The sequence below is a fragment of the Allorhodopirellula heiligendammensis genome (genome assembly GCF_007860105.1).
Classification (GTDB): domain Bacteria; phylum Planctomycetota; class Planctomycetia; order Pirellulales; family Pirellulaceae; genus Rhodopirellula; species Rhodopirellula heiligendammensis.
Map to the genome: position 1 here is coordinate 692,058 of NZ_SJPU01000003.1, position 115,343 is coordinate 807,400.

Consider the following 115,343-nt stretch of genomic DNA (forward strand, 5'->3'; position numbering starts at 1 on the left):
CATCCAATTGCCAAAAGGCTAGCTTACTCCCGTCTGGGCTGAACTCGAACCCTCGTGTGAGTTTGAGTTCTTCTTCGTAGACCCAGTCAAAGGTTCCATGGATGAGATCTGGTCGGTCGCTCGTCGCGATCTCCTGGATCTCACCGGTAGCAGTAGTTTCGCAGAATAGATTACGATCACGAACGTAGGAAATGCGATCGCCCTGGGGAGAAAACTTCGCAAACATCAACGATTGGCTCGCAACATCTTTCCCGCCAATTTTCCGCCACGACTTCGAAATTAGATCGAGCAGCCAGTAGTCTCCACGGGTGTGGGACCGCCAAACCCGCACCGAGTTGGTGAACACGAGTAAGTATTGGTGGTCGGGCGACCAGATGTAATCGTCAATCGAGATCCGCTCACCGCTGGGAAGACGGAACTGATCCGCTGAGATAGCGACGGTTGACTTGCCATCAGGAAGCGATCGACGAATGATCTCCGGATGGCCCTCATCATTGTCGCGCATCGACCACAAGACGTCGTCACGGTGGTCCCATTGCATTGACTGCTGTTGCAAGTTGAAATCGGGACCATGATAGATTCGGGCGAGCGATAACTCCGTGCGGTTAGCGACCGGCAGTGGCAACGGTGGTCCGCCACTCATAGCCGGGGGGGCAGCAGTACCGGACACACCATGGCACAAAACCAGGAGTTGGCACAAGCAGGCGGGCAAGGCAAAATGGAACTGGATAGTTTTCATCACGTTGTGGTTCTCGGGGGACTGATCCGCAACTAATAATTCATCACCTTTCACACGGCCAAAGCTGCCTCGTGAATCGGTTTGGCGGGGGAGATAACGGCACTATAGAGACTGTTCAATCTTGAGCACTGAAGTATACGCGCATCGCGGTAGCCTCGTTGAACCACGTGCCCATTTATTTGCGTTTCATTGCGTGGGGATGAAAGGTACCCATGCGATTTGACTGATAACCGAAACGCGGGTGCTGGAGGCCACCGTCCTGCAGACGGGGCACATGCTACCGCTCGGGATTCACGCCGCCCACCCAATTTATCCGCTCACGGTAGTTCTTCATTTGCGTCAAAACGTATCACCGTGAAGCATGGCAAAAATCGATCGAAACAGTTATGGAAATGGTAGTCACACGCCCGGGTGATGTGCACCTGAGATCGCATCTCTCCAACGTCAACGGTTAGCCGCTCAGGATTGCTCGAGACATCGATGGCCGCCTCGCGTATCGCTTAGACGACACTGGTCTGTGAGAGCGATTCGACACGAACGTGCCAGGTCTGAAGCGCGATAGCGTCTTCATCATCCACTTCGATCACGCTGAACAATTCCCGCGCGCCGCAGGCTCGCAGCCAATCGTTGATCTGATGACCGAAAGCACAGAACTCGTCGTAGCTGCGATCGCCGAGCGCCAACACGCCAAATTGCAAAGAATCCAGGCTTGTCACCTGCTGCATGACTGACTGAGAAAACTCGATCGCGTGATCGGGCGGATCGCCCTGGCCGGCGGTACTGGCGATGAACAATGCCTGTCTGGCTGCGGCCAGCTGTTCATGCGTGACTGCGTCGATCGGCGTCAATCGAATGTCACAGCCGAGTTGCTCTAGTTGAGCACAGGTTTGCTGGGCTAGCGATTCAGCGAAACCTGTTTCACTTGCGTACACAACGAGAACGCCATCAAAATAGCTACGTTCGAGTTGCGGATCCATGCGGTGCAGCCCCTCACGACGAACTGCCTGGGATTTGACGTTGGCACGAGTGCGCTGCCAAGTCCAAACAAGCATTGCCAAGAAGCTCGCCAGTACCAGCGTAGCCAAGTTCCAACGCGATGGTAGCGGGGTGGCGATCCACCAATCTCCCGGCGTCCACCACATGCTTAACATTGCTGCGGTGACCAAGGCTGCCCCTGCGATGAGGTTGGCAGCCCTGGTCGATGTTAGCGGTGAGCAACACTTGGCCATCAAAGAACTACTGTGGCAAGACTTCGAGAGTGGCGGCATAGCTCAGGCGACGACTATTCGCCTGCGGCACTGACGTCTTTTTGTCTTCGGTGCTGGTCTCTAGCCAGTACATGCCCGGTTCGTCCCAAGCGACGGAAAACTCACCGTTCGCGTCGGTGGTCAACTGCACTTCGTCCTGGGCGTTGCGATAGCGAGTTTCGCCACGAATGACGGTAACTTCCATGCCTTCGACCGGCTCACCGTTGACTACCAAGCGGAACTTGGTGGTCTCACCGGCATAAAGATCGTTAGGATGCGTGAGGGGAACTAACTCGACGCCCTCTCCGGTTGGCTGGATCGACTCGATAGAAGGCGCACCGTTGGTGACGAATGTTTCAATTCGACCGATGCTCTCGGTGACTTGCACGTTTTCCGCATTGGCTGGAATGGCGTCCGCAAGCATTTCTGGCGTGCCTCGAAATCGCTTTCGTTCGCCGTCCTCTTCCCAGCCAGCGAACACGCCACGGTTGACGATGGCGATACGATAGGTGCCTTTTTCCGTCAGGGGTAGATCGAAGACACTGCGGTATTTGCCGACCGATTGGTTTTCAGCGGTGACCGCGGTGCCACTCGGGGCAATGATTTCCAGTCCGTCAAGCCTGAGAGGAAAGTGGTTGAAATAGAACAGGTCGTTCGAGACAGCCGCATCGACCGTCACCCAAGGTTCTGGCCCCGAGAGAACGGTTTGTGAGGGACGCAACCAAACTTTATGAGCGAAACTAGTCGCCGGTAGTAAGGATACGAGCAACAGTGTGGATAGAAAAAAACGTTTCATGAAAGGTGATTCCTAGAGAGAGAAAAAGTGATGGTTGAGGGGGGAGCTTTGTCGCGTCCGCGGTCCGTGAGAAACGCTTACTTTGCTGGCTGTAAGGTCAATTTGATTTCACCGAGTTCTTCCTCCCCCTTGGCCTCCTGCACCTGAAGTTTCTCGGAAGGCCAGGTGAAGGGCAGCGTTAGTAGTTCACGTCCACCAACTTCCCGTGAGGCTTCAACGACGAGACTGTAGTCTCCTGGCGATAATTTAGCGAAACGAGGATCCGTGAAGGCAAACGATAATTTGTGGTCGCCAGCTGGACGTGTGGCAGCGGAAACACCATCAACGGGCATTTTTAAGCTGCGGCCGGAGCGGCGCCACCACTGCCGTAGGTCCGGCAACCACTTCGTTCCCGCACCCTCTTGTGATTCCGTCATTTGATACCAAACGGTGAGGTTGGCAACGGCCTGGCGGTCTTCGTCTTGGATCCATACCGCAACGTAAGGGCGATGGTATTCCGAGACGTTCATGCGCGGGATCTCGATCGTAAGCTCCACGTCAGCGGTAGGCTCGTCCGCCCAACCTACGCCCGCCAAAGCGAGAAATAAAATCACACCGGTCAGTTTTGTGTTCATCAATCAGTTCTTTTCTTTTGGTAGATGTATTTAGTGAATGAGCAGAATTGCGACCAACCACGGTGCAACCAATCCGAGACCAACCAGTGGCCAGGTCATACTACGACGCCGCGCATGTTCGATCAGCAACAGCAATCCGGTCACGCAGAATACGAGTGTGGACAGTGCGAAAAGATCCAATACCCACTTCCACGCCGCCCCGGTGTTACGCCCTTTGTGCAAGTCGTTGAAATAAGAAACCCAGCCGCGGTGTGTCTGTTCAAATTCGACTGCCCCCGTCTCGCGATCGATCGCCAGCCACGCGTCACTGCCAGGGCCAGGCATCGAGATGTAAATTTCATCTTCTGACCACTCCGCCGAACGTCGGCCGATCGGCTTTCGAAATTGATCGCCCAGCCAATCGGAGAGTTCGACCGGCAGTGGCTCAAGACCGTCAGCGGCAGAGGCGTTAAGGGTTGCGAGTAGTTGCGGTGGTAACTCGGCCGACAGCGTCTCGGTAACAACGTCTGACTTAATCTGAGCGGCGTGATTGAGGGTGATTCCCGTGATCGCGAACAACATCATGCCTACAAGACTGACAGCTGAACTAATCCAATGCCACGCAATGATCGTTCGCAAACGATACTTGCGAGGCGTGATGTCGGATTCTGTGTTGGCAGGCATGGCTAGTCGATGTGGGGCCGCTTGGACTACTCCGAAGTGACCGTTTTCACTTCGTTGCCTTGCTTCGTCCAACTCGCATGCCAGACTGCGCGATCGACTGAGTCGGTCACGTTTCGAACACTACCGTCGGCCATCGCGACTTTCGCGAATCCTGTATGGTAGCTGCGCGCCGCCGTGATTTTGGATGAACCATAAACCATGTCCGGGACGGGGCTGTTCGGTGTCAGCCGCCCATTGATAATCGGACCGCTCGGTACGCTGCCTCGTAGCCAGTAATGATTGCGATCGCCACTCCAACCACTGATGAATGATTCGATGCCGCTGAATCCGCCGGCGTCCGCAGCCTCAGCGAGAGTTGCGTTGATTCCCGTATTGGCTGTCGCACGGTTGGAGCGAACATCCATCGCGGGCGTGGGAGTCGCGACTTCTAATCCGGAACCGATCGTCGTTTCGGCGAACACGATCGTATTGCTGGTGCCATCTAAGATATCGCGAAAACCAACCTTCGCACCCACCCAACAAAGCCCGTCTGATTTGACACCATTGCCAGGATGGAATACGCCGTCGAGTCCGCTGCCCTGATTCATGCTGTAGCTGGTGCCGGCAATTTGAATGCTCGCACCCGAGGGCATCGTGAGGCTATGTAAGGTTGCATTGACATCACTCGGGCATTCATAGGTTGCGACTCGTGTCCCAGCCGCTTCTTGCAAACCAACAGGCAGATCAGCCAACGCCGGGTGCCCCATGTAAATATCAAAGTCGATGAGGCTCTGCAGCTGCGCTTGTTCTAGAAACGGGAGGATTTTGGCAAGCGGCGAATAGTCGCTGGGGTACCCGCCGGGCCATGAATACCCATTGTTCGGAAAGGCACCGTTATACGTTGATGCGTAATTGTGCAGACCCAACCCGACCTGTTTGAGGTTGTTTCCGCATTGCATCGCCCGTGCGGCTTCACGAGCGGCTTGCACGGCGGGAAGTAGCAATCCCACCAGCACGCCAATGATTGCGATCACCACTAATAGTTCGACGAGCGTGAAGGCAGGGCGGATTCGCTGCCGCATTGTCCGGGAGCGATACGTCACGCCACGGGGGCCAGCAACATTCATTGACGACATTTTATTTCCTAGTCTAGAGGCACACAGGGGAGGTGGGACGCGGACCTGAGAGTCAAGCTTGATGGTCGGGAAGGACCGTCACGCTTTCAGGTGCGGATGGGGTGTGGCTGGCTAGCAGACTAAGGGGCGTCTGTGGCTTGCTATGTCGAGAGGCAGTGATGCTACTGCGAATCAGTCTCAGAATCATCTTCGGCAGTGTGATCAAAATCAAGGGGGCAACGTCTATTTTTGTCAAGAAAGCGAACAGGATTTCCAGTTCCGATGTGGCTCGCGCCTGTCCGTTGCACGCCAAAGTGCGTGCAGCGATCCTGCACTGACGGCGGCCCACTCGCTAGCAGGGCGCCAGGTTATCGGCCGGCGTATCTCAAGGTAGTGACGCTGCCAGGGGCTGCTCGAATCCACCCACGACTTGCTGATAATAGGCGGCGAGCGATTGTGGATCAGCGTGCGCGGATGTCGCGAACTGCTGCAACACTTGCCCGTCTTTCAAAACCACTACGCGATCGGCCCACGCTGCCACACTGGGCTCATGGGTCACCATTACAATCGTCCGCTGTTGGGATTCACACAGACGCCGCAGAAGCTCACAAATCGCTTGCCCCGTGACCGAATCCAGGCTGCCCGTTGGTTCGTCAGCGAAAACGATCGCGGGGTTGGAGATGAGCGATCGCGCGATCGCCACACGCTGTTGCTCTCCACCGCTGAGCGAATCCGGACGGTGAGTCAATCGATCTTCGATTCCCAGTTGCTGGGCAAGGTCGTAGATCGCTTCATCATCCTGGAATTTGATGCCTGCCGCGTAGAGCGGAAACATAATATTGTCGTACGCGTTGAGCGAGGGAACGAGATTAAAAGCCTGGAAAACCAAGCCGATACAACGCCGACGAAAATGGGTAAGTCCCCGGTCCGAGAGAGTCGCGAGATCTTGACCATCAATGGTGATGCTTCCAGACGTCGGACGCGTTAACCCGCTCATGAGATGCATCAGGGTGCTTTTGCCCGACCCACTCGCCCCCATCACAGCCACAAACTCCCCTGCATGGATCGTCAGATCCACGTCCAGTAACGCGTTGACAGTTCGATCACCTTGCTGGTAAGCCTTGGTGGCTTTCTTGACCTCAGCAATGGGATGAGTGATATCAGTCATAGAGTATTTTCAAAAAGATGATTCGAAGATTAACGAGCGCGGCAAGGCTGGAGGCTATCCTCTAGCGCCCTCCTCAGCCGCACTTTATCGGTGAGCTCGGTTGCTTGCTTGGGATGGTTCTATTCGTAACAACATTCTTTTCCTGCGAGTTTCGTTCGCATAGATCGTGCCACTGGATAGGTGAAATGAGCTAAATATCTGTAGCCGAGTACGGCATTCGACAGAATTGGCTGCGATATCGATTGTTTGCTGTGAGGAAAAAACGCTAGCTAGGTCGAACTACGAGCTCGTCAAAGTTTCGGCCAGTGGCAGGGGGTGAAAGAGACACCGCACGTGATGGAAAATCCGCCGTACCTCAACCTCCCTATGCCCAACCTCCCTGATGCGACCGGATCACATCGCGTCGCTGCCAACTTGCAGTAGTTCCATCGGGCGTGTCCTGCCAATCGAGATCGCGGGCCACATGGCAATCGCGATGCCGAGAAGGAGGGCGAACGCCAAGGCCGCGATAACGGGTGCCCAAGGAATCACCAGTGGCGGGTGAAGCCCACCGAAAAAGCTGAGATATTGGGCCATGCCGCACCCACACCAGCCGCTGAGAATCCCAAACCCTAAGCTGAGGAAGGAGGCAACGAGAGCGATGAGGACGCCTTCGACGATGATTGCTTTTGTCAAGTCCCCAGCTGTGATGCCCATCGCACGCATCACACCAAATTCCCAGCGGCGGGCGCGGACTGATGCCAGCATCACATTGACGACGCCTAGACAAGCAATCAGTAGGGCAATCAGCGGTACATAGCTGATCACCCACAGCCAGCGACGCGCCCCGCCTTCGAGTTGCTCGCGGATTCCCTGCACGGTAACCACCCGCGCGCTGATCGCCTGATCGTCGACGTCGCGATCATTTTCCCCTACGGTCGATGTCAGTATCGACACGGTTGATTCTTCGATTTGCTTTAAATCGGGTAAACCGTTGGCGTAAGTGAACCAAATGTGAGAGGCCATTTTGAGGTCGAAATCCTGTGATACCGAGTCATAGTCAGCAAAGATCAATGCTGCTGCGCGGTGGGTACGCGGCCTGAGGCCGGTCATCTTTGTCTGCCAGTGCCAGCCAGGTAGTTTGACGGCTCCGGCAATTTCATAAACAGCTCGATGGCCGGCGTTACGGGGCGGATCCAACGCGATCGTGTCGCCAAGTTTTAATCCGGTTTCAGCAAGAAAGTGGTCTGGCACCACGCATGCATGCCCCTGCCTCATTCTCGCGACTGCTGTCGCCGGGCTGCCAGCGACCCATTCCAAACGCAGCAGCGGCGAGACGCCCGCAAACGCGCCACCAGGATCGAGACCAACGATCACTACATTATCTTGACGCGTCACGGAAGCTCGCTCGGCGCTGTTGGTCAAATCGTCAACCAATCTTGGCTGCTCAACGACGAGCGGCATGCACTGAGTCGCATCAATACCAGGCAACTCAGCGAACTCGTCAACGCGGTCGGGAGGCAAACCAGGCTTGAGCATCACGATGGCATCGGGAGTCCAGTCACCGGGAATGAACGCTGCCAGCATGGTCGCGCCCCAGACTTGAATGCCAATGAACAAACTTAGCCCGAACGCCATCGAAACCGACGCGCCGACCGTCCGCCAAATATTGCTGGTGATTTGACAGGCCAGTAGCTTGGCGTCGATCCGAAAGAGGTGGGCGAGGATGGGACTGAACCAACGATCGACGAAAACCACGATCGCCGGCGCGATCAGAATGAAACCAATCGCCATGCTTACGAGCCCAACTGCGGTCGCCCAGCCAAGATGCTCTTCCTGCGGCGTGATGACGAAGCTGAGCAGTGGATTGAGGGCCACCAGCAAAAGTCCCACGACGACCCATGTCCGTCGCATTGACGCCTCCGGTGTATCGAGGCGTCGCGGAGTCATGGCGTCAATCGGTTTCACCTGAGTTGCGCGGTAAACAGGAACGATCGCGGCGAGCGATACGCCGCCGATTGCGGCAACTATAGCCAATAGCAAGCTATGCGAACCCAATCCGATTCCGTGATGCAACAACTGGTTAAACCACGCTTCGACAATCTGGAGTAGCGACCAACCGACAGCGACCCCGAAAATCAGCCCGAGAAGGGCCAGTGCAATTCCCTCCATCAGGACGAGCAAGCCAATTTGAGTGCGGGTGAATACGACAGCGCGAAGAACGGCGTACTGGCGAATTCGCTCAGTCACTCCCATGCTGAGCGCGCAGTAGATGACCAGCACGGCAACGAGCATCGCGACTGCCGTCGCCGCATACGACTGCAGCCGAACATTCTCGGCTGCGGCGGCTTGGTCGAGTGCCTCTTCTATTTCGAAAGCCTCTTGGAACTGCAGCGGCGTCGCGTAGCTGCTCAGCCGAGGTGCCCAGCCGAAGCGAAATTGCGTGACATCCGCTTCGGGGTTCATTGCCACACCAACCAAACTGATACGGTGAGGTCGGCTAGCTATCCGTTCGGCAGTTGAAATTGGAATAAAAGCTTCCGCCGTACTTGGGGTGAGCATTGGAATGCCTGCCCCCTCGGCTCCCGGTAGTGCGGGCGCGTCGAAAATCCCCACCACTCGGAGCGCCTGCTCCGATTCACCATCGGCACCAGGGCGTGGTAATTCGACGATGAAGATGTCATCGACTGCCAGGCCACGCCGCTCGGCGACGTCATCGCGCAACACGACCTGCATCGCGTCGCCGCTGTCAAAGTCGAGCCAGGATCCTGCCGTGATGTCGAAAGGCGTCTCCTGAGCGTCTGTCGCTAAGAACAGCAGGCTGGGCAGGACACCTTGAGGCCCCGTGCCGGGACCATCGAGATGACGCTTGTCACCGGACCGCTGCGCGGTTGGGTCAGCGTGCACCAGCTCGTCGCTGGTGGTGCGGATACCGAATCGATTAGCCCACATCGGTTCCACTGCCATGACGGCTGCGTCTTGGCGAAGCGGCATCAGGACTGCAGGCGTCACGAAATCATCTTCGTCAGCGCTAATTGGTGCGATCGCCAACTCATAGCGGCCAAGAGCTAAGTTCGCGTAGTCATCGTATGTCCGGTGCAATGCGTCGTAGCTACTGCTGATCCAGATCACCATGCAGACGGCAGCTGCAATGGCGATGGTAGTCAGAGCGACGCGTGTCAACCGTTCTCGCAAGAGCGCAAGAGTAACCCGGAGAACTTTCACCTGACGACCTCGCCTTCAAGCGTTTGATGATACTCTTTGGCGAGCGATTGAGGATCACGCCGACCGTCCGTCACGAACTCAGCGAGGTTATTGCCGTCCTTGAGCACCACCACACGATCTGCCCACATCGCCACGTGAGGTTCATGTGTCACCATCACGATGGACCGCTGTTGGTCGTCGACCAATTCTCGCAAGTGTCGACAGACTTCCGCGCCCGTGACCGAATCCAGACTGCCGGTGGGCTCATCGGCGAGCAATATCGCAGGATTGCAGATCAGAGCGCGAGCGATCGCTACCCGTTGTTGCTCGCCGCCCGAGAGTGCGGCCGGTTTATGGTTGCGACGTGCGGATAGCCTGAGGCGATCGAGCAGGTCATCGATTTCCTGATCGAGATTCTCTGTCGATTCAGCAGGCAACCGAATGTTGTCTTCCGCAGACAAGCTGGGGAGGAGGTTGTGAGATTGGAATACGATACCGAGTCGGCTCCGGCGAAACTTGGTGAGTGCCCGGTCAGTGAGCAGGGAGAGATCTTGGCCGGCGATGACAACTCGGCCCGCGTCGACATCGATCAGACCAGCAATGGCATGCAGAAGCGTGCTCTTGCCCGATCCTGAAGCGCCCATGACGGCCACGAACTCACCTTGCTCAACCGTCAAACTCACGTGGCGCAGTGCGTGGATCGTCGTGGCTCCCTGACGGTAGGTCTTGCCGATCTGATCGGCCTGAAGAGGTAGTATTGGGTCGGGCATATTCACGGGACTGCGTTAGTTTCCAGAGGACGTTTTGCAGCGGGTAGCTTAAGCAATTTGTGGCGGTGACAATTCCACCGCGGTCGATGGAAATTGCGTCGCCCATCGGCCGCGTTTTTCAGTGTCTTAACCGTGTTTCTATGTCTGCGGGGTAAATGCACGTGGTTGGCGCATGGATTGCATTTGGCGCGCCGCGACGGGCTCGACTATCGGTGATCACCGAGCAGCGGACACGTCACGATTTTCTGGCCACGTACGAACATTCGAAGAAGCATTCCACCAATGACCAGCCTACGGTTCCTCGCTGCCCTCGTCCTGTCGCAAATGCGCCTACATCCAGGGCGTGCAGTCATCACCACACTCGGGGTGGTCGCGTCAACTTGCGCCGTCGTGTGGGTGGTGAGTGGTTACGATGCTTTGGTGTCTCAGTTCGATGACAACGCGGGCAAGTATCTTGGGCGGTACGATGCGTTAATCATTCCACAGGGTGGCCCGCCCGGATCACCGACGCCAACGATCGAGCAATCGATCATTGATAGCTTGCAGCACGACGCGGGCGTGTTGGAGATCAATCCCATCAGCAACTCGCGTGTATCGGTGACACGGGTGCGGCGAGACACTGATGATGCCGAATCGGAATCGTCGTTAGGCTTGCTCGTGGGAAACCGGCCGCCGGTCAATGGCGCACCGCCCGTCGGACCAACGCTCGTCAGCACGCCCGCAGCAGATGCACCTTACGAGCTCGTCAGTGGCAATTGGCTCGGCAATGACCCCGAAGCACGCTCGGTAGTCGTCGGCGTGGATGTTGCGCAGGAATTGGGGGTCGGCGTCGGTGATGATCTGCTCGTCACGGCACTCGCGAATCAACTACAGCTCACTGTCGTCGGGTTGGTAGAACAAGCACCCGAAGCACCCGCCCTCGGTGGCGGCGGTCGTGGTCGCCGCGGTGGTGGCACCCAGGGCGGCCCAACTGTCCGCGGCGGCAGAGAGGCGGGAGGTGGTCGACAAGATGGTGGACCAGGATCCAGTGGGCCAGGATCCAGTGGGGCAGGTGATCGTGGACTAGGAGACAGTGGATCCAGGGCAGCAAATGTTAGAACGGCCCACCCTGGAGACCCGGCAGGGCAACGTGCACCACGCGAGCAATCCGCTCAGACGGAGACGAATCGGATGGGGCTTCCCAGTGGATTCGTGCAGGGCATCGCCACGAGCGCGATCTACGTCCGTCCTGCGTTGGCATCCCAGATCAATGGTTTCCCCGCGCAGCCCCAAGTACTGCAGATCGCGATGCGGGACACGGTTTCGATGGATCAGTTTCGCAGCGTTTGGCAAGAAAAGTTAGCGGCGAGCCGACCGCCGCTGCAACTCATTGATTTTGCTGCTGTGCGGGGTGGGATGGAGTCAAGTCGTTCCGTTTCGGGCCAGCAGTCTCAGGCGTGGGCGGCAACGGGAATGGCATCGCTGGCTGCGATCTTCATTATCTTCTCGACTCTCAGCATGGGCGTCAGCGAACGCGCCCGCGAGCTGGCCATGATGCGAGCGATCGCACTGAACCGTGCCCAAATCGCTGGAATCATTGCGATTGAAAGTATTGTGCTCGCCCTGATTGGTTGGGTGGGAGGCCTCATAGCCGGGTGGCTGTTAGTGATAGTCGGTAGCCGCGTGCTCCCCGGCCTGTTCAGCTCGGGGGCCGTGCTCGGTTGGGTTTGCGTTGCGCTCACCGGGATAACGGTGCTGTTGGGCGCTCTGGGGGCAGCCGTCCTACCGGCTTGGCGGGCGATGCGGATCGAGCCACTTGATGCGATGTCGACGCGTGTTGCAACGCCGCGTTTTCGATGGTGGGCGGTCCTAGGGGGCATGGGCCTGTTTCTCGCGGCGGTCACCCCACTTTCTGTATTCGTTGTGCCGATGTCCGATCAATGGCGAAAGTGGTGTTACTCGTTCATCACGTATCCAATCTTATTGTTAGGCATGATTCTCTTGGCACCCGCAGTTGTGGTGATCTGCGAACGTATCTTCTCGCCACTGCTGACAGGGATGTTGCGGCTCGATGGTCGGATGATGAAAACGCAATTGTCGAGCAATCTATGGCGATCTGTGAGTGCCACGTTGGCACTCTCGGTTGGCCTCGGCCTGTATGCGTCGACACAGACGTGGGGGTATTCCATGCTGCGACCGTTCACTCCAGGAGACTGGTTGCCGGACGCGCTCGTTGCCTTTCACCCTGTGGGGTTGGATGAACGCGATGAAGCGCTGATCACGCAGCTCGACGAGGTGAAGTCGGATGAAGTGATGCCGCTGGCGATTGAGCAGGCCAAGTTTGACTGGGGGCAAGATGATCCGCCGAGCCGGCTCAAGTTCGGTGACAACGGAGTGATTTGCGGGCTCGACCCAGACATCGCGTTTGGTGAGACGAATCCGATGTTGCCTGTCACGTTCATTTCTGGATCCTCCGAGTCAGTACGGAAGGCGTTGGCGAGTCGCAACGCTTGTGTCGTCTCCGAAGACTTTTCGATGGCGACAGGGCGCGGTGTCGGGGACACGATTACATTGATCCCACCGAATGCCGATAGTGAGCGCGTGAACTATCAAATCGCGGGCATTGTTTCTCTACCCGGCTGGCAATGGGTGACAAAATTTTCAGGTGTTCGACGCCATTTTGTCCGGACGGGAACGCTCATCTTTGCTAACCGCGAACGCGTGCAGACGGACTTTCATCTGCATCGCAGCGAGTTCTTTTGGCTGAATTTCCAGCCAGATACTGACCTGGCTGCCGCCGAAGCCAAGTTTCAAACGATCGCAGAGCGGCATGCGGGAGAATCATTCACGGCTGATGGAATGGGGGAGGTGACGGCGTATCGTCCGTTCGCTCGTATGACGGCAACGGAGACCGTTCGCAAAGCAATCAACATGAGGGCCGACGATATGATTTGGGGCATGAGTTACCTGCCGCTCGTGACTTTGATGATCATGTCCCTTGCGGTAGCAAATACCGTGATTGCATCGGTTCGTTCTCGGACCTGGGAGTTTGGTGTGATGCGTGCTGTCGGGGTAACACGCGGTCAGTTGGTGCGACTCGTCGTTATGGAGACGCTGCTGATCGGAATTGCAGCATGTGTACTGAGTCTCGCCTTCGGGCTGATTGCGGGTTGGTGTGGCGTCGGCATGGCGCAGTTTGGTGGTTGGTTCGCCGGACCGCCCTCATTCATGATTCCCTGGACACAATTGGCGATTGGATTTGCCATGACGATTGGCCTGTGCCTGCTCAGTGGGTTATGGCCCGCCATCCAGACCGGTCGTGCTGAGCCTCTGCAACTACTGCAGTCAGGCCGTGCAACGCAATGACGTCTGCGGCGACTTTCGCTCAAGTTCGAAACCTCCGTTTCGATTTCGGAAACTCATCGAAACGGAGAGCACGCGATCGCGTTTCTAAATTCAAGACGTTTGTTACCACTGCGCTAGCGAGCAGCGTCAACCGCTAGGCATCGAGCGGTAAACGCTGGCCCTCTCAACCGTTCTGCATACGATCCTGACGGGCCATTTCTTCTTCGTACGCCATGTCGATCAAATGCAGGACCGAATCGACGTCGGCAGCTTTCGTTGAAAATTTGAATTTGCCAGTCAGCTTCAGATCTGGATCGAGTTCGCTCTTTTCGTGTAGCTCCCACATCTCCTCGGCGTAGTGGGAGCCCGCCAACTCGGGAGCATACTGGGCGTAGTACTGGGTGATATTCCGAACGTCTCGCTGCAGCATGGACTTCGCATTGTTGTTCCCCGATGCGTTGACGACCTGCGGGAAGTCAATGATGACAGGGCCCGTTTCATCTTGCAGAACATTGAACTCCGAGAGATCACCGTGCACCATGCCAACACACAGCATCCGCAATACGTAGATCATGACCGTAGCGTGATCCTTCACGGCTTGTGCGGCCGACATCGTGATGTCGTTCAACCGGGGGGCTACACCGCCTTCGCCATCGGTGATCAGCTCCATCAACAGCACGCCGTCAAAAAAGCCATAGGCCTTCGGGACTCGGACACCCGCGTCAGCGAGCTTATACAACGCGTCCACCTCGGCCCGCTGCCAAACGTCCTCCTGTTGATCTCGGCCAAATTTAGAACGCTTTTCCATCGCCCTCTGTCGGCGGCTGTTCCGAATCTTTCGGCCTTCCTGGTACTGCACTGCGTTCTTGAAACTGCGTTTGGCAACATCCTTGTAAACTTTGGCACAGCGGGTCTCATTCCCGCAACGCACCAGAAAAACCTGGGCCTCCTTGCCGCTCATCAGCGAGCCCAAGACTTTGTCGACGAGCCCGTCTTCGATGAGTGGCTTGATACGCTGAGGGACTTTCAAGATGGTACCGATTGGGAAAGCAAGGAGCTTTCACAGGAAAGAGGGGAGTGAATGGTCAGGAGACAGCGTCCCTGAAGTAGCACCGCGTCCCAGGCGTAAGGTAGCATGATGCTGCAAAGGTGGCAAAGAGGCTCAAGATTGTAGCCATCTTGGGGGGGGGCGGAAGTATCGCGTGGCTGCCAAATTCTCTCACCGTGATGATCTCACTCCCACCGCCCTAACGCGACGAAAGGTAGGTTGACGCGATGCCTTTCGCCCTCACCGGTTTGTCGAACCGAGACGTAGGATTCGGTTTTTTGATGACGCAGCGGATGCGACAATAACAATGTTGATGTCCGCAATGGTCGCGAGATCGCGGTTGTAAAGTTGCTCCGCCGTGACTTCGGCAGTTTCCCGGGCACTGCCAATCGGCTCGGGAAATACGATTCACCGACGTTCCAGTGAGTTCGGTCAGGTATCACAATCCGTTCGCTCAACTCGATATCCGATCATCCCTGGCCGTCGGGGGGCATTGACCTGCACTTGGATTCACCGCGAAAGTCAACCAAAATCAATGTCGGACCGTTCCCGACGGCGTCCGACTTCCTAAAGGTATGGAAGTTCAGATGCTCGAATTAGACTGGGTCAATCAGCATCCCTTGAAAAATGGCGAGCCCAACCATATTGGATACATTTCCGGTGAATTGTTCGGTGCCGGTGGACTCACGGCCACTCCTGACAATCCACGTGGCAGTCGCAGTATGTCTTTCGAACTGCGTTGCAAAGGTGCAGGTCAATGGAATGTCTACGATGTGGTTTGCGTCGATGGGACGGTCAAGTTGGCGATCAATGGCAAATTCGTCAATTCCATTCGTGATTCGTCCGTTCGAAAAGGCTATTTATGTCTTGAATCAGAAGGATCCGAGGTCCATTTTCGTAATATCCGTATCCTCGAGTTGCCGCCGGGGATCACGACACCGGAACAGATAGCAAAAGTGGTCGAGTAGGTATCAGCTTACCGTCTATCGAATCTCTCACTCGCAAAGTTGTTTGATCGTCCTAGCTGTTTACTTACGCCCGCATAATCGTTACCAATTGTGCGAGCACACGATCGCCTGCGCGAGTTGAGTCCCACTGTCACCCACATGCTCATGGGCCTCGCTCGTATTGTCTTCAGTGGCCCTGAGAGCTGCAATTGCGGCGAACGACAATCTGGCGGAGAGCACTGGCCAGTTCCGACGAAACAGATTTCATGACGGGATCAATTTCCTACTTGGAGATCGTCGATCCAAACAACTGCGTCGGCGTCGGCCTGACTAACAAAACCCAGCCAGTCGAGCGCGTGCCAGTCTTCACTTCCATTCGCAAGAGCCGCGAACCGTCGCGGTTGAGCGTTGGGTAAAGTCACCGTGAGATCCCATGTTCCAGCGGCATCGCCGAGTGGAGCCGCAATTTCAAATTTGATCCACGCATCCACTGGTAATTGAAGGAGCTCGTGGCTGCCGACGCGAAGTTGATTGTTCTCAATCCACAGTGACGGGCCTGTACGATACGGCTGCGACTTGTCACGCCACTCATGTTGAAACACCGCTCCGGGCCCCAGCTTGATCGAAAATTCGCAGTCGCTAATACCTTCGCGATGTGCCGGTGCGATGACGAACATCGGAAAATACCGACGTGACAGCTCAGGAGCGTCTGTCATCCGCAGCGCGAAGCGTCCGGACTGGGCGGTGCTCGTTTCAACAATTTCAATCCCGGGTCGGCGAGCGTCCTGGCTTATCGAAGTGGCAACGGGTAGCTCGCCTGCCTCGAAATCCTCCGCGAACGCGAGCACGGGCGTCGGCGGTGGCGTTTGCATTTCTGGAAACGTCATCCGTTTCGCTTTCGCGACCCAATCGGGATCACCATACACGCCAGCTTGCGAGGCGTCGAAGGGCACAAAACCGATCTTCGCCGCGGGGGAGTTTTTCTCAAGTCGAAAATCATCTCGCTTCGCATCGACAAACAGCGGATCGGCGACGATGGAACCGGCGTCTTTACCTGTCGCCTGCCACTCCGCAAAGGTCATACCGCCAAAGTCAATCGGTTGGCCGTCGGTGCGCCAGTAGAGGTTATGATTCAGCGCGACGTTGCCGTCAGTCCAAGCACCGTGAAAGAGCTCGCCTGAATCCCATGTTATGATGTTCCTTTCCAGCGTGAATGACAGATGGTCCTCCACACGCGTACGCCTGACTTGGTACTCACGGGCGTACGCGAGAATGTTGTTGCGAATTATATTTTCGCGACCGTAGTGCTGATGGTATCCGCCCGACTTGGTGCGATAGACGAGATTGTTTTCCATCACGATACCAGTGCTACCTTCATCGTTGTAGAGCCCCCAGCCGCCATAGCCCCAGGCCAAAATATCGTGGATGACGTTGTGGCTGACACTGGTGCCCGCTGACGGTCCAAGCGTGTAGACGCCGCCCATGTCGCTGAGCCACCCCCAGCCGAGATGGTGAATGTGATTGAACTCGATACGGTTTCTAACAGAGAGACTCTCCGCATAACCCCACCGCCATCCGACCGAAATGCCAGTGTAATAGAGATCGGCGATCTCGTTATGGGTCACCACATTGTCACCGGATTGACCAACCCAGATGCCAACTGCACACGGGAAAATACGACCACCATGCCGGATAAAGTTGTTGTCAATTGTGATCCGGCTCGTTCGCTCATCCTTGTCGGCGGCGATCCCGGTTTCACCAATGCGAATGCCGCCAGCGCCGAGGTCGTACAGGTCGCAGTGCGTAACCAGGCAATCGCGACAACCTTTGCGAAACCACAGACCATAGGTCGCAACATGCCCAATCTCGCAATCCTCGAAAGTGACGTGACGACAGCCGTCGATCTGCACGGCAGCCTCAATCGAAGCAGCCGCTTGCGTCGGTTCGAATCCCTGCGGAGGAGTCTGCCAACCGGTGTGCTGAAAGTTAATTCCCCGGAACGTGAGGTGCTCGACGAATTCTCCGGCCGCCGCATCGCCCGCAATTTCAATGAGTTTGTCTGCAACGGGTGCGATCACGATCGCCTCTTCAGGGCGCTCACCGGGCCGCGGCAAGTAGTGCAGCGTGCCGCGCTCCTCGAGAAACCATTCGCCCGGCTCGTCCATTGCAGTGCGATAGTTCTCGAGTACGTAACCGGTGTCTTTGGTCAGCGGGTTCCATGATTTCATCTGTCGCCCGGAGGTTGAGAGTTTGCCGGCGTCCACATCAACACCGTCTAGAAACTTCCGCGTATTATCCCATTTGTGGAACAGCAGAATTTGAACGCGAGCGAGTTCCGTTTCGGAGAGGTTACCTAGCGTCGAGAGGTCATTTGGGTCGGCGATCAGCGTTTGCCGGGCGATCGTCTTGGAATTCCCTCCTTGGGTTTCCTCGTTCCGTTCGCGCGCATTGCGGAGATAGTAGAAAAACGCATCCGGTTCGCGAGCGCGCACGGCGCGGCGATCGTTTACCCAGAGCTGTTCGAATTGCCACTCCGGATCGATATGCGCCGTCCAGGTCCCATCCGCTTGCACTTCGAAACCATCGATCACCCGGCCACCGGAGATCACCGGGCGCGCCCCAGGGGCGGCCTCATAGGTGACTGGTGCCTCGGCCGTGCCGGAATCTTCGGCCGTAAATACGGTGGCCGATTCGATGGGATAAGTTCCCTCAGAGATGATCACACGTACCGCTTCACCAACGTCGAGTTGGCGGATTTTATCCCGGGCCTCGGCGATCGAGCGAAGCGTTCCGTCTGGAGAGACTCTGAGCACCCGTTCCGCGTTGGCCGTGCTTCCCAGCCACAAGAACACTGCCAACAAGGCGAATGAAATCAGTGCATGCACATCAGCATTGGGGCCCACGTTAGCATTGGGGCCAGAGAACTTTGGCATATCGGATACTACATTGGAATCGTTGGGGCGGTCGCGTTCATGACGCGTGACATCGCCAACAATGATACCAGTTGAGAGCACCAGCAGGTGCTCACAAGGAGGTCGTGGATCATATTAAAGATCCGTCATGTGAAGAGGATCTCTCGGTTCAAATGAGTAAGAATGGGGGACCGAGGTGAGCAGGCGTTCATTCGCCCGGCTCCGCTGCCCGCTGTTTCTGTTGGAAGACCTGGAAGGCGGTTTCGATCTTTCGCAAGAATGTTTCCACTTCGTTATGGACCGCTTCGGTTGTCGAGACGACCAACACATTGTCGATCATGGAGGCCGTGCTCGATCCCCCGGACTCTTTCCACATATCCGGTTGAACGTTAGTCGTCAGTGCAGTGAGGATCTTCTCGCTACGATCGGCAAGCTCGATGGGCAGGGTGTAGGTTTTTAGAGTTGGGTTCTTCTCGGCGACCTCGACTGTCGTGATCAAGATGACCTCGTCCTTGATCATGTAAGTCAATTCAAGTTCGCGCAACATCAATTGTAAATAGCTACTCAAGCTGACATTTCGCAAGCCAATGGTGACGGGCGTATCGTCAGTCAAGCCGATCCCTTCCAGCGCCAGGTTATCGATGATAAACGGGACATCCGTTATTTCAGACAAGATTCCAATTGCTTCGCGGAGACGAGCTTGTTTGAATACTGATGAGACTTCGCGACGAAGTGCGGTGCGAAGTCTATCTTCAACGGCTTGACTGCGTTCTGCTTGTGTCTTCGAATCCTTCAATGAGGGCATTTTTCCGCGGAAAAATGGATCGACAAAGGGATCGTCTGAACTGCCATCGAACGGGTCGTCAGATCCAAATGGATCGTCGTTTCCGCCAAAAGGATCGTGGCTGCCACTTGAACGATTGTTGCCACCGCCAAAAGGATTGCTGATCGCCTTGTTTTCTACCTGGCGAGGTTCATCTTTCCCAACTGGCTTATCGTTGCCGGCAGGCGACTCCTGCGTTGGTGGTTGCTCAGCCTCGAGCTCTGGGGCAAGCGTTAACATTCCCATTGGCAGTGACAACAGGGCCGCAGCGGCGAGCCAATACCGACCGCGAGAAGAAACGGTTGGCGATGCAGTGGATCGGCTGATCTGGTGCATGCGACGTACCAATGAGTTTGAATCCCCGATCGCGATCATGAGCGGCATGACGGCCTCGTCTCCATGCGAACGCGCAGTTGCACCCGATAGGAAATCGACAGTCTTGAGCATCGCCGAAGCGTAATCACGGGCGATGCTGGGGTTCCGCGAGATCACGCAGGCATCGCATGATTCATCCGCAGCCTCCTGGATTTTGCGTCGTGCGAACGGCACGATGGGATGCCACCAAAATATTGCTCCAGTAGCAATCTCCAGCAATCGAACCCAGTGATCGCCGCGTCGCAAATGAGTCAACTCATGTGTCACGACCGATCGGAGTTCACTTTCGGTCAGTTGCTCGATCAGCGCTAACGGCAGGATTAGGTTTGATCGCCGCCCCAGCGAAAAGACGCTGGGGGCGATCACACCGCGAACCAACAACACCTCCGGCAAACGCTCAAGTCCGATCTGCTCTGCCTCCGATCTGACAAGGTCCACCAAGTCCGGCGGTGCTGACTTGGATCTACCCAGCCATCGCTTGAACCTGGAGTACCGGTAGATCGTCACACTGAAGACGCCAGCGGCGACACCAAGCCAGACGATCCCCAGCCAAGGTATCAATTTTCCGCTCAGCCGCGATGATGGACTCGCCGCGACCACGTCGCGGCCTTGCAATTCGCTCGCTGGTATCGTGCCGGCCTCCACCACATCGATCCGAATTGCTGACGGTTCGCTGTCACGCAGCAAATCATTGTGGGCATCGCGGGGTGCCATTGTCGTAACTCGGGATGCGCTCGTGGGCATTTCCGCAGTCACCCAATAGATCGGCGGCACGAGTAGCTTGACTAAGACCAGCACCCACAAGGCATGCGTCCAAGCGGGATACCTCGATTTCCGGGTGATCAACAATACGACCAACGCCAGTCCGGTTGCCAGCACCGCGTTGCTTACTCCGACTTGGAACAGACTCGATTGCAGATAAGTGAACATCGATAAGCCTTTGCAAAGTGAGATTTACTTCTTGGTTCGGTTGCCAAACAGTTCGTCAAACAGCTCATGGAGCTCCCGTCGTTCCTGTGCCGAGTACTTACGATTCTTCAGTAGATTAATCAGCAGCGGAGTGTGGGAGCCGTCACAGATGTCTTCAGCGACATGCTGCAACCGCCTCGCAATGAGATCATCCTGACTGATCGCCGCAGTAAACCGATGCGCGATCTGGCTCGAATCACGCTTAACGAGTCCCTTGCTTTCAATGCGTGAGAGCAGTTTTTTCACCGTGGCATAATGCGAGGGCGAACCCTCCGGATAGATCAAATCGGTGATCTCACGAATCGTTGCCGACCCGTTCCACAGAACCTGCAGCACAGCCAGTTCGGCATCGGTCACGTCAGCGGGTTTGATTGCCATAAAAAGCCCATCGAAAGGCGAGCAGGGAGACACCACGTCACACCCATTGTGAGACATGGTGTCTCCGGTGTCAACTAAGAAGGATATGATTGGGTGCATTTCCCTAAAATGGACGCTGAAGACAAGCGATTTACGGGATTAGGTCGCCAAGGCAGGAGAGTCTTCAATTTTGATGCTCATGTTTTCCGGTTCCCAGTCCCAGCTGTCATGGGCTTCGGTGCGACGGAACTCCGATAGGTCCGACATTGCTTGATCCCATTGATCAGGAACCACTTGGCTGCGTACTTGAAGCATCGACTCGGCATGTTCACTCAAGTCGCTCTCTTCGAGTCGCTCGCAGATCGCGGCTCGAATGGGGTTCAAATCCACGTACGCCGCACATGCCAGCAACGAGGCTTCATCGGTCAACCGGGTGGCTTTGTAACGATCTTGGAAAAATCTGCCGTGTTCTTCGTCTTCACGATTTGCCCGCATGGCCACACGCTGGCACAGCAACCGCATCCACCAGCTGATATCGCTCAGCCTGCTACGAATTTCCTCCCGTTTGATCGGGCAACCCGCGATCGAGTTAATTTCAGGCTGCGTTGGTTCCATGGCCGTGCCATCCGGCTTGCGGCGATGCGGGCACAGCATCAACCAGCGGCGAGCGACTTCCTCGTCGTCCCAGGTCGCCACCACGTCGGGGCGCGAGCGCAGGATCAAATGAAAGTGATTTGAGAGCAGACTAAAGCACAGCAGGTCAATCCCGAAAGAGGCTGCGAATTGTTGCAAATACTGTTCAATCCATCGCTTGCGATGGTCGAAGTTCTTTCCAGAGACCGGGTCAACTCCCATCAGAAAGCAACGCCTGACGGTGCGGCTAAACACATGCGCCACAGCAACTTCAGCGGGATCAAAAACTTCCGCTCGACACATCCGGGCCATCTCTCACCTCGATCGGCTTCGAACTCGGAAAACTCAACCAAATCATCATTACCCTGAAGAGCGGCAAGTCAACACCTGAAAAGGAGCTATGTCCCCAGACTCGGGATCTTTGGGCCGCTTCCAATGAGAACAATTCGACGGGGTACTTCTGCAATCCTTCATCGACGATGCGAATGAACGCATCGTAGTCCTCAGGCTTCTTGAAAATTTCATTCCGATCATTTCCACGATTCAGGGCATGGTAAATGATCCCCGCTTCGTCAGATCGCTTCTGCCGGGGCATGGCTCGCCTCACGGATAATTGCGTAGAAAGGCTCATTTTGAACGACTGAATCAGCTAAAACTACCCCCGTCACCTTTTCTTTTCCGGTGGCCTCGTCAAGCGTCGTTCACTCCGGTTCATTCGGTAGTTGCTCCGAAACTACCCCCGTCCCGTTTGATTTCCCATAAGGGCCTTCCTCTTCGACCCCCTCAGCCAGACCGTAACCCACAAGTTCACCATCGACAAATGGCAGCTCAACTAAATCGTTACTAAGCCCCAAGCTATTGACCAAACGTGATTTCTCAATCCTTTTAAACACCACGTGATTCGACCGCTTAGAAGCGATATCCGAGGAGACGAAGCATGGCGCGAAGCTACGTTTGATCTTGGGCTCCTCCATGATTACAAGTTCGGCAAGCAGTCTTTTGTTGTCCTTCTTCACTCGAACTACTCTCCCAACAACATCGCCGAAATAGATTACGTCGATACCTGGCTCGAGTCCCTCAGCGATGGGAAAGAGGACATGCAGTCTAATCCCTGACTTATCGTTGAACAGGTTTCGGCTAGCAAGAAACATGAAAACGAAAGAAACGGCGGCCACTGCGACGGCGACGATAACCATGTAGATTGAACGTGTGTGCATCTCACAAAACGACTTGATATGGTAGGCTGACGGATGAGAAAGCATGAAGATCAAGGATCAAACTCAACGATATCGAATATGCGAATTCACTAGGCGACAAAATAAATGCCTTTCCATTAATGCTAAGCACAAGTTGTGGCGAACTTAGAAAGCGCCGGAATCATAGGGTGGTAGCATATATGGGATGTCTTCACCTAGAGTGTTGTTACACTTTAAACGCTTGTGCTCATTCTCAATTGGTCCCAAGAATGGGGATATTCCCATGCAATGATCAATTAACAGGCCTGCATTTAAGATGCAGCAGTTCTCTGCACGTTGGCAATCATCTTTGCAGCCGTCTGGGTCCTCCCAGAAATAGAGCTTGTCGCACTCTTTTCGGCAGAGAAGAACGTGTTGCTGACAATTATGAGTTTGTCTCTTTGCGATTGCCTCGCAACGTTCAGGCAGCCCGGGCACTTCAGTTAGGTCAGGAGGGAGGTGGATACACCCGCTGGCAATAGCGGGCCGCCCACCAATCCCCAATCGAATGCGCCAGTCGTCGTATCCGCCGCCAGAGAAGATGCGAAATAGGTATTCATTGAACGATCCCCCCGGCACCCGAGCGACCACGCTAGACATACCCTCTGGATCAGTGCAGTCCAGCGGATTGGACCGGCAATAACCAAACAAATTCCACTTGCTCCCCTCGTACCCAATCGGGTCTCTGGAGCTAAACCTACCCAGTTGCGCGTCGTACCAGCGGTTACGGAAGTAGTACATCGCTGCATCCGGTGTCCACTCGCGACTGGTATACGTGTAGTGAACACCGTAACTGCTAGCCGCTCGCGGCGTGAAGTTGGCCGCGAAGATGGTCAGGTTACCGTACGGGTCGTACTCGTAGCGCTCTTGCACGCTACCTGAATCACTCACCACCGCCGTCGTGTTCCAGTTCCCATCGGCCAGGTAATACAGTCGCTCAGTCAAGAGTCCACCCGACGGCGAGATGTCACGGTCGCGGAGTACGAGATCATCTATGTAACGCATGCCCCACACATATTGTCGGCGAGGCGTGTTGGAGGTGTCGACATGTTCCTCGACACACTGCCAGGCGTCGGTGAAGTAGTATTCACGCGTCCTCGCGAGTGTTCCCGAGGTGTACTCCTTGGCAACGACGCGGAAGTTGCGGCCGTCGAACTGGTTTTCTAGGAGCACGTTCGAAGTCGCATCATCGACCAGCTTCGTCATCCGGTTCCACGCGTCAAACGTCGCTGTCATCGTCGCATCGGTGCCCAGGTCCGGACGCGGGTTCGTTGTCGTGTTACCGTTCCTGTCGTAAACGGGAGTCGCCCAGATGTCGCTCGGCGTGTTGCTGATGTCCGTGATCTCGTTGACTTCGTTTGCAGTGCGCGTCTGATTGAAATCCCAAGTTCCGTCGCCGTTCTCGTCTTGCCGGAACTCTTTCCAGTTACCTGTCGAGTCGAGCATCCAGCACTGAGCGGCGTCGAGCGAAGTGATCGCGGTGTGCGTGCCATTGAGCTGGCCACGCTGGGCAGACTGCAGGCGATTGAGCCCGTCATACTGATACAGCCAGTCGTGTTCCCGATTGGGATCCGACGGGTTTTCTCGCCACGTGCGGTTACTTGCCCGATCATAGCCGTACTCGATCCGGGATAGATCGGTGCCTGCCGAGACATCTCGCCAGCGGACGTCCTTTACCCGACCGAAGCGATCCAGACCGCTGTAGATATCGCCAGTGTCGGGGTCGGTCGACAGGGTTGGCGAGATCAGCGTGTAACGGAGATCGGCCTGTGTGCTGTCCTGTTGGACGAAGGTGCCAAAACCCAGGTATTCGTAGGCGGCCAAGACGGTGGAATCATCATCGATCAGGCTGGACACCTGGTTCAGTTTATCGGTGATCGAGCCACTGCTGCCGTAGTCGAGCGTGACTTCTCGCCCGTTGGGATAGAGCGTGGCGGTGGGACGCAGCACGTTCCCGCTGCCATCGGTGTACGACCGTCCCACGCTGGGTGTCGAGGCGGGGTTGACCGCGCCGCTGTGCGACTGGAACGTTTTCGTCACTTGTCCGAACCCATCGAACTGCCGGGTGATTTGATTCTCGATCGATCCGCTACCGACCGATGCATTATTATAACAGGTCACCGCCGAGACATTCCCGCGAACATCGTAGGTTTGCTCCACCCGGCGGATCGCTCCGTCGACGCCTGCACCCAAGGTCGTCACCCGGTCTTGCGTCTGACGACCGAGGGCGTCGAAGTCGTACTGGCGGGTCGAACCGTTTTGATCCGTGAGGCTGGTCCGCTGGGACTGGCGGTTATACGTGTAGCTGACGCTATCGGACGTGCCGGTCGAATCCGGATAGATCTCTCGACGCAGCAGGCTGCTCGACGCGATCGCGCTGTCTGAAAGCGTGGTGCCGTAGATGTACTGCGTCACCTGATTGCCGGTGGAGGCGTTGACTGCGGTGAGCGTTTTGAGATCACCGTCGGGTGTGTAGGTGAACTGCACGGTTTGGTTTTGATCGTCCGATGCCGTGCAGGCCGTGCCGGTGCTCAAACTGGCCGGTGGATCGACCACGTTATCGATCGTCTCGATTTGACGACTGGCCGCATCGTAAATGGTCCGCGAAATCTTGCCGGCAGGGTCGATGGTGTCGCGCAGTCGACCTGCGTTATCGTAGACTTGCCGGGAGACCAGGATCGTATCGCTGCTGGCGGGGATCGTGGCCGAACGGGTCAGGGCCGTGCCACCGTTGGTTCCATACTCGGCCGAGGCGATCATGCGGCCCACGGCGTCCGGGTAGCTCGCTGAGTACTCAGCGCGTGCATTGGGCGTCGCCGAGGGCGAGCCCAACTCACCGGTCTGGGCGGCCGGGGCATTGTGGTATCGCTGCCGCCTGGAGGCTTGGATCGAGTTTCCCGCGTCGTCGTAAGCCATGTCCGTTTGCGAGAGGATCACGTCGCCGGTGACGCTCAGGGCATCGGCATAGGTCGTGTCGTTGCCATAGCCGGTATACGAGTGGACCATCCAGCCCGTGCTGTCGAAGACCTGTTTGGTAAAGCGGCTCGAACCTCCCGGCATGGATTTGACGGGGTTGCCGACCGCATCAAACCAGGTATTGCTGGTGATCGGGTTGCCGACCGTGCCCGTGTTGGGATCGACTGCATAGCGACTGGACTGGTAAACCCGTCCCAGGTTGTCGTACTTGGTCACATTTCGAGAGACGAGATTACCGCTGGCGGAAGTATCGTAGCGGTCAGACTGGATCACCCGGTTCAGGTTGTCGTAGGTAACCCGACCAAAGGCATCGAGTTCCCCGTTGGTGTCCACGCGGCGGTTGCGCCAGTCATAGGTGAACGCGGTGGTGCGGGTGTTGACGCCATCGACGTAAGCGATCTGGCTGGTCAGGTTGTTATCGCCCCCGTCATTGCCGCTGTCGAAGACAGAGCCGCTGACCTGGACCATGTTATTGCCCGAGGCACCGCCGCCGGTCGGGTCGGACTCGGTAGACCCAGTGTCATTGGTGCCCACAAAGATCGCCACGACGTTGTCGCGAACATCGTAAACACGTTGGCTGATCGTGCCGCCGGGGGAAATCTGCAGGTTCTGCCGCTTCTGGCTGTCGTAGCCGTAGGTTGTCTGGTCGTAGTTGGTCCCACTGGTTCCTTCGCCAGAGGCCGGGATGGTGTGATAGACGCGTGTCGACGAGACCAAGCAGCAATCCGTGTACTGCCAAGTCGTCCAGCTCGTGAACGACGCTTGCGAGAACGTATCGGTGGGCTGCAGACGGCCCGAGGTTGATCCGCGCGGCACTTGGATCTGCTCCAGAATATTGCCGCGTGCATCCCGTTGCTGGATATTGACCGGGTTGATCAGCGTGTAGGTGTAAGCAGGTGCCGATCCGGTGGCGTAGCCGCTGGCGGTCCAGGTCGCGTGCTCAGCATCTTTGTAAACCGTCCAGCGGGCACGTCGCACCGCAGTAGCCGTGCCGCCGATGTCGATCGTGTGGACAGGGCCCAGTTGTTGGGTTGTGCGTCCCCGTGAATCGATCTCGTAATCAGAAATCAAGTGTTTTCCACCGCCGCTCGGTGTGCTCCAGCCCGCTGGCACGCCGGAGAGCAACGAGGTGTCGGCATCGTCAATTCGCTGCAGCATCGCTCCGAGAACTTGATCGTAGAACATTCGCGTGATGAACCCGCGGGCGTCCATCGACCACGTCAGGTTACCCCGTTCATCATAAAACTGCTTTTGAGTGGTCGCGGTATTGGGACCGTTTTGGGCTGTTGTCACTACTGGCAGCGTGATGGTCTGCTGCTTGACCTGGACCGTGTCGGTGTACCACTCATAGGCGTACGTCGTTTCAAGTGGTTCGGCCCCGGCATCGTCACGGTACCGAGTCTGCTTGGCGATCGGATAGATCGTCGCCCCGCCACCGGTTCGTTGGGTGTATTCCAATTCGCTTTGGAGTACTGGGGTCCCGCCGCTGCCCTGCTTCAGTGATGTCGACTCCAGGTAACCTTCAACTGCACCGCTTCCCGTGGTCGAGTAGTAACTACGCAGCTTGATCAGACCCTCTGTGGATCGCAGCGTGATCCCGAGGTCTGCATCACCCTCATCAAAACTAATCACGGCGGAGGGCAATGCCACTTGCAGGAGTCGCCCCGCGTCATCATACGCGTTGGCACGTAGCCACTGATCGGCCCCAGAGGTGAGCACACTGAGCAGGCCCTGTCCGATGAAGTTGGTGTAAACCGTATTGACGGAACCTCCCGGACGCGTCTCGGTGGTCTTGCGGCTCCAATTGTTGTAGCCATCGGCATTCAGGCTTTGCTCGTACGCAAAGGTGTATGGGCCAAAGGAAGGGCCGCGCACTTAGTCAGCCGATTGCATGCGTGCCTTGAGGCTCGCGAGTTCATCGCTGAGTGTTTGCTCCTGCTCCTCTTGTTCGAATCGTCGCTGCAGGTCGTCGCATTCGCTCTGGTCGCCGTCGAGACGCTGCCATGCTTCGCTGACAGCTTCCTCGCGATCGACGCGTTGCTGCAGTCGGTTGAACTGGGCGAAGGCGGATTGGCTGTCGGCCCGGTCGATCACGGAGTTGATCTTATTCGTCGTTGACGCCCGAGCGAGTTTCGCGCTCAGCAGTGTCTTTTTCTGTTTCGCCTGGCGGATTTTGTCTTCCAGGTTGCGAACAGAGTCTTGGAGTTTGTGCACTTCGAATGCTTGCGCGGCATGTTCGCGGGCGTATTGATCGGCGCGGCCTTGGGCGGCCAGCTGCTGTTTGAGAGCAGCTTTGGCCGCATCGTCATCACCACGTTTGACTGCGGTGGCGGCGCGATCTGACCACACCGTTACCTCAGCCTGCTCACGCTCGACAGTCTTTCGCATCAGGATTTCGTCAGCGATCGCTTCGGCCACTGATTGTTTTACTTTCGCCAGTTCATCTTGCATGTCCAGAATGAGCTGGTGCAGCATTCGCTCTGGATTTTCAACACTTTCGCAAAGCGAGCTGATATTCGAACGCATGATGAGACTGAATTGGGAAAACCATTTCATGGGAACTCTCCAAAGAAGGGGGGATATCAATACTTATTGCCAGGTCGACAATTCATCGCTGAGGATCCGGATCCGGCTGAGCAGGCTCTCTCGGTAGTGCTCGCAGGCCGCACCGATCGCGATCACCGATGCGCCGATGACCAATCCAGTCACCCACAGCATGCCCGGGTGATCGATCGAGGATCGGATCACCATCGCGACCAAGTCGACGCACAGGAACGCCGCACCTACATGAATGAGTGCCCGTAATCGCATTCCGATTGCGAGCAAAATTACGAAAACGGACAGAATCATGAGTGAGACAATGTGCAGCCAGCTGCCACCGAGGATCTCGAAACACGGTGACACCAAAATCGCTAAGCCACCGAGATACCGCAGCGGATCATGAGCGGACTGTGGAATGTCGACTCGTAAGAGTTCGACCAAGCCAATCACGGTCAATCCAATAGGTATGAGATACATTTGGGGATCGGTCAGCGACCAGGATGCAAGCAGAGTGCAAATACCAAAGTTCAGCATCGCCGCGGCACCCACGACATACCTTCGGCTGGCGTTCACTCGTCCGTAGGCAAACCAAATTGCCGCTGCGGCGAAGATGATCAGTAACTCTGTGGGGCCGTAGGCAAAGTCAAACAGGCTCCACAACGCTGCGAACAGGGGCAGCACAAGACCGACGACAGTGGCGGTGCGTGCATATACGTTCAAGCTTGCATGGCCGGTTGCCCGCCGAGCGAACACCAACAGGCCCGCCCCAGCGGAAACGCACAGTATTCGCAGCAGGAGATGGGGTACAGGGATCTGCTGGTGCCAATGAAACCATGCCACCAGCAAGGCAGCCACTGCGCACATGGCCCATACATGCTCCTCTAGCTGCCGACGCAGAGCGGCATGGCACTCGGCACATAGGGCAACGAGAAGTGATGTGACGATGATGGCTCGCTCATATCCGGCAAACCCAACCGAAGCCAAGCAAACCACAAAGAAAAGCAGTGCCAACGCCCGCAAAGCGAGGCTCCAAAGTCGACTCACCGTGGCATCTAACTTTGATTCACAGTACTCAAAGGCGATTCCGGCGGCGACGGTGGCGGCCAGCATCCATACGCAGGCCGGCACGATCAACTCGCTGGTGGGAAGCGTCACGATGAACCCGCCGAAACCGGCCAGCATGGAGGCCGACTGGATGAGTTGAATGCTGCCTAGTATCGCTAGTCCGGTGTGGTGTTTCGCCAGGTCATGGGCAAAGCGGCGATGGACCGTCAACAGCGTGAGAATCGCGACCGCGGAGCTGGCGAGTACCAGCGGCGACACATACAGAATTGCCAGCGGAGCGATCATCGCTAGCCACATGGAACTGATGCCGATCACCAGCGGTTGACCGAGGCGGTTGCCGCGTACCGCGACGGTGAGCATCGCTGCCGAGCTCACCGCGTAGGCGAGCGGCAAGGCCTCATAGCTGAACCAAGTGGGCATCAGCACACCAATGCTGACTCCCGCTGCGACAGGGCCAATCAGCAATGCCGTTGTCGTCGCCAGTGGGCTGCGAAACAGGATCGCGTTGGCGACGATGATGGCGACAACGATTGCCCAGCCGGCAGGTAAGCTGGAAACGTTCAGTGTGAGCGTCGCCCACAATAGGGCCGGAACGTAAGCGAACGCTGCCGCCAGAACGAATAGCGCCAGCGTCAGGTCGGCCAGGGGTAGCAACAACGCCGCGATACGAGTTGGGCAACGAAAGTTTCGACTCTTTGTGTGGTATTCCAAGAAGCGTTTTGATGAAGCATCGATTTGCCAGGCACGCAGGACGGTGTGGGCGACCAGTGACACGACTCCCATGCCAATTGAAAATATAGATAGCAACAACTCGTCGGCTCGTGCGTTGTGGGCGACCTGCAGCCCCACCGAGCTGAGGATGATGAGCCACATCCAGATTCCACTGAGGTAGTTCTGTAGCCGAAGGGTGAGTCGGGCGAGAGACACGGTGACGACCGCCATGACGATCCAGTCCAACCCATCGAACACAGGTAGGGCTGGCAGGTGGTTTCGAGTCAAGATGCTGCCTACCCAGGCCACGCTGATCGAGATCGTGATGGCTTGCCCGGTCACGCAGAACCAATTCACAGGGTCACGGTGATCGAACAGCGACGTGCTGAGAAAGCGATCGAGCATCGGGAGGCTGCTGAAGGCTAGCCCGAGCAGGCTCAGGCCGATCAGCGACCACCGTAGATCTGCGTGGAACATGTCCATGGCATCTGCAAAGGGCAGCCACGTGGCGACTGCTAAGACGAGGCAGCCCGTGGCCGCGAGCATAAAGCGGCGGTCGCGGAAGATGACGCTGTAGAAGACGAAAGCAAATGTGCTGGCGGCGCTGACGATAAACGCCGCTTTTAGATTCATCAGCGAAAGCAGTACTAAGAACGCTGACACACCGCTGACAAACTGTTTGAGCGGCACCTGGAATTCGCTGTGTTCGTGACGGCCCAGCCACCGGCTCGCCACTGCGAAGCCAGCGAGGAGCGGGAGATAGGTAAGTCCGTAGAAGGCGACCGGCAAGCGGTCTTCCTGAACAGCGGATGCCGCACCCGCCTTGAGCGTGCTCACGAGATCTCCACACAGCGTTGGAAGTGATTGGTAGGCGATCGCCACCAAGATCAAGCCGATCCAGACGAATCCACGATGCCGTGTGTCGCGACCGATCGTGAGCATCAGGCCTGCGGCGATGATGGTGGTAGGGACGACTGCTCGCGTCGCGGCACCTGTGAAGGAGAATCCATGGAATGAAAACAGCACGCCGACTGCAGTCAGCATGAGTCCGGTCAATAATGGCGCGACAATTGACCAGGGCAATGGACGGACGAGGTCGCCGGTGCGTTGGCGAAATACATCTGCGATCGTCTTGGTCGTCATCAATACAGTGCTCGCCAGCATCACGAGACCCAAACCAAGCCAATGCAGTGGCACGGCTTCGATCGTTTTCGTAACTAGCAAAACGACGCACTGTGTCGCCAAGATGGCGATCGGCAGAAACCCGAATACGCGCGGCAAGTTATGCTCTTCGGTTAGCCAAAAAACATGACGATTGACTCGCACAACCCCGATTGTCATCACCAACCAGAAACCAACTGAGAACAACACGGCGAGCCATGTGGTGTTGATCACTGGCATCGCCCCAGCCAGACACAGCAGCATGTAGGCAGCGACGAAGGCAGCTTGCCGTCCGTGCAGCCAATGTGAAAAAATGCGATCGCCAGCAAATAGCATGAAGCCCGTCGCCGGCACGAGCAGCAGCAGGGTCAATGCCGAGTTGCTCCATGAAAGCGTGTCGCCGGCTAACCACGCCAGAGACAGAAATCCGATCGGAATCAGGATCAGTGTCAAACACCGGAGTACTTGCGCGGTTGAATGGAGTCGCATCCGCCGCCCGCAATACTCCGCCGCCCCAAAAATGCCCGCGGTGTAACCGAGAATGGTTAAAAACTTCAGCGTCACCGGTAGGCTCGCCCATTGTCGCGTGACCAGCATCAGGGAGGAGGCCGAGATGATGGCTGCCCCAATAACCAGCATCCACTGGATACTCGATTCCTGCAGAAAACTATCCATCAGTCGCTCAACTACTGACCTCGTCCGCTGCGTGCGTTGAGGCGGTGGTGGAGCGAGATCGCTTGGTGGTGCATCGGTAGCCATGGCCGTTGACCTGCGGGGCTGAAAGGAGGGGAAGTGTGTAGCTTCCCAGAGCCTGGCCGGACGTCGGTGTGGCGCGAGGTTGAAAAAATTGTCGACCTACGGTCCGCCTGTAGCGAAAACGGAGCTCCCGATTAGCTCAGGCGGGCGGAGCCGGTTGGCGACGATGCGGGAGGGAGTGCGACGGTGTCGCGATTGGACGCCCCTGCTCACCTGGCTAGACCCAAGCAAATCGGGTCTGCCGTCTTATACGTATCCAATCGGATGATAAGCACCTTCCTTCAGCCAACCGCCGGGGACTACGGGCGAGCGGGGTGCGTGTGACCCTTTACGGCGTCGCATCGAATTGATTCGCGGGGAGTTGCGAAAAATGAATCCAGCTGCGGCGACCAAAGACGACTTGATCGTCGATTTCACCCATTGGTCCGCGCGTTCCACGTCCCACGCGATGATCTCGCGTCCCCAGCGACGATCTCGGTGACCTCGCAAACTGGGCTCAATTTGTGAAAGTTGAGTAGCCGACCGCAACGGTCTGGGCGAGTTGATCGCTGCGGACCATGGTTTCAATAGTGCCGTTTGTTGACAGTGCAACGCATCGGTGTTTTGGACGGGACAATGGTCCCATTCTACACGCCAGCGACGGCCTGCTCTCGCCAATCGACGAGGTGGATCTCGACGCTTTTATAGCCGCGGAACTCGTTGATGACGGGGCGGTAGGCGATCTCGATGGGTCCGGTGCAGTCGTTGAGTGGATCGCACCAATCGGCGGCACCAAATGCGACGCCCCGAATGACTTTGTCGCCTTGTTTGAGTCGCACGGAGAGATGTCGCTCGCTCTTGCCCATCTTCTTGGCGGGTTCGGCCAGTTCGATGCCGCGGCCCATCAGGACAGGTCGTGGATTGCCGGCACCGAAGGGCGCCATCGTTTCGATTTGACTCATGATGTGCAGATTCAACTGACCCAGCGGTGCTTCGGCATCGATCTGGATCGCCGGTTCGATCTCCTGTTCTGCCCACTGTCGGGCGACCGCCTCACAGAAGTCGCCACGAAACGCTTCGATCTCCGATTCCGTGATCGTCAAGCCACCTGCGGCGGGATGCCCGCCGAAACGCACAAGTCGGTTTTCGCACTCCTGCAAGGCTTCGAACAGATTAATACCTGTCCCGCCGACGCGTCCTGAGCCGACAGCGTCGTTTTTGCCGGCTTGGTCGAGCGACAGGATGATCACCGGTTTGGCATACTGTTCGGCCAGCCGCCCGGCGACAACACCGATCACACCGGCGTGCCAGCCGACGCCGCCGAGTACCAGCGCGGCGTCAGACTCGGCATCAAACTGTTCCTTGATCTGCTTTTGCGCGGCGAGTTGAACGCTCCGCTGCAGCGTGTCTCGGGTACCATTGAGCCCGTCGATGTACTCAGCCAGCATGCGTGCTCGTTCACCGGCCTCGATGGTCATTAGCTCGATCCCCAGCTGGGCTTGGCCGAGCCGGCCAGCGGCATTGAGGCGTGGGGCGAGCGTGAACGACACACTTTCAGTCGTCAGCTCAGAGACTTGGTCGAGCTTGGTCAACTTCATCAATTCGGCCAGCCCCGGCAGCGGGTCGGTCTGCAGGGTTTTCAAGCCATGGTTGACCAGCACTCGATTTTCGTCGATCAGCGGCACCACGTCAGCGATCGTGCCGATCGCGGCGAGGGCGAGCGATTGCATCAGCAATCGCTTCATCGGCGGCGTCACTTTTTTCTGGCCCGCTTTGGCTTGGCACAATGACCACGCTAACTTGAAAGCCACGCCGGCACCACAGAGTTCGCCGAAAGGGTAGGCTGTGCCCGGCAAGCGGGGGTGGACGATGGCGGCGGCGTCGGGTAATTCGTCGCCCATTTGGTGGTGATCGGTGACAATCAGAGTCAGGCCGAGCTCGCGGCAGAGCCGCGCACAACCGATGCTGGCGATCCCGCAATCGACGGAAACCACGATCTGTTTGCCACGGGTGTGCAGTGTGCGGATCGCGTCTTCGTTGAGCCCATAGCCTTCTTCGAGCCGATTGGGAACGTAGTAGCTCACGTCGGCACCGAGCAGACGCAGGGCGTTGACCATGATCGCGGCCGCCGTCATGCCGTCGGCGTCGTAGTCCCCGTAGATCACAATCGGTGTCTGGGCATCGATCGCCGCCAGCAACAGGGCTGTTGCCTCGGGGATGCCCGGCAATTCTTGCGGGTCGCGAAGATTGGTGAGCTTTGTCTCCAGAAAAGCGGCGGCATCGTCGGACGAGTACACGCCGCGGCTGACCAACAATTGAGCGACGACAGGAGCGAGTCCCGACGTGCGAATCAATTGCTCGACCAACGGTGCGTCGTGCGGAGTGATCCGCCATTGCCGCTTCATGCCGGCAGCCTATTTCTTCTTTTCGAGGTGCCAGGTGTGCTTACGGACGTGGGGGTTGTACTTCTTCAACCGCAGTTTTTCACCGCCGGGTTTCCGTTGGATTGTGTAGTTGTAGTGGCCGGTTTCTTCGCAGACCAGGAAGACAGTCTCGGCTTTTTTCTTGCTTTTTGCCATCGAAATGCGGGCGTGGGTGGAGAGTGGGGGATTTGAAATGTGCCAGTTTGGCCCGGAAGTATGGTCTGCCGACCCGGTTTTTGGCAACCCGTGAATTTTTGCTGCCTTTCGCCTGCGTCAGTCACGCGAGCTTGAGTGGAAAAACCTACCGTGGCGTGAATCGCCCTGGCGTGTTTTGGCACAGGTCTTGGCTCACTTTGTCCAGGCCATTCACCCGTGGTGCCGCACTGCCCTGGCGAAGGGTTGTGACCAAAGGTGTCATCTGCCGCCGCGATACTGATTCCAGGCCACGTTTTCTCGTTTCGCGGAGTTCTGTCATGTCAACACTTGATTCGCTGCCGGTCCTGCCGGATGATCTGGGTTCCGAACCGCTTGTCATTTCTCCGCCGGCAGACTGCCGCTCGCCTGGATCGCCCGTGTCGCCCTCCCAGCCTTTCAACACGTCCTCCAACTCGCCCGGCGACGATCCTGAGAAACACAGCTCGCTGGACGATCTTGGCGAGTTGGCTGATTTGGGGGAGCTGCTGCCAGAGTTGGCGAAATTGGGGAAGAGTTCGGCAACGCCGCCCGAGCGGGAGGATGCGGCGCAGGTGGAGCTATTTGAGACCGATCCGCCACCCTGGGAATTGGCGATCCAAGACGACGTGATGCTGGCGTCGATCGTCTTCGCCCGCTCGCCCCACGGGCCGTATGACTACCGCATCCCCGACGCGATGCTGGACGAGCTCAAGCCAGGCATGCGGGTCGCCGTGCCGCTGGGGCATCGCAAAAAGTCGACACCGGGGTGGTGCGTTGCGGTTAAGCAGGGCACGGCCCTGCATCGCAAGCTTCGCGATGTGGCCGAGTGTCTCGACGACGCACCGCTATGTGATTCGGCGCTGGTGCGGCTGGTAATGTGGATGAGTCATTACTACCAAGTGCCCGCCGGCCAGGTCTTTGACACGCTGATCCCGTCGAGCGTCCGCTCGGGAGCCGGGACGAAAAACACCACCTACTTCACGCCCGCGAAGCATCTCTCCGACGCCGAGATCGAAAAGCTACCCGCAAAGCAGCAGGTGGCGATGCGGTTGCTGATCTCGTCAGGCCGAGCGATGACAGCAGCTGAACTCGCCGTGGGAGCGGAGTGTACCGAGGACCCGATCAGGCGGCTGAAAAAGAAGGGCATGATCGTGCCCGAAGTGCGACGTGAGATGCATTCGGGAATTCGTATTTTGGCGCAGCGGAATGATGGAGAGACCGATCAGAGTCACGACCTCACTGAACAACAATCCGCTGCGCTGGAGCGAATCAATGCAGCCGTCGATAGCGGCCGAGGACGGACGCTGCTATTGCACGGGGTAACCGGCAGTGGCAAGACGGAGGTTTACATCAAAGCGATCGAGCACGTGGTTTCGCAGGCTGGATCGGCGATTGTGATGGTGCCTGAAATTAGCCTCACGCCGCAAACGCGAGGACGTTTCGAGAGTCGATTCGAATCCGTCGCTGTGCTGCACTCTCAAATGTCACCGTCGGAGCGACATTTTCATTGGCAGCGGATTCGGCGTGGTGAGGTGCAGGTCGTTATCGGACCGCGCAGCGCTGTCTTCGCACCGCTGCCGAATCTCGGATTGATCGTACTCGATGAAGAGCACGATACGTCGTTCAAGCAGGACTCGCAGCCCCGCTACCACGCGCGGAAAGTCGCTCACGCTCGCGCCATGTCGCTCGGTGTGCCGCTACTGCTCGGTTCCGCGACGCCTTCGATGGAGGCTTGGCATGCGGCTCAGACAGGCCATGCAGAGCTGATTTCGATGCCGGACCGCGTAGCCAATCGGCCGATGCCTGACGTGCAGCTCGTCGATTTGCGAGTTCGCGACGAACGCGGCGGTGGCGGCGCGATCAGTCGACCGCTCAAGCAGGCAGTGGATGACACCCTGCGCGAAAAAGGGCAAGCGATCCTGTTGCTCAATCGACGTGGGTTCGCCACCACGATCCAGTGCCCCGCCTGCGGTCATGTCGTCGCCTGTCCCGACTGCGATATGCCGTTAACGCATCACCGTGATGGCGGCAAAGCGATGTGTCATTACTGCGATTACACCATTGCGACGCCGCCCTGGTGCCCCGCGTGCCGGTTCGACGGGATTCGCTATGGCGGTTTGGGAACTCAGAAACTCGAAGTTGAGACCAAAGCCAAATTTCCTAACGCGAACATCGCTCGCATGGATAGTGACACGATGAAGCGTCCAGGCAGCCATCAACGTGTACTCTCTGAGTTTCGCAGCGGCGAAATCGACATTCTGCTCGGCACGCAGATGATCGCCAAAGGTCTCGATTTTCCCAACGTGTTGTTGGTCGGGGTGATCAATGCGGATTCAGCGTTGCATTTCCCAGACTTTCGCGCCGCCGAGCGGACATTCCAACTCGTCACCCAGGTCGCGGGGCGGACGGGACGGGGAGACCGAGGTGGACGCGTGATCGTGCAAACGTTCACACCCGAGCATCCCGCGATTCAAGCCGCATCGCGCCACGACTATACGAGGTTCGTCGAGGAGGAGATGGTCAATCGGCGGAAGTTCAACTATCCACCGCTGGGCAGCGTCGCTCGGATTATCATTCGCGGTCCAATCGAAGACAAAACCGAAGCGGTGGCCGATGCGATTCTGGCAAGATTGGAATCTGCGCGGGATTTGCTCAATAGTGAAGTCCGCATTCTGGGCCCCGCTCCACCGCCGATCGTGCGACTGCGTGGGAAGTACCGCTTTCACCTGCTGTTGCAGGCGACCGAAGCGGCGGTGGTGGGCGAGACGATTCGCCGCGCATTGGCCGATTTTAAAACCGATCCGAAGGAAGACATCGAGTTTTTAATTGATATCGATCCAGTGAATTTGTTGTGAGGTGTTGCCCGAACGGCTCTCTCCAGAGATCTCGCGGAAGGCTGGATGCTCAACTCTTCCGTCCTCACGCGGTGAACGGTTTTATTGAAAGTACGATGGGACCCTTGTCCCATCCGGAACATTTCTTTTGCACGCTCGGGACAATGGTCTCAAGCTACGGAGCCAGCAACACGCTGCGCAAAGATCGTGCACTGCGTTAGACGCCGGGCTGGGAACGAGCTAATCGAGTCAATACCTTCCGCATTGAAATCGCCGTCCCTCGCCAGGCGGTCGCGATGAGCGTTTGGCAACCCATGCCGGCGAAATCTGCTCGGTCGCCGCGTCACGAGCGCGAATCAGAAAAACTGCTAAAACTACGATTGGCAGCGGCGGTTGTGGATCGTTTTGGCAACTGGTCGTGTGAGCGCTCATGATCCTAATAGGCAGTGGCCCAAGCTTTGAAAGACAATTCTCATTCCGGAATGCACTCGCCATCGGCGAACCACCTGTCGCAATTGATCGATGCTGCGCGGGAGGGCGACAGCGACGCGTTGGGTGAATTGCTCGATAGCTATCGGCGCTTTTTGGTGTTTTTAGCTCGCGCGGGGCTTCACAACCATATGCAGGGCAAGGCGGACCCCTCCGATATTGTCCAAGAGGTATGCCTGGCCGCTCATGGAAACATTTCGGAGTTTCGGGGTGAGTCTGTGGAGGAGTTTGCCGCGTGGTTGCGTAGCATTCTCAGTAATATTTTGGCGATGCATGTCCGCAAATATTTGGGAACTCAGAAGCGTGATCCGCGACTGGAACAGCGATTGGATCAGAGTTTGGCGAGTGCGACCGGGTTTTTACAGTCACAGCTCGCCGGCAACGTGACCTCACCAAGTCAAAACATTGCCAGAGATGAGGCGTTGTTACAGTTGGCCGGTGCATTGGAAGATTTGCCGGAGGACTATCGGCAGGTGATCGTGTTGCGGCACGTCGAGGGGCTTCCGTTTGCCGAGATTGCGAGCTCGATGGGGCGCAGCGTTGACAGCGTTGAGAAGTTGTGGGTGCGTGGCTTGGCGAAGTTAAAAGCAGTGATGAGCGAAATATGAATAGTGTCGACGACACCGACGATGGACGTGTGGTAGCCGCGGTGAAGGATTACATGCGGTTGCTCGATGAGGGGAATGCCCCTACGCATGACGAGTTTTTGCAGCAGCATGCTGAAATCGCCGATGAACTGCGTCCGTCACTCGAAGGGCTGGCGCTCGTTCATCGAGCCCAGCAACCTAAGCCGGTGGCGACGATGGTGGCGCCGGATGCAGAGTTCACAGCACGTCCCATTGGCGATTTCAAGATCGTCGGCGAGCTCGGGCGGGGCGGCATGGGGGTAGTCTACGAGGCGATCCAACTGTCCTTGGGGCGTCACGTAGCATTGAAGGTGCTGCCGTTTGCCTCGGGCCTGAACGAGGTGAGATTGCAGCGTTTTCGTAACGAGGCACATGCGGCGGCAGCGCTTCACCACACCAATATCGTGCCGGTGTACGCAGTGGGTAGCGATCGTGGCGTGCACTATTACGCGATGCAGATGATCGACGGCACCACCCTGGCAGAGTTGATTGAGAAAATGCGGTTAGCCAATGGCAGTCATCCCGGGGCGCGAGCGGGCGAGGATTCGGGGGCCGTTGATGCTGCGCAGAAGAATCGTCGCACGCCGAGCAGGACCGCAGGCGAAGGCCGTGGCCATGATGCAAGGCACCCTGATGCAAGGCACCCTGATGCAAGGCACCCTGATGCAAGGCATACGAGTGACACGATCGCGCGGTATTCAACGATCCTCAGTGAAAGCACCGCAGGCCGACATCGGTACTATCGATCTGTCGTCCGGATGGCCCATCAAGCTGCTGTGGCGATTGAGCACGCTCACCAATATGGCGTGGTCCATCGCGATCTCAAGCCCGCCAATTTATTGCTGGATTCGGTTGGGAAAATATGGGTAACCGACTTCGGTCTGGCGCAGATCCAGAATGAGGCGACGCAGTTGACGCGCACGGGCGATCCCATGGGCACACTGCGGTACATGAGCCCCGAGCAGGCGGCCGGTAATCGTGACGAACTCGATCACCGGACGGATATCTACTCGCTCGGGGTGACGCTCTACGAGCTGTTGACGTTGCAGTCCGCGATCACAGGAGAAGGCTACCGCGAGATGCTCAACAATGTGGCGCTGCATGACCCACCGAGTCCCCGCTCAATCGATCCGGGACTTCCCATTGAACTTGACACCATCGTTCGCAAAGCGATTGCGAAGATTCCGAGCGAACGGTACGCCACTGCTGGCGGTCTGGCGGATGATTTGCAAGCTTGGCTGGACGACAAACCTATCGCAGCAAAGCCGCCGACAGTGTGGGAGCGTGTGAGCAAGTGGCGTCGCCGCAACAGCGGCTTGGTTACGCTGGCCAGCGGCTTTCTGTTGCTGGCGACGCTGGGATTGCTGGTGACCACACTCGTGATTTGGCGTGAGCAACAACGCACAGCAGCTGCATTGGGGCGAGAAACTCAGCAACGGCTGCAGGCACAGAGAAGTTTCCAACAAGCCCGCAGTGCGGTCGATACTTTCAGCCGGCTCAGTGAGAGCGAGCTGGCTTACCGTCCGGATTTGCAAGATGTCCGCCGTAGTTTTCTGGAAGCATCCCTGGAGTTCTACCAAGACTTTTTGCACGACCGGAAGGATGACCCGACGCTGGCGAAAGAGCTTGAGGCAACCTCCACTCGCGTTGAAAAGATGGTAGAAGAATTGCGGATTCTGGAAAGGATGTCGCCACTGCGTGCCCTCGCCGATGCTCAAGTCCAACGAGAGATCGGGATCGATCCCGAAAAAGCCGATATGATTGTGATGGCGTTTGGTGAGTTTAATGAACAACGTCGGCTGCTGGCGAATCAGTTTGTCGGTAGCTTGACGACCGAAAACAGCGAAATGACTGAGCTGACTCAGGATTTCAATGCGTTCATCACCAACGAGATGTCGACGTCGCAAATGACGAGACTTCGTCAAATCATGCGGCAGGATCGCTTGCCTTTCACGTTCACGTCGTCCGAGGTGGTGGCCGCCTTGGGGCTGACCCGTCAACAACGGGATGACATCAACCGCATTATCGAGGACACCCGGCCAGGGCGAGGTGATGGAACAGAGGCTCCCGGCGCCGGTGGTCCACCGCGGTTTGGCGGACCACGAGGTCGCGGTGGCGGTCCAGATGGCTTTGGTCGCGGTGGGCCTGGTCCCGGCGGAGGGCCTGGTCCTGGCGGAGAGGGTCCCGGCGGCGTGGGTCCCGGCGGCGTGGGTCCCGGCGGCGTGGGTCCCGGCGGCGTGGGTCCCGGCGGCGTGGGTCCTGGCGGCGTGGGGCATGAGGGTGGTGGCTACGATGGTCCGCGACAGCAAGGTCCCGGCCATGACGATCGTGGGCATTGGCGATTCAATATCTCGCGGCGATTAGCGACGCAAAACACGGTCACACAGATCTTACAGATCCTGACACCGGATCAACGGGTCAAGTGGGACGAACTGGTCGGGGAACCGTTCGATCGCTAGCCCATCGATGTCTTGCCATTGATTTCTGGATTTTTGGTGACGGTTTCCTGTCCGGAGGGCAACAGGGTGAGTAGCGGAACCGTTTCCCAGCTCTTTGAGAGGGCGAGGTGGCGAAGGCAGACCCGGATGCTCGTCGATAAATCCTGTTAGGAAAAACAACCCATGATTCACGTTCAACCAACCACTCCGCATCGACTCATTCGATGCCGATTTGCAGGAACCCAAGAATGACCGAGTGGTTCCATAACGTTACCGCCACCCAGGTGGATCCGACGCTGCAAGTTCTCGCAACGCGCCTGGTGTTGGCGTGGTTTTGCGGCTGCGTCGTCGCATGGATGGATCGACGGAAAAAGCCGCCGGGCACGGCCGATACTTTGACACTGACGCTCGTGCTGATGAGTATTCTGATCGCGATGGCGACACAGATCATTGGTGACAATATCGCCCGGGCGTTCAGTCTTGTGGGTGCGTTATCCATCGTCCGCTTCCGAACGGCCGTACCCGAAACGCGTGACGTGGCATTTGTGCTAGCCGCCGTCGTGGTGGGAATGGCTGTGGGCGCCGGCCAATATTGGGTGAGCGGTCTGGGGCTGCTGGTCGTTGGACTGGCAACCTATTTCGATCAGTCAGAGAGTCGAGTGACTGATTCGAAAGTGAGTAAACGAACGGCCCGTCCGTCGGCTTGGCGGCTAACGTTGAAAGTGGGGCTCAGTGTCAGCGAAGGTTGGGAGTCTGAATTACTACGCTTCTCGGAGAGTTATGAACTCATGTCTGCTGAGACAGCCCGGCGTGGTGGTGCGATCGAGCTTGCTTACCGTGTCGTCCCAAAACAAGACGAAAATGCCGCCGATCTCGTTGCCGCTCTTAACTCAGTGCCCACAGTCGAGTCAGTAGCGGTTAAGGTGGTGTGAACTTCCCGTTCGCCAACTCGTTGAGGTTCACCTTGTTCTATCGTCAGATTATTTTAATCCTGGCTTTAACGCTCTTTCAAAGTCAATCTGGCCGGGCTGAGGAGACAGATTCCCTCACCCAACGAGGCGATCATTTGGTAGCAGAGTACTTCGCAAGCGAAACGACCAAGCTCAGCGATGCGACTTTTGCTGGGATCGAAACGCTCGAAGATTGGGAGCGAGAACGAGCGGGCTATCGCGACGAGCTGCGGGAAATGTTGGGGCTAGACCCGCCACCAGAGCGAACCGATCTCCATCCCGTCGTCACCGGGACACTTCAAAGCGATGAGGTTGGCGATGAGTTCGTCGTAGAGAAGCTGCACTTTCAGTCATTGCCGGGATTATATGTCACCGCAAATTTATATCGGCCCACCCAGCTGACCGAACCACTCCCTGCGATCTTGTATGTTTGCGGTCACGGTCGTCAAGAAGTTGATGGGGTCAGTGTAGGCAACAAGACACATTACCAGCATCACGGGGAATGGTTCGCCCGCAATGGCTATGTCTGCCTTGTCATCGATACGATTCAACTGGGGGAAATCGAAGGTGTCCACCACGGCACGTACCGATATGGTATGTGGTGGTGGAATAATCGAGGCTACACACCGGCCGGCGTGGAGGCATGGAATTCGATCCGCGCGATTGACTACCTGCAGTCTCGCCCCGAAGTCGATGGCGATCGCATCGGGGTGACCGGTCGCAGTGGCGGTGGCGCCTATTCGTGGTGGGTGGCAGCCTTGGACGAGCGTGTCAAAGTCGCGGTGCCGGTTGCAGGAATCACGAATCTGAAGAATCACGTTGTCGATGGATGCGTCGAGGGCCACTGTGACTGCATGTTCATGGTTAACACGTATCGCTGGGACTACGCTAAGGTCGCTGCGTTAGTGGCGCCCCGCCCGCTCCTGATTTCCAATTCAGATAAAGACCCTATCTTTCCGCTTGATGGTGGCGTCGACGTGTACACGCAAGTGCAACGGATCTATGACCTTTATGGAGCCAAGTCGAAGTTAGGGCTGAACATCACCGAGGGCCCACATCGCGATACGCAGGAGCTACGAGTTCACGCATTCCATTGGTTTAATCGCTATTTAAAAAACGATGAGTCGCTGATCGAAAAAGTAGCGACGCCGTACTTCGAAACGGCAGAGTTAAAAGTGTTCGATGCATTACCTGAAGACGAACGCGTTACCACGATTCAGGAATCCTTTGTGCCGCACGCCTCGAGCGATGGGATGCCGCAATCCGAATCAAAATTCAAAACATTGAGCGAGAGTTGGCTGAAATCGCTTCGTGAGAAGTGCTTTCGCGGTTGGCCCGCGCTCGATGCGGAGCCGCTCAGAGTAAACATCATCGCGAGCGCCCAGCGTGATTCCTGCCGAGTTCGTGCGATTGAGTACGCGTCGCAATCTCCCTATGACTTGACGATGTTCGTCGTCGAACGTTTGCAAGCCGATTCCACCGTTGATGACGAGGCTGCCGCTAACGTGAACGTGCTCGATCAGCAAAGTTGGAACGATGTCGCCCCTGCGCTAGCGTTTATGTTCCCTAAAATCGTGACAGTTGCCGAAGCAGATGAGAGTGCCTGGAAGTCTCTGCATGCGTCGTTGCCGGGTGCGGTGAATGTGTTTGTGGCACCTCGCGGTGTCGGTCTCACGCAGTGGTCGACAGACGAAACGACGCGAAGACACATCCGGCGGCGGTTCATGCTATTGGGCCAAACGGCCGCGTCCATGCAGATCTTTGACGTGCGCCGAGCATTGCAGGCAACGGCGGAGATCGACGCACTTCGCGGCCGCCCTCGCCGTCTCACCGCGACAGGCGACGCGGCTGTATGGGCGTTGTACGCATCGCTGTTTGAGGATCACATCGCTGATTTGACGCTGATTGATTTGCCTGCCCGTAATCGCAACGCTCCGGATATTTTAAACGTCAGCCGCTACGTCGAGATGCCTCAAGTCGTGATGATGGCAGCGGATCGGGTGGAGCAATTGGAGATTGAAGTCTCCGGCGAGGAACTGGCTCAGTGGCGGTCAACGCAGTGGCCCGATTTCTGTGACGATATCATCATTGTCGAGAACACAAAGTAGTTAAGTTGTGGAAACGTCTGATGGCCGAATCGTTTTCGAAGCGGCCGCTCCGACAACTCCCTCCACGGGGTTTGGGGCGCGATGGGCACTCGAGCATCATTGGAATCGCTCGAGCTTTCAACGGTTTTCTGAGATTGATTTCGGACGCGGGACAAACGGAGTTTCGGAGACTCCTGCCAGCGACTGTCACGTGTCGAGATTTGAATTCATCGTGAGCTACCGGAGCTGCACGGTGAAGGTTGTGCCCTGGGGACTGGTTTCAAAATCGAGATTACCGTTGTGCTGGCGAATGATTTTGTCGCACAGAGCCAATCCCATGCCGGTACCATCGCTCCGTGTCGTGAAATAGGGGTCAAAAATCTTGGACTGAATCTCGGCGGGGATGCCCCGTCCAGTATCGATCACATCGATGCGGATTCCACCATCTTCGCCGGAGATGAGGAATTGCAAAGTGCCGCCATTGGGCATCGCCGCAATCGCGTTAAGAGCGAGGTTCAGGAAGACTTGCTCGAGGCGTGCCGAATCAGCTTGAATCAATTCGAGCGTCTGCTCTGGTGCGCTCATCTTGAGCGTTACATTTTGTTTTTCGGCGTGCGGGCGGAGTAGACGCACGAGCTTTGAGATCAACTCACCGACGTCGACGGGAGAACGCCCGATGTCATTAATCGACGCATAGTTGCGGAACCCGTCGAGTACGTCACCGATGCGTTTGACCTCGGTATTGAGAATATTCAGCGACTCGTTGATTTCGGTATCGTCTGTCTCTTGGGCCAATCGTTCGCAGAGCAGTTGGATGTGGAGCGCCAGTGCTGCCAGCGGATTCTTGATCTCGTGTTGGAGTCCGGCGGCCAGCGATCCGAGACCCATGTAGCGTTCCATTCGCCGCAGTCGCTCTTCAATGAGAGCTTTCTGCGTAACGTCGCGGACCTGCAGCACAAATCCAATTTCGTCGCCCGCTCGATTGTGCAGTCGCGTGCATCCGGCCCGGAGAGTCTGGGTATGACCGTCTCGAGTGATGCGGTAGTCACGGTCGCGAATCGGGTGTTCAAACCTCCGGCTCTCTTCAAAAATTTCCTCGAGCGACGCGTGCTCATGCCCAATCTCACTAATGTTGTGCCCGATTGCCGAGTCGTGCGGGGGGTGTTCAGAATGAGGCAAGCCGATCAGCATTTGGCCGCGTGGATTGATGCTGGTGAGAACACCATCGGGATCGGTCGTGATCACCCCAGCATCCATGCTGGCAAGAATGTCCGAGGAGAGTACCTTCACGTCCTCAAGGGACTGTTCACTCGACAGGTAGGCGCGAACGACAAAAACAAGAGCGACGCCCGCGGCAACGAAATCAATTACGAGCAATAGTAAGAGACCGCGCTGCAGGACGAGTTCCCCCTTCAGCTCCGAAGCCACCTCCGAATCACTCTCGGGCAGGTGCTTAACAATCTGACTGACGATTTCCTGTTCACGACTGACGGCTGAAAAAATCCAGGCCGTGGTGAAGAACGATAGACAGCTGAGCACCGCCAGTCCGATGGCAAGCCGCCGAACACCACGCCCACCGGGTGTGTCGATCATCAATGCAGTCCGAATCGGCCCATTTTGTAGTGCAGTGTTCGAACGCTGATCCCGAGCGTCTTGGCGGTTTTCTCACGGTGCATTCCAGAGGCCTCCAATGCCGCGGTAATCGCTTGCCGCTCGCACGCCTCCACGGCTTCGGCTAATGGCACGACCGAGCTGTTCGGTGACGTGATGGCGCTGGCCGGTTTGCGGAGTTCCGGCGGCAATTCATTCTCGTGAATCACATCGCCGGCCGCTGTAATGACCATGCGTTCGATCACGTTGCGAAGTTGTCGAACGTTTCCCGGCCAGGCTGCGGTGATCATGGTTTGCATCGCTTCGGGAGACAGTCGTTTCATTTCACGGCGATGTCGAGTGCAGAAGTGTTCGAGGAAGTGTTCCACCAGCAATGGGATGTCTTCCCGACGACCTCGCAGCGGCGGCAGCTCAATGGGGATGACATTGAGCCGATAATAAAGGTCTTCACGAAACGTCCCATCGTCGATCAGATCTTGGACGGGACGGTTAGTTGCTGAGACAACGCGGGCATCGGAGTGCAGGAGCTCCTCGCCGCCGACCCGTGTGAAACCACGGGTCTCTAATACTCGCAGCAAATCAACCTGGCTCTTGGCTGACATTTCCGTAACCTCATCGAGGAACAGCGTACCTGAGCACGCTTGTTCAAAGCAACCAGGTTTCTGCCGCGTGGCGCCGCTGAAGGATCCCTTTTCGTGACCGAATAACTCGCTCTCGAGTAACGTTTCAGGCAGCGCACCGAGATTGACGGCGATGAAGGGGCCGTTGCTGCGATCGCTCAGTTCATGAAGGGCGCGGGCGATCAGCTCCTTACCCGTCCCGCTTTCACCATGGATCATGACCGTGGCTTCGGTGGCGGCGACCTGACGAATCTGTCGAAACACGTCCTGCATCGCAGTCCCGCCAGCGACGATCTCGGACATTTCACCCGAATCAACCAAACGGCTGCGGAGCCGCTGGTTCTCCATCTGCAATTCAAAACGATCACGCGCCCGCCGCACCTGCTGACGAACAAGATTGAGATCGAGCGGTTTGAGCACAAAGTCAAACGCACCCGCACGCATCGCCTCCACGGCCGTCTCCACGGTGCCATGTGCCGTGATGACGATCACCGCAGTCTGAGGACGCGAGTGTACTATTTTCTGAAGAAGATCGATTCCCGTCATCTCGCAGTTCAGCCTCACATCGACAATCACGAGTGGGAAGTTGCCCTTCTCGATCTTAGCAAGCGCCTCCGATGCATTCGCAGCCGTTTCGACATGATCGGCATCCCCTGCCAGACCGCGAGCAAGACCGGACCGTATATTGGGTTCGTCGTCAACAATCAGGACGCCAAACGGATCGAGGTGGGGCATAGCGATGAATGAATTGCAGGACGTGGTGGCAGGCCGTCGGCAGGAAAGATTCGATGTAGCCCGGATTGAGCACCCGCACATCAGTTTCCTGCTTTACAGAGTCGCAGAACGGAAAGGTGCGGTTGATGGAACCCCAAACATGATCGCCTTGCGACTTGTGTACAGGTGCTGCGATGCTAAGGTAGCACGTCGTGGGCCGAACACACTGGAATTGATCCACGGCTCACGCGTTCGTGCCCCGCGCGACGACGAATATTGCGGGAAACACGGGATCGGAACACCTGGGGGGCTGTCAGCACTCTCGCCATTCTACCAGCATCAAGGATCCCTATCGAGGATCGTGTGCAGTTTATTGCACTGGCGGGTGAAGGAAATTGCACGCGTCGCAGTGTGTCGTGATAAACCGAATTTGCTGCCACGCAGCCGATCCGGTCGGCGAACCGAAATCTCGGTAGACTGTCGTGACTAGTGAGTAGGCGAGTCTCTCCGAGACTCGCGTCTGAGCCTCCCGCATCTGAGTCTCTCGCATCGGAGCCTCTCGTCCAGGTCGCGCTTCCGGGTCGCGCTTCCGGGTCGCGCTTCCGAGTCTCGGAGAGACTCGTCTACTCAGGTGAACATTATTTTCACGGACTGATTTCTCTCTGTCTGCTCAGTGACGCCCACAACATGCATCGACTCAACGAACTCTATCGACCGTCCTTGTCGTTGTTGACCGACCTATACCAGCTCACGATGGCCTACGGTTATTGGAAGAATGGATTAGCTGAACGCGAAGCAGTATTTCACCTATTCTTCCGCAAGAATCCCTTTGACGGCGGGTATGCGATCGCCTGCGGACTGCAGATGGCGGTCGAGTATCTTGAGCAGCTTCGCTTTGACAGCCAGGACCTGAGTTATTTGGCAACGCTCACGGGTGCTGATAATCAACCGCTATTTGAGGATGCGTTTCTCGATTATTTGGGCGAACTGCATTGGACATGCGACGTCGATGCGATTCCCGAGGGCACTGTTGTCTATCCGCACGAGCCTTTGGTGCGTGTGCAAGGGCCAATCCTACAGTGCCAGCTCGTCGAGACGCCGCTATTGAATCTGATCAATTTTCAAACCTTGGTCGCCACCAAAGCAGCTCGTGTTTGTTCAGCGGCAGGTGTGTTTTTGCCTCACGCAGCGGACCGTGTGATCGAGTTCGGCTTACGTCGGGCGCAGGGGATCGATGGCGCGTTGTCGGCCTCACGGGCCGCCTTCATCGGTGGTTGCGCAGCAACGTCGAACGTCATGGCAGGTCGCTTGTACGGAATCCCTGTCGTCGGGACGCACGCCCATAGCTGGGTGATGACGTTTGCGAGCGAGCGTGAGGCATTCGAGTTATACGCCGACGCCATGCCCAATAACTGCGTGTTTCTCGTCGATACGTACGATACGCTCGAGGGCGTCCGCAAGGCGGTCGAGGTCGGCCACCGATTGCGAGCGACCGGTCACGAAATGCTGGGAATCCGATTGGACTCAGGTGACCTCGCATGGTTAAGTATCGAGGCGAGGAAAATTCTTGACGAGGCTGGTTTTCCTGACGCCAGCATTGTCGCGAGCAACGATCTCGACGAGCGATTGATCACCAGTTTGAAACGGCAGGGCGCACGCATCGATACCTGGGGCGTCGGAACCAAGCTGGCCACTGCATTCGATCAACCTGCCCTTGGTGGTGTCTACAAGCTCGGCGCGATTCGCGATGAGAACGGGACGTGGCAACCTCGCATCAAGCTGTCCGAGCAGACCATCAAGGTGAGCAATCCGGGGATCTTGCAAGTCCGACGGTTCGAGCGAGAATCGGGGCCCGTATCGGAGCATCGAGGTGACATGATTTTTGATGAGCAGACCAAGTGGGACCAATCCCACGACGTCACGATGGTGGACCCCGCCGATCACCACCGTCAAAAGACCTTTGCGAAGGACACGCCGTACACTGATTTATTGCAGCCGGTATTTCGCAACGGTGAAATCGTTGGTGAGTCACCGAGCCTGCAGGCGATCCGTGATCGGGTACGGGATCAACTGAGCCGGACTCCGATGGCGGTCCAGCGTTTCGAGAATCCCCACGAGTATCCCGTCGGACTCGAGCAGGGATTGTTTCATTTGAAAGCTGACATGATCCACGCAGCACGGGAGCGGACATGAACGCATTGATTTTAGTCGATCTACAGAATGACTTTCTACCCGGCGGCGCGCTCGCGGTACCGCGTGGCGATGAGGTCATCGAGATCGCCAACCGTTTAATGCCGCGTTTTGACATCGTCGCCGCGACCCAAGATTGCCATCCGCCCGACCATCTGAGCTTCGCACGCGAGCACGCGGGGAAATCGGTGGGCGATTCCATCGATCTCGATGGGCTCCCTCAAGTCCTCTGGCCGGTTCACTGCGTGGCGAAAACGCTCGGTTGCGAATTCCCTACCCGATTGCAATCCGCTCTGATCACAAAAGTATTCCCGAAGGGCACCGATCGCAGGCGGGACAGCTACAGCGGTTTTTATGACAATGGTGGCATCGTGGCAACGGGATTAGCGGACTACCTGCAACGCGTGGGCGTCCAAGACGTCTACGTGATGGGCCTGGCCACCGACTACTGCGTCCGCGCGACCGCGATCGACGCCGCGAAGTTGGGATTGACCACGTACTTAATCGAAGACGGGTGTCGCGGCGTGGACCTGAGCCCAGGCGACTGCGACCGCGCCATCAGTGAGATGGAAGAGGCGGGTGTGCGACGAGCGAACAGCAATGAAATGCCAGCAGTGGCGTGATAGCCAGGGCGTTAGCCCTGTCCGCTAGCTACCTATTGATTAGGAAGGCATCGCAGATGGTAGGCGGCGGTGCGCTAACGCGACCGCAGGCTACTGTCTTGGACCGCTTTGCGGTTAACAACACGCAGTTCGCCTGCTGGGATGCTCACCCGGCGTCCACGAACGCCTTGCCGGTCTTGGCGACGAAGACATCTTCAAGACTCGCTCGACCGATCGAAATGGACTCCACCGAGTCGCCGAGTCGCTCCGCGATGGGGCCGAGCAACTCGGAGAGGCCGCGCGAGCCGGATTGCTCGCTCGTTAAACGCAGCGTCCTGCCAATCCGCAGCGGTTTGAGTTGCAACTCATCACGTAGGTATACCTCAGCGATCGATGGATCATCGGCGACGATACTCAGCACTTGGTCACCCACGGATCGTTGCAGTTCGGCGGGCGGCGCGTCGGCGATCTTTCGGCCCTCTTCGAGCAGCACGACCCGGGACGCTTTGGCGGCTTCGTCCATCAAGTGAGTCGTCAACATCACCGCCACGCCCTCGGCGGAAAGTGATTCCAAAGCATCCCACAAAGCCAATCTCGCCGACGGATCCAAACCTGTGCTCGGCTCGTCGAGCAGCATCACGGGCGGTCGGTGCAATAACCCTTTGGCGAGCTCGACACGGCGTTTCAGTCCGCCCGAGAGTGTTTGGCAAAATTCGTCGCGGCGATCTTCGAGCGTAAACTGCTTCAGCAACTCGTCGCAGCGATTGCGCAAGCGATCACCCGAGAGACCGTAGAGAGCCCCCTGGCAACGCAAGTTTTCGAGCACCGTCAGTTTGATATCCAAACTGGGCGATTGGAATATGATGCCGAGTCGTCCGCGTGCGGCCATGGTCGCGCTACTGACGTCGGCGCCAGCGATTGAGATGCGACCTTGTTGGACCGGCAGCAACGTGCTCAGCAGGCGGAACAAGGTGGTCTTGCCACTGCCGTTCTTGCCAAGTACGGCCACCATCTCACCGCCACTGACGCTCACGTCCAGGTCGTTGAGTGCATGGGTCTCACCATAGCGATGGCTCAGGCCCACAACAGACACAGCAGCTGTGGGAAGACCTTGAGGGTTCACATCCATCGCGATCACAATCCGATCATGCGTAGTGTCATCACGAGCAATACCGCTGGAAGGACAACCAGCGACCATCGCATCATTTTGCGTGCACGCAGGTCATCCGGCTGACGGGCAAACCTCAGCGCCGCTTTGAGCAAGGGCCAGCTGGCAACTACCACCAGTAACGACGTGGTAAAGCTTGCTGCTGACAGGATCAGCTCACCCGCCGGAGCCAAGCAGAGGATCACGCCGCAAACCGCTAATGCGATCGCCCCGACGATACTTTGCCAGGCAGCGCTGCGGCCACTTGGGTCGACCGTTGTGGTCATCTTAAAACCGGCCTCGGCGTATTGCTGGCGGCACAGCCAGGCGATGGCCATGAAGTGCGGGTACTGCCAACAAACCAACACGCCGAACAGCATCCATCCCGCCAAGTCGGTCATCAGGCCACCGGCGGCGGTGTATCCCATGAACACGGGCATTGCACCGGCGATAGCACCGACGGTCGTGTTCCAAGCCGTTCGTGTTTTCATCGGTGTGTATATCAGCACGTAGACAACCCAAGTCGCCACGCCAACCCATGCCGGGGCGGCACCAAACTGCCACGCCAATAAAGCCGTACCGAGCAAACCGAGGATTGCGGTAAATGCGATTCCGGTGGCGGGTAGCATCCGCCGAGATGCCAGCGGACGCGACGCGGTTCGCGGCATCAACGGATCAATCCACCGCTCCCATACCTGGTTGGCGGCTCCCGCACTGCCGGCAACCAAGCCCGTGCCAATCAACAGGACCAGCCAAGCGCTCAGCGACAGCGAGACACCCGTCGGCGCCGCCATGCCGATCCAGGCCGAGGCCACCGTCGTGACGAGTATCATCGTCACGATCCGTGGTTTTGTCAGCTCGACGAAGTCACCGACCAGCGTCGGCTCGCGTGTTCGCTTCGATTTTTTTGCTGTTGATGATGAGACCGCAATCGATGGTATGTCATCCGAGGGACTCGTTACCGGGTCGATTGATCGAGCGAGCTCCCCGGACATTGCCGGATCCCCATCCATATCAGGCCCGTCTGGCATCAGGGAATCGTCGGGCATTACGGGAGGTTCATCCAAGAGAGCGGTCGACGATTCGCGGCAATCGGTCGCCATGAGCGGCCCCGTCAAGAGAAAAGTTCAATGGAGAAAAAACGTCAGCTCGCTGCCAGCTGACAGGGTCGGTAGCATGCTCGAATCAAACGCCAGACGAGCGGATTGGTCAATGCGGCAATTGCGTCAATACCCAGCGGCGACGTCGCAGTCGCACCGCCAGTAGAGTCGAAACAGCCAAAATCAGCGACCCCGTCGCTACATGACCCGTCACAATCCACGCATCGAGTAAATTCTTTGATGCCAAGCGGTACGATGCACTGCCCGGTAACGATTCCAAAATAGAGGGGTAGCCGTAATTCACGATCCACGTCCCCATACCGAGCAACAATTGCACGGCCACCAAGCATACCAAGGCTGCCGCCGGACGCGAAAGCGTCAAATCGCCGCACCCCCGCATCACACTCCACGCAACCCACGTCAGCAGCCAGAGGAAAATTCCTGTGGCGACGTGGGTCATCGCCGTATGGGCAAACATGCTCGGGCTCGACGTCGGTAATGCGTGCCGTAATTGTGCCCCCAGGAGAATCTGCAAGTAGGCCACCCCGAACAGTAGGGTCGGCCACAGCATCCAAGGCGAACGGAGAGCATCGGCGGGTAGGCCTGTCGATGGATTTGCCGTTATCTGCCCCTGTTGGGTGTGGTTTGCGGCGGCCAGCACCCTGTCCCGTTGCCAGCGCCGGCCCGTGACGCATGCGGCCACAACGCATAACGCAAAAAACAGCGGTCCCGTACAGCCATGCACCATCGCCAGCACGCGGGCGCTCATCGTGACTCGCATCCCGCCGAGGACGCCCTGGCCGATCACAGCCAGCAACACACCCGCGGCCAGCACCGTGACCCAGCGGCGCTGATCGCCACGCCATGCCGCTATCAGGAAACCGATGGCCACGAACCCGACGATCGCTCCGAGCAAGCGATGACCATGCTCGATGAACAGATCGAATGGCCCCAACAACCAAGTCGAAAGCGGGTACAGAAACAGGTTGTAACCGTACGTTCCCGGCCAATCTGGAACGGACATACCCGCGTCGTAGGTGGTCACTAAGCCGCCTACCCAGATCAACGGCCACACGAGGACGACCAGCGTGCATGCTAATCGCCGTGGCCAGGGTGAAACGGGCGCGGGTGAAGCAGTCGATGCGGTGCTCGCCCCATCATCAGCAGGCGTGCTATAGGCGTTGGTGGAGTCGGAAGTTGTAGCGGTCACTTGGTGCGGCCTCCTCGATCGGCGATCCGTTCACCGCTCATACCACCGATCACAGCCCCCCCGGCGCCGAAAATGGCTGCGGGCACCATGCCGCCCCATCCCAACATCCACATCAGGGCCAGCCCTAAGACCAGGCCGATGATCGCACCGACGCTTCGAAATGTATCGCGCATTACAAGGGTTCAAAAAAAGGGTTCAGGAGATGGGGCTGAGGGTGCAGCGTTGGGCCAAAATATTCGTGGACGCTGCGACCTCCTCGACCCTATTGTTGTTTCGTCGCTAAGTCTTCCAGGAAATTCACCAAGTCCCACGCATCATTGGGCGTGATCCCTGTCGCTTCGTGAGCGTCATCATGAATTTCGATTCCCGGCATGGGCGTTCCAGCGATGCCGAAGTGGATGCGACGATAGAGCGTTTCCGGGTCGCTGCCGCCTCGAAATAGCCCGTCTGCTAACACACGAGGTTCGATCTTTCTCGGCGGCAATGCCCCTGCTTTGCGGAACGGCTTGACGGCCTCCGAGTCATCGGGGGTGATCCCAATCCGTGTCGTGTATTCTTTGGTCCAGTCGTCGTAATCGAGCGATGGCAACCCGCCTATCCCGTCTTTGCCATGGCAGCCGGCGCATCCAGCGATGGGACCATTGAAGAGCTCGCGACCACGGGCGACCGACGCTGCCAGCGATTTGCCCTCGAGCGACGGTCGTGGCGGGACGGGTGAGGATTGAGCGCTGACCCAACGCACCACCACATCGTTAATCACGGCGGCAATTGCCTGTTCGCCTTCGCTCAGTTGGTCGATATCGATCGATTCTGCGGCGTCGATGCCCGCATACGAATCCCGCACTTGAATTCGGAGCTCCTCCGCCGGTGGTCCCTCGTCGTATTCGAGCATGTCGACGGCAAAAGCCAGCAGATCCCGCTCGACTTCACCGCGTACCGCCAGGTAGATGATGTAGTCTACCAGTGCTTCTCGATCAGACGATGACAGGGGGCGGAAGCTGGGCATGGGCGTGCCAGGAATACCGGTCACAAGCAAACGTTCCAGGTCAGCGCGAGTGGGTTTCTCCGACCTTGCCGTCGATTTCCATTTAAATGTTCCAGCTCGGAAATCCCGTGGGTAGGGAACTTGGAACTGGGAGGCCGCTCCCGTGCCACTGCCAGAAATGCCGTGACAGATCACGCAATGTTCTTGATACAGGCCCGTGTGCGAATTTTCCTGGTCGCTCGTCACGCCGCCCGCCGCGACGGCCAAGCGGTCGAGCGACACCAGGTCTCGCTCGGCAGTCTGCGTCATCCAAGGTCGAGGCCATCGCGGCGACTGGGGCGTCCCAAACAATTTATCCACCACTGCGGCGACGTCTTCCAAAGCCGCGTCAGTCGGCACATCGCGAGAAATCTCCAGCGACATCGCCCGCACCCGGTCGTGGTCAAATTCAGGGGCCGATTCTCGACAGCCCACCACCAGTCCAGCAACGCCCGCCGCTACCAGCATTGCGGCCACCCTCAACGAGGGGGTAGGTCGGGATTGACGCCAAAAAAAGGGGATACGAGCCATCAAAAAAAGAAATATTTCAGAGTCGAGGGCAGCAGCGAGGTGAAACGACGCCCCATTGTCGCCAAGCAACCCACGCTGAACACCACCCAAATCGAGGAAATCAGGCTTCCGCGACAAAACGCGGCAGGCACCGTCCTCTACGCCCAGGGCAAAACGTGCTATCCTCCGCAAGATTTGGTCAACTCCTCGACTCGCTTTCTGGAATCCACGACTGTGCCGCGCCGCGACGACCTCAAAAAAATTCTTCTTATCGGCAGTGGGCCGATTGTGATCGGCCAAGCCTGCGAATTTGACTACTCGGGCACGCAGGCCTGCAAGGCACTCCGTGAGGAGGGCTACGAAGTCGTTTTGGTCAATAGCAATCCGGCGACGATCATGACTGACCCCGCGACTGCCGATGCGACCTACATCGAGCCGCTGACGTGGCAGATGGTCGAAAAAGTCATCGCGAAGGAACGCCCCGATGCGTTGCTGCCGACACTCGGTGGGCAAACGGCGCTGAACATCGCGATGGACCTCGATGCCAATGGGGTCCTTGAAAAATACGGCGTTGAAATGATCGCCGCCAACGCCAAGGTGATCGCGAAAGCCGAGGAACGCGACCAGTTCAAAGAGGCCATGGAGAAAATTGGTCTCGATGTCTGTAAAGGTTTTACCGTCAGTACGCTCGCCGAGGCCCGCGCCGCGCTCGCCGAGGTCGGCCTGCCCGCCATCGTTCGACCCTCGTTCACGATGGGCGGTTCAGGATCGGCAATCGCCTATAACAAGGACGACTTCGACGCCCTCGTGCAGAACGGACTCGACCAATCACCGGTCACTGAAGTTCTGATCGAAGAATCGATCATCGGCTGGAAAGAATACGAGATGGAGGTCATGCGAGACTGCGACGATAACGTCGTCGTGATCTGCAGCATCGAGAACTTTGACGCCATGGGCGTGCATACGGGCGACTCCATCACCGTCGCCCCCGCCCAGACGCTTTCGGACAAAGAGTATCAGCGGATGCGTGATGCGTCGTTGGCGGTGATCCGAGAGATCGGCGTGGAAACTGGCGGTAGCAATATCCAATTTGCGATCGAGCCTGACACCGGGCGGATGATCGTGATCGAGATGAATCCTCGGGTCAGTCGCAGCAGTGCCCTGGCTAGCAAGGCGACCGGTTTTCCAATTGCCAAAATTGCGGCCAAACTGGCCATTGGGTATCGGTTGTGGGAATTGCCCAACGACATCACGCAAAAAACGAAGGCCTGCTTCGAACCCACCATCGACTACGTCGTTACGAAGATCCCGCGTTTCGCGTTTGAGAAATTCCCAGAAGCTGACGCAACGTTGACGACGCAGATGAAGAGCGTCGGCGAGACGATGGCCATCGGCCGGACCTTCCAAGAATCATTCCAGAAGGCTCTCCGCGGACTCGAGGTCGGGGCGTTTGGTTTCGGCAGTGACCCTAAAGATAAGTGGGGCACCGACGAGCAACCTGATCGCGACGAAATCCGTGCGAAGCTCAGCACTCCCGGTAGTGAGCGGGTTTTCTACATCCGCTATGCCATGAAATCCGGCATGAGTGTTGCCGATATCCATGCTCTCACACATATCGACGAGTGGTTCCTCGAACACTTGATGCACTTGATCGAGATCGAGAACGAAGTCACCACGCTCGGTTCGCTCGACAAGCTGGATGCCGAGCAGTTGCGGGACATGAAGCGTCGAGGCTTTTCTGACCGGCACATCGCAGCGATGACCGGAACGACGGAACTGAAGGTTCGCAGCCACCGACTCGCTCATGACATCCGACCGGTCTTCAAGAGTGTCGATACGTGTGCGGCCGAGTTTGAAGCCTTCACTCCGTACTTCTACAGCACCTACGAGTCCGAGTCGGAGGTCCCACCGAAGACTGATAAAAAACGCATCATGATTCTCGGTGGAGGTCCCAACCGCATCGGCCAGGGCATCGAATTTGATTACTGCTGCTGCCATGCTTCCTTCGCGCTGCAGGAACTCGGTATCGAGTCGATCATGGTCAACAGCAACCCTGAAACGGTCTCGACCGACTACGACACGTCCGACATGCTGTTTTTTGAACCGCTCACGATCGAAGACGTGCTTAACATCTGTGACGAAGTGCAACCTGATGGTGTGATCGTGCAGTTCGGGGGGCAAACGCCGCTGAATCTTGCTCGCGGTCTCCAGCAGTCGGGCATCCCGATCATTGGGACCAGCGTGGATACAATCGACACCGCCGAAGATCGCGAGTTATTTCAAAGTCTCATCAATGAACTCGGCCTGCGGCAGCCTCCGTCCGGCATTGCCCGCAACATGGAGGAGGCCCGCGTCGAAGCCAAGCGGATCGGTTATCCAGCGCTGGTTCGGCCCAGTTTCGTGCTCGGTGGGCGGGCCATGGAAATATGTTATGACCGTGCTCAATTCGAACGGTACGTTGCGGAAGCGTTCATTGTCGCCGATGGCCAACCAGTCCTCATCGATCGTTTCCTCGAAGATGCCACCGAAGTGGACGTCGATGCGATCAGTGACGGCACCGACTGTGTCATCATGGGAATTATGGAGCACATCGAAGAGGCCGGGGTTCACTCCGGTGATTCGGCGTGTTGCATCCCCTCGTTTAGCCTGACCCAGCCGATACTCGCTGATATCCGTGACGCCACACGAAAGCTGGCCGCGAGATTGAATGTCGTGGGGCTGATGAACATTCAGTTTGCGGTCAAGATTGAGGCTGATGGTCCGCAGGTATACATTCTCGAGGTGAATCCGCGGGCTAGCCGAACGGTGCCCTTCGTGGCCAAAGCTACTGGGATTCCTGTGGCCGGCATTGCCACTAAGGTTATGGCAGGCAAAACACTCGCCGAACTGGGCATCACGACGGAACCGATTCCCCGACACGTATCGATCAAAGAGAGCGTGTTTCCGTTCCGGAAATTCGCCGGCGTCGATATTGTGCTCGGTCCGGAGATGCGGAGCACCGGCGAGGTCATGGGGATCAGCGAAGTATTCTCAATGGCGTTCGCCAAGAGCCAGCTTGCAGCGGGCACCGTCCTGCCGGAATCCGGCAAAATCTTTCTCTCCTTATCAGCACGGCACAAAGATGACGTCGTTGCGCTGGGCAAGTCGCTGACCGAACTCGGCTTTGAATTGCTCGCGACCGAGGGCACCGCTCAGCGACTCACCGAAGCGGGTATCGCGGTCACGCAGGTTAAAAAGATCGCCGAAGGTCACCCCAACCTCATCGATTATCTCAAAAACGATGATGTGCAATTGATCCTCAACACGCCCAGCGGCAAAGGTGCACGCACTGACGAGGGTAAGATTCGAGCCGCCGGTGTTCAGCATGGTGTCCCTTGCATCACCACCTTGGCAGCCGCCGAAGCGGCCGTCCGCGCCATGTGGGCCGTCCGGGAGCGGGAGATGGACGTGGAGTCCCTGCAGCATCGCTATGCCCTGAGCAACCAATCGTAGCCAATCGGATTGGCCTGTCTGAGTCGACATCGAGCGTGACGATGCCGTTCTTACGTCACCCTCCCAAGCGATTCTTGGGAGGGCGAGGAATGTGACTTTCGCGAGTTTCTCGGGGAGGACGCGGTCTCGGTTGCCCAGCGATTGACGGTCGCTCTGAGCGATCGGCACCTCCCCGACAAGACTTCAGCCTACGGCCTTCCTCAAACCTCGTGTGGAGATGCCGAAGGAAGATAGCACTCACTGATAGCCAGCCAGCACGCCACCTCCGCCGAGGGCTTGGTAAGCGTCGACGGCAGCCGTCAGTTGTTGTTGTTTGGTCTCGATCAAAACCATTTTCGCTTCGTTCATATCACGCTGCGCCAACAACACGTCCAAATATTCGCCGCGGGCGTTCTGGAAGAGTGCTGTGGCACTATCGATCGATGCGATCAACGCTTCTAGCTGTAGCTTTTTATCCTCAATACTCTTGCGATAGTTTTCTACCTTCGTCATCGAGTTGGTGACTTCGGTGAAGGCCTGCAGAATCGTCCGTTGGTATTCGTAGACGGCCTGCAGTTGCCGCGCGTTGGCTGTCTTGTATTCAGCCTGAATCGCTCGCTTGTTGACCAAGGGGGCAACGAGACCGCCGGCGAGATTGTAAATCAATGCTTCGGGCGTCCAGAACATGTACCTCGGATTGAAGGCTTCGAAACCAACGCCCCCTGTGAGTGTCAGTGCGGGGTAGAAGTTCGCCCGGGCGACCTTGATGTCCAACCCAGCGGCTCGCAGTTCACGCTCGGCTTGACGAATATCAGATCGGTTCCTGAGGAGATCGGAGGGGACGCCCACGTTCAGCGCCTGCAGATTCAAATCAATGTATTTGACCGATGAGCGCTGGACTGGTTGAGGATAACGCCCCAGTAGAAAGTTAATACGGTTTTCAGCTTCGACTATCTGCTGTTGAATGATCAGCTTCTTGCTTTGGTTCTTGCGAACTTCCGCTTGAAAACGTTGGACAGCCAATTGGTTTCCACGCGCTTGAGCCATCATGCTCTTGGACGTCTCCAAGCTCTTTTCTTGGAGAGCAATCGTTGCATCAAGGGTTTCCATCTGGTTGTCGAGTGCCATCAGCTCGTAGTAGTTTTCGGCGACCTCCGAAACCATCCGAGTGACCACGTAGTTCCACCCATCTCGTGTGCCGAGATAGCGGAGGCACGCGGCATACTGGGCATTATGTAGCTGATTCCAGATGTCGATCTGCCAAGAAAGATTGGCGGCCATTAGGAAGTTGGGTAGTGGGTCGGGGAAATTGACGCCTGGGAGCGGTTGAAGTTGCTCCTCGGCTGCGCCAAGTGGCGTGAACAGGCTGGGCTTTTCAACGCCAGCCCCCGCCCCGAATGACAGAAACGGACGATACGCACCGCTGCGAGCTAGCACCCGGTTATTGGCAATCTGAATGTTCTCCGCCAGAATTTTAAGCTCCTGGTTGCCTGTCATCGCCTGGGCGATCAATGCGGAGAGGTTGGGGTCCCCGAAAAAGTCGTGCCAGCCGAACAACGCTGAATTCTGAGGTATTGCAGGACCGAAGTCCATGCTCACGGAGTCAAACTCAAGCTCGGGTGTCGTGCCATCTACGTCGAGCGGCACCGTATTTGGGTAGACCGTCTCGTCGTAGGCATCTGGGTTTAATTCAGAGGCATTGTCGATGGCGACGACTGCCGCGGTAACATCACTGCCGGTCGCGCCGCCACTGCTCGCGGTGTTCAGGTTGATGATTCCATCAATGGGGCTTATCGGTTCAGCGATATCCACTGAAACCATTTCGCTTTTACGCGTGCTCAGGTAGCTGTCGTCGGGGACGTCCGGCATCGCATCTGTGCTGAGCTCCGCCGCTGTCCCATCATCTTTGATATCGAGTTCCCCGCTATTCTTTAAAAAACTAGCAAAGGTGACAGACCCATCGACGCTCGCATCGGAGGCCGACAGCGCGTCCGATTTGCTTGTCATGCTGACCGGCTGTAGAGTCTGGTCAGCAGGGTTGATCGGCACGTCTTGTATTTCACCATCGTCATCCTGCTCGCTGACCACGCCGTTGTTACCTGCCGGGTAGGCTTGTGGCAGCATCGCTTGGGGTTGCGGGCCGCGAAGGCATGGAATGTTGCAGGATGGCAAGACCACGAGAGAGCTTGACGCAATCGCAGCAGTGATTGCGATACGCTTGTGCTTCGCAAATGTAAACTTCATGAAAGGGTTCATCCTTGTACTCCTTAGCGTCTTCGTCCAGAAACAACTGTTCCTGGTTGCCCGGCCGCAGCCCGGCGAAATTTAACTCGCAACTCATCGGATCATCGAATGCGATGATAGGTTTCCGTACCTGAACCGATGGATCCGATCTGGTCGCTCCATGAAGTCGTACCCGCAGAGGCTGGCAGCATGAAATATGCGATCGAGACTGGTTTTTAGTATCGACAGCGGTGATGATCGGTCTTTATCAGTCGTGCTTGACATAGGGGCAATTTACGAGGAATTGACCTGTCTAAAACCTTATAACCGTCACAACTGGTGAGCCGAAAACGCAATGTTCTCGTGCTCAGAACTCATTTTACGGGGAGCTGGTAGCGGTCCGGCCTGCAAGTCCTTTCGGGTAAAATGCAGGGGTTATTCTGCGTAGCACGCGACCGATCGAGCAATCCGATGAGTCGCGTTTCTGCAAGCAGATGGTTACCGCCAGCTGAATCAATCTTGCGGGCGCTCGCTAGCCACATGGGGCTCATGTTCGAAGATCTCGCTTAACGGCCCGTCATGTTCATCGCGAAGTAGCGTCTTCCCGTCGGCCATCTTTGCAAAGATGTAGTAGAGGCCAGGAATGAGGAAGACGCCAATTACCGTCCCTAAAAGCATGCCGCCTACAGCGGTGGTGCCGATCGTGCGGTTGCCGATTGCGCCCGGTCCAGTGGCTCGGACCAAGGGAATCAATCCTGCGATGAATGCGAACGAAGTCATCAGAATCGGCCTGAAACGCAAACGGCCACCCTCGATACCTGCCTCGATCAGCGACAAACCTTCTTGGCGGCGTTGGACCGCAAATTCGATGATTAGAATAGCATTCTTGCCCAACAAACCTACCAGCATGACCAGGCCGATCTGGCAGTAAACATCGTTGGCCAATCCCATGGCTTTGAGGAGCAGGAATGAGCCAAATAGACCCACCGGGAGGGAGGTGATCACGGCCAAGGGCAGTAGAAAACTTTCATACTGCCCAACCAGCACGAGGTATACAAAGACAACCACGATCAAGAAGATATAGATTGCGGTGTTGCCCTTCCGAGCCTCGTCATACGACAAGCCTTGCCAGCCGATGCCATATCCGTTTGGTAGTGTTTCTTCGGCAACTTTCTTAATTGCTTCAATCGCTTGTCCGGTACTGTACCCATTCGCAGGTGCACCTTGGATCATTGCGGTCAAGTAAAGATTGTATCGATTGATCTCATTGAGACCCTGCATTTTCTCGACTTTCATGAATGCCGAGTAGGGAACGTTATCGCCTTTGTCGTTGATTACAAATAGGTTGTCTAAATCCTCTGGATACCTTCGGAATCTCGGCAGGGCCTGCACGTAGACCTTGTAGAACTGGTTGAAGCGAACAAAGCCCTGCTCCCAAGTACTGCCGACGACAATCGAGAGATTATCCAAGGCATCACCAATGGATACACCTTTCTGCATCGCTTTATCGTTGTCGATCTTGATTTCGTATTGGGGGTAGTTACTCGCGAAGAAAGTGAATAGCCCTTTCATCTCTTTGCGTTTTGCCAAGGCCGCCATGAAATCATCGGTAATTTCGCCGAAACGCTCGTAGTCATCACTGTTTGTCTTGTCGAGCAAGCACAGTGAGAATCCACCGGCCGCACCAAAACCAGGAACTGCGGGCGGCTCAAAAAACTCCAGTTTCACGTTGGAGATATCCGCGCCCTTTTCCTCGAGCTCCTCAATGATTTCTTTGGACGTTCGTTCGCGATCAGACCAATTCTCCAGGTTAATAATGCAGGTCCCTGCATTGGATCCTCGGCCTTCGGTGAGCACCTCATAGCCGGCCAGTGATGAGACCGATGTCACCTCAGGAATGGTTTTACAGATTTTTGCCAGTTCGGACGCTTTGGAGTTGGTGTATTCCAGTGTTGAGCCAGGTGGCGTCTGAATAATGCCATAAATCATGCCTTGGTCTTCAAGAGGAATAAATCCGCTAGGCAACACTGTATTGACAAAGACAATGCCGTAAGCGAAGGCGCCGATGAGAATCATCGTTACCAGTCGCCGGGTCACGATTCGCCGCAGAATTGCTGCGTAGCCTCCTGTCACCGCTTCCACACCACGATCGAACGCGTGCAGGAAAATACCGAGGGGACCACGTTTCTTAACTTCACCCGGCTCGCTGCCTGATAATACCGATCGCATCGTGAAGGCGACCAGCACGCCAAAGATCGCCGAGATCACCATCTCCTTCGTCTGGTTCATTTCAACTTGCTCGGCGGCGAGTTCATGCACGAGCTCGACTTGCAACAGATAGTAAAGTCCGACGCCCGCGGCCGCGCCAAACAATACTGCCAGCATCGCCCGGACGATGTTGGCCCCACTGCCGAACATTCGCTTGATCGAGCGGTTGGTGAATCCCACCAGACCATGCTGTTCTCGATGGCCGTGAACGTGCGGTTTCAGGATCATCGCACACAGAACCGGTGTTAGCGTAAGAGCGACCACACCCGACAGCACGATCGACATCGCCATCGTTAGACCGAACTGGCGGTAGAACACACCGACGGGTCCGGGCATGAATGTCACGGGGATGAACACGGCAGTCATCGTCATTGTGATGGCGATGATGGCTCCGCTGATTTCGTGCATGACCTCCCGCGTCGCCGCGTAGGGCGAGAGATGCTTCGACGCCATTTTTTCGTGCACTGCTTCGACGACTACGATGGCGTCATCAACCACCACCCCGATCGCTAGCACCAGCGCAAAGAGCGTGATCAGGTTGATCGACATCCCGAACATCAGCATGAAGAAGAACGTTCCGATCAGCGAGACCGGAACCGCCAGGGTTGGGATCAGAGTGCTGCGGAAGTCTCCAAGAAACAGATAGACGACCAGGGAAACGAGGATGAATGCCTCGAATAAGGTATGCAGCACTTTTTCGATCGACGCGTCAAGAAATCGAGAAACGTCATACGTGACGGCGTAATCCATGCCCGGTGGAAATGACTCCTTCATCTCCTCGAGCTTCTCTTTGACCTTTTCAATGATCTCGGTGGCATTCGATCCGGGGGTCTGTTTGAGCACGATCGCCGCGGAAGGGAGGCCATCTAGGTCCGAATAAAGATCATAAAAAGATGACCCTAACGAGACCTCAGCGACGTCTCGGATCCGCAAGATTTCGCCGTTAGGGTTAGACCTCAAGATGATGTCTGCGTACTGCTCCGGTTTGTTATAGCGACCGATCCATGTCAGCACATACTCTACCGTTTGTGACGTAGTTCCTGTCGCCTGGCCCAAGCGTCCTGGCGAGCCAATCATACTTTGCTCTTTAATCGCCTCCATGATTTCTTCAGTCGAGATTTTATAGGCACGCATGCGCTCCAGATCGAGTTCGACCCGCATGGCGTAGGCGCGGTTGCCCAGGATTTTCGCACTTCCGATACCAGGAGTTCGATACACCTCCGGTAGAATGTTGCTCGAGGTGTAGTTGTAAAGAAAATTCTGATCGACGTTTTTATCTGAACTGAAAATGTTCACGTACATCAGCATGCTGGTCATGTTCTGCATGACGATGATGCCCTCTCGCTCGACAATCGGCGGGAGTTGGTTGCGGATCATCTGAATCCGATTGTTAACGTTCAGCACCGCCACGTTGGGGTCAGTGCCGGGTTCGAAAATAATCTGGATTGTTGCTTCCCCCGCACTCGTCGCGGCGGAACTCATATAACGCATGTCCTGGACACCGTTAATCGCTCGCTCCATGATCACGAGCGTGGAGTTGACGAGGATCTTGGCACTCGCACCGGGATATGACACCGAGACAATAACGCTCGGCGGCGCGACAGAAGGAAACTGTGAAATGGGCAGCGTTACAATTGCCAGTCCACCGAGAAACAGAATGACCAGTGAGATAACGATGGCCAGGGCTGGCCTGTGGAGTATGCGTGCAAACATGATGTAATGGTGGCGTGGTAGCCGGTGTCACTCGGCGATCAGGAAACAGGAATTCAGCTGGTCTCGAGCGCGAGACCAGTACGGCAGCAGCGACTATTCCGCGTGATACTTCAAGTGCTTCATCACGTCTTCGGGAGCTTCATACTCGTACTCAATCTTTTCGCCGTCACGGACCTGCCGGATACCCTCAAAAATGATTTTGTCATTGATGTCGAGACCATCCTTGATCAAGTAGATGTCATCCTTCTCGCTTGCGATCGTGATGTCTCGTTGGTGGACAACATTGTCCTCATCAACGACGAACGCGTACTTCTTAGCGAGGATTTCATAGGTCGCTCGCTGCGGAATCACAACCGCGTCGTCAACGACACGACTGAGAATAATGGTGCCGGTCTGACCATGCCGGAGGACTCGGTCGGGACTTTCAAAGTCTGCTCGAAAGGAGATGTTCCCCGTTTCGTTATTAAAGTCCGCTTCAATCGCACCGATCTTGCCTTCACGAGGATACATCTCACCATTGGCGAGCCGGAGATTCACCTTCAGTTGGTCTTTTTCCGCGTCGGCTTGGTAGGCGAGATAGTTTCGCTCGGGCACGTTGAAGTACACCCATAACAAACTGTTGTCCGAGAGCGTCGTCAGCACATCGCCATCATCAATCAGACTGCCGGGCTGAAAGAGTTGCCGATCAACGATGCCGTTAAACGGTGCCTTGATGTCCGCAAAATCCATCTCAGCCTGGGCCAGCATCACCTCAGCCTCAGCTGTCGCTAACTCTGCATTCGCCAAATCTACTTCGGGCTTGGCAACAATATTTTTCTCAAACAGCCGCTTGGTGTTGTCGCGTTTGATTCGCATCAACTCTGCGTGCGCCTTGTCTGCGGCAAGCTTGGCTTCATATAGAATGGGGAGGATCTTAAACATGCGATCACCCTTCTGAACTAGCTGTCCCTCTTTGACGTCAATTGATTCGAGATACCCACCCTCGAGGGCGCACACCTCAATGTGCCGCCACGCATGGACTTGGCAGACATACTCCTGTGTACTCACGACGTCTTCCAGCACTGGACTGGTGACGACAATCTTGTGCTCTATCTCACCTTCTTCGCCGCCTTCGGCATGCTCGCCCTCGCCTGTACCGTGTTCGCCATCAGCGTGCTCACCTTCACCAGTAGAATGCCCACCAACATACTGGTCCTTGAGTTGCTCCATTTTGTCGCACGCAGGCAGACACAGGATGAACAATAGAATAACGAATTGAGTGAACGGTGCGATTTTCATGATGGGTACTTGGGAGGTGCTGACTGGGTCGCGGCCCAGTCGACATGGTAGAAATCGTATTGGGGCAAGGATATCGTTGAGTGTCAAAGACCCTCGTATCCATTCATCTTTTGCCGACCCAGCGAACTTCGGCCGGGCTTGGCACTCTCGGCTGCGGTCGACACGCTGTGCAGAAAAAATGGGCAGTACAAAGCCAGCGACAGGGTGGTGCATTGCGGGATCAGAGAATGTTGGCTGCAATCGAAGGGGCGGATCTGCAAATTGCGGTATCGTGTGCAAAAGTTTGCATGCAATGTTGGTGAATCAATCTGCACCCTAGCCCCGTCGATCTATCTGAGTTGGCAGATGGAAACCGCCAAAACACAATGTTTCTGATTGAAAAAGTGTTCCAGAGGAATCTGTCTCTGCATGAGAACAGGTATCAAACGCAGAAAAAGCAAATTCCGGACCAAACCGAAAGAGGGGGTGTCTGTTAGCTCTTTGGACTCAGTGCTGATCTTCACGGAGCATTGATTTGTGAGCGGCCAGAATCCCCAGCCGAGGATCTTGGCGTGAGGGTTGTTTATTGCCTCGTGCGATGGCGCCTTGTGCGATGGCAATAAGATGCTGAAACGCAAACACGTGTCGTCTCAGCCGAGATAGGCAGCTGCGAGAGATCTCCGGCGGGTGATGGCGCATGCGATCACCGCCGCTCAGTCGGAATCTTTCACGCGTTGGGCGCCCATGCGGGCGGGGCGAGCCAGTTTAGTCGCGGCGCGGCAGGACCCAGTCAGCGCGTGGGAAATGGCAGGTGTAGCCGTGGGGGATACGTTCCAGGTAGTCTTGGTGCTCGGGTTCGGCTTCCCAAAAATCACCCACCGGCTCGACTTCGGTCACAACCTTGCCGGGCCAGACTCCTGCGGCATTGACGTCGGCGATGGTATCGAGTGCGACCTGGCGCTGAGCCTCGTCGACATAGTAAATTGCCGATCGGTAGGAGGTTCCTCGATCATTACCCTGCTGATTGGGAGTCGACGGATCATGGATCTGAAAGAAGAATTCCAGTAGCTTGCGATAGCTGATGACGTCCGGATCGAACAGGATTTCGATAGCCTCGGCATGGGTGCCATGCTGCCGATAGGTTGCGTTGGGGACGTCGCCACCGGAGTAACCGACGCGAGTTTGCTCCACGCCTGGCAGTTTGCGGATGAGGTCTTGCATGCCCCAAAAACACCCGCCGGCGAGCACTGCACGCTGAGTCATCGTTTGGTTCTCTTATTTCAGAGGGGTTGATTCGACAAGCATTGATCGTCGTCCAATCCGCTCTCGCTGGCAATCCCAGCTATCCGAGCAATGCAGGTCCTCGGGCAAATTCCCTGCAAACCGCCCCGGGTTGGGTTAAAATGTCCACAGCCTCTCGCGTTTCGTTGCGACAATATTTGGACGACTTTGCTGGACTTCTTTCCGCCTTACCTTGCCATTGATGATCATGTTCCACCGCTGCCATTTTGATCTTGCATCTGTACTTCGTGGACGCTGCTTGGTGTGGGGGATAGGCATGTTGTCCTGCGTGGCTCTGTTTGGTCCGTCGCCCTCTGCCTGGGCACAGCGACCGGGTAAACCTGCGACACAAAAGCCAAAAGACCCAGCCCTGGAGCCTCGTTCCGAAACGCTGGCCACCAAAGACGGGGTCAATATCACGGTGTATTACTTTCCTTCGGATCAGGGAAAGGATGCCGTTCCAGTGATGATTGTGCATGAGTGGAAAGGACAGGCAGCACCCTATCTGAAATTATGCAACGCGCTGCGTAAAAAGGGATTCGCAGCGATCGTGGTGGAGTACCGCGGCCATGGTAACAGCAAAACCTATCGCGACCTGTCCGGGGCAGAACACGACTTCAATATCTCGACGATGGGGCGACGCGATGCCGATGCCATCATTCGCTATGACATTGAGGAAGCGAAGCAGTTTTTGAAAGGAGAAAACAACGCGGGTCGTTTGAACCTGAACGCGCTGTGCATGATCGGTGTGGAGGAGGGGGCGATTCTGGCGGGTTACTGGGCGGCGCGAGATTGGGGAATCCCAAGCGTTGGGCGGATGAAACAGGGGCAGGATGTGAAGGCCCTGGTGTATGTTTCACCGGAGAAAAACCTGCATGGGCTCGCCATGAGTAACCCCATCGCCGAGCCGAATCTGATCGGTCTGCCGACGATGATCGTGGCGGGGAAAAGCAGTGCCCAGGGCAGCGAGGCCGAGCGTGTCGGCAGTCGGCTTGAGACGGTAAAGAAACGCTTCAATCAAGGCACCGCTACGGGCTTTGAATTGCTGCTGCCCAAAACGAGTTTGAGCGGTCCGGCGCTCATCAACGATGAGGCCACCGTGATTCCCAAAATTATCAAATTTCTGAAAAGCAACGTCCGGGTGAGCAAGGCCGAGAATCCCTGGATTGACCGTCCTTAAAACCTTGGTCGGTTGATAACCTCACGGAGGAGGAATGCTTGACGCAGTCCATCCGGCTTGCGAATCATTTCCTTGAGGGCATCTGCGGGGGTGGGGCCCGATTGTCGTCGACGGTCGCTGAGACCGCCGATCTTCGCCTCGGCCATCGCAGGTGACGACGAAGGATCGCCAGCAGTTGCATGGTGGCTTCGTTGATTTGGATCCTCATCAACGTGGACCGCATCGATCATTTCGATGTCGCGTTCGTCTAGGATTTCATCCTCATCGTCGTCGTAATATCCAGTGGCGGTGTCGACGACGCGTTCCCGATTCGCATTGGAATAGGGGCTGGGGCGAGAGCGGGTTTGTTGCTCACGCTGCTGCTCCGCCTCCGCCCGCCATTGAGCCTGTTTGCGTTGACGCATTTCAGCAGCTTGACGCAAGAAATCTTCAAGGTCTTTCGACATTGTGGCAATCTTTCCGAGAGGGATTATTGGTGAGCGTTAATACTGGCCGATTCGCTCCCCTGTCCCGATAACGAGCGGCGCATCTCGGTATCAGCGATGACATTTTGCATGCGGTAGTAGTCCATGATCATGAGTTTCCCGCTGCGGAATGCTTCGGCCATCGCATGGGGCACTGCCGCTTCGGCTTCGACGACCTGAGCTCGACTCTGCTCGATACGGGCTTGCATTTCCTGCTCTTCGGCCACGGCTTCGGCCCGCTTGCTTTCGGCGTTGGCTCGTGCGACTGCGGTATCCGCCTCGGCTTGATCGGCCTGCAGGCGAGCACCGATATTAGCCCCAACATCAATGTCGGCGATGTCAATGGAGACGATTTCAAACGCGGTTTGGGAGTCCAGTTTTTTGGCCAAGACCGTTTTGCTGATGACATCGGGGTTTTCTAAGACCGCTTTGTGATTGGCAGCGCTGCCGATCGCGCTAACGATCCCTTCACCGACCCGAGCGATAATCGTTTCCTCGGTCGCCCCGCCGATCAACTGCTGCAAATTAGCACGCACGGTCACGCGCGCTTTGACTTTCAACTGGATACCGTCTCGCGCGACTGAATCGAGCGACGGTTTTGCCGAACCGCGTGGAGGGCAATCGATGACTTTGGGGTAGACGCTCGTCTGCACGGATTCGAGGACATCCCGCCCTGCCAGGTCGATCGCCGTGGCTTCGCGAAAAGTGAGCGAGATCGTTTTGGCCTTTTTGGCGGCAATCAACGCCCGGATCACTTGCTGCACATTCCCGCCGGCGAGGTAGTGTGCCTCCAGGGCGCCGCCGGTCAATTCAGGATCGTCGAGCCCGGCTTGGGTCGCCATGATTTTGGCCCTCACAATCGCCCGACTGTTGACTTTGCGAAAGCTCATCGCGATGAGGTCGGAGAAACCGATGTTGGACTTCGTAAGCACCGACTGGATCCAAAGACCAAAGTATTTCGCGAAGACGAAAAATACTAATAGAATCAGGACAAAGACGAGCAGAGCACCGATCAATACAAGCGTATTGAAATTGCCCAACCCCGCACCAAGGGTGAAATTCCAGTCGAGGGTTGGCAGGAGAGGGTTCATGGAGATTCTCAGAGACACGTGCGGGTGAGGGAGGTCGAGTGGCGGTTCCTTCGCTCAGCCATTGTAACATCGGCAGGACCGGAATTGACGGCAGGTCCGTGAAATAAAACGAGACCGTGGGGCGACGTGGTCGGTCACGCTGTGGCTGTGCGGTGACTTCCCAGCCGTTATACTCCTGCCCTGTATCGAGCCGCCGGGCTCGAGGTATTGAAACGAACAACCTGAGCGAAGTGAGCAAAAAAGATGGCGAAGCGACCCCTGAATGTTGGTTTGATTGGCGGCGGCGGCGGTGCTTTTATCGTCCAGCCTCACCAACGTGCGATCCATTTCGATGGCACCCGACGGGTGACGGTTGCGGCGCTCCACCCCGACGCCAAAATTGCCCAGTCCGAAGCGGCTGCCTGGGACTACCCTATCAAGGGCTACGACAGTTACGACGAAATGATTGAGCAGGAGTCTGCCAAACCGATCGGCGAGCGGATTGATTATGCGCTGATCGTTACGCCCAACCACGTTCATTTTGATCCGGCGATCAAATGCGTGCGAGCTGGCATTCCCGTGTTCTGCGAAAAACCGCTGACGATCAATTTGGACGAAGCCAAACAGCTCGTCGCTGCGGTCAAGGAAGCCCAGGTGCCTTTCGCCGTCTCGCACACCTATCTCGGTCACTGGACGAGCCGCTTCTCACGGTTCATCGTCACCAGTGGTCTGCTCGGCGACGTGCGCTGGGTCGACTCGTACTACCTGCAGGGGTGGTTGGCCGAACGGACCGAAGACTCAGGCAACGCGCAGGCCGAGTGGCGTGTCGACCCCAAGAAATCGGGCGCGAGCTTGTGCGGCGGAGATATCGGCACCCACGCGTTGATGCAGCTCCGCTACGTCACCGGATTGAATGTGGACCGAGTGCAAGCACACCTGGAAACTTACGTGAAAGGCCGGATGCTCGACGATCACTTCACCAGCTACGTTGAATTGTCCAACGGTGGCAAAGGTATCGTCCGCGCTTCGCAAATCGCGATCGGCCACAAGAATGATCTCGGTATCGAAGTCAACGGTACCAAGGGCACGCTGTCATGGCGTCAGGAGTTCCCCGAGGAAGTGAAAATCCAACTGCCGGGACAGCCCGATCGCACCTATTTCCGTGGAGCAGTTTCAGCCAACGACGGCTTCTTGGGCGATTTGCCCGAAGACCTGATGGCCGAACCCAACGTCCCCGCAGGGCACCCCGAAGCGTTCCACGACGCCTTCGCGAGACTGCACCGCTGCTTCGAAGCCGACGTGCGGCTGTACAACGATGGGAAACCATTTGACTGCGATGGCAGCAAATATGCCAACATCGACGACGGCTACACCGGCATGGCATTCATCGAAGCGGCCGTGAAAAGCTCGAAAGACGGCAACGTTTGGGTGCAGATGTAAAGCTGGCCGTGTCGCCGGAGATCGTCGCGCCGGAGGCCCGCTCTCCTCGTACCGTTCGATACCGCCGCATGTAGCCTGGAGCAACCGCCCCAGGCTATTTGCTTAGATCCTAACAGCGTCGCAGGGGCTCGCCGGTTGGTTTGGTTCGAGCCCTGGCGCCGTTGGCGTACAGGAACTGCAACCTGCTCAGGCAGTTTCAGCCATATCCCGAGCGTGGTAGCTGCTGCGGACAAACGGGCCGGAGGCGACTTTCAGAAAACCCATTTCTTTCGCGAGCTCGGCGATTTCGTCGAATTCCTCTGGCGGAACGTACCGGACGACCGGCAGATATTTCTCACCGGGCTGGAGATATTGGCCGAGGGTGAGGAAATCGACGCCGTACTCGCGAAGATCTGCCAATGCGTCGAGGAGTTCGCCGCGTTCTTCGCCCATGCCGAGCATCAGCCCGCTCTTGGTTTTGACAGTCGCGTCGTATTTTTTTACTTCCCGCATCATTTGCAGTGTCCAGGCGTAATCGCTCTTTGGACCCCGAACACGGCGGTACAGTCGTGGGACCGTTTCCATATTGTGGTTAAAAACGTCTGGGCGAGCTTCGATCACGCGCCCGAGAGCGTCTTTGCACTGCACGAAATCAGGTGTCAGGACCTCGGTCGTCGCCCCTGTCCGTTCACGGACGGCGATGACGCAGCGGTAGAAGTGGTCCGCTCCGCCGTCGGGCAGGTCGTCCCGCGTGACACTGGTGATGACCACATGCTTCAGCCCCAGCCGGGCGGCCGCTTCGGCAACTCTCGCGGGTTCGTCCTCGGCAGGAGCCTGCGGCGGGCGTCCACGATTTACCGCACAAAAGCCACAAGGACGCGTACAGACGTTCCCCAGGATCATGAATGTTGCGGTTTGTTGGCTATAACACTCCATCCGATTGGGGCATTTGGCGTTTTCACAAACGGTCTCCAGCCCCAGTTCGTCCATCAGCTGGTCGGTGAGGTGATTCGAATTGGATTTCGGAATCGGACGTTTGAGCCAACGGGGCAATCGACCCGTAGCGCTGACGGACGTGCCTTCGGGCATCTCGGGTTCAGAGACTACTGGCAATCGAAAAGCCATCGGTACTTTCACGTTCAAAATCAGGAAAAATTTTCGCGACCAAGCCGTATTGTAGTCGCCCCAGCAAAATCTCACCATTGCTGGGTCTTCCCTTTACCTCGCCCGCGATACAATGCCTGCCATGTCGAAGTCCAAAACAAAATCGCACAAGACCTCACTGACCGCTGCGGGCAGGAAAGACGCCGATACGAAGTCCAAGAAAAAAGCGGGCGGGAAGGCTGCCGGTAAGCAGGCGGCTCCGTCGACCACGCCTGTCGCGGAAAATCGCAAGGCCAAGTTTCGCTATGAAATCCTGGATTCCATCGAATGCGGCATGATGCTCAAGGGCAGCGAGGTGAAGTCCATGCGAGATGGCAAGCTATCCCTTGACGAAGCGCATATCCGCGTCACCAATGGAGAACTGTGGTTGGTGGGTGCCGACCTGGCCCAGTACACCAATGCCGGGCTGTGGAATCACGATCCACGTCGCGCCCGGAAATTGCTGGTCCACCAGCGAGAGTTCAATAAATTTTCAGGACGCGCTTTCGAACGTGGGCTGACACTGATTCCCCTGCGGGTTTATTTCAACGATCGAGGGATCGCCAAGTGTGTGATGGGGTTGGTCAAAGGTAAGAAAACCCAAGACAAACGCGAAACGCTCAAAAAACGTGACACCGAAATGGGACTGAAGCGTGCCATGCGACGTCGCTAGGTCCCTGAGGGCAGGCGCCGGGCCTGTCATCGAACCCATCCCGCTCCTCTGTGAGATTGTCCGACTCGATGTTATCTATTGTCGACCTGATCAAAAAATTTCAACAGCCCGGCGGCGGTGAGCTGACCGTGCTCGATGTGCCGAAGTTTGAAATGACCCGTGGCGAACAGGTCGCATTGATTGGCGAGAGTGGCGGTGGCAAGACGACGCTGCTGCACTTGATCGCCGGCATGCTGACGGCCACCTCCGGCTCGATTCGTGTCGATAATCTGGAATTGACGAAGCTGAGCGAACAGGGCCGCGATCGATTTCGCGCCGCCACTATCGGATACGTTTTTCAAACCTTCAATCTCCTGCCGGCATTCTCGGCAATTGAAAACGTCAAGCTCGGCATGACGTTCGGTCATGGCGGTGTCGACGGCGCTCGGGCGCTGGATCTGCTCGAGCGCGTGGGGCTCGCCGACCGCGCCCACTACCGACCCAAGCAATTGTCCGTCGGCCAGCAGCAGCGAGTGGCCATTGCCCGCGCACTGGCGGGACAACCCAAGTTGCTGCTCGCCGACGAACCGACCGCCAATGTCGATCCCGCCAGTGCGGATGCTGTGCTGGATTTGATCATCGAGTCATGCCGTCAAGATTCAATCGCATTGTTGATGGTCACCCATAGTATGGACGTCGCCGACCGTTTCAGCCGCGTCGATCGGCTCGAAGACATCAATCGTATCGCTGCCCTTCACCAACATCCGGCTTCATGAATCTCCTGTTCATCGCATGGCGTAATTTTCGTTACCGTGCCCTCTCAAGTTTTTTGACCACCCTGTCGCTGATGCTCGGCGTCGGATTGGTGGTGATGGTGATGGCGATTTATGGCATCATCAGTGAAGCCTTCGTGCGGAACGCTTCGGTCGGCTACAACTTGGTCGTCGGACCGCCCGGCAGCGCCCTGCAGCTCACCCTCAACAGCGTTTACTACCTCAGCCAGCCGATTGAGAACCTGCCGTACACCGAGTACATGGAGTTCTTTCCGCAGGAACAGCGGGCGGAGATGGTACGAGAGTACGGCGGCGATCCGGCCTTGGGTGAGCGCGACGGTGTGTATGCGGGATACGTCGCCGGTGGATACGTGATCCCACTGGCCTTGGGAGACTACTATGGCGACTCTCGCGTCGTCGGCACCACTCCGGAATTTTTTGAAAAGCTGCGGCATGGTCCCGACGTCGACCAGCCGTTTGTGTTTCGAGAAGGACGCGCCTTCGAAACGTATACACCCGAAAACCAATATTTCGAATGTGTGCTTGGTTCACGTGTCGCTGCTCAATCGGGGCTTCAGGTCGGTGACACCATGAACCCGACTCATGGTGATCCCGAGGGCAAGGGGCACGGTCAGGGATTCCAGGTCGTCGGTGTGCTCGCGCCCACGGGTACCCCCAACGATCGAGCGGTATTCGTGAACCTCGAGGGGTTCTACTTGCTCGAAGGCCACGCTCGACCGCTCGAAGAGGATGCCATTATCGAGCCACCCCAGCGAGATCCTGACGACGAACGTCCTCCGCTATTGATGATCCCCGAACGGGAAGTGACATCCATTCTCGTTCGCAATGGTAACCTGATGTTTGCCCCGGGGATGCAGAACCGGATTAATGAGACGAAGCGGGCGCAAGCGGCCGCACCGATCGGCGAGATCAACAAACTGATGTCGGCAATCGTCGGCCCACTTCTGTCTGCGCTACTCGTGATCACCCTGATCACCTGTGTCGTTGCCGCGTTTGGTGTGCTGGTGGCGATTTATAATTCAATGAATGATCGGCGACGAGATATTGCGGTGATGCGGGCTCTCGGAGCGCGGCGGGGGAGTGTCACTTGGATCATCTTGTTCGAAAGCCTCATCATTGCAGTCGTGGGCGGTGCGGCGGGCTGGTTCCTTGCCCATGTCGCGATTCTTGCGGCCGGGGGCTTCATCGAGCAACGCACCGGGGTTCAGGTTAGTCTGTTCTCCGTGACGGAGTATGAGTGGCTGGTGCTTCCGTTTGTCATCTTGCTGAGCTTACTCGCTGGCATCGTTCCCGCCATGGCCGCTTACCGAACGGACGTCGGATCGAATCTTTCGGCGTGATCAGAGCGAGAAAACCTCATAGCTTCTGCATTCCCTCCAGACCGGCTATATTGTCAGGGTCGGCTGGAGATGCGAGTGCATTGAGTCGGCGGGAATGGATTTCTCCCGAAACACAAAGCTGCCCGACGGATGATGCAGTGTACGTCGTCAAACGCCTTGCGGGTTACGGTCATTCATGGGTGTCGAGTCGGAGCTAAACGGTCGCAGTTTTCAGGACGCTATCTCGCGTCACGATATCGCCTCGATCACCCGCCAACTCATCGAGAGTCAGTTTGTATTGATTCATTTGGGGGATGAAGGTTCCGATTCTTCCGAACCGGAAGACGTCCTCGGCGCGCTCACTGCGAGTCGGGGCGAGCGAGATTATCTAGTAGCGTTTTCTAGCCAAAAGCACGCCAGTCGGTTTGTCGAACTCCGCAGCGATCTGTTTGAGAGCGAATCGGAAGTCGGTGGGTTTTGGGTCGATGGCCGCACCATGCTCGACTATCTCGATGACGAACTGGGCATTCTGCTCAATCCCGATGGCGACGGCCATCGCCAGCTCGAGACTGATCTGATTCGCGAAATTCTCGACGAGTTGAACCTACAGTAGGATTTTCCTGTTCAGCTGCTCGCAACTTGATCATTTTGCCCAGACCCCGCTGAGATTGTCTTACCTGCGAAGGATCGCGGGGACGAGTGAAGACCATCGAAATATACGCTTCCGCTGAGCCGCCTCCGTAGTGCGGGGTGCGCGAACACGCGGCGCAACCGTCCATGCGCAACCGATGAACCGTTTGACGCGTATCTTCGTAGCATGCTGGCAGTCCATTCTGAACGCTACACTCAGTACCGTTCGTCAAGTATCCCCGTTATCTTTACGGCTTCACGCACCTCTCCGGGAAAGTTTTCATGTCACGTCAAGGTTGGTTCATGAGTTCATCAAAATGGTTTGTGCTCACGGTGGCGATGACGTACACGGGTGCGTTAGCGGGGTGTCGGCCCGCAGAACCACCGGCCGCGAGCGTGGACGAACATGAACACGACGAACACGGGCATGATCACGACCACGACCACGATCACGCTGGCCATGACCATGACGGTCATAACCATGATGGCGACGTGGATATCGACAACTTGGTGCCGCTCAAGAGCACCCCGCCGCTGGAATCGCTGAGTCAGGGCGTCGATCAACTGGTTGTCATTCGAGATGCCATTGCCAAAGGGTTTGCCGACGACGACGTCGACTCCATCCACGATCAGTTGCACGACGTTGGCACGCTGCTCGGTCAGATTGAGGAAGCGATTCCTGCCGCTGAAATTCCAGATGCTCAAAAGAAGGAAATGCAGCAAGCGATTGAGACGCTGTTTGAAGCCTACGGCGACGTGGACCTCAAATTGCATGGTGCCGAAGGGAAAGACTACAAAGACGTCTCTGGGGAAATTAATTCTGCCATCGATGTGCTGACCAAAAACTCTCACTCTTAGTCGAGATACTCATGACAATGCCCTCCGCTTGCTCACGCATCGTCCGTTTTGCTTCGCCCATATCGTTTGCAGTGCTCGGTCTGCTCGCCCTCACTGGGTCGGGCGGATGTGACGGTGAGCGTTCCGCTCCAGTAGTGTCGCCACCGGGTGGTCGGGCGAGTGAGTACCTGCTCACGACGCAGCCCAGCGACCCTGCCTCTTTGACGCAGACGGCTGAGGAGTTGAGTGGGGCTGAGGGCTCGCCCAGTGAGCCCAACGCAGCGCGAGAGGTGGTGTTGATCGGAAAGATTGACGCGGGTGATTTCCCAGCCTTCCAAGATGGTCAAGCGACCTTCATGCTCAGCGAGTTGCCGGCCGCAGGTCACGGACTGGACGATCCGGATCACGAAGACAACTGCCCCTTTTGTAAACGTCGTGCCGAGCAGGCCCCGAAAGCGATTGTTAGTATCGTGGACCCTGACGGGAATGCTGTGAAGACAGACGCTCGCGAGCTACTCGGCGTGGCCCAGGGCGACCGCGTGATCGCGGTGGGGACGGCGACCTATGACAAGTCCGTCAACGCGATCACGCTGCAGTGCAGCGGCGTGTACGTCGGAAAGTAAGAACGGAACGTTCGGTCCACAGAGCGAGAGATTCAGTCGTCAGAGGCGTGTTGGCGAGGTTTGTGCTACCTCTAAGAACGCGCAGCATCGCGACGGGCCATTCGCGTGACTTAGGGGAGCGACTCGTTCTGCGCCTGACGGTAGGCGGCTCGCTGCCGCGCGTATTCTTCGGGACTTGGTGACGATTCCGTGTCTTGGCCGGCCGCTCCTGCTGCCGTCTCTTGCTCGAACAATCGTTTGAGAAACGGCCGGCACCATCCGCACCCCGTCCCCGCACCGTAACACTGCGACAATTCGCTGGTCCGGCGCGGCTGCTGCACGCGGATGTACTGAATCACTTTCCGCCGGGTTACATGAAAACAGAGGCACAGCTCGTCATCGTCTTTCATGGGATCGCGGTCACGATCGGCAGGATTTGACTGAGAATGATCGTCGTGACCAATCCACCGATGGAGAGCATGGCGAGCAGGGGCGTCCAGCAGCGGAGGGCCTCGGCTTCGGTCAGGCCGCCCATTTTCGTGAACACCCAGAATCCGCTGTCGTTCATCCAGCTGCCCATCAGCGCGCCGCTACCCACGGCGGTCGCGACGTAAACGAGGTGGAAAGGCGGTTCCTCGTTCCCCATGATCGCTGCGATCATGCCAGCACCAACGATCATGGCGACCGTGCTGCTGCCTTGGGCAACTTTGAACACTGCGGCGACCGACCACGCCAGTAACAGGATGGCGATCCCGGCGGCTTGTCTCCCCGCAAAATACTCCCGAATGGTATCGCCGACACCGGTTTGAAAGAGCATCGCTCCAAACGCTCCGCCAGCCGCCGTGATCAGAATAATGACACCACCGCTCATCAGGGACTCCTCCACGTCGATGCCGAGCTCTCGCCAAGACAGCGAACGAACGACCTTGAACGTCAGCATCGCTGTCAGCGCGGCCAATAGCAAGGCAAAGTTTGGGTTGCTCCAGAGGCCCAGGGCGTTGGCGACCTTTCGTGTCGGGCTGTTCCAGCGATGGGGGGCAATTAATTCGGGGTAAGCAGCGTCGAGCAGTGCTCGGTTCATGCGTCGCCGATCGACGGGTTTCATCCGCAATTGATCAGCCTTTTGAAGCTCGGCGGTGATTTTAGGAATCGACACATCCGCAAACGCGTCGGCGCTGTAGAAATCAGGGTCCAGCAAGGCTTCATTGATAATCGACACCACGCGTTCTTTTTCGACGTCGTTGACCGCGGTGGTGGTCAATCGCTCTCGCTGCTGCGGGGTGATTCGCTCACTCGCTAGGATCCGGCCGGCGGGTGATTTTTCGGTGGCCGCGTCGAAACGGTCCGCCAGCAGATCAAAATTTTCAACGTCCGTCGCCAGCACAGCCGCTCGATCCTCGCGATCCGCGAGCGTCGTGGCCAAGGTCCCGGCGCCGATCAAGACGACAGGCAGGAGGACCGGCAGCAGCGAGACAAAGAGGCTGGGCAGCTTTTCTTCCGCCAAGGGTTGATGGCGATCCTCGCGGGCGCCGAGCGGACGCATGGGAATCGGCATTTTCTTATCGACGTAGATCGAAAACAGCAGTCCCAAGGTAGCCGAGGGGATCGCCACCATCACCCCGATCATCATCATCATCCCAATGTCGACACCCAGAATTGCGGCCACCAACAGGGGGCCGGGAGTGGGCGGGACGAGCGTGTGGGTAATGCAGCCACCGGTGGCGATCGCCAACAGATAACGCAGGTAATGCTTGCCCGTGCGGCGGTGCAGCGATCGAGCCAGCGGTACGAGCAGGTAGAACACCGTATCGAAGAATACAGGGATCGCTAGGATAAAACCGCTGATCATCAATCCCAGCGAGGCTTTTTTCTCGCCGGTAGCGTTGACCGCCGACCGGACGATGCGGTCAGCGGATCCACTGTCGAGCATGCACTTGCCGATGATTGCCGCCATGGCGATCACAATCCCCACCCCGGCGGCTGATGACCCAAAGGAGCTAACCACGGCATCCATCCGTTCACCCATGCCGACGCCCTGCTCCCGTCCAACGAGCACGCTGACCAGGATGGCAGAGATAATCAACGCTAAAAACGCATTCAATTTCAGCGCGATAATCAGCGTAAGGACTGACACAATGCCAATCATGACCAGCCACGCGGGCGTCCAGTCGATGCCGTCGGCGTCACTAACTTCATCTTCACCTGCAACCTCCGCGTCCACCGCTGGCGACGCCTGGGCCGCCACCTCAGTCGCTACGACTGGTGCATCTGAATTGGTCACAGCAGCATCTTGGGCCGCTGCGGGCGAGGGCAGTAGCGCAGCGACCATGCCGAAAACAAGGATGAAAAACCCGAGGCGAGTGAGACGGGGAGCGTGGGTGGGCATTGTCGTGGTGTCTACCTAGGAAAAAGTGCGACTGGATCGGCGATTGGGTGAGAATCTTAGCATAAGCAGCGTGGGGAGGGACGATTGCCGACCGCTTTCTCAGCAGCGGGGGGCGTGGCGAAGGTGGTTCGGCTTGTTGATGAATCGACACAGTCGTCATGGCGTTAGCCGTCGGTTGTCGCCAAGCCCGTTTGCCGTCATAACGTGGGGCCTGGCTGCTTTTTAACCCTCGCGACCCGATAAGGCTGATCACCTGGATATCTCGATGTTGACCATGGTCACGCCGCTGCAGTGGGCGTGTTTAATTCTAGGTGCCGCTGGAATTGGATTTTCCAAATCGGGCTTCCCCGGTGTCAGCATGCTGCACGTGGTGCTCTTTGCGTTCGTGTTCGGAGCGATGCCGTCCACGGGCGTGCTGTTGCCGATGTTGGTCGTTGGCGATGCCTGCGCGATTTATTTCTTCGGCCGCGAAGCGAATTGGCGACATGTTCGACGTTTGCTGCCGCCGACGATCGGGGGGATTCTCATCGGCTGGCTGATGATGGATCGACTCGACTCGGACCAGTTTAAATGGATTGTCGGTGGGATCATCCTCACTCTTTGCGCGGTGCAGTTCGTGCGTACCTACCGTCCGGGATGGTTCGATGAGGTGCCCCATCAAACTTGGTTTGCCGTCGTGCTGGGGTTGCTGGCGGGAGTGACGACAATGCTTGCCAACGCTGCCGGCCCGGTCGTGGCGCTCTATTTGCTCGCGGTGGCGCTGCCCAAGTGGGAGCTCATTGGCACCAGCGCGTGGCTGTTTTTAGTGCTCAACGTGGTGAAACTACCGCTGAGTTTCCAGTTAGGGTTGATTACCGATTCAACGCTGCTAGTCGGTGCGGTCCTGACGCCGGCAATTCCGCTGGGGATGCTCGCCGGACGTTGGCTAGTTGGACGTGTGTCGCAGAAGTGGTTTAATCTGATTCTCCTCGGGTTCACCGCGATCGCCGCGATTCGCCTGATCGGATGGATTTGAGCGGCCCGAACGAATCTCGCCTCGTCTTGCAGGGATGAATAGAATGACTCAACGCAGTGCATCGGAACTTTCGCGACAATTATCCGAGCTCGCTTCGCTAATGGGCGGGAATCCCACGCGGATGAGAGCGATGCTCGAAGAGTTGGGCGTGCGAGTCTCGCCGAGCGAGTTGGCGTCGATGAGTCAAAATTCGCTGTTTGACGTCGACGAGGAAACCGATATGTCGCTGGCAGAACAGTGGGGTGAGCGGTTCGAGATCCTTCATGACTCAGTCCCCAAGAAGCTTCAGAAACAAGCAAAAGGCTTCACCTACGACGTTGCTGAGATCTATCCGCACGGTGAGATCCACGGGATCTGCCGGACTCCGCGCGAAGTCTTTCCTCTCTTCGCCAGGATTACGTTTGACGATTCGCCTGCCGAATGCGGATGTTCTGCTTCGCGGGGCGAGGCCCCGTGCGCGCACTCCGTTGGATTTGTCGAGTATCTGGCTGATGAACTTTTCGATAGTTCGTCCCAACTCGCCAGACGCGTTAATGCGGAACGATTCTCTCGTGGCAAGCCCAACTACGATCAATTGAAGCCCGATTTGACAGCGAGACTGTTTCACCAATTCGATTCTGCGCTGCAGCAGGTCGGTGATCTCGACGAGCAATCTGTGGTTCAAGCCGACACGCTCGCTTGCCGGACAACGACGGTAGAGAACCGCTTGGCGTGGCGAGTCGAGGTGGCGCCGACCGATATCGAGGTCTACCCTATCAGTCAGCAGCCCAAGAAGCGTGGCAGTGGTTACACCAAAGGCCGTCGCATCAAAATCGAGACGGCGTTGTACGAACCGAATTTGCAGCGTAGTGCTCAGGACCGCCGGGTGTTTGATCACGTCCAAATGCGCGAGAGTTATTACAGCTACCGCGACGAATGGGAGATCGATCAGATTTCGGCGTTGCGGACGTTGGTTGACGCGCCGAACGTTTTTTTTGATAAGGACCCCGTCACGGTCCGGCGGGATGATTTTGAGTTCGAATTGACGCTCGTCGATAATCATTACATGCTCATTGCACTGATGGCGTCCGACGATGTCGAACAGCAGCAGGCTCACCGCGACCTCTCAATTTCCAATTTCTGCGATCAGCGACGGGGGGTGCCGGTGAAGCAGGGGGTGCATCTCGCCACGACGCGTGACGGTACCGTGATGCGGTTTGATATCGACCGGCAGATCATTTCCTTGATCGAGGTTCAGCCAGCTGAGATCCCATTGCTGTTGATGTTACTGCAGTTCCCAGGCGTGGACGCCGAACATGGCGAGGAGCTCGTTAAACGACTGAAGCATTTGCAATCACGGTTCACCATTGGTTTACCCGAAGCGATGTTGGGGCCGATCGTAGACACGCCCGCACAGCCCGTTGTCCTGTTGCGAAGCAATGCCGATGGGGCCCTCGATGTGGCGCTGCGAATTCGCGATGCCGAAGGCAAGATTCGCCATCCTGGCAGTCCTCCAGCGATCTCGATCGGTCATCGCGAGGGGAAACCGGTGCAAATTCGCCGCGATACCGCCCATGAGATTCGCCAGTCAACCTACTTGGCTGAAACGCTGGGCTTCCGTTTCTTCGAACCCGAAGAATCCCTCGCCCATGAACGCTTCGCGGCTCATATTACCGACTTCGGCGACGCTCTGAATTTGATTGAACGATTGCATTCGTGGTCGAGCGAAGGCGAGCAATCGGTTTCGACCAACAGCGATTTTTCAGAAATTCCCAAGCCGGAAGTCCTCTGGGATCGCAACAGCGAGAAACCGATCTCGGTGCTCGGCAGCATTTCGAGCCAGAACGTGCGAGTCGAAATCAATCGTAAGCGGGATTGGTTTGGCATCTCGGGGCAATGTGACGTGGGCGACCGCAAGCTCGATCTCGGCGAGCTGTTGGAGAATCTGTCTGCGGAGGATGCAAACGCGATCCATGGTGATTTCGTCCGCCTCAAAGATGGACAGTGGGCACGCATCGGCGAGAAGCTGCGGCGGCGTCTGCGCCAACTGCGTGACGCGACCCATGCTGATCGCAAGACGATGAAGCTCGATGCCACTGCAGCTCCCGCGATCCGTGATTTCCTCGATGACGGCGAAATTGAATTCAAGGCCGTCAAAGCCTGGCAGAACTGTCTCGATCGACTTGCCCGCGCCGAATCACTCGACCCCCAATTACCCGCCGGGCTCGACGCTAACCTGCGTGACTACCAAGTCGAAGGGTATCGCTGGTTGCGACGGCTCGCCGAGTGGGGAGTGGGTGGCGTGCTCGCTGACGACATGGGGCTGGGCAAGACTCTGCAAACACTTGCCGTCTTGCTCGATCGCAAAGACGAGGGGCCTGCCCTCGTGATCGCGCCGACGAGCGTCGCGTTCAACTGGGTCCGCGAGACCGAGCGATTTGCACCTGGCCTCGCCGTGCATCTGTATCGTGAAACCGACCGGGCGGAGTTCCTCACGCAGGTCGGTCCGGGCGACGTCGTGGTGTGCAGCTATGGGCTCGCACTGCGGGATCACAAATCGCTCGCAGATGTCGAGTGGGGCACGATGGTGCTCGACGAAGCCCAGGCGATCAAAAATAGCCGCAGCAAGACTTCCAAGGCGATTGCCGATATCCCCGCTGCGTGGACCGTGGCGCTGACGGGTACACCGGTAGAGAATCATCTTGGTGAATTGTGGAGCCTGTTCCATGTCGTTTCACCAGGAGTGTTTGGCGGATGGGAACAGTTCCGTAAGCGGTTTGCCTTGCCGATTGAGAAAAATAACGATGAAGCGGCGCGTCGGGGCTTAGCCGAACGTCTCAAACCGTTCGTGCTGCGGCGTAAAAAGTCAGAGGTGCTCAAGGATCTACCGCCGCGGACGGAAATGAATCTCTACGTGGATCTATCCAAAGAGGAACGAGCTGAGTACGAACGCGTGCGTCTGGAGGCCATCGGCGAGGTTGATCAGTTGCAGGCGACGGTGACCACACAAGATCAACGGTTTCGCATTTTGGCGTTGCTGACGCGTTTACGACAGATCAGCTGCCACCCCAAACTCGTTAATGAGTCCTACACTGGGGAAGCAGCCAAACTCATTCAGTTGCGTGAAACGCTCAGCAATCTCAAGGAGGAGGGGCATCGTGCGTTGATCTTCAGTCAATTCACACAGCACTTGGCATTGATCCGCAGCGAACTCGAGGAATCTGGATTCACGTATGAGTATCTCGATGGGTCGACACCTGCCCAGGCACGCCAGGAACGCGTCGATGCGTTTCAGAACGGTTCCGCTGATGTGTTTTTGATTTCACTCAAAGCAGGCGGCACTGGCTTGAACTTGACGGCGGCGGACTACGTCATCCACATGGACCCGTGGTGGAACCCGGCGGTCGAAGACCAAGCCACCGACCGCGCTCATCGGATCGGTCAGGACAAGCCAGTGATGGTGTACCGGATTATCGCTCGGGGCACGATCGAAGAAGAAATCTTCGCCCTCCATGAGACGAAACGAGATCTGGTCGCCGGCGTGATGGAAGGCACCGCCGCGGCCGCGAAACTCAACAACGACGAGTTGATCGCCATGCTGCGGAAAGGGTAGCCGGCCTTTAGCCTCCCATGATTGTGTCGGAACCTGGGCATGAGCGGCACAAGCATCGTCGTTCATGCCGCGACAGTGGCCGGCGGTGTGGCCTTGGCGGGGCGACCGTCGATGTGAATCAATCGCTTCGGCCCGGGCCGGGCTTATTCTCCTCGCACTCGAATCGTTCGCTTGGCAGGATCGACTGAGTCCACTACCAGACTGCGGTCACCGCTCACTCTTCGAGCGATCTGGTCCACCGGCGCCGACTGGTAGAGCCAAACATCCAGTTGCGATCCCTCCTGGGTCGATTTCCAAAATTTCGGGGGAGCGCCTGCAGTCAGCCGGGGCAGAATCTTCTCGATATCGCTGATTTTGCTCGTGTCGACGATAAAATGAACCACATCGGAACTCGGATACCCGAGGGGGTTGGGAGTCTCGATCACAGGCGTCCTGGAGGACACCTCTGGTGGAGGAGTCGGTCGCCCTTGTCGTCTGGGCGGCGTGCGAAAAACTGGGTCGGTGGGCGGCATCGCTCCGCCCGGATTCACACCGGGATTCTGCACGACTGAAATCAGCAGTATTAAAAACATCAGGCTGCACTGGAGTACATAGCCGCTGGCAAGCGTTCGCGCTAGCCCAATGAGGTACCACAACGCAATCACTGCTGCAATCGATAGCGGAAACAAGAGGAACACTGCTATTCCACCACCCGTGATCCCGCTGAAGTCGAGAGAGGCACCACCATTGGTCCGCCGCATAGCCTTGACGATCGCCAAGATCACGATAATCGCGACGCCGCCAGAGCCGATGGTGGCTGCGGATTGCAGGAACAACTCGCCCGCTTTCCCCAACGCACCAAACGCTCGTCGCATCACGTACATGCGAGGAATGAAAAGCAAGCCAACGACGATTGCCCCCAAAACGATCTCCGCTATCCCCACAATGAAAAGCGGCCACGGCGCGATCACGCTCGCCGCCAAGGTCGCCACAGCGAGCAGAGAAACTGTGATCGCTAGCCAATGTTTCTTCAGGAGAGATCCGATCGGGATGGTGCCTTTGGGGCGAGCTTGAGGGCGAGAGTTCGGTCGGGCAGTTGAGAACGTTGCATGTCCTGCTCCCGCGCCCACCGCTGGAAAGTCAAACGGATGTGGCTGCGCTGTTCTCGATGTCGGCTCTGTTCTGTCTTTCGCTGGTCGAGTACTCGGTTGTCTCCCCGCCGCAGCGCCGGAGGCAGACGCTGAAGGTGCCGGGTTCGTGGACTGTTGAGAGGACGCCTTGGCACGGGTGGCGAAAACTCGACCACATAACGGGCACTTGATCTGCTTCCCCAACAATGATTCATTCAGGGTGAGCGGTTTCGCGCACTGCGGGCACTGGACGCGGATGGTTTGAGGTTGCTCGGTACTCATTGCTCACGTTCGTGTCAAAACCGTGGATTTCCATCACACCGAGCGAAAAAATCGATCGCAATTTGCTGCGCCATCTTCATTCGATCGTCTTAAACTTCAATTGTTTATAACAGATTGATACCGCAGTGGGTCATGGTACTGGGTGCGGATATGATTTTGCAGTGAGGCGTCGATGTGAGGGATGGCGTAGTGACGATCGCTCCCTCCGAGACAATAGAATTTTTTAGCACCGGTGACCAGGAATTCTCTGTGAGAGGTGCTTGTCATCTTTGCTGCATTCCATTCTTGGCGTTGTCTCGCCACATGTGGCTGCAATAAGGAGTTGTCTCGCTGGTGCGACTAACCCCGTTTGGGGCGTGGGATTTTCGCTCGCGAGGGATTGATGCCTTTTTGTTTTTTGCCCGCCCGGCGGCCCTTACCACGGCCTCCTGAACTGTCATTCTTTTCCGGTAATTCGATTTCCGAGAGAGGTTTGCCAATGTGATCGCGAAGTTGACCGACTCGGTCACGAAGCCGCGCGGCCCGTTCAAACTCAAGGTCCTCAGCTGCCGACATCATTTCGCGTTCGAGTGCTTCGACGTACTCCAGCGTGATGTAGGTGATCTCACTCTCCGCTGTCGCCTCCCGCTCAGCGGCGCGATGTTTCGCCGCATCCGATTCGATGCCTGCCCGAACGGATTTAAAGATTGTCTTGGGTACAATGCCATGTTTTTCATTGTACGCCTGCTGGATTGCTCGACGCCGTTCCGTTTCGTCGATCGCCATCTGCATCGAGTCGGTCATCTTGTCGGCGTACAAGAATACCCGCGAGTTGGCATTTCGGGCGGCGCGACCAATCGTTTGAATCAGACTGGTTTCGCTTCGTAGGAACCCTTCTTTGTCGGCGTCGAGAATCGCAACTAAGGAGACCTCGGGAAGATCAAGTCCCTCCCGCAACAGGTTCACACCGACGAGGCAATCGTATTGTCCGGTACGAAGCTCTTGCAACAGATCGACGCGTTCAAATGCATTCAGCTCGCTATGCAGCCACCGACACCGTACTGCTTGCTCTTGGAAGTAATTGGAGAGGTCTTCAGCCAACCGTTTTGTGAGCGCCGTCACGAGCACGCGTTCATTCCGCGCCGCACGCAGCCGCACCTCTTCGAGCAAATGGTTGACCTGGCCGCGTGCCGAGACGACTTCCACGATCGGGTCAAGCAAGCCCGTAGGCCGAATGATCTGTTCAATGACTTCGCCACCGGTTCGTTCGAGTTCATAGTTACTAGGCGTGGCACTGACGAAGCAGATTTGTCCGGTGCGTTCTACCCATTCGTCAAACTTCAGGGGGCGATTGTCCAAGGCACTCGGCAGTCGGAAACCATGTTCGACCAGCGTCGTTTTGCGACTACGATCGCCGGCGTACATCGCACGGACTTGCGGCACAGTGACGTGAGACTCATCGACGAACGTGACCATATCTTTTGGGAAGAATTCGTAGAGCGTGTCCGGGGTCGCGCCGGGTGCCTTACCTGAGAGCGGACGGGAATAATTCTCAATGCCGGGGCAGTGACCAACTTCGGCGAGCATCTCCAAGTCAAACTTTGTGCGCGCGGACAACCGCTGGGCTTCGAGTAGTTTGCCGCGGCTTTGGAAGACTTCGAGTTGCTCGGCGAGTTCTTCCCGCAACGACTTCAAGGCGGCCTGGATGCGATCCTCGGGCATCACGAAGTGTTTAGCAGGATAGATGTAGAGATCGTCGACCGTTCGGATCGTTTCGCCCGAGAGCGGTTTGATCAAAGAAATCCGTTCGATCTCGTCACCCCACATTTCGATGCGAAAGGCGAACTCTTCGTATGTCGGCCAGATCTCAATGGAATCGCCCCGGACGCGAAACTTGCCACGTTCGAATGAAAAGTCGTTGCGATCGTATTGCACGTCGACGAGTTTGAGCAGCAGATGATCGCGCCGCGTCTGTTCGCCACGATGGATGTCAATTACGAGTTCCTTGTAATCTTTGGGCGAGCCGAGCCCGTAGATACTACTGACCGACGCGACGATGACAACGTCGCGGCGGCTGACCAGCGAACTGGTCGTGGCCAGTCGCAAGCGGTCAATCTCTTCGTTGATCGAAGAGTCTTTCTCAATGTACACATCCCGTTGGGGGATGTAGGCCTCAGGCTGATAGTAGTCGTAATAGCTAACGAAGTAGTGAACGGCATTGTTCGGGAAAAACTCTTTGAATTCGCCGTAGAGCTGAGCCGCGAGCGTCTTATTGTGGCTGAGAATCAGGGCGGGGCGGCCGAGATTCGCGATGACGTTAGCCATGGTGTACGTCTTGCCGGTACCCGTCGCCCCAAGGAGGGTTTGAGCAGGTTTGCCAGCCAAAAAACCTGCTGTCAATTTCTCGATCGCGGCAGGTTGGTCGCCCGAGGGTGCGAATGGCTGATAAAGGTCAAACTGGGCGGCAGGAAGGGTAGGTGTGCTCATAGCCACCGAGTTTACCGATTCGGATTGTCTGGCACAGGCCAGATGATCCACCTCCAAAAAGGGCCACCCTATTTTCTGGACAGTTCTCAGCAGGGCACGGGCGCGAGTTTCTTGCATGGAGCCTTTGCGTCGGACAACCCAAATGCCGAGATCGGCCATTTTGAGCACGCTACTCGAGACAAACCTTACAGCCCTCCCCTACCGCGCAGCGGCCAACCTGGAACAGTCTTCGCAGCAGCGTTCTGAGCCGGCGTCAGACCGATGAGAGGCCCAGCGGATTCCCGCGGGCGCACAGCCAACCCTGCCCGCGACGGCATGCTTCGCCTGCAAGGCTCTCCGGTGTGCCTGCCGCACGTTTGAAGATCCGACCGAATTTGCGCACCACATCGCACCAGCCATGCGTGTCCAAGCCAATTCGCTGCAGGATCGGGTTCAGATGGGCTGGAATGCTGCCGATCTTATCAGCACGCAATTGGCGCCCCGTCCAATCAAGCAACTCCAAGTATCTCACCATCGATACCGGCAGGAACCCTTTGCTGCTCGCTCGACGGCCTGACGCTTCGACTACCGGTCCCGTCGCGTCAGATCGTTCATCAATCTCGATTGGACTCATCCACCCACTGCGACGCCGAGCACGACTCCGCTCCCAATCGTGGGTGCTAGGCCGACTCCGCTCGTGCCGCTCGCTCAAATCGTCGATCCGATCCTTCGCTCCGGTGTAGTCGCTGGTCTCCGGAGTCTCCGCCAAAGCCGCGCGAATCGGGTTCAGGTCCACATACGCCGCACACACCAGCAAACTGGATTCATCGAGCAAAATTTGCGCTCGGTATCTACCTTCCCAAAAGTGCCCGCGAACCTCGTCTTCAGCATTGCTCCTCCGCGCAATGTTCTCAGCGGTGCACCGCATCCACCAGCTGATATCGGACAGTCGAGTGCGACGTTCCGACAACACTTCGGGTTGGTTGAGGATCATGTCCAACTCCGGCTTCGTGGGCTCCGCAGGCGAACCGTCCTCGTTTCGCCGCCGGGGGAATAATCGCAGCCAACGCCGGGCCACTTCTTCGTCCGACCAAGCTGCCGCCACATCCGCCCGACTGCGTAGGACCAGATGAATGTGGTTGTGCATCACCGAAAAAGTCAAGCAATCGATCGCAAAGACCGAAGCCAGGAACTCCAGGCGATCACGAATCCAGCCACGCCGATGTTCGTACGAAGTCCCCGTCAGCGGATCGTCACCGCAAAGAAACGCACGTCGCACGCATCTCTGAATGCAATGCACCACCTGCACTTCGGACGGGTCTAAAACTTCACCACGAGCTTGACGAGGCATCGCATCGACTCCACAGGGAGAAACTGCAAGGCCGCAAAACCCTCACGACCGTTTCTATCGTACGCGTTGCCGAGGATTAGTCAAATTGAACTCTGCCTGTCCCTATTTCCCCTAATTTCTCATTCTTAGGAGTTGGCTGCTTGTGCCGCAGCCAGGCGGGCGTCTTCCTGGCGGGCTTCGTCGACACGGTACATCTCTTGCCACGGCAGTTGGATGCCGCCGTCAATGGTAAGCGTGCTGCCGGTGACGTACTGACTGCCGGGGTGGCATAGGAAGACAACGCCGCGGCCGATCTCATCGATTCGTCCCAGACGTCCCCAAGGCAGTTTGGCGGCGCGATCCTGCAGCGTCTCTTCGGTAAAGAATTTGCGTTCGCCGGGAGTGTCGATCCAGCCGGGGTGAATCAGATTAACGCGAATACGATGCTGGGCAAGTTCTACTGCGGCGGTGCGAGCCATTTGGTCATTAGCGGCCTTGGCCATGTTGTAGGCCATCGCTCCGGGCATCGCGATTTTGGCGTGGGGGCTGCTTATGACGACAATATTGCCCCCGGCCCCGGCGTCAACCATTTTTTGGGCGCCTGCGCGGACGAAATGAAACGCACCCCACATGCTGACGTCGATCGTTTTTTGAAATTCGCTGAGGTCCGACTCCAGCATCAAGTGCCGGTCGCTGTAGGCCGCATTGCTGACGACGATATCCAGTCCACCCATTTTTTCGGTTGCTTGGTCGATGAGTTGTTCGACCGATTCGCGGTCGCCCATATTGGCGGCCAGGGTGTGGGCGACGGCACCGTGGGAGCGGCACTCTGCGGCGACTTCGTCGGCTTCGCCCGCATGGGAGTGATAGTTAATCGTGATCTCTGCCCCGGCCTGGGCCAAGGCCACAGCGATACCTCGGCCGATTCCGCGAGAACTGCCTGAAACGACCGCGCGCTGGCCTTGGAGCGGTTTGGAAACGGAATGAGATTCAGCTTGTGCAGCAGCCATGGGGAAAACGCCAGAATCGAAATGGAGGTAAGAAAACGACCGATTCCGACTAGCGTAGCGGGATTTAGATCCGCGTCGAGAAGGTTCCATTGTCAGCGGCTGAAAAAAGAGGGCTCATCCAGGGGGGAGAGCAAGCCGGTTGCCGATGCACGATGCTCGGGCGGGAGCTGGATATGGCTCGATGGCAGATGGGGCGGGTAAATCAACGCCCCACGACGGCATTTCGCTCCGGATTGTGACGTCAGTGATGACAATCTACGGGCGCGGCCGAAAAAAGAGGGAGTGGTTAGACGCGGGCTCGAACCGCGGACACCGGCCTTTTCAGGGCCGTGCTCTACCAACTGAGCTATCTAACCAGAACAATTTGTCGCCCGCATAAGATACAAACAATTTCGTATCTGTCACCGGGTGGCTTTTTTGTTCAACTAAGTAGAAAACTACGCTATCATGTGGGTTCACGTCAATCGGCCCCACCACTCTTTTTTTAAAGCAATTCCAATATGGGCACGGCCGCACCCTCTAATCCGAACTCCGATACCGCCGAAGTCCTCGAAGTCGAGGGGGAAAATGTTGGCGAAAGCGGGAAGTCCCCCAAGTCGCCGGGCACGTCCGGGGCAAGCGCTAAGGCTGAATTGAGCCCCGTTCAAGCCAAGCGGTTGGCCGAGCGTGAATCACTGCGCACAAGTAAATTTGACGCGGTTTCCTCGCTGTTTTTAGCGGTGATCCTATTTCTTGGCGTGTTCGTGTTCATGTTGTTTATCGTGTGGTTAACGATGCGGATGCCGGTCCGCGTCAAACCGATTGAGCCGATCATTGAAAACGCAGCCGGTCGAGCAGATAACGCGGAGGGGTTCGAACGCGATTTCGAGCCGCCTGGAGCGGAGGAAGTCGAAGAATTAACCGAACCCACTTTGCAGGACACGATCGAAGCGGTCACTGACGCGGTCAGCAGCGTGGCGGCGTCGCTCGATACGATGAACACCAACGCCTCGGCGAGCACATCCGGATCAGGCAAAGGCGACAGTCGTCCGCCGGGGCCCGAGGGCGAAGGCGAAGACATCGTGCCGCGTTTTGAGCGTTGGCAGCTCAATTTTTCGGCAAAAAATATCAAGGCCTATTCGCAGCAACTTGATTTTTACAAAATTGAGCTGGGTGCCATCGGTGGCTCGCAAGGCGTTGATTACGCTTCGAATCTCTCTACCCGGCCGCAGTCACGACATAGTGACGACAGCAAGGCGGAGAAGCGGCTGTATTTCATGTGGACGACCAACAGTCCGCTGAAGAGTTACGATATCCAGTTGCTCGGCCAAGCCGGGATCACCACCAATGGCAGGCAAATTATTAAATTCATCCCCGATCAGCTTGAAAATCAGCTGGCGCACACGGAACTGGAGTATGCTGCCGCGAAGGGCCATAAAAGTGTTACCGAAATCGCTAAGACGGTCTTCCAGAGCAAGCCGTCGGGAAGTGGTTTTGCCTTCGAAGTGACAGAGCAACGATATCGCAATAAACGGTAAAAACAACGTAGAACGCGTCGAAACAGCGGTACTGACTCTCGCTAGGCATTGCGAAAGGCGATCTGGAGAGCATCCTTGTCGGTGTCCATGTGCTGGCGAACGTCGCGATTCAGTGCACAATTTCCTGAACTCTCTCCTCTGAACCCTCTCTATTCCAACCCTCATAGGATTTGACCTTGTTACTTTTCGCTGCCGCTGACCTCTACACGATGATTTCCAATTCCACCTACGGTGCGTTGGCGATTGTGGCGTTGTGGGGGCTGTATCAAATTGTCATCGTGTGGACCCGCGTGGCTCAAAAACGGTTCAAAACTGAAGAGCAACAGGACGCGTTCATGGACGATTGCGAGCAGATGCTCAAAGTCGCTGATTTCGAGGGCGTCGAAGAGTACTGCGAAGGCGATGTTCGCGCGATCCCCCAGATGATGCACATGGCGATCGACAACCGCGGCGAGGGGTTCCGACGAGCCCGCCAGATCATGATGGATCGCTTCCAACGCGATGTGATGAGTGATCTCGAGTACCGGCTCAGTTGGGTCAGCACGGTGATTAAGAGTGCCCCGATGATCGGGCTGTTCGGGACGGTGTTTGGGATGATGGGCGCGTTTAAAACACTCGCGACCGCCGAAAGTGTGGAGCCCTCCCTGCTGGCGGGTGATATCCAGGTGGCCCTCGTGACCACAGCCAGCGGTTTGGCGATCGCCATCCCGTTGATGATTCTGGTGGCATCGGTGAATATTCGCATCGCCAAAATGGAAGATCTTGTTGGTTCCGGGCTCACCCGGTTCTTCGAAGCGTTCAAAGCCGGATTGGCCGTCGCTGCGACGCGTCCGGCGCCAGTGGCAGCGGAAGCTGTCGCTGAGGAAGCCACCGACGCGGAAACTATGTAGAAAGTAGGCCAGCATGAGCAACGAGCTAATCGACGATGATGATGATATGGATGCCGTCCCGCCGCGCAAAAAACGCGACGAGGAGGAAATGGATATCACGCCCATGATCGACATCACGTTTCTGCTGCTGATCTTTTTCGTGGTGGCGTCGAAGATGGACCCGTCACAAACCGGCAATATCCCCGAGGCCCAGAATGGCTTGGCGATTTCAGCCAAAGATTCAGCCATCATTTTTATTGAACCCGCAGGCGGCGACGCACCAGCGATTTTGAAAAGACGTGATCAGAGTGAGTTCAGTAAAGACGAAGAGGCCCAGGCGACTGAGATCGTCCAGTACATCACCGATGAGCTGGAGAAATCAATTAGCAAAAACAAAGACCAGGTGATGCTATTGGGCGATGGCCAGGTCAAGGTCTCCGAAGTCACCCGCGTGCAAAAAATCATCGGCGATGAGTTCACCGACATGCAGTTCACGTACATCGCCGTCAAAGAAAAATAAATCCGAGGTAATTTGTCGAATGTCGATCAGTGTCCAATGTCCGTCGTGCGACATGCGCCGCAAAGTCAACGAGAGGTTGGCAGGGCGGACGATCCGTTGCCCGGGTTGCGACCAACCGCTGACGATTCCAACCGTGGTCGAGGCGGAGCCGCTCGAGCCGTCCCAGAGCGAGATGTCTGAGGTTGAGTTGCCCGAACAGGGCGTCCTTGAGCATGTCGCGTCCGGCGACAGCGTGATCATGGAGGCGATGTCCGTCAGTGCCGCCGAGCAGGCCCCCGTTGCTGTATTGTCAGAGTCAGGGCCTGATACAAAGGGAAGTCACTCGTCAGCAGCGGCGCCTGAGCCGCATCACGCCGAGCACCCGCCGTCGGCCCTCTTGCACGATGACGATGACGACGCGATCCCCCCACGAAAGAAACGCGACGACGGTGAGCTCGACATGACACCGATGGTGGATGTGACGTTCCTGTTGCTGATTTTTTTCATGGTGACGGCGAGTTTCAGTCTGCAGAAGTCCATTAAAATGCCCAAGCAAAACTCGGACTTGCCGAGCATGTCAAATGTGGAGGAGCCCACGGAGGAACTCGATCCCATCGAGCTAGAGATTGAAGAAAACGGCAGCTTTCTCGTCCTCGCCGCTGATTGGGAGCGAGAAACGCCCGGCAAACAGAACCTGGTCAGTGCGCTCAAGCAAGCGATTGGAGCGAACAAGGATGGTATGCGACTGGATATTAAGGTCCATGAGAATGCGAAGCTGCAGATGCTCGTTGACGGCATGGACGCGGGCACGATCGCTGGCTTTCAAGAAATCCAAGTTGCTGAAGTTGACGGATTTGATTAGCGGCAAGATGCCGCAGCGAATCGCCTCTACTCCCCTTCTCTCCTCGTCCATTTCGGCTGTCGACCTACTTGCCCACAGCTCGAAGCTAATAACATGAGCATCTCACCTCCATCGAGCGAAGAAGTTGGGCATGCAAACGCAGGTTTGTATGTTTCAGCTGTTCACGCATCGCCTCGCCAGCGGCGTGAAAATGGGCCGCTCGCTCCAACCACGATCCATGGGGAGGTAAGCGGTGGATTCGTGGTGCTCACCGCTGGCGGGGAGCGGCAGACTGCGGAGAAACAAAAATGGATCAGAGTGCTCAAGCGAGCCGTTGTAACGAACCATGACGGCAGGCGGCTCGATATAAAGGTACCCGCGAGTACGCAGCTCCCGACCTCGTCGACGCCATGGCTGCGGGGGGTATTGCCAGCCTCCATGATATCCAAGTTACGGAAGTCAACAATTTTGAATAGCCGCCAAACGCCGCAGCTATTAGCTTCTCTCTTCTAACGACTCTCCTCACTTTTAACTCATTTCTATCCTCTCCGCCTGTGGAGCTAGTAGCTAGCTGCTAGTGGCTAACAGCTCACCAAATAACTTTTCTTTATGCTTGCTAACGAACTGATTGACCGCTTGGAACGACGTGGTTTGCTTGACCAGGAAATTATCGAGGCCCTTCGCGAACAGTTGACTGAGGGAGGTGCCCGAGTGACACCGGAAGCCGTCGCAAAATTACTGGTTGACAATGGACAGTTGACACGGTTTCAGGCATCCAAGCTGATTGGTGAACTTCGTAGCCCCGATTATGAAGATGTGGTCGAGGCCGTCGACGCTGATGATGATCTGGCGGCGATCGGCGGCGATGACGACGTGTTGATGGTCGATGAGGTATTCGATGCCGAGCCCGTCGATGCCGAGCCGGTTGAGGCTGTTGCGGTAGCAGCTGAGCCGGTCCAGGCCGTCGCTGTTGCGGAGGGAGTCGATGGCGAGCGCCCGCGACCGAAACGCCCCTCGGGCCGCGTGGCACCTCCAGAACATAAGTCGGTATGGGATTCATTCAAAATCTATGGTTATCTCGGCATCATTGGTTTCTTGGCCATCGCCGGATATGGCTTCTATTTTATCTTGAGTAAAGCCAGTGCGGATGACGTGATCGATGCTGCCAACAAGCAGTACGACAGTCAGAGCTATCAGCCCGCCCAAGACGCCTACATTTCGTTCTTGGCCCAGTATGGTGAAGACAACCAGTATTCGTCGTTGGCTCGAACCCGTATCGGGATGAGCGAGATCTATCGCAGTTCGCAGATGACCGACGCCACCGAAGGGCTTCACAAGGCCAAGGAGGTGTTACCTCGGATCATTGAGGAGCCGGCAATGAATGACGAACGCGGCAACTTGGGGGCGCTGTTGGTAGATATTGCCGAGAACATTGCCAAGGAGGCGGGGAAAGCGACCGAGACTGCCGAGAAACAGCGGTTGCTCGATCAGCTCGACGAGCAGTGGACTCTCATCGACAACCCCAACTACATGCTGACGTCGATGAAGACGACGTTGGAGGGGCGGCTGCTACAGGTCACCGAAGCACGCAATCGTGTCAAGCGTGATATTGTCCGCAACATCCGTTTGGATGAAACGGAAGCGACGATGAAAGAGGCGCTTGCCAAGCAAGACACGAAAGCGGCGTATGATCTCCGCAAGTCATTGCTGCGTGATTTTCCCGAGCTCGCTGCGGATCCCCGCTTGGCGGTGCTCGTCGGGGAGGCCAGTACGATCCAGGAGACCTTGGTTGCTCCCTCCAAGAGCAAACCCGAATCGATCACTGAACCGATTGACGAGGGCTCGCTAAAATCGATCGTGTTGACGAACCGTGTGGAGGTGAAACCGCCTGTTCCCGGATTGCAGGATGAAATTTACTACCTGCGTGCCGGTGGCAGTGTGCTCGCGTTTTCGGCCTACGATGGTCAACTGCTGTGGCGGAAGTTCACCGGATATGGTGAAGACCATACCCCCATACGGCTCGATGACGGTCGGTCCGTACTGCTAACGGATCTCACACAGAACGAAGTGCAGAGCTACCGCGGCCGGGATGGCGAATTGCAATGGCGGTTGAAGGTGGGCGAAACGTTTGAGGAACCGGTTGCTGGCAAAGATTCGATATTGATCTCCGTCCACTCGGGGCGTTTGATCTCCTTGGATTCAGAGACCGGCGATACGAACTGGGTGACCGAGTTACCGCAGACGATCAGTGCGCCGGCGGGAATCGATGACAAACTCAATCGAATTTATCTGGTCGGGGATCATAGCAATCTTTACGTGCTCGATGCGAACACGGGGAAGAGTGTCGAGAGTTTTTATACGGGTCATGAAGAGGGAACGATTGCGGTCGCTCCGGTGGCTTTGCTCGGGCACCTGTTCGTCGTTGAGAATGCTGGCTCGGATTACGCGAACCTGCATGTTTTGCGAATGGACGAAACCGGCGGCGGTTTGAAGGTCGCCCAGCAACCATTCCGCTTGACCGGAAATGTGTTGGTACCGCCTGTCATCCAACAGCGACGCATGATCGTGCTAACCGATCGTGGCCAAGTCGCGGTGTTTGACATCGAGCCCACCGAGGAGGGCGAGCAGGTCTCCAAGATTGCCGAACAAGTCGCGTCTTACGATAAGCCGACACTGACACGCATGGCGGTCGGTCGCAGCCAGATGTGGATCACCGGTACGCGAATCGGACGATACGAATTGCAGATCAACACCGGGACCGTGCCGTTTGACTGGGGCAAAGACGAAGGCGATACGTTCATTGGCCAGCCCCTGGCGTTGGAAGACATGTTGATTCATGCACGCGTTTTGCGTGGCACGTCTGCGATTCGGGTTACGGGCGCGGTCCCCAAAACCGGCGACGAAATCTGGCGGACGGATGTCGGAACCCCGATTTCGATGTTGATCAAAGCGGAGAAAGGATTCCATGCCGTGACCAGTCAAGGGGCGCTGTTTGAACTCGATCTGGAATCGTTCAAGAGCGGTTCGACACAAGGGCCGATTGAAAATCCAGGTGCCAATTCCATCTCGATGAATTTCACCAACCCCATCACGATTGAGGGGAATCGTCGCGTGCTGCTCAATGAGTCCCAACCCAATGAGTCGATGGTGTACGACCCCACCCGCCGCCGAGAACTCCTGAGGAAGGTCACCTACCACCTGTCCGACCCGGCTCCCGTGGGTGTCGGAATTTACAGTGGTGGTGGCATGCTGCTGCCGCTTGATTCGGGACGAGTGGTGCTGATGAATTGGGAAACTGGCGCTTCGACAGGAGCGCCATTTCAACCTGCCAGCAATCCGAGTCCTGACAACACGGTGACGTGGTCAGCCCCCGTTCGTGTGAGCACCGATGCCGATCAAGTGCTGCTGACAGACAGTCGCAAGAAACTTTATCGGATTCGAGTCGGTGACCAGATTCGTGAACTTGCCAGCGTCGATTTGAAGGCTCCGTTTCTGAGCAAGACCATCGGCGTGGGCAATGTTTTTGTCGGTGGTGTGAGTGGTCCTGCAGCGGATTTCTTGGTCGGCTACGAAGAAGAAGCGTTGGCCGAAAAGTTCCGTAAACTTCTCGATGGTCGCATTCAGTGGGGCCCGTCACTGGCAACCACCGATGATGGTGAAGAGTTGGCGTTGTTGATCACAAACGACTCCGTGCTGCGAGCATTTTCAGCTGACGGAGAGGAGGTGTTTCAAACTCCGATGCCAGTCTCAGGGCTGCCGGTGAATGAAGTTGTCTCGATCCAAGGCCGTTGGATTTTGACCGGCGTCGATGGTTGGCTTGTGGCGCTTGACCCGTCCACCGGCAAGGTGCTCGGCACGACGGAGCTAGGCCAGCCCCTGTCGGCCAGCCCATTGCCTGCGGGCAAACAACTGTTCGTCCCCGGCGCCGAGGGCGTGGTCTACATTACCAACATCCCCGGCGAGAATTGATTATGTCTTGGTATTCTTTCATGCACGTGTTCTGCCCACCTCACGCAATTTCCGTTAGGAATATTGTTGTCGCCACGCTGGTTGGCGGAACGATGATGATGCTTGGATCGGTGGGCACGCACCTGCAGGCGGAAATCATCAATTACGCTGAGGTCGGCCGCCCCGAAGATCCCGGCTTGGAGCTTCTTCAAGAAGATCCTCACGACCTGATCTTTTTCAAAAAAGAAGCCGGTGGTGGCTGGGTGAAGGCGAGGCTGCTGGACTTGCCAGGGCGAGAGATGCCGGCTAACCCCAAAGGCCAGCTCAAATTTCGCATCAATGGTATTGAAACCAAAGACTTCGTTGCCAAGTGGGACGAAATTGAACTGATCGACTTTTGGGAAAAGCGTCTCGAACGGGAAACCGCCGATCGTATCAAATCGGGCGACTTCACCGGTGCGTATCCATTCCTGTCTGTGCTGATTCGCGATTACCCCAATCGTCCAAATTTGCGAACGCTCCGTTCAGAGTACCTGCTCCGTGACGCGCTCAGCCGTTTTAAGAAGGGGGAGATTGGCCCCGCGCTGGCCATGCTCGAAGAACTCCACCGCTATGCACCGGAGTACAAAAGTGACTCGGTGATCTCTGGCATTGGTTTGACGACCGATCGCCTGATGCAGCGGTTGATGGAGGAGCAGAAGCTCGAACTGGCACAGCAACTCTTGGCCCGATTAGAAAAAGACTACCGTGGTCAGAATTTGGCATCGATTAAGAAGTGGAATCAAACCTTCCTGGAGATGGCCCAGGAGCGTCAGGATGCGGCGATCGCTGCGTTAGAAGCAGAAGATTTTCGCACTGCTCGCCGGCTTTCGCGGGAGAGTATCCACCTCAAACCGTCGATTCCCAACGGCCAGGAACTCGTTCGCAAGATTGACCAAATCTATCCACTGGTGAATGTCGGTGTGCTGCAAACCGCCAAGAATCCAGATCCGACACGTTTGGACAACTGGGCCGCTCGCCGCGCCGGACGGTTGCTCTACCGAGTTTTGTTTGAGATGCAGGGTGCTGGGCCGGAAGGTGGTGAGTATGAGTTTCTGTTTGGTGAGACGGAACAGAGCGCTGACCGCCAGGAATTCAAAATGTTGTTGCAGCCCGAAAAACTGGAGTCACCACTGGACCGTATTAATGGGTTTCTCGTTGCGGATCGCCTCGCCGAACGCGTCGACCCGGGTTCGCCCGTTTACTTCTCGCCTTGGGCGGCGGCGATCAAAGCCATCGGACTTGATGGTCCCAAGGAGATTGACTGTCTGTTGCGCCGGCCCAACGTACTGCCTTCTGCCCTGATTCAAATGACCGTCGATGGTAGTTGGTTCGGCGGTGAGCCGGGGTCGCCCACAGGCGACTACCGCCGCGACGTGGTCGAGGGCGACGTGGTTCGCTATACGCTCGTGGGCAAGCAGAGAACTGCGACCCAACCACGCGAGATTGTGGAAATACGCACTGAGAGTGCAGCGGATGGTGTGGCGAAACTGCTCAAGGGCGAGGTCGATGTGCTCGACCAACTGTTTCCAGCTGACGCCGTTCGTCTGGAGAGTAATCGGAAGTTTCGGGTAGCGAAGTATCCATTGCCCAGCGTTCATATGTTGGTCCCGTGCAGTGATCATGCCTACCTGGCTGAACGCGCGTTTCGACGGGCTCTCGTTTACGGTACGAACCGGGAAGACATTTTATCGGGCGAGTTGCTGGAAGGCCTGGAGGTGCCCGGTTGCCGAGTCTTGTCAGGCCCATTTCCCGCCGGGCTCGAGCAGAACGATCCGCTGGGCTATGCCTATGACCAGTCCATTGCCCCTCGCCGGTACGAGCCGAGGCTGGCGAAATTGCTGATCACGATGAATGCCAACACACTTGAAAGCCAGGCTAAACGCAAGAAAGAGGCTGTGCCGGAGTTGAAACCCATCCGCTTGGCCCATCCGCCTGAGAATCTGTCTCGCTCGGCCTGTGAGGCGATCAAAAGCCAGTGGGAGTTGTTGGACTTGGAAATTGAATTGGTCGAGTTGCCAGTCGGGATGGCATTCCCCGAGCCGGGGACGGCGGACCTCGCGTACGTTGCTGCCGCAGTCTGGGAACCGATTATCGATGCTCGGCGCGTACTCGGGCCTAACGGCATGGCTGGCAGCACCGATCAGTTGGTCGGCCTGGGGCTGCGACGGCTCGAGGAATCCAGAAACTGGAAAGACGCCCGCGACCGATTGCTCGATCTGCATTACATCGTCCACCATGAGTTGCCCATCATTCCACTTTGGCAATTGGTCGATTCCTATGCTTACAATCGCAATCTCCTGGGCGTCGGATCGGACGTGGTGTCACTGTACCAAAACGCTGAAAAATGGAGGCTGAGCCAATGAAACGCCGCATAAGCTTGGCCATCGCGGCCTTGATGTTCTTGTTCACCGTCGCTGGTTCGAGGTATCTGTCGGCGCTCGCACCGATGGCCGACTCGGTGGCCGACGAGAGTGCCACGCCAGCCGCTGATTCGTCGGCAGCCAGCGCTGAATCGGTCGCTCGCGCGCCAGCGGCCGGCACTGACGAAGAAACCGATCTGCTAGCCGAGATTGAAGAGCGTCCCGAAGAACCTCCGCCGTTCGATTTCTCGCCGTACCGCGTGCTGATTTGGATCGCATCGGACAACCCTCGCATTGATGCCGACTCGTTGCGTGAGGACCTAATGAAGTATCTCGATCGCGACTTTCGCTCGGTATGGCGAACAGTGATCGCTGACGCACCGCCTGGAGTCGCGTCGATAGCGAGACGGGACCTAGCCTCGATCACATTTGATTCGATTGCGGCAGCGGACCCGGTCATTGCGCTCAAACGTGACCATCCCGATTCGGTACGTGTTCACTTTGCGTCCGATGCAGGGCGTTTTCTGAGTCAGATTCTTGGTACGCAAGGGCGTGTGCAGGATATCATTCGCCGCATTGAAAAGGATCCAGAATCCAAAACGACGCCGGCCAAATTTGCTTGGCGAGCGAAGCTTCGCCCGATTTCTGGGGACGCCGTCGATCTGCGAGAGATGTGGAACGACAAATCCACCGAGGCACTGTTGGTGTCGCGGGGCATGGGCGATTCTCTGACCGACCCAGAAGCCAAACTCATTGTGCCACCGCTGGAAGGACAGGTGATCGAAGCGATCGAGCAGTTCGACAAGATTTATGTGGTGCGGTTGCAAACCAGGGTCGCGCCGGCAACGGTCGATGTCGTCGAGCTAGACACATTAATGCAATATTTCGGTGACGTGGTCCACCATGAGATGATTTCGCCCAGCGATATCGCCATGTCGATCGGCATCGCCGTCCGCGATGCGTTTTCGCCCGTGGTTCGAATCGATGATGCTGGCAGGAGTTCAGCCGTCGGTCTGGTGAGGGCAGCTGGTCTGGCACTCGATCCGGATTCCCCCATTCATCTGCGCGTGGGGGAAGTACTCGTCCCGCTGGTCCGCAAAGATGATCGCAATGGCCGCCCGCTTACCCTCGGCCCTCTCGATTTTGCGTCGTTGTATGTCACGGAAAAAGACGAGCACTCGGTCAAGATGGATTTTTACACAGGCCGCATGACCACGTTGCAGGGACGTAAGAACAATCGTACGCACCGGATGGGGTTACGACTTAAACCACGCCGTGATAGTACGATGTTGCGGTTGCACGCCAAAGGCAAGCCGAATGAACCATTGATCGGCTACGAGCTCTACGATAAGGAGCTTGATAGCACGAGCATGACCTTTGTGGGCCGGACAGACTGGGACGGTCGATTGCCCGTTGAAAAAATCGATCGCCCACTTCGCCTGCTCTACGTCAAGAATGGTGGTGCGATCCTGGCAAGACTGCCTATCGTGCCTGGGCAGCATGATCTCGTGGTCGCCGATCTCGCCGGGGATGACATGCGACTGCAGGCCGAAGCTTATATCCGCGGCGTACAGAATGCGATCGTCGATCTGGTGGCTATTCGCGAGCTATTCAAGGCCCGGATCAACATGCGCATCAAGGAAGGCAACCTGAAGGAAGCCGACGAGTTGCTCGAGACGTTGCGGAATGAACCTTCCAACGAGAAGATTGCTAATGACATGGGCGTGAAGCAGACCATGTTCCTCAAAGCGATTGGGCGCAATCCCAATCAGCAGCGCAAGGTCGACGAGATGTTTAGCGAGACGCGGGAGCTGCTATCGAAACAGATCAACCCCAGAATCATCAACGATCTCGAAATGGCGTTGATCGAGGCCAAGCAGGCCGGTGAGACACCACCGCCCGAGGAACCCGCACCAAGCGACGCGCCGCCGGCGGTCGAAGCCGAGCCGCCTCCTGCCGAAGCCGCGGAGGTGACCGCAGAGTAGCTTGCGACCCTCAGTTGCTCGCGAGATTGCTTCACCGGCCCACATGGGATGTTGCGAAATACCCGCTATCGGCAAACAGGCCTCAATCGGTATCAACGTCAGTTTCGGAGTCCCTGCAGCGCATTCATCGTGTTTTCATGAAAAATTGCGTTCCCCCTCTTCCGGAGATGGGTGATGGGGTCACAATGACGTGCAGCGGTGTCTGCTGTTGATGCGATTAGGAAATTACCTGTGTGTCGTAAGCGGGCAGCAGCCGTTGTCTTTCCACAAGACCCTACCCAAATCCTCTCTAGGCAAAAAAGATGATGTTTCGAATTCTTGGTGTTGCAATCTGTGCTTGTTGCTTGACTTTCGCTGGGTGCGATGAGTCGGCTGACAACGTGGGCGCTGATATCTCCAACGCAGCTGATTCCGCCGTTGAAGCGACCGGCGATGCAGTCGACGCCGCTGCTGAAAAGACAGGCGAAGCGGTCGATGCTGTCAAAGAGACCACCGCTGACGCAGCCGACGCTGTTAAAGACGCTGTCAGCGAGTAAGCTGACCGTTGATAAACGTTTAGAAAACGAGAACGCGGCGACCAAGCATTTGGACGCCGCGTTTTTTGTTTGCCGAGCCGGTCAATCGGTAAAGCGGTGGTGTTTCATTCGATTGTCGAATGATTTCCGCGCGGCGCAAGCGAAACGCGTGTGCCGACGGATGGCCTTAATTCTGGAACAGTGCTTCGGCGAAGGAGTCTGGATCAAAGGCCGCCATGTCGGTGAGGCCTTCCCCCAGTCCGACGAACTTCACGGGTAGTTGGAATTGCTCGTGGATCGGTAAGACGACGCCGCCTTTCGCCGAACCGTCGAGTTTGGCCAACACGATCCCAGTACAGCCGGCTGCGGCACTGAAGCCTTTGGCTTGGCTGATGGCATTCTGTCCTGCCGTGGCATCGAGGACCAGCAGCACCTCGTGCGGCGCACCCGGCAATCGTTTGTCGATCACTTTACGGATTTTCTGCAATTCCTGCATCAGGTTGCTTTGCGTCTGCAATCGGCCTGCGGTATCGATGATCACATAGTCTGAGCCGAGTTCGATTGCCTTGTCGACGCTTTGGTAGGCGATGCTGGCAGGGTCAACGCCGCTTTTCCCCGTGACGATCTCACAGCCAATCCGCCCCGCCCAAATGGTCAGCTGCTCGACTGCGGCAGCTCGAAATGTGTCGCCTGCGCCGAGCACGAGGCTGTGCCCGATGCTATTGAGATGATTGGCGAGTTTGCCGATCGACGTGGTCTTCCCGCTACCATTGACCCCAACGACTAAGACGACAGTGGGACCGGAATCCGATTTGGCGAGTCCGCCATGGTCCTGACGTAGCTGCTCGCGAACCTCATCGGTGATCGTGGCGATCACCTCCTCCAAATGCACGACCCGGCCACGATATTGCCGCGCCACTTCGTCTCGAATTTTATTGGCGGGGCCAGTCCCCATGTCCGTACGAATCAAACGGGCGAATAATTCATTTAGAAATTCTTCGTCGACGAGCCGACCTTCGCTCTTGAACAGGTCGCGAATATCGGTGCCCAGCACGCGGCGAGTTTTCTGCAGTCCGTTGGAGAACTTCGAGAACAGACGGCCTGTACCTGCGGGCTCCCCCGAAGGTGTCGCATCGTTGGATTCTGGTTGGCTCGGTGTTATCTTCGATCGCCAAAACGCCATCGGTATCGGTATCCTGAGAATGAAAATTGGTTGCGCGGGACAGCAAACCATATCAAACGCCCGGCATCTATTCGACGGGTGGTTAGCATAGGGCAGATTGGTTTGCCGAGTAGGCTTGTCTCCCCGAGACACGCCCCCAAGTCCCAGCGGTGCGAGTCTGAGTCTCGGAGAGATGCGGCTACTCTTCGTTACTAGGAGAACGGTCGGAGGATGGTGGGGAGTTGGCGATAGAGGAACCGAGGCATCATCGCGAGGTAACGATCGGAGACGGGATCGTGCTCGATGAAGATCAGCGTGTCGGTTCGAGCGGCCGCATCGCGGATTCGCTGCAGGATCTCGTCACGACGGGGGCCCATTTCATCACCGATCACCAGCAGTGGCATGCGGTCATACGTGGCGGCAGTTCCGACCCACCAATGTTTCGCATCGGCAGTCCGAACCTGGAGGCCCATGGGGGCGAGTGTTTTGGCAAGCATCTGACCGGCCGGTTGATTTGCGTACGGCAGTACCAATTGCCCAGGTGTGAGCCGCCGTTGACGGGCATCGTCCCAGTTGACGATGCAGGCAACTTGGTTCGCTTGGGCGGTCTGTCGCAGCAGTCCGGCGAGCGTAATCGCGGTGTCCAACTGCGGTCCCGACTGGCCACCTTCGAGGAGCGGCCATTGCTCGGCGAAAACCTCCAGCGGTGAGTTTGCGGCAGCTTTCATTGTCAACAAGCCATCTGCGCGGGCCGTCCAGTGGGCGAGCGCGGGCTCGGGGAGCTGGGGATCTATCCCTCGGGCAATCCGCAGACAGTCGGTCACGAGTGCTCGCAGATTGAGTTGTTCCCGCTCGTTCCACCGAGGATCGTTGGCGATCCGATCCACGAGCGTCTTTGCGGACTCCTGCTCAACGCCGAAATCGTCGGTGTTAACCACCGTTTTCAGTTTTGCTTGTGCTTCCGCGATCGTGAGCGTGAGCAATAATCTCGTTTTCTCCTGCTCGAACTCCATGCCAATCCCAGCGGCGATCGCATCCATTAAGTCGCCGATCGCTTTCCAGCCGGGCTGCGGATCGTCAACTTTTTGCAAAATCGGAATGCCAGCTAAATCGAGCGTGAACCAATCGACTTGGATGGGAACTTGAGTTAGCTCGCTGCAAACTAAAACGAAGCTGGTCAAGGGATAACCCGCCGTTTGAATTGCAACTTTAAATTTAAGAGCATTGTCAATGTTCACGTCTGGTGGCGGCGTGGCCAGCAGCATGGGGTCGAGCATCGCATCGGCGGCTTGATCAACGACGAGATCATCAGCGGGGGCGATCCCCGGCGTGACCGGTGGTGCATCGGGGGCATTGCCGGGCAAATCCAGCAGGTTAACGAAAGACGCAAGTTCAGGAGGCAGGTCCGTCAGAGGATCCGCGGCGGGTTCGTCAGACTGTTCTGGGACGACGCCGGGTGTTGCAGCAGGAGGGGTTGTGGGCGACCCGCCATCCTCACCACCGAGCACATCCATCGGCATGAGCTCCGCCGGAATCACTGAGCCTGGGGTGGGAGGGACGCTATCAGGAGGCGGCGAAATCGTGTCATTGGTGGTACCGGGATCCGCTTGCTCGGTTTCATCCCCGTCCGGTATTAACGGACTAGGCACATTCTGGGATGCGTCATCGGGCGTGTTGGACGAAGGCTCAGCGGCGGGAGTGTCTTCGAGTGGACGCGGTGGGTTTTCCAAGCCGTCGTTGGGTGCGGCAGCCGGGTTCTTAGCGACGGTCGATTGGGAAGCGGAGTCACTGAGTGACCACATCACTAAGATCGCCACCAGTAGTAAACCTCCGGCGATCGCGATGCCCGTGAAAATTTGCCGACGAAATCTTTGAGTGGATTCAGTCGCCCAGTTCGCATTGTCTTGCCAGTCTGTCGAGTCTCCCTGCTGTTCTGCAGGAATCGTCGCCGTCGTAGCATTCTGTTCAAGTGCAGAGTGTGGTTCTTCTGTCGAGAATCCACCATTGGAAAGCCTTAAGCGTTCAGGCAGTCCAAGTCCTTCGCTATCGAGCAGGTCGCTGTGCGTAATCTCCTGGCTGTCAACGGGATCGTTGCCGACGACCATTGGCGGGCGAGGGGGTGCCGAAGAGGAATCTTGTGAGGCAGGCTCGCTCGGTGGCTGCGCAGGCGACTGCCCCGTGGCGTCTGCGTCTAGGGCTGGTTGAGGCGACTGTGCCGATGCTGGATCCGGTGCATCGATTTGCACCATCGACCCGCATCGAGGGCAGGCCACGATGGTGCCAATCAAAGCTTCGTCGGTCACCCGCAGGCGACCATGACAACTGACGCACCGAACGGCAAAAGGAACAGCCAAGAGTTATTTACCGCCCGCTTCGGTAATCATGCTAGACACTTCGTTCAGGACGAGTGAGGCGGGCAACGCGTAGCTAACAACACGGCCGGCGCGAGCAATGTTGATTCCGATCACCTGTCCCTCGGTGTTGAGCACCGGGCCCCCACACTGCTCGGGATTGAGCACGGTATCGTGTTGGAGGGCACGCTCGAATCCAGACAGCCGAACATTCCGTGCACCGTTCACTCGAGCGTCATTCTCCGATTCCTGCATCACGGAAAACTCACTCAACTGCGCTGGAATGTCGACGGTGCTGCCGTCGCGTTCGATGGTTAACTGCACGACTTCGCCAGGAAACATGCTGTTGAGTGTCGATACGACGATGTCCACGTTGCTCTGGGTCTGCCCATCGATTGCAATGATTCGATCGCCCATTTCCAAACCAGCTTCATCGGCACCGCTATGGGGAATGATGCTGCGAACGCGTGCTCCGGCTTGCTCAATTTTTTCCAACTTGATTCCCAACCGCCCCATGTGTCCAACTTTGCGAGGGGCCGCGCCGACGACACCGATGCCGACGACCCGTCCCGAGCGGTCTGGACTGATGATAAAACTGCCGATCTGGGGCACCTCCGAAGCAAACTCGACCGCACGGAGGGATTGGCTGACTGTCGACGCATCGGCTTGGACGACCAGCAACGCCAGATCGCTGGCCCGGCGGACCGCTGCTACGCGAGCAGGGAGGAGTTGGTTGTCTGCCAGGCGGATGCGAATCGGATCGCCTGATAGTTCACTGCGTTTCGTCAGGACGTACACATCCTGTATTTCAGCGGTATCCGCCGAGCCAGTGAGTGACGTCCGCGTGGGACTGGATGTGATCAGTGCTGTCGTGGCCGCATGGGGCTGACTGACGACGGTTCCCAAGGCGACCGGCCGCCCGCTACTGATGACTTCGACGACGCTCCCCTTGAGCTCACCCGCGATGGGTTGGAGGAGCTGCATCATGGCATTGCTGTCGCGCCGGTGGACCACCCGGTCAACCAATCGCTGCTGCAACCATTCCGGGATCGGTGAGGCGTCTTGAGCGAACGTGGGCGCGGCTAACCCGGCGGTGGCGCACAATAACAGCGCACAGCCAAGCAGCCTGGAGCCCCCAACGGTACTCAAGGGAGGATGGTTAAGAGGATTCATTGGCCCTTCCGATTTCGACAACAACTTGAACGAGACTGCCCGCACGGCGTAACCAAACCTTGATGCGTTCGCCGGGCATCGTATCGGCGACCGCATTTTTGAGTGACTCGAAGTCGGTGATAGGCACGTCACCGAAACGCTCGACCACGTCTCCCTTCTCAATCCCCGCGGCGGCGGCGGGGGAGCCTGGATAGACGATTTTGACATTGGCTTCCTCGGCGCCGTTGCCCTTGACGCCCAGGACGGGTTTGAACCCCGGGAGGAACCCCCATGATTCACCCTGGCTCATCCGATCCCATGATTTATCAAAGTGGTCGACAGGCACATGCAAGTTATCGGCGACGTCATTACCGATCCGACTGTGGATGGCAATCAATCGGCCGGCGAGATCAAATAGCGGCCCGCCTGAATCGCCACCGATCAGCGCACAATCGGTATCGAGGGAATCTTCTCGTACGTCGAGTATTCGGCCTACTCGCGTCACCATGCCGCGCTCGCGGTCATATCCGCCGGGGTGACCGGTGGCGATACACCACATGCCGGTACGCAGGTCTTTGCTGTTTCCCAACGTCGCGTAGGGCCAGGGCTTGCCACCATTTTGGCCTGGATTGATTTTGATCAGCCCGGCGTCGACGTGCCGATCCATGCCCCGAGTGGTGGCCGTGACGGTGCGTCCATCGGCCAGCGTCAAGACAGCTGCTTTACCGGGCCGCATGGCCACGTGGGCGGCGGTCATTACAAAACCGCTGCCGGTCACGATCACGCCACACCCCTGCGCGGGACCGATCTGCACGCTTACGGTACATTCGTCAGCCCGTGCGGCCACCTGCTGGGTTTGGCGTTGAAGCACACGAAGCATCTCGAGAGATTCGGGTACCCCACCCTGTTCGAGCAGGTCGTGTAGGCTCGCCGGTGGCTCGACCCAAGTGTTGCCGTTGACGTTTTCGCGATGGGGCTGCTGGTTCGACGAACCCCGGTCAGCGGCGTGACGTGGATCCTGGGCGTTCACAGGTGCCGCCACCGATAGCATGACCGCGGTCATAGCGGTCGCTTGGATGATCCCGTAAATCCGCGGCGGGACGCGCACCTCGATTTTGGACGTTTTTAATTTCAATCTGCCAGCCCCATCGCAAAAAACCACGGATTCGACACCTCGTGCACCCACGCTCTCATAGAGGAGTCCACACAGCGGCTCCATCATTGTACCCTCTGCATCCCACATCGCCCACCTTTTTGGGGCAAGTTGAACTTAGAAACGGGCCCCTTCTGCCATGACAAAGACCACAATCCATTCAGCTTGCCGCCCACCGAGTCTCTTGATCGTTGGTTGCGGCTATCTCGGCGTGCGAGTTGGCCGAAGCGCGGTATCACGCGGTTGGTCCGTTATCGGAACCACGCGAAACCGCGTTGACTCACTTGCTCAGCACGAAATTCAACCCCTGCGGTTTGATTGGAACGATACGCGCGACCTCGCTGCGATCGAGCAGGCCATTGACGATCGCCACGTCGATCGCATCCTCATCTCGGTTAGCTACGATCGGAACAGCCGAGTGGGTCGTTTCGATTCCCAGGTAGGAGGTTTGGTGCGCCTGCTGCGGCAGGTAGGTGCGGCATCCGAGCGACTGGGTCGACGCGTTCCTGATATTTGTTACATCAGCACCACGGGTGTGTACCACCAAACCGGCGGCACGTGGGTCGACGAACACGCCACGACCCATCCGACGCGCGAGGGCGGACGGGCACACCTGCAGGCGGAAGCGAAATTACGCAGCGTTTTAGGGAGTTCTCCATGGACTATCCTGCGGCTCTCGGGCATTTACGGGCCCGCGCGCGTGCCACGAGCTGCCGACGTCCGGGCGGGCCGGCCGATTGCCTCGCCGCCGGATGGACACTTGAACCTCATCCACGTGGATGATGCCGCCACTGCCGCCATCGCGGCCATGTCGTGGGCAGAGTCCGGCGATTCCGATTGTCAAGACCGCGAGCGAATATATGTGGTCAGCGATGATCGACCCGTGGTACGACGCCAATTCTATGAGGAAATCGCGAGACAAACCCGTTCTGCTGAGCCCACATTCGTCTCCCCTACAGAAAATTCGCCCGTGCAATTTCGCAGCGAAACCGACAAACGCATTTGGAATCGACGATGCAGGCGAGATCTGCTACCTCAACTGCGTTTCCCCACCTATGTCGAAGGTTTGCGAGCGATTCTATAGCTGGGTGCCGGGAGGCCCCGGGCGGCGTCCTCAGGCGCTTGTGAAGCACTGGGCAACACCACCAGCCCGGCCGCTGACGCGTCTGGGCCTATTAAACCAGCAGCAGTTCGCAAGTGGCGTTAGCGTTGTTTCTCACGCTCGGCTTGGCGGGCGGGGAAGTCGACGGTAACCACTTTCTGATTGGGCTCGTCCCAGGCGTACTCTTGGTAATAGGGGAGCATCGGTAGGTGAATGCCGTCGGGTTTGCCCGGCTTAATGATCTCCGACATCAGTGTGGCGTGGTCGAGCGGTCGAGGGTCTTGGATGCTCTGGGCATTGCGGAGCTGGATTGTTTTCTCTACCGACATTCCGCCCAGTTTTCCGACGGTGGTACGGTAGGCACCCGCGCTAGCCGACAATGGATTATTCGCTTCCACCTGGGTGCTGGCGAGGACACCGCCATCGGCGAGGGCGGTCTTGAGATCGAGCACGTGTTGGGTCGTTTTGCCCACGGTTTCTCGGGGCGTGGCTTCCTCTGCGGTGGTCCCGGCGGTCGTTGATTCGTTGTTTTCTGCGGGGGGAGCCGACGGCATGCACCCGCCGATGGTGGCGAGCAGCCCCACCAAGGCAGTCGTTAGAAAAGTGTTCTTCATCCGTCGGTCTCCAGTTTTCGGCCGTTGTTGAATTCCAATCCTGCCGATCAAGATAGCAGATCGGCTCACCGCACAAGGCAAATTGGGCTTGGGGGCGGGTGGATGTTTTTGGTAGTCGATACGGTTCTCGCAAGTTTTTTCTCGTACATCCTCTATCCCTCCGAGTCGGAACCTCCCCATGGCGTCTGAAAAACGTTTTGCCGATCGTTTCGGTTCCCCTTCTATGACGACCTCGCACGCCAACCGGCGTTTGGGGATGGGGCGGCGTGCGATCCTTGTCGTCATGCTCGCAGCCGGGACATCTGGTGTGACCTCGGGGTGCAAAGACGGTCCGATGTATGCGCTCAAAACAGTGAACCCCTATTTCACTATGCGGCAGTGGAAGCGGGACGAGGAAATTGGGATTACGGACCACCAACGCCGCCAAGAACTCCAGTCGCTCGTCAAGACGATGTCGGGGCTTCCACCGGAGCGTCAGGCGTATTGGTCCAAGCATCTCGAGCAAATCTACAAGCACGATGCGAACGCGGAAATGCGTCGTTTGGCTGTTGTTGCGGCGGGGAAATCGTCGGACCCCTCGATGTTGAAATTAATTGAAAAGAGTTTAGAGGACGACGTGATCAAGGTCCGCATGGAAGCATGTCGGGCGCTGGGGAATCGCCGCGAAGACGAGGCGACGCGAATGTTAGCGGAGACGATCGGTCGTTCTCAGAACAAAGACGTGCGGCATGCCGCGATCTCGGCGCTCGCGGAGCATCCCGGCCAAGTCGCTACCAATTCGCTCAAACTCGCGTTGGAGGACCGAGACCCTGCGACGCAAAGTCTCGTGATCGGTGCCCTGCGGCAGAACACCGGCAAGGATTATGGTGACGATCCGGAGACCTGGATCGCGGGACTCGATGGCAAAGATGTGGATGAAAAACCCCGTGGCGGGATCGGATCCTACTTCTAGTCCGCTGGTGCCTTCGTCATTTTCGCGGGTCGCAGTTGCCAATCCGAACCCGACACGCCAGCGAGGAATGAGCCCGACTGCCTCGCCAGCGCATCGGGTGCGTCAATCGAGTTGCGACGGATCGGCGTCACTCGCGCAATGACGCTATGGAAACGGCGCGAAATGAAGTAGAATGGGGAGCCTCCTGCATGCTCCTCTGCTCACCGCTGTGAAAAACTCCACCGATGGCGACTCAACGACTGACCAAACACAACGCGTCGATGATCCTCGCGGGTGTGGCGTTGAAAGCCGACCGCAATGCAGATGCTTTGTTGTTGTTGCTCGACGGTGGGACGGATTGGAAACGCATCTCCGAACTGACCGATGCGTCCAAAAACACCGTCATTATTGCGGTCGATACGCTTGAGGATCTGGACGGAGCCGCCGAAGCGGGCTTGCGTCCGCTGGCTTTGAACAAGGAAAAAGCGCCGCTGCTCGAGCGTCTCCAGGAGGCGTTGTTGGAGGCTGCCGCCGATGAGATGATCCGCACCAATGGTGAGGTGGTGGCCGTTTACAGTGGTTTCCAGCAGGGCCGTCTCGACTCGATCAGTCACCTGCAACTCGACGAACGGATGCGGCGGTTCACCGTCCGCGATCTGCAAACGCTCGAAAGCAGCGTGCCGTTGAAAACGATCAAGGCGGTCGTTGATCTGGCGTCACAAATCGGTCGGGAAGGCCGTGAAGGTAAAGCCGTCGGTACCATGTTTGTTGTCGGTGATACCCGCAAAGTGCTCGAGCATTCCAGCGACGGGGGCGTCGACCCATTTCGTGGGTACAATAAAAAACACCGCAATCTGCTTGATCCCAAGGTGCAAGAAGACGCCAAGGAGGTCGCCCAGCTCGACGGGGCCTTCGTCGTCACCAGCGAGGGGGTGATCGAGCGAAGCCGGCAGATGCTCGAGGTATCCCACGAAGATCTGAAAATGACCAAGGGCCTCGGCTCGCGGCACTGGGCCGCCGCGGCGATCACGCGAAAAACCAAGGCGGTCTCCGTCGTGATCAGTCAATCGACCGGAACCGTTCGGCTCTATCAAAACGGTTTCCTCATTCTGCAGATCGTGCCGATGGATAAAGCGGTGAAATGGCAGGAGTTTGCCTTCGAGCCACCGCAACAATCGAGTGAGGATTGACCGCGCGTTACGATTTGCTAGTTTCTGGCGAAATCACGGTCCCCAGTTCGGGGCTCCATTTCTCTCGTAGCCAACCAGCGGATCAACCTCATGACCAACACCCGAACCGAACGCGACTCCATGGGCGAAGTTCACGTTCCCGCGGACGCCTACTACGGTGCACAAACCCAGCGTGCCGTTGAGAATTTCCCCGTCAGCGGTTGGGAGATGTCACCGGCAATGATCTCAGCGATGGGACGGGTCAAGTGGGCCTGCGGGATTGCCAATGCCGATCTCGGCAAGCTCACCGGTAGCGGCAAGAACCCGCTCTCGGACAAGCAAGTCGCTTCCATGTTGAGCGCCTGCCAGGAAATTGCCGACGGCAAACTGGCTGATCAATTTCCCGTTGACGTGTTCCAAACCGGCAGTGGAACAAGCAGCAACATGAACATCAACGAGGTCATCAGCAATCGCGCGATCGAGATCGACGGTGGCGATCGGATGTCGGAGGGGAAATCAATCCATCCCAACGATCACGTGAACATGGGGCAGAGTACCAATGACACGTTCCCCACTGCGATCCATGTCGCTACCGCTGTCGAGATCCACAACAAATTGATTCCGACACTGCGGCGGATGCACGCTTCGCTGCAGGCCAAGGCAGAGGCCTGGGACAAGATCATCAAGATTGGACGAACACACCTGATGGACGCCACGCCCCTGCGATTGGGCCAGGAGTTCGGCGGGTTTGCTCGCCAAATCGAAATGTCCATTAGTCGCGCCGAACGCGCCCGTGACGCTGTACTCGAATTGCCCGTGGGTGGGACGGCGGTGGGGAGCGGAATCAATACCCACCCTGAATTCGGGGCACGCGTCGCCGCGGAACTCGCCAAACAGACCAATATTGACTTCGTCGAGGCGACCAACCATTTCGAAGGCAATGCCAACCGCGATGGATTGGTCGAAGCCCACGGTCAACTCAAGTGCATCGCTCAGACCTTGCTGGGGCTGGCCAATAATATTCGTTGGCTCGGTAGTGGACCGCGGTGCGGTTACTACGAAATCAAACTGCCCACCCGGCAACCCGGCAGTTCGATCATGCCTGGTAAGGTGAATCCAGTGATGTGTGAATCGTTGATGCAGATCGCCGCCCGCGTGATTGGTAACGACACGACGGTCACCGTCAGTGGCGGATGTGGCGGCAACTTCCAGCTCAATATCATGATGCCCGTCATGGGGCACACCGTCCTTGAGTCAATCGGGCTGCTCGATGGCGGTTGTGCTGCCTTCATCGAATTCTGCCTCGATGGCATGGAACCGAACGAGGAAGCTTGCAACGCCGCAGTGGAACAATCGCTGTCGATGTGCACCAGTCTCAATCCATTGATTGGTTACGAACAAGCGGCCGCGTTGGCGAAGGAAGCCTTCAAAACCGGTCAGACGATCCGTGAACTCTGTGAGGAGAAAAACCTCCTGCCCGCTGACCAGCTCAAGGATGCTCTTGATCCTTGGAAAATGACGGAACCGCAAGCGTAGCGACTGCGTGTTTTCAATGTGATTGTTGAATACGACGGCGTTGCTGTGAGTTTCATCCTTCGCCGCGTCGATCAGCAGGATCGGTTGCTCGTCCGCTGCGTTGAGCAGTGCGTCGGGCAGTTCGGATTTGCCGGACAGTTCATCCATGTATCGCTGCGGGAGCTCTGGTAGAGTTCCGGGTCTCGGATGGTGGTCGGAGTCTCGGAGAGACTCCGCTACTCATGGGCTGCGATGGCGTCGGCGAGGGCTTGCATGGTTGCCGTGGGAGCGATCGCATCGACACGGCGGTGATATCGGCGGAGTACCTCGGCGGTGATCGGACTGATCGCCGCGAAGCGACATTTCTCCAGATCGTCCCCATAGAGTCGCTCCAGGTTTTCGGCGGTTGCGCTGCTCGTGACGGTGACCCAGTCGATCTCGCCGCGGCGTAGCATGGCAGCGATGTCCGGATTCGCGGCTGCGGCATCCGTGTTTTGGTACGCGACGACTTCGGCGACGTCAGCGCCAGCGGACCGCAAACCAACAGGCAATGCGTGGCTGCCGCGACTGGCCCGAATGATTAGTACGCGTTCGTTTCGGACACTCTCGCCGAGTTCCGCGATCAGACCATCGGCATCGAATTGTGGGGGAATCGTATCGGCGACCAGGTGATACTTACTCAGAGCAGCCGCTGTTGCGTTGCCAACGGCGGCAATCCGCAGGCCGGCAAGAGAGCGTAGATCTCGGCCGCATTCGAGAATGCGATCCATGAAATATCGCACTCCGTTGGCACTGGCAAAAACGATGGTTTGGAAGGTAGGTAGCCGATCGATAGCACCGTCGACGTCCGACCAATCCTGGGGTGCACTCACCTCGATAACGCTGTGGCGAACCACACTGGCGCCCAGTTCCTCGAGGGGGCGAGCGAGTTCATCGGCTTGGTCGGCCGGGCGCGTCACGAGCACGCGTTGGCCATGGAGTGGTCGGCGGCGGAACCAGTCCATCGTTTCGGCCAGTCGCGTCACTTCGCCCACAATGGTAATCACCGGCGGCCGGAATCGGCTGGCGGGTGTCAGTTGCTCCACCACCTCGTCGAGCCGACAGGAGATCTGTTGCTGGTCCGGTAGGCTGCATCGGCGCACCAATGCGCACGGCGTTTCTGGCGGTTTTCCTGCGTCGAGCAGTGCCTGCGTCCATGTCTGTGCGGTTGTCACGCCCATGTAAATCACCAGCGTGCCCGGGAAAGCCGCCAGAGCAGCCCAATCCAGAGCAGATTTGGACTTGCCTGGCT

80 protein-coding genes, 1 tRNA gene and 1 pseudogene (2 of these 82 cut by a window edge) are annotated in these 115,343 nt (G+C 57.1%); 34 read left to right on the forward strand and 48 right to left on the reverse strand.

What is annotated here, in order from left to right; genetic code table 11:
• The 9 genes from Poly21_RS22500 to Poly21_RS22540 form a co-directional block, all read right to left on the reverse strand.
• Positions 1–739, reverse strand: the 5' end (the start) of a protein-coding gene (locus tag Poly21_RS22500) for a S9 family peptidase (protein WP_146409511.1). 1,694 nt of this gene lie to the left of the window's left edge; 739 of the gene's 2,433 nt are visible here — the first part of the coding sequence; its start codon is at positions 737–739; its stop codon lies beyond the left edge, outside the window.
• A 500-nt stretch (positions 740–1,239) separates the two neighbouring features.
• The gene (locus Poly21_RS22505) at positions 1,240–1,968 is read right to left on the reverse strand and encodes a flavodoxin domain-containing protein (protein ID WP_302120208.1); all 729 of its coding nucleotides are present in this window, start codon (positions 1,966–1,968) and stop codon (positions 1,240–1,242) included.
• Between the two features lie 7 nt (positions 1,969–1,975).
• The gene (locus Poly21_RS22510; RefSeq protein WP_146409274.1) at positions 1,976–2,782 is read right to left on the reverse strand and encodes a DUF4198 domain-containing protein; all 807 of its coding nucleotides are present in this window, start codon (positions 2,780–2,782) and stop codon (positions 1,976–1,978) included.
• 77 nt (positions 2,783–2,859) lie between these two features.
• The gene (locus tag Poly21_RS22515; protein WP_146409275.1) at positions 2,860–3,396 is read right to left on the reverse strand and encodes a DUF2271 domain-containing protein; all 537 of its coding nucleotides are present in this window, start codon (positions 3,394–3,396) and stop codon (positions 2,860–2,862) included.
• Positions 3,397–3,426: 30 nt separating this feature from the next.
• Positions 3,427–4,059: a PepSY-associated TM helix domain-containing protein gene (locus Poly21_RS22520; protein ID WP_146409276.1), complete on the reverse strand. Its 633-nt coding sequence runs from the start codon at positions 4,057–4,059 to the stop codon at positions 3,427–3,429.
• Between the two features lie 26 nt (positions 4,060–4,085).
• On the reverse strand, positions 4,086–5,120 hold the full coding sequence (locus Poly21_RS22525; RefSeq protein ID WP_146409512.1) for a DUF1559 family PulG-like putative transporter: 1,035 nt from the start codon (positions 5,118–5,120) through the stop codon (positions 4,086–4,088).
• Between the two features lie 418 nt (positions 5,121–5,538).
• Positions 5,539–6,321 carry an ABC transporter ATP-binding protein gene (locus Poly21_RS22530; RefSeq protein WP_146409277.1) on the reverse strand — a complete coding sequence of 261 codons (783 nt, stop codon included), beginning with the start codon at positions 6,319–6,321 and terminating at the stop codon, positions 5,539–5,541.
• Between the two features lie 393 nt (positions 6,322–6,714).
• Entirely contained in the window at positions 6,715–9,525 is a 2,811-nt protein-coding gene (locus Poly21_RS22535; protein WP_146409278.1) for an ABC transporter permease, read from the reverse strand.
• A complete protein-coding gene (locus tag Poly21_RS22540; RefSeq protein ID WP_146409279.1) occupies positions 9,522–10,274 on the reverse strand; it encodes an ABC transporter ATP-binding protein in 753 nt (250 codons plus the stop codon). Before Poly21_RS22540 ends, Poly21_RS22535 begins: the two co-directional genes overlap by 4 nt.
• A gap of 282 nt (positions 10,275–10,556) precedes the next feature.
• Here Poly21_RS22540 and Poly21_RS22545 point away from each other — a divergent pair, with 282 nt between their 5' ends.
• Positions 10,557–13,619 carry an FtsX-like permease family protein gene (locus Poly21_RS22545; protein WP_146409280.1) on the forward strand — a complete coding sequence of 1,021 codons (3,063 nt, stop codon included), beginning with the start codon at positions 10,557–10,559 and terminating at the stop codon, positions 13,617–13,619.
• A 163-nt stretch (positions 13,620–13,782) separates the two neighbouring features.
• Here the strand turns inward: Poly21_RS22545 and Poly21_RS22550 are convergent, their stop codons facing one another.
• Positions 13,783–14,628 (reverse strand): PA4780 family RIO1-like protein kinase, encoded by an 846-nt coding sequence (locus Poly21_RS22550; RefSeq protein WP_146409281.1) that lies wholly within the window; start codon positions 14,626–14,628, stop codon positions 13,783–13,785.
• A gap of 581 nt (positions 14,629–15,209) precedes the next feature.
• Here Poly21_RS22550 and Poly21_RS22555 point away from each other — a divergent pair.
• Positions 15,210–15,614: pseudogene (locus Poly21_RS22555) on the forward strand (3-keto-disaccharide hydrolase); the annotation flags it as partial.
• 254 nt (positions 15,615–15,868) lie between these two features.
• Here the strand turns inward: Poly21_RS22555 and Poly21_RS22560 are convergent.
• The 11 genes from Poly21_RS22560 to rpmG form a co-directional block, all read right to left on the reverse strand.
• Positions 15,869–18,526: a right-handed parallel beta-helix repeat-containing protein gene (locus Poly21_RS22560; protein ID WP_146409282.1), complete on the reverse strand. Its 2,658-nt coding sequence runs from the start codon at positions 18,524–18,526 to the stop codon at positions 15,869–15,871.
• 187 nt (positions 18,527–18,713) lie between these two features.
• Positions 18,714–20,633 carry a M56 family metallopeptidase gene (locus Poly21_RS22565; protein ID WP_146409283.1) on the reverse strand — a complete coding sequence of 640 codons (1,920 nt, stop codon included), beginning with the start codon at positions 20,631–20,633 and terminating at the stop codon, positions 18,714–18,716.
• A gap of 24 nt (positions 20,634–20,657) precedes the next feature.
• A complete protein-coding gene (locus tag Poly21_RS22570; RefSeq protein ID WP_146409284.1) occupies positions 20,658–21,050 on the reverse strand; it encodes a BlaI/MecI/CopY family transcriptional regulator in 393 nt (130 codons plus the stop codon).
• 138 nt (positions 21,051–21,188) lie between these two features.
• A complete protein-coding gene (locus Poly21_RS22575; protein ID WP_302120215.1) occupies positions 21,189–21,974 on the reverse strand; it encodes a hypothetical protein in 786 nt (261 codons plus the stop codon).
• Complete coding sequence (locus Poly21_RS27845; protein ID WP_302120218.1) at positions 21,943–22,257, reverse strand: hypothetical protein; 315 nt, start codon at positions 22,255–22,257, stop codon at positions 21,943–21,945. The genes Poly21_RS22575 and Poly21_RS27845 overlap by 32 nt, the downstream gene beginning before the upstream one ends.
• A gap of 106 nt (positions 22,258–22,363) precedes the next feature.
• A complete protein-coding gene (locus tag Poly21_RS22580) occupies positions 22,364–22,933 on the reverse strand; it encodes a hypothetical protein (RefSeq protein WP_146409285.1) in 570 nt (189 codons plus the stop codon).
• Positions 22,934–23,023: 90 nt separating this feature from the next.
• On the reverse strand, positions 23,024–27,748 hold the full coding sequence (locus Poly21_RS22585) for an RHS repeat-associated core domain-containing protein (protein WP_146409286.1): 4,725 nt from the start codon (positions 27,746–27,748) through the stop codon (positions 23,024–23,026).
• Positions 27,749–28,429 carry a PspA/IM30 family protein gene (locus Poly21_RS22590; RefSeq protein ID WP_146409287.1) on the reverse strand — a complete coding sequence of 227 codons (681 nt, stop codon included), beginning with the start codon at positions 28,427–28,429 and terminating at the stop codon, positions 27,749–27,751.
• Positions 28,430–28,462: 33 nt separating this feature from the next.
• Positions 28,463–32,110 carry a DUF2157 domain-containing protein gene (locus tag Poly21_RS22595; RefSeq protein WP_146409288.1) on the reverse strand — a complete coding sequence of 1,216 codons (3,648 nt, stop codon included), beginning with the start codon at positions 32,108–32,110 and terminating at the stop codon, positions 28,463–28,465.
• 623 nt (positions 32,111–32,733) lie between these two features.
• Complete coding sequence (gene recJ, locus Poly21_RS22600) at positions 32,734–34,491, reverse strand: single-stranded-DNA-specific exonuclease RecJ (protein ID WP_146409289.1); 1,758 nt, start codon at positions 34,489–34,491, stop codon at positions 32,734–32,736.
• A 9-nt stretch (positions 34,492–34,500) separates the two neighbouring features.
• Positions 34,501–34,665, reverse strand: coding sequence for a 50S ribosomal protein L33 (gene rpmG, locus Poly21_RS22605; protein ID WP_146409290.1), 165 nt, complete (start codon positions 34,663–34,665; stop codon positions 34,501–34,503).
• A 317-nt stretch (positions 34,666–34,982) separates the two neighbouring features.
• Between rpmG and priA the strand changes: the two genes are divergently transcribed.
• The 5 genes from priA (at position 34,983) to Poly21_RS22630 (ending at position 44,128) form a co-directional block, all read left to right on the forward strand.
• Positions 34,983–37,538, forward strand: coding sequence for a replication restart helicase PriA (priA, locus tag Poly21_RS22610; protein WP_146409291.1), 2,556 nt, complete (start codon positions 34,983–34,985; stop codon positions 37,536–37,538).
• Positions 37,539–37,963: 425 nt separating this feature from the next.
• Positions 37,964–38,614, forward strand: a complete 651-nt coding sequence (locus tag Poly21_RS22615) for a sigma-70 family RNA polymerase sigma factor (RefSeq protein ID WP_302120223.1) — start codon at positions 37,964–37,966, stop codon at positions 38,612–38,614.
• Positions 38,611–41,091: a serine/threonine protein kinase gene (locus Poly21_RS22620; RefSeq protein WP_146409292.1), complete on the forward strand. Its 2,481-nt coding sequence runs from the start codon at positions 38,611–38,613 to the stop codon at positions 41,089–41,091. The genes Poly21_RS22615 and Poly21_RS22620 overlap by 4 nt, the downstream gene beginning before the upstream one ends.
• A 227-nt stretch (positions 41,092–41,318) precedes the next feature.
• Entirely contained in the window at positions 41,319–42,002 is a 684-nt protein-coding gene (locus Poly21_RS22625; RefSeq protein WP_146409293.1) for a DUF4956 domain-containing protein, read from the forward strand.
• Positions 41,999–44,128, forward strand: coding sequence for an alpha/beta hydrolase family protein (locus Poly21_RS22630; protein WP_302120225.1), 2,130 nt, complete (start codon positions 41,999–42,001; stop codon positions 44,126–44,128). The genes Poly21_RS22625 and Poly21_RS22630 overlap by 4 nt, the downstream gene beginning before the upstream one ends.
• Before the next feature lie 216 nt (positions 44,129–44,344).
• On the opposite strand, the gene Poly21_RS22635 is transcribed toward Poly21_RS22630, so the two are convergent.
• Entirely contained in the window at positions 44,345–45,700 is a 1,356-nt protein-coding gene (locus tag Poly21_RS22635; protein ID WP_146409294.1) for a two-component system sensor histidine kinase NtrB, read from the reverse strand.
• On the reverse strand, positions 45,700–47,073 hold the full coding sequence (locus Poly21_RS22640) for a sigma-54-dependent transcriptional regulator (RefSeq protein ID WP_146409295.1): 1,374 nt from the start codon (positions 47,071–47,073) through the stop codon (positions 45,700–45,702). The genes Poly21_RS22635 and Poly21_RS22640 overlap by 1 nt, the downstream gene beginning before the upstream one ends.
• Positions 47,074–47,739: 666 nt before the next feature.
• Here Poly21_RS22640 and Poly21_RS22645 point away from each other — a divergent pair.
• Both Poly21_RS22645 and pncA read left to right on the forward strand, forming a co-directional pair.
• Entirely contained in the window at positions 47,740–49,245 is a 1,506-nt protein-coding gene (locus tag Poly21_RS22645) for a nicotinate phosphoribosyltransferase (protein ID WP_146409296.1), read from the forward strand.
• Complete coding sequence (gene pncA / locus Poly21_RS22650) at positions 49,242–49,865, forward strand: bifunctional nicotinamidase/pyrazinamidase (RefSeq protein WP_146409297.1); 624 nt, start codon at positions 49,242–49,244, stop codon at positions 49,863–49,865. Before Poly21_RS22645 ends, pncA begins: the two co-directional genes overlap by 4 nt.
• A 145-nt stretch (positions 49,866–50,010) precedes the next feature.
• Here the strand turns inward: pncA and Poly21_RS22655 are convergent, their stop codons facing one another.
• The 5 genes from Poly21_RS22655 to Poly21_RS22670 all read right to left on the reverse strand — a co-directional run bounded on the left by Poly21_RS22655 (position 50,011) and on the right by Poly21_RS22670 (position 54,856).
• Complete coding sequence (locus tag Poly21_RS22655) at positions 50,011–50,973, reverse strand: ABC transporter ATP-binding protein (protein ID WP_146409298.1); 963 nt, start codon at positions 50,971–50,973, stop codon at positions 50,011–50,013.
• A 5-nt stretch (positions 50,974–50,978) separates the two neighbouring features.
• Positions 50,979–52,040, reverse strand: a complete 1,062-nt coding sequence (locus tag Poly21_RS22660) for a protoheme IX farnesyltransferase (RefSeq protein ID WP_302120229.1) — start codon at positions 52,038–52,040, stop codon at positions 50,979–50,981.
• Positions 52,041–52,200: 160 nt separating this feature from the next.
• On the reverse strand, positions 52,201–53,301 hold the full coding sequence (locus Poly21_RS22665; RefSeq protein WP_302120231.1) for a COX15/CtaA family protein: 1,101 nt from the start codon (positions 53,299–53,301) through the stop codon (positions 52,201–52,203).
• Positions 53,298–53,474 carry a hypothetical protein gene (locus tag Poly21_RS27850; RefSeq protein WP_302120232.1) on the reverse strand — a complete coding sequence of 59 codons (177 nt, stop codon included), beginning with the start codon at positions 53,472–53,474 and terminating at the stop codon, positions 53,298–53,300. The genes Poly21_RS22665 and Poly21_RS27850 overlap by 4 nt, the downstream gene beginning before the upstream one ends.
• A gap of 89 nt (positions 53,475–53,563) precedes the next feature.
• Complete coding sequence (locus Poly21_RS22670; RefSeq protein ID WP_146409300.1) at positions 53,564–54,856, reverse strand: cytochrome c; 1,293 nt, start codon at positions 54,854–54,856, stop codon at positions 53,564–53,566.
• 213 nt (positions 54,857–55,069) lie between these two features.
• Between Poly21_RS22670 and carB the strand changes: the two genes are divergently transcribed.
• The gene (carB, locus tag Poly21_RS22675) at positions 55,070–58,327 is read left to right on the forward strand and encodes a carbamoyl-phosphate synthase large subunit (RefSeq protein ID WP_146409516.1); all 3,258 of its coding nucleotides are present in this window, start codon (positions 55,070–55,072) and stop codon (positions 58,325–58,327) included.
• A gap of 237 nt (positions 58,328–58,564) precedes the next feature.
• On the opposite strand, the gene Poly21_RS22680 is transcribed toward carB, so the two are convergent.
• The 4 genes from Poly21_RS22680 to msrA form a co-directional block, all read right to left on the reverse strand.
• On the reverse strand, positions 58,565–60,550 hold the full coding sequence (locus Poly21_RS22680; RefSeq protein ID WP_302120234.1) for a TolC family protein: 1,986 nt from the start codon (positions 60,548–60,550) through the stop codon (positions 58,565–58,567).
• Positions 60,551–61,042: 492 nt separating this feature from the next.
• The gene (locus tag Poly21_RS22685) at positions 61,043–64,510 is read right to left on the reverse strand and encodes an efflux RND transporter permease subunit (protein ID WP_146409301.1); all 3,468 of its coding nucleotides are present in this window, start codon (positions 64,508–64,510) and stop codon (positions 61,043–61,045) included.
• Between the two features lie 93 nt (positions 64,511–64,603).
• Positions 64,604–65,788, reverse strand: a complete 1,185-nt coding sequence (locus Poly21_RS22690) for an efflux RND transporter periplasmic adaptor subunit (protein ID WP_146409302.1) — start codon at positions 65,786–65,788, stop codon at positions 64,604–64,606.
• A 744-nt stretch (positions 65,789–66,532) separates the two neighbouring features.
• The gene (gene msrA, locus Poly21_RS22695; protein WP_146409303.1) at positions 66,533–67,030 is read right to left on the reverse strand and encodes a peptide-methionine (S)-S-oxide reductase MsrA; all 498 of its coding nucleotides are present in this window, start codon (positions 67,028–67,030) and stop codon (positions 66,533–66,535) included.
• A gap of 220 nt (positions 67,031–67,250) precedes the next feature.
• Here msrA and Poly21_RS22700 point away from each other — a divergent pair, with 220 nt between their 5' ends.
• Positions 67,251–68,228, forward strand: a complete 978-nt coding sequence (locus Poly21_RS22700; RefSeq protein ID WP_302120237.1) for an alpha/beta hydrolase — start codon at positions 67,251–67,253, stop codon at positions 68,226–68,228.
• Here the strand turns inward: Poly21_RS22700 and Poly21_RS22705 are convergent.
• Positions 68,225–68,674, reverse strand: a complete 450-nt coding sequence (locus tag Poly21_RS22705; RefSeq protein WP_146409304.1) for a hypothetical protein — start codon at positions 68,672–68,674, stop codon at positions 68,225–68,227. The two genes, Poly21_RS22700 and Poly21_RS22705, sit on opposite strands and share 4 nt — an antisense overlap.
• Before the next feature lie 23 nt (positions 68,675–68,697).
• Positions 68,698–69,783 (reverse strand): flotillin-like protein FloA, encoded by a 1,086-nt coding sequence (gene floA / locus Poly21_RS22710; RefSeq protein ID WP_302120238.1) that lies wholly within the window; start codon positions 69,781–69,783, stop codon positions 68,698–68,700.
• A gap of 243 nt (positions 69,784–70,026) precedes the next feature.
• Between floA and Poly21_RS22715 the strand changes: the two genes are divergently transcribed.
• Positions 70,027–71,202: a Gfo/Idh/MocA family protein gene (locus Poly21_RS22715; protein ID WP_146409305.1), complete on the forward strand. Its 1,176-nt coding sequence runs from the start codon at positions 70,027–70,029 to the stop codon at positions 71,200–71,202.
• 186 nt (positions 71,203–71,388) lie between these two features.
• Here Poly21_RS22715 and lipA read toward each other — a convergent pair whose 3' ends face one another.
• Positions 71,389–72,306: a lipoyl synthase gene (lipA, locus tag Poly21_RS22720; protein WP_146409306.1), complete on the reverse strand. Its 918-nt coding sequence runs from the start codon at positions 72,304–72,306 to the stop codon at positions 71,389–71,391.
• Between the two features lie 112 nt (positions 72,307–72,418).
• On the opposite strand from lipA, the gene smpB reads away from it, so the two are divergent.
• The 6 genes from smpB to Poly21_RS22750 all read left to right on the forward strand — a co-directional run bounded on the left by smpB (position 72,419) and on the right by Poly21_RS22750 (position 77,179).
• Complete coding sequence (gene smpB / locus Poly21_RS22725; RefSeq protein ID WP_146409307.1) at positions 72,419–72,997, forward strand: SsrA-binding protein SmpB; 579 nt, start codon at positions 72,419–72,421, stop codon at positions 72,995–72,997.
• Between the two features lie 68 nt (positions 72,998–73,065).
• Complete coding sequence (locus Poly21_RS22730) at positions 73,066–73,752, forward strand: ABC transporter ATP-binding protein (protein WP_302120241.1); 687 nt, start codon at positions 73,066–73,068, stop codon at positions 73,750–73,752.
• On the forward strand, positions 73,749–75,110 hold the full coding sequence (locus tag Poly21_RS22735; protein WP_146409309.1) for an ABC transporter permease: 1,362 nt from the start codon (positions 73,749–73,751) through the stop codon (positions 75,108–75,110). Before Poly21_RS22730 ends, Poly21_RS22735 begins: the two co-directional genes overlap by 4 nt.
• Positions 75,111–75,285: 175 nt before the next feature.
• Positions 75,286–75,702: an SseB family protein gene (locus Poly21_RS22740; RefSeq protein ID WP_146409310.1), complete on the forward strand. Its 417-nt coding sequence runs from the start codon at positions 75,286–75,288 to the stop codon at positions 75,700–75,702.
• Positions 75,703–76,001: 299 nt separating this feature from the next.
• On the forward strand, positions 76,002–76,577 hold the full coding sequence (locus Poly21_RS22745; protein WP_146409311.1) for a hypothetical protein: 576 nt from the start codon (positions 76,002–76,004) through the stop codon (positions 76,575–76,577).
• A gap of 11 nt (positions 76,578–76,588) precedes the next feature.
• A complete protein-coding gene (locus Poly21_RS22750) occupies positions 76,589–77,179 on the forward strand; it encodes a hypothetical protein (RefSeq protein WP_146409312.1) in 591 nt (196 codons plus the stop codon).
• A gap of 110 nt (positions 77,180–77,289) precedes the next feature.
• Here Poly21_RS22750 and Poly21_RS22755 read toward each other — a convergent pair whose 3' ends face one another.
• Both Poly21_RS22755 and Poly21_RS22760 read right to left on the reverse strand, forming a co-directional pair.
• Complete coding sequence (locus Poly21_RS22755; RefSeq protein ID WP_146409313.1) at positions 77,290–77,568, reverse strand: (2Fe-2S)-binding protein; 279 nt, start codon at positions 77,566–77,568, stop codon at positions 77,290–77,292.
• Entirely contained in the window at positions 77,565–79,544 is a 1,980-nt protein-coding gene (locus tag Poly21_RS22760; protein WP_436967519.1) for a GntP family permease, read from the reverse strand. The genes Poly21_RS22755 and Poly21_RS22760 overlap by 4 nt, the downstream gene beginning before the upstream one ends.
• Before the next feature lie 265 nt (positions 79,545–79,809).
• Between Poly21_RS22760 and Poly21_RS22765 the strand changes: the two genes are divergently transcribed.
• Both Poly21_RS22765 and Poly21_RS22770 read left to right on the forward strand, forming a co-directional pair.
• Entirely contained in the window at positions 79,810–80,559 is a 750-nt protein-coding gene (locus tag Poly21_RS22765; protein WP_146409314.1) for a sulfite exporter TauE/SafE family protein, read from the forward strand.
• Between the two features lie 43 nt (positions 80,560–80,602).
• The gene (locus tag Poly21_RS22770) at positions 80,603–84,151 is read left to right on the forward strand and encodes a DEAD/DEAH box helicase (RefSeq protein WP_302120244.1); all 3,549 of its coding nucleotides are present in this window, start codon (positions 80,603–80,605) and stop codon (positions 84,149–84,151) included.
• Positions 84,152–84,294: 143 nt separating this feature from the next.
• Here the strand turns inward: Poly21_RS22770 and Poly21_RS22775 are convergent, their stop codons facing one another.
• The 5 genes from Poly21_RS22775 to Poly21_RS22795 all read right to left on the reverse strand — a co-directional run bounded on the left by Poly21_RS22775 (position 84,295) and on the right by Poly21_RS22795 (position 90,683).
• Positions 84,295–85,542 (reverse strand): hypothetical protein, encoded by a 1,248-nt coding sequence (locus tag Poly21_RS22775; RefSeq protein WP_146409315.1) that lies wholly within the window; start codon positions 85,540–85,542, stop codon positions 84,295–84,297.
• A 339-nt stretch (positions 85,543–85,881) separates the two neighbouring features.
• Positions 85,882–88,008, reverse strand: a complete 2,127-nt coding sequence (gene uvrB / locus Poly21_RS22780) for an excinuclease ABC subunit UvrB (protein WP_146409316.1) — start codon at positions 88,006–88,008, stop codon at positions 85,882–85,884.
• Between the two features lie 253 nt (positions 88,009–88,261).
• On the reverse strand, positions 88,262–89,338 hold the full coding sequence (locus Poly21_RS22785; protein WP_146409317.1) for a transposase: 1,077 nt from the start codon (positions 89,336–89,338) through the stop codon (positions 88,262–88,264).
• Between the two features lie 125 nt (positions 89,339–89,463).
• Positions 89,464–90,327, reverse strand: a complete 864-nt coding sequence (locus tag Poly21_RS22790; RefSeq protein WP_146409318.1) for an SDR family NAD(P)-dependent oxidoreductase — start codon at positions 90,325–90,327, stop codon at positions 89,464–89,466.
• Between the two features lie 283 nt (positions 90,328–90,610).
• Positions 90,611–90,683, reverse strand: a tRNA-Phe gene (locus Poly21_RS22795).
• A gap of 144 nt (positions 90,684–90,827) precedes the next feature.
• On the opposite strand from Poly21_RS22795, the gene Poly21_RS22800 reads away from it, so the two are divergent.
• The 9 genes from Poly21_RS22800 (at position 90,828) to Poly21_RS22840 (ending at position 102,924) form a co-directional block, all read left to right on the forward strand.
• Positions 90,828–91,844 carry a hypothetical protein gene (locus Poly21_RS22800; protein WP_146409319.1) on the forward strand — a complete coding sequence of 339 codons (1,017 nt, stop codon included), beginning with the start codon at positions 90,828–90,830 and terminating at the stop codon, positions 91,842–91,844.
• Positions 91,845–92,053: 209 nt separating this feature from the next.
• A complete protein-coding gene (locus Poly21_RS22805) occupies positions 92,054–92,734 on the forward strand; it encodes a MotA/TolQ/ExbB proton channel family protein (protein ID WP_367302569.1) in 681 nt (226 codons plus the stop codon).
• 13 nt (positions 92,735–92,747) lie between these two features.
• A complete protein-coding gene (locus Poly21_RS22810) occupies positions 92,748–93,233 on the forward strand; it encodes an ExbD/TolR family protein (RefSeq protein WP_146409321.1) in 486 nt (161 codons plus the stop codon).
• A 19-nt stretch (positions 93,234–93,252) separates the two neighbouring features.
• Positions 93,253–94,074: a biopolymer transporter ExbD gene (locus Poly21_RS22815; protein WP_146409322.1), complete on the forward strand. Its 822-nt coding sequence runs from the start codon at positions 93,253–93,255 to the stop codon at positions 94,072–94,074.
• 93 nt (positions 94,075–94,167) lie between these two features.
• The gene (locus Poly21_RS22820; RefSeq protein WP_146409323.1) at positions 94,168–94,566 is read left to right on the forward strand and encodes a hypothetical protein; all 399 of its coding nucleotides are present in this window, start codon (positions 94,168–94,170) and stop codon (positions 94,564–94,566) included.
• Positions 94,567–94,662: 96 nt separating this feature from the next.
• On the forward strand, positions 94,663–98,022 hold the full coding sequence (locus tag Poly21_RS22825) for an outer membrane protein assembly factor BamB family protein (protein WP_146409324.1): 3,360 nt from the start codon (positions 94,663–94,665) through the stop codon (positions 98,020–98,022).
• A 92-nt stretch (positions 98,023–98,114) separates the two neighbouring features.
• Positions 98,115–100,406 (forward strand): ABC transporter substrate-binding protein, encoded by a 2,292-nt coding sequence (locus tag Poly21_RS22830; RefSeq protein WP_367302570.1) that lies wholly within the window; start codon positions 98,115–98,117, stop codon positions 100,404–100,406.
• On the forward strand, positions 100,403–102,388 hold the full coding sequence (locus Poly21_RS22835; RefSeq protein WP_302120248.1) for a hypothetical protein: 1,986 nt from the start codon (positions 100,403–100,405) through the stop codon (positions 102,386–102,388). The genes Poly21_RS22830 and Poly21_RS22835 overlap by 4 nt, the downstream gene beginning before the upstream one ends.
• Before the next feature lie 302 nt (positions 102,389–102,690).
• Positions 102,691–102,924 (forward strand): hypothetical protein, encoded by a 234-nt coding sequence (locus tag Poly21_RS22840; RefSeq protein WP_146409326.1) that lies wholly within the window; start codon positions 102,691–102,693, stop codon positions 102,922–102,924.
• A gap of 166 nt (positions 102,925–103,090) precedes the next feature.
• On the opposite strand, the gene ftsY is transcribed toward Poly21_RS22840, so the two are convergent.
• From ftsY to Poly21_RS22860, 4 genes are all read right to left on the reverse strand, one after another.
• Positions 103,091–104,086, reverse strand: a complete 996-nt coding sequence (gene ftsY, locus Poly21_RS22845) for a signal recognition particle-docking protein FtsY (RefSeq protein ID WP_146409327.1) — start codon at positions 104,084–104,086, stop codon at positions 103,091–103,093.
• A gap of 191 nt (positions 104,087–104,277) precedes the next feature.
• Complete coding sequence (locus Poly21_RS22850) at positions 104,278–106,419, reverse strand: hypothetical protein (RefSeq protein WP_302120250.1); 2,142 nt, start codon at positions 106,417–106,419, stop codon at positions 104,278–104,280.
• 3 nt (positions 106,420–106,422) lie between these two features.
• Positions 106,423–107,589 (reverse strand): PDZ domain-containing protein, encoded by a 1,167-nt coding sequence (locus Poly21_RS22855; RefSeq protein ID WP_146409328.1) that lies wholly within the window; start codon positions 107,587–107,589, stop codon positions 106,423–106,425.
• Complete coding sequence (locus Poly21_RS22860; RefSeq protein WP_302120253.1) at positions 107,576–108,703, reverse strand: S1C family serine protease; 1,128 nt, start codon at positions 108,701–108,703, stop codon at positions 107,576–107,578. The genes Poly21_RS22855 and Poly21_RS22860 overlap by 14 nt, the downstream gene beginning before the upstream one ends.
• Positions 108,704–108,860: 157 nt before the next feature.
• Here Poly21_RS22860 and Poly21_RS22865 point away from each other — a divergent pair, with 157 nt between their 5' ends.
• The gene (locus Poly21_RS22865; protein ID WP_146409329.1) at positions 108,861–109,805 is read left to right on the forward strand and encodes an NAD-dependent epimerase/dehydratase family protein; all 945 of its coding nucleotides are present in this window, start codon (positions 108,861–108,863) and stop codon (positions 109,803–109,805) included.
• 119 nt (positions 109,806–109,924) lie between these two features.
• Here the strand turns inward: Poly21_RS22865 and Poly21_RS22870 are convergent, their stop codons facing one another.
• Positions 109,925–110,437, reverse strand: coding sequence for a hypothetical protein (locus tag Poly21_RS22870; protein WP_146409330.1), 513 nt, complete (start codon positions 110,435–110,437; stop codon positions 109,925–109,927).
• Positions 110,438–110,660: 223 nt separating this feature from the next.
• On the opposite strand from Poly21_RS22870, the gene Poly21_RS22875 reads away from it, so the two are divergent.
• The 4 genes from Poly21_RS22875 to Poly21_RS27855 all read left to right on the forward strand — a co-directional run bounded on the left by Poly21_RS22875 (position 110,661) and on the right by Poly21_RS27855 (position 114,244).
• Positions 110,661–111,389 carry a HEAT repeat domain-containing protein gene (locus tag Poly21_RS22875; protein WP_302120254.1) on the forward strand — a complete coding sequence of 243 codons (729 nt, stop codon included), beginning with the start codon at positions 110,661–110,663 and terminating at the stop codon, positions 111,387–111,389.
• Between the two features lie 224 nt (positions 111,390–111,613).
• On the forward strand, positions 111,614–112,558 hold the full coding sequence (locus tag Poly21_RS22880; protein WP_146409332.1) for a DNA integrity scanning protein DisA nucleotide-binding domain protein: 945 nt from the start codon (positions 111,614–111,616) through the stop codon (positions 112,556–112,558).
• 90 nt (positions 112,559–112,648) lie between these two features.
• Entirely contained in the window at positions 112,649–114,073 is a 1,425-nt protein-coding gene (locus Poly21_RS22885) for a class II fumarate hydratase (protein WP_146409333.1), read from the forward strand.
• A gap of 45 nt (positions 114,074–114,118) precedes the next feature.
• Positions 114,119–114,244 (forward strand): hypothetical protein, encoded by a 126-nt coding sequence (locus Poly21_RS27855; protein ID WP_302120257.1) that lies wholly within the window; start codon positions 114,119–114,121, stop codon positions 114,242–114,244.
• Between the two features lie 44 nt (positions 114,245–114,288).
• Here Poly21_RS27855 and cobA read toward each other — a convergent pair whose 3' ends face one another.
• Positions 114,289–115,343 carry the 3' portion of a uroporphyrinogen-III C-methyltransferase gene (gene cobA / locus Poly21_RS22890; RefSeq protein ID WP_302120258.1) on the reverse strand. 475 nt of this gene lie beyond the right edge of the window, so the window shows 1,055 of its 1,530 coding nt (coding positions 476–1,530); the start codon falls outside the window, past its right edge — the gene reads right to left on this strand; the stop codon is at positions 114,289–114,291.

Excerpts from the sequence above, each read along its gene's own strand:
- Poly21_RS22875 (WP_302120254.1), top strand. The coding sequence starts at position 110,661 with ATGACGACCTCGCACGCCAACCGGCGTTTGGGGATGGGGCGGCGTGCG.
- Poly21_RS22865 (WP_146409329.1), top strand. The coding sequence starts at position 108,861 with ATGACAAAGACCACAATCCATTCAGCTTGCCGCCCACCGAGTCTCTTG.
- Poly21_RS22760 (WP_436967519.1), bottom strand. The coding sequence starts at position 79,544 with ATGCCCACCCACGCTCCCCGTCTCACTCGCCTCGGGTTTTTCATCCTT.
- Poly21_RS22705 (WP_146409304.1), bottom strand. The coding sequence starts at position 68,674 with ATGTCGAAAGACCTTGAAGATTTCTTGCGTCAAGCTGCTGAAATGCGT.
- Poly21_RS22520 (WP_146409276.1), bottom strand. The coding sequence starts at position 4,059 with ATGCCTGCCAACACAGAATCCGACATCACGCCTCGCAAGTATCGTTTG.
- Poly21_RS22715 (WP_146409305.1), top strand. The coding sequence starts at position 70,027 with ATGGCGAAGCGACCCCTGAATGTTGGTTTGATTGGCGGCGGCGGCGGT.
- recJ (WP_146409289.1), bottom strand. The coding sequence starts at position 34,491 with ATGAAGCGGCAATGGCGGATCACTCCGCACGACGCACCGTTGGTCGAG.
- uvrB (WP_146409316.1), bottom strand. The coding sequence starts at position 88,008 with ATGAGCACACCTACCCTTCCTGCCGCCCAGTTTGACCTTTATCAGCCA.
- Poly21_RS22620 (WP_146409292.1), top strand. The coding sequence starts at position 38,611 with ATGAATAGTGTCGACGACACCGACGATGGACGTGTGGTAGCCGCGGTG.
- Poly21_RS22540 (WP_146409279.1), bottom strand. The coding sequence starts at position 10,274 with ATGCCCGACCCAATACTACCTCTTCAGGCCGATCAGATCGGCAAGACC.
- Poly21_RS22510 (WP_146409274.1), bottom strand. The coding sequence starts at position 2,782 with ATGAAACGTTTTTTTCTATCCACACTGTTGCTCGTATCCTTACTACCG.
- Poly21_RS22745 (WP_146409311.1), top strand. The coding sequence starts at position 76,002 with ATGTCACGTCAAGGTTGGTTCATGAGTTCATCAAAATGGTTTGTGCTC.
- Poly21_RS22700 (WP_302120237.1), top strand. The coding sequence starts at position 67,251 with ATGATCATGTTCCACCGCTGCCATTTTGATCTTGCATCTGTACTTCGT.
- Poly21_RS22645 (WP_146409296.1), top strand. The coding sequence starts at position 47,740 with ATGCATCGACTCAACGAACTCTATCGACCGTCCTTGTCGTTGTTGACC.
- Poly21_RS22735 (WP_146409309.1), top strand. The coding sequence starts at position 73,749 with ATGAATCTCCTGTTCATCGCATGGCGTAATTTTCGTTACCGTGCCCTC.
- Poly21_RS22785 (WP_146409317.1), bottom strand. The coding sequence starts at position 89,338 with ATGCCTCGTCAAGCTCGTGGTGAAGTTTTAGACCCGTCCGAAGTGCAG.
- Poly21_RS22660 (WP_302120229.1), bottom strand. The coding sequence starts at position 52,040 with ATGCCCGACGATTCCCTGATGCCAGACGGGCCTGATATGGATGGGGAT.
- Poly21_RS27850 (WP_302120232.1), bottom strand. The coding sequence starts at position 53,474 with ATGCGCGATACATTTCGAAGCGTCGGTGCGATCATCGGCCTGGTCTTA.
- Poly21_RS22575 (WP_302120215.1), bottom strand. The coding sequence starts at position 21,974 with ATGGCCCGGATGTGTCGAGCGGAAGTTTTTGATCCCGCTGAAGTTGCT.
- priA (WP_146409291.1), top strand. The coding sequence starts at position 34,983 with ATGTCAACACTTGATTCGCTGCCGGTCCTGCCGGATGATCTGGGTTCC.
- Poly21_RS22775 (WP_146409315.1), bottom strand. The coding sequence starts at position 85,542 with ATGAGTACCGAGCAACCTCAAACCATCCGCGTCCAGTGCCCGCAGTGC.
- Poly21_RS22545 (WP_146409280.1), top strand. The coding sequence starts at position 10,557 with ATGACCAGCCTACGGTTCCTCGCTGCCCTCGTCCTGTCGCAAATGCGC.
- floA (WP_302120238.1), bottom strand. The coding sequence starts at position 69,783 with ATGAACCCTCTCCTGCCAACCCTCGACTGGAATTTCACCCTTGGTGCG.
- Poly21_RS22685 (WP_146409301.1), bottom strand. The coding sequence starts at position 64,510 with ATGTTTGCACGCATACTCCACAGGCCAGCCCTGGCCATCGTTATCTCA.
- Poly21_RS27845 (WP_302120218.1), bottom strand. The coding sequence starts at position 22,257 with ATGCCCCGGCAGAAGCGATCTGACGAAGCGGGGATCATTTACCATGCC.
- Poly21_RS22750 (WP_146409312.1), top strand. The coding sequence starts at position 76,589 with ATGACAATGCCCTCCGCTTGCTCACGCATCGTCCGTTTTGCTTCGCCC.
- lipA (WP_146409306.1), bottom strand. The coding sequence starts at position 72,306 with ATGGCTTTTCGATTGCCAGTAGTCTCTGAACCCGAGATGCCCGAAGGC.
- Poly21_RS22820 (WP_146409323.1), top strand. The coding sequence starts at position 94,168 with ATGAGCATCTCACCTCCATCGAGCGAAGAAGTTGGGCATGCAAACGCA.
- Poly21_RS22815 (WP_146409322.1), top strand. The coding sequence starts at position 93,253 with ATGTCGATCAGTGTCCAATGTCCGTCGTGCGACATGCGCCGCAAAGTC.
- Poly21_RS22640 (WP_146409295.1), bottom strand. The coding sequence starts at position 47,073 with ATGCCCCACCTCGATCCGTTTGGCGTCCTGATTGTTGACGACGAACCC.
- smpB (WP_146409307.1), top strand. The coding sequence starts at position 72,419 with ATGCCTGCCATGTCGAAGTCCAAAACAAAATCGCACAAGACCTCACTG.
- Poly21_RS22885 (WP_146409333.1), top strand. The coding sequence starts at position 112,649 with ATGACCAACACCCGAACCGAACGCGACTCCATGGGCGAAGTTCACGTT.
- Poly21_RS22835 (WP_302120248.1), top strand. The coding sequence starts at position 100,403 with ATGAAACGCCGCATAAGCTTGGCCATCGCGGCCTTGATGTTCTTGTTC.
- Poly21_RS22770 (WP_302120244.1), top strand. The coding sequence starts at position 80,603 with ATGACTCAACGCAGTGCATCGGAACTTTCGCGACAATTATCCGAGCTC.
- Poly21_RS22755 (WP_146409313.1), bottom strand. The coding sequence starts at position 77,568 with ATGAAAGACGATGACGAGCTGTGCCTCTGTTTTCATGTAACCCGGCGG.
- Poly21_RS22880 (WP_146409332.1), top strand. The coding sequence starts at position 111,614 with ATGGCGACTCAACGACTGACCAAACACAACGCGTCGATGATCCTCGCG.
- Poly21_RS22515 (WP_146409275.1), bottom strand. The coding sequence starts at position 3,396 with ATGAACACAAAACTGACCGGTGTGATTTTATTTCTCGCTTTGGCGGGC.
- Poly21_RS22765 (WP_146409314.1), top strand. The coding sequence starts at position 79,810 with ATGTTGACCATGGTCACGCCGCTGCAGTGGGCGTGTTTAATTCTAGGT.
- ftsY (WP_146409327.1), bottom strand. The coding sequence starts at position 104,086 with ATGGCGTTTTGGCGATCGAAGATAACACCGAGCCAACCAGAATCCAAC.
- msrA (WP_146409303.1), bottom strand. The coding sequence starts at position 67,030 with ATGACTCAGCGTGCAGTGCTCGCCGGCGGGTGTTTTTGGGGCATGCAA.
- Poly21_RS22530 (WP_146409277.1), bottom strand. The coding sequence starts at position 6,321 with ATGACTGATATCACTCATCCCATTGCTGAGGTCAAGAAAGCCACCAAG.
- Poly21_RS22625 (WP_146409293.1), top strand. The coding sequence starts at position 41,319 with ATGACCGAGTGGTTCCATAACGTTACCGCCACCCAGGTGGATCCGACG.
- Poly21_RS22680 (WP_302120234.1), bottom strand. The coding sequence starts at position 60,550 with ATGAAGTTTACATTTGCGAAGCACAAGCGTATCGCAATCACTGCTGCG.
- Poly21_RS22525 (WP_146409512.1), bottom strand. The coding sequence starts at position 5,120 with ATGCGGCAGCGAATCCGCCCTGCCTTCACGCTCGTCGAACTATTAGTG.
- Poly21_RS22635 (WP_146409294.1), bottom strand. The coding sequence starts at position 45,700 with ATGATCGACACACCCGGTGGGCGTGGTGTTCGGCGGCTTGCCATCGGA.
- rpmG (WP_146409290.1), bottom strand. The coding sequence starts at position 34,665 with ATGGCAAAAAGCAAGAAAAAAGCCGAGACTGTCTTCCTGGTCTGCGAA.
- Poly21_RS22790 (WP_146409318.1), bottom strand. The coding sequence starts at position 90,327 with ATGGCTGCTGCACAAGCTGAATCTCATTCCGTTTCCAAACCGCTCCAA.
- Poly21_RS22825 (WP_146409324.1), top strand. The coding sequence starts at position 94,663 with ATGCTTGCTAACGAACTGATTGACCGCTTGGAACGACGTGGTTTGCTT.
- Poly21_RS22830 (WP_367302570.1), top strand. The coding sequence starts at position 98,115 with ATGATGATGCTTGGATCGGTGGGCACGCACCTGCAGGCGGAAATCATC.
- Poly21_RS22690 (WP_146409302.1), bottom strand. The coding sequence starts at position 65,788 with ATGAAAATCGCACCGTTCACTCAATTCGTTATTCTATTGTTCATCCTG.
- pncA (WP_146409297.1), top strand. The coding sequence starts at position 49,242 with ATGAACGCATTGATTTTAGTCGATCTACAGAATGACTTTCTACCCGGC.
- Poly21_RS22590 (WP_146409287.1), bottom strand. The coding sequence starts at position 28,429 with ATGAAATGGTTTTCCCAATTCAGTCTCATCATGCGTTCGAATATCAGC.
- Poly21_RS22565 (WP_146409283.1), bottom strand. The coding sequence starts at position 20,633 with ATGTTCACTTATCTGCAATCGAGTCTGTTCCAAGTCGGAGTAAGCAAC.
- Poly21_RS22810 (WP_146409321.1), top strand. The coding sequence starts at position 92,748 with ATGAGCAACGAGCTAATCGACGATGATGATGATATGGATGCCGTCCCG.
- Poly21_RS22805 (WP_367302569.1), top strand. The coding sequence starts at position 92,054 with ATGATTTCCAATTCCACCTACGGTGCGTTGGCGATTGTGGCGTTGTGG.
- Poly21_RS22800 (WP_146409319.1), top strand. The coding sequence starts at position 90,828 with ATGGGCACGGCCGCACCCTCTAATCCGAACTCCGATACCGCCGAAGTC.
- Poly21_RS22870 (WP_146409330.1), bottom strand. The coding sequence starts at position 110,437 with ATGAAGAACACTTTTCTAACGACTGCCTTGGTGGGGCTGCTCGCCACC.
- Poly21_RS22655 (WP_146409298.1), bottom strand. The coding sequence starts at position 50,973 with ATGGATGTGAACCCTCAAGGTCTTCCCACAGCTGCTGTGTCTGTTGTG.
- Poly21_RS22670 (WP_146409300.1), bottom strand. The coding sequence starts at position 54,856 with ATGGCTCGTATCCCCTTTTTTTGGCGTCAATCCCGACCTACCCCCTCG.
- Poly21_RS22570 (WP_146409284.1), bottom strand. The coding sequence starts at position 21,050 with ATGGCAATCAAACCCGCTGACGTGACCGATGCCGAACTGGCTGTGCTG.
- Poly21_RS22740 (WP_146409310.1), top strand. The coding sequence starts at position 75,286 with ATGGGTGTCGAGTCGGAGCTAAACGGTCGCAGTTTTCAGGACGCTATC.
- Poly21_RS22730 (WP_302120241.1), top strand. The coding sequence starts at position 73,066 with ATGTTATCTATTGTCGACCTGATCAAAAAATTTCAACAGCCCGGCGGC.
- Poly21_RS22505 (WP_302120208.1), bottom strand. The coding sequence starts at position 1,968 with ATGGCCAAGTGTTGCTCACCGCTAACATCGACCAGGGCTGCCAACCTC.
- Poly21_RS22840 (WP_146409326.1), top strand. The coding sequence starts at position 102,691 with ATGATGTTTCGAATTCTTGGTGTTGCAATCTGTGCTTGTTGCTTGACT.
- Poly21_RS22560 (WP_146409282.1), bottom strand. The coding sequence starts at position 18,526 with ATGCCAAAGTTCTCTGGCCCCAATGCTAACGTGGGCCCCAATGCTGAT.
- Poly21_RS22855 (WP_146409328.1), bottom strand. The coding sequence starts at position 107,589 with ATGAATCCTCTTAACCATCCTCCCTTGAGTACCGTTGGGGGCTCCAGG.
- Poly21_RS22595 (WP_146409288.1), bottom strand. The coding sequence starts at position 32,110 with ATGGCTACCGATGCACCACCAAGCGATCTCGCTCCACCACCGCCTCAA.